Annotated in this window: 27 protein-coding genes and 2 pseudogenes; 12 read left to right on the top strand and 17 right to left on the bottom strand. The window is 46.9% G+C overall.

Annotated features, from left to right (window positions below; translation table 11 throughout):
- Nucleotides 1-78: 78 nt before the first annotated feature.
- Nucleotides 79-210, top strand: a pseudogene (locus Q4519_RS11775) (transposase domain-containing protein); the annotation flags it as partial.
- A 73-nt stretch (nucleotides 211-283) separates the two neighbouring features.
- On the opposite strand, the gene Q4519_RS11770 reads toward Q4519_RS11775, so the two are convergent.
- The 8 genes from Q4519_RS11770 to Q4519_RS11735 form a co-directional block, all read right to left on the bottom strand.
- Nucleotides 284-1,249, bottom strand: coding sequence for an acyltransferase domain-containing protein (locus tag Q4519_RS11770; RefSeq protein WP_303512436.1), 966 nt, complete (start codon nucleotides 1,247-1,249; stop codon nucleotides 284-286).
- 8 nt (nucleotides 1,250-1,257) lie between these two features.
- Nucleotides 1,258-2,535: an ACP S-malonyltransferase gene (gene fabD / locus Q4519_RS11765; RefSeq protein WP_303512434.1), complete on the bottom strand. Its 1,278-nt coding sequence runs from the start codon at nucleotides 2,533-2,535 to the stop codon at nucleotides 1,258-1,260.
- Between the two features lie 97 nt (nucleotides 2,536-2,632).
- A complete protein-coding gene (locus Q4519_RS11760; RefSeq protein WP_303512432.1) occupies nucleotides 2,633-6,040 on the bottom strand; it encodes a hypothetical protein in 3,408 nt (1,135 codons plus the stop codon).
- A gap of 255 nt (nucleotides 6,041-6,295) precedes the next feature.
- Nucleotides 6,296-22,381 carry a non-ribosomal peptide synthetase gene (locus Q4519_RS11755; protein WP_303512430.1) on the bottom strand — a complete coding sequence of 5,362 codons (16,086 nt, stop codon included), beginning with the start codon at nucleotides 22,379-22,381 and terminating at the stop codon, nucleotides 6,296-6,298.
- A 97-nt stretch (nucleotides 22,382-22,478) separates the two neighbouring features.
- A complete protein-coding gene (locus Q4519_RS11750; protein ID WP_303512429.1) occupies nucleotides 22,479-45,077 on the bottom strand; it encodes an SDR family NAD(P)-dependent oxidoreductase in 22,599 nt (7,532 codons plus the stop codon).
- Nucleotides 45,077-47,245, bottom strand: a complete 2,169-nt coding sequence (locus Q4519_RS11745) for a carbamoyltransferase C-terminal domain-containing protein (RefSeq protein ID WP_303512427.1) — start codon at nucleotides 47,243-47,245, stop codon at nucleotides 45,077-45,079. The genes Q4519_RS11750 and Q4519_RS11745 overlap by 1 nt, the downstream gene beginning before the upstream one ends.
- A 12-nt stretch (nucleotides 47,246-47,257) precedes the next feature.
- Entirely contained in the window at nucleotides 47,258-58,891 is an 11,634-nt protein-coding gene (locus Q4519_RS11740) for an SDR family NAD(P)-dependent oxidoreductase (protein ID WP_303512425.1), read from the bottom strand.
- A 548-nt stretch (nucleotides 58,892-59,439) separates the two neighbouring features.
- A complete protein-coding gene (locus tag Q4519_RS11735) occupies nucleotides 59,440-59,865 on the bottom strand; it encodes a hypothetical protein (protein ID WP_303512437.1) in 426 nt (141 codons plus the stop codon).
- Between the two features lie 70 nt (nucleotides 59,866-59,935).
- Here Q4519_RS11735 and Q4519_RS11730 point away from each other — a divergent pair, with 70 nt between their 5' ends.
- The 3 genes and pseudogenes from Q4519_RS11730 to Q4519_RS11720 all read left to right on the top strand — a co-directional run bounded on the left by Q4519_RS11730 (nucleotide 59,936) and on the right by Q4519_RS11720 (nucleotide 62,237).
- On the top strand, nucleotides 59,936-60,238 hold the full coding sequence (locus Q4519_RS11730) for a hypothetical protein (protein WP_303512423.1): 303 nt from the start codon (nucleotides 59,936-59,938) through the stop codon (nucleotides 60,236-60,238).
- Nucleotides 60,238-60,609 (top strand): IS66 family insertion sequence element accessory protein TnpB, encoded by a 372-nt coding sequence (gene tnpB / locus Q4519_RS11725; protein WP_303512421.1) that lies wholly within the window; start codon nucleotides 60,238-60,240, stop codon nucleotides 60,607-60,609. The genes Q4519_RS11730 and tnpB overlap by 1 nt, the downstream gene beginning before the upstream one ends.
- Before the next feature lie 60 nt (nucleotides 60,610-60,669).
- Nucleotides 60,670-62,237, top strand: a pseudogene (locus Q4519_RS11720) (IS66 family transposase).
- A 179-nt stretch (nucleotides 62,238-62,416) separates the two neighbouring features.
- Here the strand turns inward: Q4519_RS11720 and Q4519_RS22420 are convergent.
- The gene (locus Q4519_RS22420) at nucleotides 62,417-62,737 is read right to left on the bottom strand and encodes a TnsA endonuclease N-terminal domain-containing protein (RefSeq protein ID WP_369293056.1); all 321 of its coding nucleotides are present in this window, start codon (nucleotides 62,735-62,737) and stop codon (nucleotides 62,417-62,419) included.
- A gap of 305 nt (nucleotides 62,738-63,042) precedes the next feature.
- On the opposite strand from Q4519_RS22420, the gene Q4519_RS11715 reads away from it, so the two are divergent.
- The gene (locus tag Q4519_RS11715; RefSeq protein WP_232799584.1) at nucleotides 63,043-63,519 is read left to right on the top strand and encodes an acyl-CoA thioesterase; all 477 of its coding nucleotides are present in this window, start codon (nucleotides 63,043-63,045) and stop codon (nucleotides 63,517-63,519) included.
- Nucleotides 63,520-63,604: 85 nt separating this feature from the next.
- Here the strand turns inward: Q4519_RS11715 and Q4519_RS11710 are convergent, their stop codons facing one another.
- The 7 genes from Q4519_RS11710 to Q4519_RS11680 form a co-directional block, all read right to left on the bottom strand.
- Entirely contained in the window at nucleotides 63,605-66,235 is a 2,631-nt protein-coding gene (locus tag Q4519_RS11710) for an ExeM/NucH family extracellular endonuclease (protein ID WP_303512417.1), read from the bottom strand.
- A 127-nt stretch (nucleotides 66,236-66,362) separates the two neighbouring features.
- Nucleotides 66,363-66,842, bottom strand: a complete 480-nt coding sequence (locus Q4519_RS11705) for a DUF2947 domain-containing protein (protein WP_232799586.1) — start codon at nucleotides 66,840-66,842, stop codon at nucleotides 66,363-66,365.
- A gap of 50 nt (nucleotides 66,843-66,892) precedes the next feature.
- Nucleotides 66,893-67,579 (bottom strand): tRNA (adenine(22)-N(1))-methyltransferase TrmK, encoded by a 687-nt coding sequence (locus tag Q4519_RS11700; protein WP_303512415.1) that lies wholly within the window; start codon nucleotides 67,577-67,579, stop codon nucleotides 66,893-66,895.
- Between the two features lie 94 nt (nucleotides 67,580-67,673).
- Nucleotides 67,674-69,143, bottom strand: coding sequence for a glutamate synthase subunit beta (locus Q4519_RS11695; RefSeq protein ID WP_232799588.1), 1,470 nt, complete (start codon nucleotides 69,141-69,143; stop codon nucleotides 67,674-67,676).
- Complete coding sequence (gene gltB / locus Q4519_RS11690) at nucleotides 69,143-73,681, bottom strand: glutamate synthase large subunit (RefSeq protein WP_232799589.1); 4,539 nt, start codon at nucleotides 73,679-73,681, stop codon at nucleotides 69,143-69,145. The genes Q4519_RS11695 and gltB overlap by 1 nt, the downstream gene beginning before the upstream one ends.
- A 483-nt stretch (nucleotides 73,682-74,164) precedes the next feature.
- A complete protein-coding gene (hrpA, locus tag Q4519_RS11685) occupies nucleotides 74,165-78,046 on the bottom strand; it encodes an ATP-dependent RNA helicase HrpA (RefSeq protein WP_303512411.1) in 3,882 nt (1,293 codons plus the stop codon).
- 134 nt (nucleotides 78,047-78,180) lie between these two features.
- Nucleotides 78,181-78,597, bottom strand: a complete 417-nt coding sequence (locus Q4519_RS11680; protein WP_232799590.1) for a CBS domain-containing protein — start codon at nucleotides 78,595-78,597, stop codon at nucleotides 78,181-78,183.
- Nucleotides 78,598-78,752: 155 nt separating this feature from the next.
- Between Q4519_RS11680 and sbcB the strand changes: the two genes are divergently transcribed.
- The gene (gene sbcB / locus Q4519_RS11675; protein ID WP_303512408.1) at nucleotides 78,753-80,180 is read left to right on the top strand and encodes an exodeoxyribonuclease I; all 1,428 of its coding nucleotides are present in this window, start codon (nucleotides 78,753-78,755) and stop codon (nucleotides 80,178-80,180) included.
- Between the two features lie 83 nt (nucleotides 80,181-80,263).
- Here sbcB and Q4519_RS11670 read toward each other — a convergent pair whose 3' ends face one another.
- Nucleotides 80,264-80,686 (bottom strand): hypothetical protein, encoded by a 423-nt coding sequence (locus Q4519_RS11670; RefSeq protein ID WP_303512405.1) that lies wholly within the window; start codon nucleotides 80,684-80,686, stop codon nucleotides 80,264-80,266.
- A gap of 201 nt (nucleotides 80,687-80,887) precedes the next feature.
- On the opposite strand from Q4519_RS11670, the gene Q4519_RS11665 reads away from it, so the two are divergent.
- The 6 genes from Q4519_RS11665 (at nucleotide 80,888) to Q4519_RS11640 (ending at nucleotide 86,140) form a co-directional block, all read left to right on the top strand.
- Nucleotides 80,888-81,427, top strand: a complete 540-nt coding sequence (locus Q4519_RS11665) for a hypothetical protein (RefSeq protein ID WP_303512403.1) — start codon at nucleotides 80,888-80,890, stop codon at nucleotides 81,425-81,427.
- Between the two features lie 162 nt (nucleotides 81,428-81,589).
- Nucleotides 81,590-81,937, top strand: coding sequence for a CidA/LrgA family protein (locus tag Q4519_RS11660; RefSeq protein WP_232799594.1), 348 nt, complete (start codon nucleotides 81,590-81,592; stop codon nucleotides 81,935-81,937).
- A gap of 3 nt (nucleotides 81,938-81,940) precedes the next feature.
- Nucleotides 81,941-82,627, top strand: coding sequence for an LrgB family protein (locus tag Q4519_RS11655; RefSeq protein ID WP_303512399.1), 687 nt, complete (start codon nucleotides 81,941-81,943; stop codon nucleotides 82,625-82,627).
- Between the two features lie 17 nt (nucleotides 82,628-82,644).
- Nucleotides 82,645-83,520 carry a cytidine deaminase gene (gene cdd, locus Q4519_RS11650; protein ID WP_303512397.1) on the top strand — a complete coding sequence of 292 codons (876 nt, stop codon included), beginning with the start codon at nucleotides 82,645-82,647 and terminating at the stop codon, nucleotides 83,518-83,520.
- A gap of 61 nt (nucleotides 83,521-83,581) precedes the next feature.
- Nucleotides 83,582-84,760: a formate-dependent phosphoribosylglycinamide formyltransferase gene (purT, locus tag Q4519_RS11645; protein ID WP_232799597.1), complete on the top strand. Its 1,179-nt coding sequence runs from the start codon at nucleotides 83,582-83,584 to the stop codon at nucleotides 84,758-84,760.
- A gap of 354 nt (nucleotides 84,761-85,114) precedes the next feature.
- Complete coding sequence (locus Q4519_RS11640; protein WP_303512393.1) at nucleotides 85,115-86,140, top strand: hypothetical protein; 1,026 nt, start codon at nucleotides 85,115-85,117, stop codon at nucleotides 86,138-86,140.
- Nucleotides 86,141-86,261 lie beyond the last annotated feature (121 nt).

Genomic DNA, 86,261 nt, shown 5'->3' with positions numbered 1-86,261 from the left:
TCAGCCAATGGTGATCTGTCACCAGTGGAGTTTGAAAATTCTCAACTAAAGGTGTCCAGTTTTGGTTGACCAGAACAGCTTTACAGCATCGTTGAAACCGCGAAAGCCAACGGACTCATCCTCTATGACTACATGGTCAAGTGTATGCAGGAGTTAGCGAAAGCGGAGCCAGATATCGATGCGCTCCTGCCTTGGAACTTCAAACATTAGCAACATCAGCCCGTGGGATCATGGGGCGTTTACGCTGTTTTTTGTACTTCTCCGAAGCGATACAAAGAATCCGTTATTTAATCAAGGTGGGTCTCTGTTTACTTTCCAGATAGGTGAGCAATTGAATATCTTTGCCAAATTGGTTCATCGCCTCAAATCTTTTTGAGAAAGAATCTTGTCCCAACAGATAATAAATAAATGTAGAAAGTGTTCCAGATGGCCCAACGTCAATATATATATGACTCCCCCGCTTCTCGATCTGAGAGATCGTTTCGACAAAATCAACCGGCTCCCGAATTACCCGCCAAAAATGCTCCACTGAATACTCTTTTATTATCGCTGATTCGACACAAGAATATATGGGATATTTCGGGCTCCTCAAATCCAGTGATCCGCATAGGGCTTTGCACTTCTCCGACACGCTCTCAAGAACGGATGAGTGAAACCCGTGATTTACAGCAAGCTTATGAGTCAATACATTTTTAGCCTCCAAAAAGCTTTGCAAGGCTATGACATCATCCAGTAAACCACTTACTACAAAATGGTTATCGAAATTTCTTCCAGAAACTGCACAGCACCTAAATGCATCAGGATATCTATAAACTATATTTTCGTTTTCTATAATGGCAAGCATAGCCCCTGCAGGGCTGCCTTCTTCCAAAATCTTAGCTACATCAACGGCCAGAGTTAGCCCTTCCTCCAAAGTCAAAGATTCAGAAACAACCGCCGCTGTCATCTCACCCATGCTGTAACCCAGAAGATAATCAGGCTCAATCTTCTTTTCGATGAGTATTCTTGCTAAGCAATATTCGATTGATAATAAAGCCGGATTAGAATACAGAATGCGCTCAAAGGGATCCCCTTTGCCGTTTCGATAATAAATAATATCGATCAAAGATTCTCCGATTAAGTCTTCCACAATTTGGGAGCAGTGATTCATCCATAAGTGGAACCTGGAATTATTCTCGTAAAGCTCCCTCCCCATTTGAAAGTACTGAGAACCCTGCCCTGAAAACATAAAAACGATAGGCTGACCCATAGTAATTCCTAAACTGGTGTTAACTCGTCCAAATCAAAATAGCCTTTGTACCCATCCATGTACACTGCTGCTCTATGACCAAACAAAACAACGGCCTCTGTGCGGGTTTTCAACTCACCGTAATCAGCAACAGATGACTTAACTAGTGACCCAATAGGCAGGGCACTATTCCAGTTTTTGACTTTTTCCCGGGCTGTCTCGCCGTGAGGTATATAGATCGGTTTGCGTTCTGCCTGCTGCGCTACCTTAGTTTGAACATTAGAACTCGAGCCACTATCTAATTCCCGGAACGTTTCATTATGGGTATTGGTGATTGTTCCATTACTCAAGTCCTGGACTACATCATGGTGAGAGCCTGGGGTGGAGCTATCACGCAACCCCTGTGTTAACTCTGGAGTCACAGGATCTCGATTCAGAGAAACTTGACTAGCATAGTCTTTCTCCAGGTGCCTCACCATTTTGGTTAAGACCTGACCGTTGCCTACTTCCTCAAAAGACATTCGGTTGTCATCGGATGACTGGTCCATTAGATAAAAAATACTCTCGTACCAACGAACGCCGCTTGAAAGTTGACTGGATAAATTTTCTATAAGTCGGCCTGGTTCGTAAGGTCGCGCTGTAACATTTGAAATTACCTGGACGTGGGGATCGCTAAAAGAAAAATTTTCCAAATAGATTTTAAACTCTTCCTGAGCTGGTTTCATAAACCTTGAATGAAAAGCGCCGCTTGTATTGAGTGGATAATACAGGGTATCACCTTCCTGAAAAAACTCCTGAGCCTTACCTATTTCCTCAGCATCACCAGAAATTACGATTTGTGATAGCGTATTGTAATTTGCCAAATCGATCTTCGACAAACCATTTTCTTTCAAAATACGTTCAATGTCTTCCTTTGAAGTATTTAGGATGGCGGCCATAGCACCTTTTTCCGCCTTACTCATAATTTCGCCGCGTTTTTTTACCAACTTCAACCCTGTTTCAAAGTCAAAACATCCCGCAGCCAATAGTGCATTGTACTCGCCAAGGCTATGCCCTGCGAGGTAATCCGCCTTTTCACCTGAATCTTTTGACTTTTTATAATAGGAAAGAGCATTAACGACATATAGTGCTGGTTGTGTGAATTCAGTCTTGTTTAATTTTCCGCCCGGATTATTACGGCATATATCCTTTATGGAATACCCCAATATTTTGTCAGCCTTATCTATCAGCTCCGGAAACACATCGAATAATTCAGCTCCCATACCTTTGCTCTGGGCCCCTTGACCAGGAAATATAATAGTTTTCATAAAAACCCTAATAATTAAATAATTTATATATCTTTTTAAACAAGCGTTTCCCTGTTAAGAAAACGCTAGCGAACACCCTTAAAAACCGTCTTACAGGTTAAATTGAACCGCTAAGTTCATAACTTTCTGGGCTTGCGGTTCCAGGTGGAGTTGCTGATGTAAAAATTTGCCCAAAATCCTCTTCGCCAATCTGCTCTTTTATAACAGCCAGGCATTCCTTGATATGGGAGGCTTGCCGTTGATCGTTTGCCTGTGATGCTCTGACCCAGAGTTTCGAATAATATGGAAGCGCTAGTTTGTATTCTCCAGTCTCATAAAATATCTCTGACTGCACCCCCTGGATTAGCTCAGCAATATTTTTTGCACCCTCACTCCGTTTCATTAAATCCAATGTTTTTTGTGCGGATTGATAGTCTTTTCTGGCTATTCGTGATAGTACAATTTCAAATAAAACTTGCGACTTATAACCTGGAGGCGAACCATCATAGGAAACCTCGTGAATTAGCTTTTCTTCGCAGGCGATCGCATCTTCTGGTTGATTCAGCTTGATATAGCTAACGGACATTGACTTCAGGAGTTTTATAGCACTAAGCCAGACTTCTTTTTCTAAAAATACAGGGCACACACTTTCGCCTAATACGATCAACTGCTTCCAATTTTTCGTTTTTAGATAAAACGCTTCAAGAAAAAAGCAAGCTTTAGAAAATAGCGCGGCACTTTCTTGATCATCGAATGAATTTTTATTCACCCAAGCTTGAACTTGCACCACTTTGTTGCACACATTAGAGAAACCTTGCTCTAACCCGACAGCATCCAATGCCTGAGAGGTCAATCCAGTTGTCGCTAGTGTTAACCATGCCAACCTGGCTACAACAGAATTTTGCGGGTCGTCCAAATCAAACTCTGTGCGATTTGATAAGTCTAATGACCATACTGCGCTTTCACCACCAATCTTTGCTTGAGTTAAAATCTGATCAAATACGTTTTTCACGCTGATGAATCCCTTATAATCTTGTGATTCCCATAAGCGCTCAAAGTGCTCTATCCATGCTCTTCGATTACTGATGATATACTGAAACAATTGTTGGTCTTGCTGCCTTAACAAATGGGAAGAAAGGCGAGCCAAGCCTTCACAAACCAGCTGACTAAATGTCAGCTTAACTTCATCACTAACCAATACCTTAGATAAAGGATCTTCCTTTGAAATCGAATCACTTATTTTCGAAATAAAATAAGGATCTACGGCATGCCCGTTAATAGTCGCTTGGATATATCCTTGTGTATGCCACAATTTTATATGATCGGAAATACTGACTTTCAAATCCAGAGGGCTATATACAGGCTGAATTTTTTGTATGGCCTCTTTTAACCTGTCACCGAAATGCGTATTACCGTCTCCCTCCCATGCAACCATAATCATCTCTATTAGCAGATTATTGGTTTGACTTGCCAGTAACAATATGATCTTCCAGAAGTCATGGGTTTGAGACCACTGCCAACGATAGAACTGCAGCACAAGGGATGTTTGATCATTTTGCATCACATTTTTTGTGACGAGTTCGTTCAATTCGTTTGGAGAATGAGACGTTAACAGAGCGACTAGGTTCTTAATTAAAAGTGGATTGCCAGCAGTTTTGTCCAGCACTGTATAGAAATCACTTATCCAGTTTTCGTCTTCCGGATCAGCTTCAATATTACGATTTTCGAGTACTCGCAAAGCCAATATGCATCTTTCCCTGGCTGTGAGAGGTTTAATTGTAATGGGCTGTTCCATAACCTGGGGGACTAATTCTCTGATACACCCAATGACGATATGCCCTTGAGACAGAAGTTCGTCAACAAGAGGTTTCAGGTCATCGAGGGTTGATGCCACCAGGCCGTCTAAGACAAAGCAACACCGCTGATTTTCTAAAGCACCCAACACAGATCCACTATCTGTTTGTAGAACAGGGGCTATCATCTCCTTGATATCAGAGATGGAGAGTGAATCACGCTCAAAATCGAAACGAAATCCAAAGTTAATTAGCTTTTTACTCGCAAGATAGAAACTCAATGTATGTGACAATTGAGTTTTTCCGGCACCGGAGTCACCAAGCAAGGTAATTATCTTTTGCGATGCTAAGTGGCTGTGGAGTTTGATTGATGCCAGTGCACTAAGCAATCCATGGTCACTGATATTTTGGAACTGCGGCGGTAACATAGCTGCCTGAAAGCCGAATAGCTTCTCTCGAGATATCTGTATGACCTGAGATTCTTCCGGGCTTAGGCAAGCCTGGGGCTCTTTAAAAAATGTAACGTTTTGATAACCATAATGAACAAGCAGGGGCCACTTCTGGAAAGGCAACTTTCTTATGTTGGTGAATGTAGTTTCAGTTCGAGACTGTAATGACTTCCTGGCTTCTACAACAGCTCTGTTTAAAGGGTGACCACCAGCAATCTGTTGATATAGTGATTTAAAGCAATCGAAACTCTGCCATACAGGCGTCTTATGACTGAGACCTACCACGTTACCTAAACCTGCTTTCCCGGCGATTCCCGCAACAACGGCTAAACCATTGGAATGAGATACAGCCACTTCTTTATTAATGTACTCTCGGGCATCAAGGGTGAATAAAGCAGTCTTAGCTTCAACCAATAGCTTAGTAAAAGCTGAGACTGACAGCTTTTCATTGCCACCTGTTTGCGAGTGAGATACTAAAAACGCTTGCTCTCCTTCCAAAAGAACTGGCCCATCAAAATGCACTATATGAACAGGATTGCCAGTATCTTTTAATCGGTTAACTACATACTCCCAACATTCTATCGGCCAAACTTCTATATCAATCGCCCCTTCCGTATTGACATGGTCCAGCGCTAAATTAAATGCGCAGCTTTCTTCATCACCAATACCATCGGCGTTAGTTTCTTTGCCAGTATTATCTATATCACGCGACACAAGATAAAGAATATTTAAAGGCGCATGTTTTTTTTCCTGCTCTGACCTGGACGAACTTTTGTCAAGAATTTGTGATATCTGTTTCGATACCGGTGGCGTAACATTCAGGCCAAATTCGATTTCTGGTAATGATTGCTTATCTCTGGTGCAAAATGTTCGGCTAAACTCACTGACAACGGTAGATAAAATATATTTTGAATCTGGCAGGATAAGAGTTTCCCATAGCTCAGAGAAGAAATCATGATTTTGAGATTCAATCCGAACATCAAGATTTTCGTAACCAGAATCTTCGATGCATTCTTTAAGTCTGATAAGCTCATGATCTTCGCCGATGATTGCATCCCCGAAATATTGGGACTGAGTAATCAACCTACCATTGACACTTTTATCACCATTAATATCAGCGCTTCCAATCGCATAATCAGAAAAATACCAATCTAACTGTGTCAGAAAATTTCGGCTAAAAGGAGATTCAAACTCCACAACTTCGTAAGATTCACATTTTTTTCTTGATGTAAACTCAATATTAATTCCTTTGGAATCCCCTTTGTCAATTATTCTCAACAACATTTAGCCTTGCTCCGGATCTGATACCTATTAGTCTGAATAATATTATTTAGTACTTAATGTTTGTCAACCGCCTAGTATCTTAGCCGTTTGATATATTTGCTTTTTATATTAAAAATCGGGATGTATTCTCTAAAATATCAATCGAGAAAGAACTACTAACTGTAATCAATAAGACACTACGTTAGCAGCTCTTTAAACACTGGCTAATATCGCTTTAACCAGCGACCTATTTACAAGTGTTTATGTTGGTGCTCCTCAATTTAATACAACTTCACCAGGTTGCTCTGTTACTCCCAGCCCTAGCTGTGACAGTTTTTTATCTGGATGTGCGAGGATCTGTTGTAATAACACTCCAAAATCTTCAACCATTTGTTCTATGGTTTCTTTCCTGAACAGATCTTTGCTGTATTCCATATACCCCATTAAGCCATTCGGCATTTCCCGTAAGACGAGATCCAGATCAAATTTGGCCACTTTATTATCAAACTCCACCGGGGCAGCAGACAATGAAGAGTCAAAACTATCTGGTAATGGCATGTTAAGAAGATTGAAAGTCACCTGACATAACGGATTAAACGCCAGACTTCGTTGTGGGCATAGCTTATCGACCACACTTCTATAAGGAACATCCTTATGCGCTAATGCGTCAAGAGTTGTATGCTTAACCTCAGACAACAGATCTATAAACTGCGGGTCATCTCCTATATTGGCGCGCAGAACAATGATATTCACGAAATAACCAATCAGCGGCTCCAACTCTGCTTTAGGTCTGTTGGATACGGGTGATCCGATTGGAATATCCTTCTGATCGCTATAGCGACTTAGTAAAACAAAATAGGCTGACAACAATGTCATATACAAAGTCACGCCCTGTTGCTGACTAAAAGTGCTCAGCGCATCGAGTATGTCTGGTGAAATACTCACTGTCACTTGGGAGCCTTCGTAACTTTTTACTGGTGGTCTTTCATTATCGGTAGCTAAATGCAGCAGCGGAGGCAGTCCTGCAAGTTGCTTTTCCCAATAGCTCAGTTGCACATTCAGCGCCTCATCATCAATCGTCTTGCACTGCCAATGCGCAAAATCAGCATACTGGACCTCCAATGGAGGCAACTGCGCTGGCAGCCCCATGCGGAACACCTGGTATAGAGTTCTCAGCTCGGTGAAGAATACTCCCAGTGACCAACCGTCAAAAATGCCCCATGGACGGGTAAGAATAAGTACACGCTCATCATCTGACAACTTCAGTAAACGAATGCGTATCATCAGCTCGTCAAGCTGATCAAATCGCTTATCCTTTTCAGTTTGACATAGCTCTTGCAGGTTAACTTCTCCGGAAAGCGCTTCTTCAGTCAGAGCAAAATCGCCTAATGGATGAACGACTTGCTGCAAGCCTTCACCGGATTCGACAAAACGAGTACGCAGTATTTCATGTCGTTCTAAGATTACCTTAAAGCTTTTAATCAGAATGCCAGAATCAAGCTCACCGGTTAATCTGAAAACCACTTGCACATTGTCATAACTACGGCCCAGATGCGCATTCAGAAACCACAAATCCTGCTGTTGATGAGATAAAGGCAATATCTCTGCCTGTCGATCGACGGGCACCAAATCGTGAGAGCCAGTTTCAGGTAAGTCCCGCAATAGCGCCGATGCCATTTCTGCAACTGTCGGCCCATCAAAAACCGCACGCAACGACAATTCTTTTCCGAGACGTTGTTTGACCTGACCGACAAAGCCAGTGGCTAATAAAGAATGACCGCCCAAAATGAAAAAGTTATCGTGAATTCCTACCCTGTCGATAGAAAGTACTTCTTGAACTAATTGGCAAAGTACCTCTTCGATATCGTTTCGGGGTGCAACATACTCTTCTTTTTGCAAACTGCCTTCATCTGGTACAGGCAGTGCTTTTTTATCCACTTTACCATTGTTAGTTAACGGTAATGTTTCAAGTTGTATGTATACAGAAGGCACCATATTTTCGGGTAATCGATATTGCAGATGATCACGCAATATTTGCTGATAACCGGTTCCTTGCCACGGACCATACTCATCCCTGGATACGACATAAGCTACCAGAACTTTATTGTCTGATTTGCCCTTTTGCACCATGACAACACAGGCGCTTAGATCTGGGTGTTGCAGCAATTGCTCTTCAATTTCCCCAAGCTCAACCCTGACACCACGTATTTTTATCTGATCATCCGCACGCCCCATAAATTCGATATTGCCATCGGGCAACCAACGAGCCAAATCACCTGTTCTATATAAGCGGTCGCTGTTATCTTCACTGAATGGAGATTGAATAAATCTCTCTGTGGTCAAAGGACGATTGTTCAGGTAACCCCGGGCCACGCCAGCACCACCGACATACAACTCACCAGTAACTCCCACAGGAACTAATGACCGCTCATCATTGAGAATATAGCAACGGGCATTATTTATTGGTTTACCAATATGCACTCGCTCATCATGAGAGTGGAGCTGCCCGGCGGTAGCGCACACAGTCGTTTCTGTTGGGCCGTAAGCATTGATTAAGCATCTCCCCGACATCCACTCCTTCGCAGTTTGCGAAGCAATCTGCTCACCAGCGACAGTCAATACTGAAATCGAACGGAGTTTCTCCCGATCGAGCTGTTCCAGAAGAACCGGAGGCAAAGTCGCGTGGGTTACTTTATTCACCTCAATGCACTCGCACAGCTGACGCACATCCTGCTGCTGAGCCTTAGTGATCAGCAGTAAAGCAGCGCCCTGTGTCAATACGATACCGATTTCTGAGGCCGCAGCATCAAAGCTGAACGAGGCAAACTGTAGCCCAAGACTGTCGGGATCAATTTGGAAGATTTTCGCTTGCGCCAGCGATAAATTAACCCAGCCCTTATGCTCAATTTTTACCCCTTTGGGCCTGCCCGTGGAGCCAGAGGTATAAATGACATAGGACAGGTTACCTGAGGTTAATCCTATGGTCTGTTTGGCTATGTTGTCCACGCTCTGATTAGATACCAGTTGTGAATTGCCCAAAGAGTCAGTATCCGCATCCAGATAAATCGCATCTATTTCATTGTTTGAAAACAAATGCCCCAGAGACGTTTGGCTCAAAATGAGCGAAACTTTGGAGTCTTTCAACATATATTCAATGCGATCCGCCGGATAAGCAGAATCAATGGGCACATAGGCGCCGCCAGCTTTGATGATGCCGAGTAGTCCGATCACCATTTCAAGTGATCTCTCTACACACAAACCAACGAGAGAATCGGGCTTGACTCCCTGTGACACTAAATAGTGTGCAACCTGATTCGCCCTGGCGTTCAATTCTGAATAGGTGATAGCTTGCTGTTCAAATCGGACTGCGATCTGATCAGGTCGCTTAGCCACCTGAGCTTCGAACAGTTCGTGAAGACACTTATCCTCAAGGTAAGGCTCAGAAGTATCGTTCCACTCCAGCAATAACTTTTGTCGCTCGACATCAGGCAGAATAGAGAGCTCTGATACAGGCGTATCCGGCTCCCTGCCTATGGTTTCAACTATGCCCTCGAGGGCCGTTTCCAAATAGCCAATCAACCGCTCGGAAGACACACTTTTGTCCACCTGTGCGGTGAGTAAAAAGCCCTCGCCAAAGTCATCTACAGAAACACTGAATGGATAGTTGCTTCGCTCGTAAACATCCACGAGGTGCACTCCCAACTCATTCTGCTCGTCGTTGTTTTCGGTAGGCTGAGAATGGCGGAAGTTGATGACGGCACTGAATAACGCCAAATCACCACTCAAGCCACTACAATTTTGCGCAAGTGTTAACGGCGCCTGCTCATGGACAATTAAATCGAGTAACGAGCTGTCGGTCTCTGCCACCAACTGGCGAATGCTTTTCCCCTCCAGCATGATTCTCATAGGCAGGGTGTTGATAAACAGACCCAAAGTGCGCTCGGCCCCCTCAGCCCCTTGCAAGCGACCGGATAATACAGTGCCGAACACCACATCCTGGCGACCACTACAGGAAGCGACAACAAGTGCCCAGGCCGCATGGAATAATGTCGCCGGATTAAGATTCATCTGTCTGGCTGTGCTACGAATGGTGCGAGCCAGAGTTGATGAAAGCGGTTTCCGCAGCTCTTCTATATCAGCGCCATCACCTCGTACATCAAGCAGATCAAACGGTGCAGTTGGCTCCGTGACATCTGCCAGATACTTTCTGAAAAACGCTTCCGCATTGCTTTGCTGGGATTGTTGCAGGGCCAGACCAACAAAATTGCGGTACGGAACCGGTGTAGTTAACTCCTCCGATTTCCCCGCAAGATACGCACTCACTTCCTGCAATATAATTTCCCACCCAATGTGATCAAAAATAATGTGATGCAGGTTGAACACCATAATCCACGCTTTTGATTCCGGGTTTTGACCGACTCTCACCCGCAGTAACGGTGCTCTGTCGAGTGCCATCGATTGCGTTTCGGTGCACAATGTTTCCAGTTGTTCGTTGACATCAAGGTTCGAATCCAACAGCAAGGGGTCAACGGGTAACTCGACCTGGCGATTAACCACCTGAATAGCCTTAGAAGTTTCGGTGGTCACTACTGCCGTACGCAAAACATCGTGGCGCTGTATCACCCAGCGAAGGCCATCAAGAAATGCGTTTAGATGACTTTCATTGTCAACCGAGAACACTGAGGTCAATACATAGGGATCATTGTCCACATCTAATAAGTGGTGGAACCATACGCCTTCCTGCAAGGGTCCAAGCGGATAGATATCCTGTATGTTTTTATGTCCACCAAATTTTGAAGCAATGCTTTCAAGTTCAGTCTCAGTCAAATCGACCAACGTCACCATCTCCGGTGTAACCTGTTCACAGCCAGATGGTATGCCATTTTCAGGCACTGCATTTGATGTCTCTTCGCAGGAAACCGTGATTATTTTTGCCAGAGCTTCAATAGTGGGCTCTCTGAAAATATTTTTGACTGACAGATGGAAACCAAGTTCACGCAGACGCGAAATCATTGTCACGACCAATAACGAATGACCACCTAAGGAGAAAAAGTTCGCGGCAACGCTTATTTCGTCTTCACCAAATGGCAAGAGCTCCGTCCAGACCGATACAAGCATCTGTTCCATTTCAGTGGCAGGCGCAACGTATGTGCCATTTGCAAGAATTGCATAGGATGACTCGTCCGGTGCAGGTAATGCCCGGTAGTCAACTTTGCCATTACCAGTCAAAGGCAGCTCATCAAGCATGGTATAAAAAACAGGCACCATATAAGCGGGCAAAGACTGCTGAAGATGAGCGACAAGTTCACCAAAGAATTCTGCGCTTTGTTGAGAACTTCCGTCACAGTCTTTCTGGGACTCAGCAACCACATAGGCCACCAACTGCATGTCACCTAGGCTAAGCTCTCGTACTACGACCACACAGGCGTCTACGGCGGCATGCTCTGTTAACCGCGATTCAATTTCTCCCAGCTCAATACGGAAACCCCGCAGTTTTACCTGATTATCGCTACGGGCGAGATACTCCAGGCTGCCATCGGGCAACCAGCGACCTATATCACCTGTTTTATAAATGAGATCCCCAAGATTCGCGCCATAAGGGTCGCGAACAAACTTTTCCGCCGTCAGATCTGGTCTGTTGAGATAGCCCCGCGCCAGCTGTACGCCACCGATATAGATTTCACCGGCTACGCCGATGGGCTGCACCCGCATGTCATCACCCAACACATAAATATGGGTATTGGCATTGGGTTTACCAATTGGGATTTTGGTCGGCGAGGTATGTCTGTGAAGTGTTGCACAGATCGAATTTTCGGTTGGACCATAACCATTATAGAAGGTGACCTGCTCATACCATTTATTAGCCAGCTCCAGAGTGCATAGCTCCCCACCTGAGATCACACACTGTAACCCTAGCACAGCCTCTGGATTGATCGTTTGCAGTACGGAGGGGGTCATCATGATATGAGTAACAGCATTTTCGTTTATCACGCTTTCCAACGTATCAGCAAATGAGTTTCGATCTTTTACGACACACACAGCCGCACCGCGAATAAGACTCATGCCAATTACCCAGGGCCCTATATCAAACGCAATGGAGGCGTTCTGCATAAATACGCTTTCCGATTGCAGCTGAAATTCTTCGCTATTGTCCTGAACAGCATTGCAAAACCCTAAGTGTTCAATCATGACTCCTTTTGGCTTACCCGTCGAGCCAGAGGTATAGATCACATAGGCCAAATGGTTCGCATTAAGTGAAACCGCTTCCTTAGGAAGATTCTGCCCTGATTGCCGTGAAAGCACATCTACTCCCCCGTTGCTGTCGCTCTCACTATCCAGGTACACGCATATCCGCTGTTCGCCATAAAATTGTTCCTTCAAATGCGAGTGAGCTAATACAATGCTCACGTCAGAGTCCGCCAACATATACTCGATTCGCTCGCTCGGATATTCAAGATCTATAGGTAAAAAGGCGCCTCCTGCCTTTAAGATACCGAGCATCCCTATCACCATGTCCAGTGAGCGCTCCGTACACAAACCCACCAGCGTATCTGGCTTAACACCCTGCTGGTTTAAATAATGTGCTAAACGATTGGCCCTGGCGTTCAACTCTGCGTAGGTCATCTGCCGCCCCTCACAGATTAATGCCGTGTGGTTAGGCGTTTTTTCAACCTGGCTTTCAAACAGTTCGTGAAAACACACATCCTTAGCGTAGGGCTTAACGACACCAGCCCACTCCACCATCACGCGCTTGCGCTCTTGCGCTGACATCATGTCGTAAGCGCCGAGGTTTAACCCGCCATCAGAGATTACCGCCTCTGTAAGCATGGTGTAATGTTCCATTAACAGAGCAATATCGTCGCGTTCAAAACGCTCCGGGTCGTATTTTAAATAGCAAACAAAGCCATCGGAATCCTCGAATATTTCCAGTGAGAGTTTATATTCCCCTTCCTGGATGATGTCTTCCATCATATCCAGGGATCGGCTCTGCGCCCTATTTCCTTCCTGCTCGCTACGTGAAAGCTGCAGCATGTTTCTGTTTTGAAAAGTAAATGCAACCTGGAACACGGGTGAAGCATCTATACCGTTGAGTGTATCAAGGTCTTTCACCATCTGCGGGAAAGGATAGGCCCCATGATCAAGCCCGTCGGCCATAATAAGTTTGAGCTCAGCCAAATAATCTGCAAATGATGTGTCGTCCTCGATGTGGCTGCGAATGGGCAGCATGTTGACGAAATAACCAACCGCCTCATCAAAAGCCAGGCCGGGGCGACCCATCGCAGGCATACCAACGATAATATCTCGTTCCCCGCTGTAACGTTGCAGCAGCATCTTATAGACGGCAAGAAAGAAAATAGCGGGTTGTGCTTTATTATTCAGACAGAAATCATTTACTTTCGAGCCGAGTGAAGAAGGCATGGAAAAGGCATAGCTCTCTCCGGTCATGGCCGTTTCGGCAATACTTGTATGTTCGATGTCGAGTTCTAATACCGGCAGGTCTCCACCCAACTGCTCTTTCCAATAATTTTGGTACTTCTGTCCCTGCTGATTTGCCAGCATGTCTTTTTCCCAATGCACAAAGTCGGCGAAAGGATTTGAAGGCGTGATACTGTTAAGATCTCCGCCATTTACCAGGGTCTCATAGGCAGAAAATAATGTGCACAAAAATATTGGCGTCGAGGCACCGTCAAACACTATGTGATGCACAACAATCATAACAACGACTTCACCCGGCGCTGTCAGATAGAGTTTAAATCGCACCAGCGCATCGCCCGACAAATCGAAAGGTGCTTTTGCGGCTTCCTTCAGGAGTGGCAAATACTCTTCTTTAGATAAATTTGATACATCATGATACTCAAAACTCGAAGATGGATTGGCACTGTATTCCATCATTGGGGTACCGCTGTCCTCGGTAACCTGGGCTCCCAACAGTGGATGCACTTTCACCACATAATCGCATGCTTTTTGGAACCGTTCGATATCAATGTGCTCACTGATTCTAAAGCACAACGGCAGATTGTAAGCTGAAGAAGATGGATCAGCTTTGCTGAGCATCCACAGCCCTTTTTGCCCCTCAGAAAGTGGGTGGCGAGCATGTACAAACAATGGGTCTTCAGATCCAGTGGATGGCTGCTCTGTCAGGTTTTCGCTCTCACTATTTTCGGCTGCCTTGCCCTGCAAAAATTGCGCAAGTGAAGCAACTGTGGTGTGGTCAAGCATCTCTCTGTGCAGGACGATTACATCAAAATCCTTTTCCAGCTGCCGCATTAACCTGAGCCCAATGATTGAATCGACCCCATAGTTTTGAAGCTCCCGATTAACCACTATTTGCTCAGGGGCGATATCCAGTACGTCGCCAAAAAACGTTTTCAGATAATCTTCAAAATCGTTACTCTCTACTTCCACATTTGCCGAAGTGGTGATGCCTTGCTCGGATTCGCTGTCTTGGCAGAAGCGTTTTGTTAGTTGCGTATTGTCCATTTCAAGCCAGTAGCTTTTGTGCTCAAAAGGATAGGTTGGCAACGGGATGATTCTTCCCTTGTGTTGTTCGTGCAGACTGCTCCAAGGGACCTTGCCCCCTTGTACCCAGAAGGCAGCCAGTTTGGCTAAATCACCATCGCTGATTAACATGTGAATGAACGATTCACCACTTGGCCCGGACAGGAGATCAAGCAACGAAGAGTTATCATCCTCCACATTACCGCTATAACATGGCACATCTCCCTGATTCCCTTTCTCGAGTCCCTCGATCAACCCGGCTACTGAACTGGCGACCAGCGCCAGACGTGCGGGCATCGGCTCGCGACCAAGCTGTAATGTGTAGGCCAGATCCGAAAAGGAAATCTCCGGATAACGCTTTAAGTGTGCCAATAGTCTTTTGATTACTTCATTTAATCGTTCAACGTTGCTCGCCGACAATGGAATTATTTGCGGATGAGCAGGCGCTGAAGGCCATGGTTTTTCCTGCACAGGGGGCTCTTCTACCACCATGCTTACATAGGTTCCGCCTGCACCGACAGTATTAATCAGCGCTCTCCGCGGATTATCATCGGACTGCCATTCCTTAAGCTCTCGACATAATACGAAGGGAGAGTTTTCAAAGTTCAGGTTTGGATTGAGCTGGTCAGTTTTTACCAGCGGTGTTAATTGCCTTTGCTGTAATTGCATAACCACCTTGGTTAACTGAGCAATTCCCGAAGCGGCCTCCGGATGGCCAAGATTTGATTTAACAGAACCCAGTGCGACGGTCCCTTTCGCATGCTGATCGCCTTTAAATACTTTTTCTAAGGCACTGACCTCAATAGCATCGCCCAGGGCTGAGCCATTTGCCGCAACCTCGACATAACTGATACTCGCCTTACTGACTTTCGCGCGCTCTATACATTGTTCAATCACTTTTGCCTGTGCATTGACCGCAGGCGCCATAAAGTAGTTGGTTCGCCCACTGTGCAATGTGGCGCTGCCTCGGATCACGGCCCTGATATCGTCACCATCTTCGATAGCGCTTTCGAGAGGTTTTAGCAATACCGCACCGACACCTTCGGTCGGAATAAAGCCATCACCATCATTAAAGCTGCGGCTGTTAGCATCACTGCCAAGCATCTGAACCAACCCAAGAGTGAGATATTTACTGGGGTGAAGGATAAGATTGACCCCACCCGCAATAGCAAGCAGACATTCGCCACGCTGAATATCCTGGCATGCCAGATGTATCGCCAGGGCAGAAGATGAACACATGGAGTCCACCACCATGCTTGGCCCTTCCAGGTCGAAGAAATGTGAAATGCGGTTTGCCATGGCGTTATAGGAGGTGGAAGTCGCCGCCAGTCCTGGCAAGTCACTATCTTCGGTTTGGTACATTTGGTGAGTAGCGCCGACATAGACACCCACCCGATGTTGATATTTTTGCTTTATCCGCTCGCGGGTTAAGCCGTTGTCTTCCAATAAGACGCTAACACCTTCTAAAAACAGCCGTTGCTGCGGATGCATGTTTTTGGCTTCGCGAGGAGAGATATTGAAGAACAAGGGGTCGAACTGATCGACACCATCAATAAATCCACCCCACTTGCTGTAACTGGTTCCCTGACGATTTTTGTCGGGATCAAAATAAACGCTGTGATCCCAACGCTCAGCAGGGATTTCTGTCACACAGTCCTTACCGGCACGTAAGTTATCCCAAAACTCCGTTAAGTCACCCGCCTGCGGATATCGCCCGTTGATACCAATGATGGCAACAGCACCCGGCTCCATCGACTCCCGACCCAGACCAGAAACAGGAGCAGGACGACGACGCAGCGCACGCCCTGGCCTGGCTGTCGGCTCCTGAGCCACCGGCAAGCCCCTAGTATTCTCGGTCGTTTTCGCTTTAGCCTTAACGACGGCTGCGCCTGCACCAAGTACCTGGTGCAACCGCTCAGGGTACTGTTCAATAAAGTATTCACTCAGCGCTCGCACTGTCTGCACTTCAAAAAACAGTGTCTTCGCCAGGGGACCAAAGGCCTTTTCCAGATGGCTGGTTAGCTGCATCGCCATCACCGAGTCCATGCCGTACAGCTCCATGGATGCATCTTCATCCAGTCGCGACAGTGGCAGCTTTAACGCCGATGACAGTTGCGCTTTAAAGTACGCAAGGGCTTTTTCCTGCAAGTCGCCACCTTTCAACTCAGAGGCAATCAACTCACCTTGCTGCTCTTCAGCTTCTGTCTCAGGCTCCGCCAGACCTGCCTGCATTAATAACAGACGGACAATCGCTTCCTTCTCGCCCGCCGACACCAGTACCTGTTCCGCTGTGCTCTCGATACACGCTTTAAACGCGTTAATCCCTGCTTCCCGGCCCAAAGGTGCTAATCCTAACTGACGTAAATTCTCCAGCACTGACGGGGTGACTTGCATGCCTCCGTCCGACCACAATGGCCAGTCAATGGCGAGGGTTTTACCCTGCCGCTCACCGCGCCCAACCCGGCGGTTACGACAGGCCGCAAACGCGTCCAAAAACCCGTTGGCCGCCGCGTAGTCAGTCTGACCTGCATTGCCCAGAACCCCGGCAAGAGAGCCAAAACAGACAAAATATTCCAAAGCAAGATGCTGACTCGCCCGGTCCAGATTCACCGCGCCCGATACTTTAGGCGCAAACACCCGGTCCAGCTCCGCTGCCGTTTTCTTCAGTACAAAGTTATCTTCGAGAACGCCTGCACTGTGAATAATTCCCGTCAGTGTGCCGTAACCTTGCTCAATGTGTGCGATAAGGCCGCGGACCGCGCCCGCATCCCCGATGTCCACCGACTGATAATCGACGTTGACCGTTCCCAGGGCCGCCAGCCTCTGCGCCACGTCATCATCGAGAGAAGGACGACGACCGACGAGCACCACCGTTGCTCCCGTGGTATGCGCAGCAATCGCTTCGGCGAAAATCAGTCCCAGGCCGCCAGCGCCACCTGTGATGAGATACACGCCGCCATCACGCCATGGCGCCGGTGTCTGAGCCGCCGCTTCATCGGCTTCCCGCCACACCCTGATCTGGCGTTCACCGTCCACGTAGCGCACTTCCTGTGTCTGGCTGTTCGCCGCATTCTGCTGTATCCAGGCCGCCAGCGTTTCGGCGTCTACCCTGTCAGCCACCTGCAAGCATTGAGTCTGCAGCATGGGGGTTTCCTGGCTCGCCGACTTCAGCAAGCCTGACAGGCCTTCCAGGTAATGGCTGGTTTCGTCGTCCGTCTGCTGGATCACCAACTGCACCAGCACCGGCCCTGTTGGCCGCGCTTCCAGCCGCGCACGCACTGCATTGAACAGCTGCAAAGCGCTTTCCCGATAATGGGTGTCCTGAGTGTGAGAGGTCGGATTGACCACCCCCAGAACATCACAGTGCACTGACTTCGGCAATGCACGCACTAATGCCCCTTGCTCCCCTGCGCTAACCGCGCCGGCCAATAAGACATAGTGCTCGCCTGCTGCGACCTCTTTAGCGCCTTTTGCCAGCTCTGCCGCTTCCCACACCGGACTCAGACATGTCACCCTTTGTTCTGCCGATCCACGACTGAAGTTTCGGGAACTGAAACCTTTCAACGCCACGCATACATTGCCCTGATCATCACACACGGTGACATCGAGTTTTTGAACGGCATCACCAGGCTTACTGCCGGCGCTGTAAGCTACTCTGGCGTACGCCACAGCAGGAATACGCCCCTGCATCTGCAGGGTTCCCAGGCTAAAGGGCAACAACAGCTCTTCCGATGCCTTTGCATCATCAGCCATCGCCAGGCCCAGGGAGGCCTGTAAGGCACTGTCTAACAATGCCGGGTGCAGTCCATAGGCTTCATGGGTTCCTGTCAGCTCCGCCGACAATTGCAGCTCTGCCAGCACTTCCGGGACGCCGCCTTCAGTGATGGCGACTCGCAGACCTGTGATGCCGCGGTGGCCTGAGCCATATTCCAAACCGGCATCCTCAAAGGCCTCATAAATCTTTTCCGGCGCCAGGGTTTTACTGTTCATGCCGCCCCATGCCGACAGCTCCAGCGCTGGCAATGCTTCAACAGCGTTCAAACGCGCCTTGCCCTGGCTGTAAACAGTTTCTTCTCCGCTGTCGTCCAGGCTGTAAATCTCGTATTCCAGCGCCTGCTCGCTTTCAGGCAGCACGCGTATGTGCAGCGCTAATGCCTCATCGGTCATGACCGCAGGACGCAACCACACCACGTCGCTCAGCTGCACAGCCATCGCTTCCGATTCATCCAAACCGAAAGCCCTCGCAATGGCTTCGCGCGCCATTTCCAGATGGGCCGCCCCCGGCAGTGTTTTGACGCCCTGAAGACGGTGGTCCCGCAGGAAAAATTCACTGCCGGTAAAGGTCGCACTGAAATCGGTATCGAATACCGTAGAGGTATTGTCATGCACCAGAGGGTGCAGCCTGGACTTCGTCTCAGGGGTTAAGCTGGCGCGCTCAAGCCAGTAGCGTTCGCGAGCAAAAGGATAAGTCGGCAAACTGACGCGTCGAGGGTGGGCATCGCCATACAACTTCTCCCAGTCGACAGACATACCCTGAACCCAAAATGACAATAGTTTGTCGGCTTTACCACGCTCTAACCATTTGGCCATCGTTTCCTGCAGCTCTTCATCCCCTTTGAGTATGGACAAAGCCTGCTTGTTGTTTGTCGAACCTCGGCGCCAGCCTTCAACGGCATTTGGATCTTCCACATATTGCCTGAGCCTGGCCACCAGCGCAGAAAGACTGTCTACTGTGGTTCCCATTCGCTCTTCCATTGCCTCCCGGCCAACTTGCAGGGTGTAAGCAATATCGCCTAACGCCAGCGAATCACCAGACTGAGCTTCCAGGTAGCGCAGCAAATGCTTAGCCTGGTCGAACAACTGTGTCTCCTGACGAGCAGACAACACAATCACCACCGATTCGGGAGCACTGGCTTCTGCCTGCGGAGTTTCTTCCACATACTCCTCAATAATCACGTGGGCGTTGGCGCCACCCGCGCCAAAACTGGAAACACCAGCGATCCGAGGCAATACCTGTTCGCGTCCGTCGATGGTCCGAGTGGGCTGCGGCCAGGGAGCCAACGTTCGCTGCACCTGAAACGGCGTATTGTCGAAATCAATCCCCGGGTTAAGGGTGTCGGCGTGTAAACTCGGTACTAGCTGCCTGTGTTTCATTTGAAGGAGAACCTTGGTGACTGCCGCGACGCCGGCTGCACTTTCAAGGTGGCCTATATTGGATTTTACTGAGCCGATGGCACAAGGCTGTGCCAGGGTGTCGGCTGACCCTGCGCGTTCAAACGCTTTACTCAGTCCGGCGATCTCGATCGGGTCTCCCAGAGCAGTACCCGTACCATGCGCTTCGACATAGCTCAGCGCTTTAGGATCCACCTGGGCTTCCTTCAGCGCTTCAACGATCACTTCACCCTGAGCGCCGGGGTTGGGCACCGAGTAACCCTGAGTTTTTCCCCCTGCATTAATCGCACTGCCTTTAATCACACCATAAATATGATCGTTAGATTGGCGAGCGCTTTCTAAAGGTTTGAGCATAAGGGCACCCACGCCTTCACCTGAGACAAAGCCATCGGCATCGGCGCCGAAGGCTTTACATTGTGCACCCGCTGTCAGCATGGACATGGAAGAGAGGCCCATATGGTGTGTGGGTCTTGCAATCAAATTCACGCCACCAACGATGACACAATCACATTCGCCGCGTTTCAGGCTGCCAAGAGCAAGGTGGATGGCCGTCAATGAGGAAGAACAAGCCGAGTCCACTGCTAAGCTGGGTCCGCGAAAGTTCAGGCTGTATGAGACTCGATTGGCTACTGACCAATAGCTGGTTAACTCATTGTAGGTACTGTTCATCACCCCGACATAGACACCTACTTTGTAAGTATCAGCAAGTGTGGACGGGCAGTAACCCGCATCTTCAATTGCCCCGTAGGCGGTTTCCAAAAACACACGCTCTTGGGGATCCATACGCTCAGCTTCGTTGGGAGATATATGGAAAAACAAAGGATCAAATTTATCCGCATCCTCAATAAATCCTCCCCAGCGGGTGTAACTTTTGCCCCACTCTTTTTCCTCGCTGTAATACGCGCGCCAATCCCAACGCTCTTTAGGAATTTCCCCTATGCAATTGTTACCCGCTATCAGGTTTTCCCAGTAGGACTCCAATGTGGGCGCTTGAGGGTATCGTCCTGCCATACCTACTATCGCCACAGAGCTTTCTGGCAAAACCGCAGTAACATTCGCAGGGGAGATACTTTGTCGCGGTTCGGCCTTAACAGGCTTCTGAACTAGATTTTTATTTCTCCCGGAAACAGGCGTTTTTATTTTTTTACCTGAATTTTCTGCTGCCGCGTGTTCGATGTTGGAATTTTCGGTACTGGCTTGTTCGCCAAAGTAGTTTCGTAAGTGTTCAGCCTGAGTTGCTACAAAATGCCCGGTTAATGCCGCAATGCTCGGATGCTCAAAAAAAACCGGATTGGTCACATTCAGTAGCACTTCCTTCAAGCTGTTGGTCAGCTGCACCACCATGATAGAGTCAACACCATAGTCCGCCAGCGGGCGTTCATCATCAATTTCCGAAACTGGCATATTGAGAGCAGCACTGACTCTCTCCTTAATCAGAAATGTGGTTTTATCCTTTAAGGTGTCGGTTGAATGCGATTCTGCCCGCCTGGCTTGTTGCCGTTGAGGAGCCGGAGATTCCGCAACGACTGGCCTTGTCCTGGGGTTGTTTAAGGGTTTGCTTAAGACTGTGTCTGGACGCTTTTGCAAAGCACGCTGAATAATCCCATCACTGTGGGCAATAACAACCTGCTGGTCACACTCTCCCTCAATATCTACTGGTATGCGAATTCGATCAAAGCCTTCGTCCGCCAATGCCGCTTTCCATTGAGAGACTGACAGAAACGGACATCCCTGCAGGCGTGACTCAGTATCATTCGCCAGCCACCAACCATCTGTCAGGCCAAAGGTCAGATGACTGAACAGAGAACTGGCAACCATTTCGTTAATCAGTACTACTCCATTACGCTTCATGGCTGATTTAACATTGCGCAGTGTTTTGCGAATATCTTTAGTCGCGTGCAACACGTTAGTTGCAATGACGATGTCGTAGCTGCCTATCGCGAAGGATTGCGACTCAAGGTCCTCCTCAATATTGAGGAGTTTACAGTCAAGACAGGGGTTTTCCTTTTTAAAGCGTGAATTGGCGTGGAGTAGAAATGCTTTAGAAATATCACTGTAGGTGTAAATTCCAACCTGCTCCGCATATGATTTTAACGCTGCGAACACCGCCTGACTGGTGCCGCCTGTGCCAGCCCCCACTTCCAGAATGCGTAGCTTTTGGAAATTATTCGCAGCTTTTCTCGCTTCGAGTATGGTTGCGACGGCCTGTGCGACCACGTTATTAAAGTAATCTGCCTGAGGGTTGTTTTTGTACATTCCCTCTACTTTTTCCATCGATTCATTGGGGAACAGTATATCCGTCACGGGAATGCGACCCCGAAGAATGTCAGGTAAGACGGCTAACGTTGATTCCACCAATTCGATCTGAGGTAACAAATCTGACCGGCTATCTTTAAACGCTTTCCAACGGTCCCATAAAGCAGTGGATGCATCGGTGGTCTTTGGGTAACCCGCCACGCGTAAATATCTGGCCGCTTCATCCAGCCAAAGATGAAACTTCGAGTCTATGATCTCACTGATTACCCAATCTTGTTCGGTTAAGTCAAAACCCACCGACTGCAATTGCACCCAAAGTATCTCTAACTGAAGTAGCGTGAAGGCCGTTTCTTTGTCAAATTGAGGTTGCACAAGTCCGCTTATACGTTTTGCCAGCGGGCTTTGCGCACTATAACTTACATCTGTATTTCTCATTCAATAAAACCTTTTCTGTCGAACTTAAATGGCAGAACGTTAACGTCACTTTGTGATCTCTGCCATTTTAGTCCCAATATTCTATGTTACCGGATATTTAAAGTACTTCTGCGGTGCTATCAGCAAGGACAACACTGCTTTGCGCCGTGTCGGGATTATCTCCCACAATCGCTTCTAATTTATCGATTTTTAATAAGCTTAATTGCCACAGGGCCGAATTTAACAGTTGTTCTAATGCCAACATACCTTCGTCCGTTTCTATCGAGCCAATGCCGAAGGCTTCCATCCTTTCTCTGTATGATTGATCAGCAACAACTCCGACATTCCCCCAGTACCCCCAATTCATCACTTTTACCGGGCATTGGCAAAGCTGTCCCATGCGAGCGGCAAACGCATCGCTGAATGTGCAGCCCGCTGCATAATTGCTTTGCCCAGGCGCTTTGAAAAAGCTTATCAGGGAAGAAAAATAGAGAATAAAGTCGAGTGACTCGCGCCTAAAGACCTGTGCCATGCGCACACTGGTATCCACCTTAGCGCTCAGGCTTGCCTTAAAGCGCTCTTCGCTCATATTAGCCACACTGCTGTCATCCAGAACGATGGCGCTGTGCAACAGCCCATGTATGGCTCCAAAGCGGCTGCGTATTTTATCGTAAGCCTGACTCAGCGATCCCAGATCAGAAGCATCGGCTTGCAGATAAGTCGGGGCTGGGCCAAATGCTCTCAAACGGTCAATACGAGATTGAATGACATCATCCATGGGGCGGCGACCAAGCCACACGATGCGGGCTTGATGATCACGTATTAACGTCTCACTCCATGCTTCTCCAAGACCTCCCGCACCGCCAATGACAACGTACACGCCACCTTCACGATAGGGTTTAGCCTCAACTATTGTTTCCGGCGCCTGCACCGGCAACATTTTTTGCTGATGCCATTGTCCCTGGCGAAACGCCCAGGCATTACCTGCAGGGTCAAAAGGTAATGTCAGTCCTTTTGCCAGCGTTTCCTCTGCAGGGTTTAGCGGTAAATCCAACAGACGAACAGACCAATGAGACAGCTCTTTTGCGACGGAGCCGATAAACCCGTGTACGCCGGCATGTGCCGGGTAGTGTATATCGGAGCTATCCTCCATATTCAAGCCAAACAGACTGCTGACATCTTCGTCTTGCATCGAAAGCTGTGCAGACGGAGACAGGATCGCTTGTGTTTGCCAGGTGATTACACTGAGAGAAATTGGACGTGTATCAAATCCTAATGACAACAGTGCTTTAACCAGCCTGAATCCAGTCAGCACTCCGTCATCCTGAGCCTCGATCAACCCATCCAAATCAACTTCCTGAGTGATGTCTTGCGGTAAGACCCAAATAAGGTGATTCAGGTTTTCATTGGAATCAAGACACCGGGTGATTTCATCAATCCCTGCGCCGCTCTCCAGTGCAACAGATTGCGCTCCGGACATCCCCGTTAATTGGCTGAGTACGTGTTGACTGACCTTGTGACTATGAATTATCAGGGTGTCTGCGTTAGCTAGCATTTGCTCAATACCCGGTATGTGGGTCGCTGCCGACCAGGTGGGCAGCAACAATTCCGGCTTGAACTTGTCCTGTCCACTGGCGTTCGCGCGACAGCTAAGGCCTTGCAAGGCTACACACACACGGCCCTGATCATCAGACACGGTGATATCAAGCTTTTGCACTGTATCTCCGGGCTGACTGCCGGAGCTGTAACTCACTCTGGCGTACGCTACATGAGGAATACGCTCATTGACTTGTAAAGAGTCCAGGCTAAATGGCAGCAAGGCGTTATTCACCGATGCCTTTTCGTTATCGGCCATCGCCAGGCCAAATGAAGCTTGCAACGCACTATCCAGCAGCGCCGGATGCAGTCCGTAGGCTTCGTGGGCCTGCATTAACTCCGTCGGCAATTGCAGCTTTGCCAGCACCTCAGGACCACTGCGATCGACAACACTTACCCGCAGGTCAGCGATACCGCGGTGACCCGAACCGTATTCCAGCCCTGCGTTAGCAAAGGCCTGATAAACTTGCTCCGGCTCGAGTGTTTTTTCGTCAATTCCTGTCCACGCAGACAGATCCAAGTCGGGCAACTCTTCAGCCGCATTCAGGCGGGCCTTGCCCTGACTGTAAACGTATTCTTCTCCCGTTTCGTCCACGCTGTAAATCTCGTACTCCAGCGCTTCGTCACTCTCAGGTAACACCCGTATATGCACTGATAGTGTTTCATTAGTTAATACTACCGGGCATAACCACACCACATCACTCAACTGCACATCCATCGCTTCGGACTCGGTCAAACCAAATGCTCTGGCGCTGGCTTCCCGCGCCATTTCCATATGCGCCGCACCCGGCAGGGTTTTTACACCCTGCACACGGTGATCCCGCAGGAAAAACTCGCTGCCGGTAAAGGTCGCACTGAAAGTTGTGCCAAATACCGTAGAGGTGTTTTCATGCACTAAAGGGTGCAGCCGGGACTTTGTCTCTGATGTCGCAGTTACAGTTGATGTCGCGCGATCGAACCAATGGCGTTCCCGGGCAAAGGGATAAGTCGGCAAGCTTATACGTCGGCGCAGAGAGCCACTATATAACTCTTCCCAGTTAACGGACACTCCCTGAACCCAGAGAGACAGTAGCTTGTCGACCTTGCCCCGCGCCAACCATTTGGTTATCGCTTCCTGCAGCTCTTCATCTCCTTTGAATATGGCCAGGGCCTCTTTATTCCTGGTCGAACCGCGCAGCCAAGCTTCGCCCGCTTCTGGATTTTCAACATATTGCCTGAGCCTAGCAATCAACTCAGCATGGCTATCTACCGTGGTACTAATGCGTTCTTCCATCGCTTCCCGGCCAACCTGCAGGGTGTAAGCAATATCATCTAATGCCAAAAGATCACCTTGCTGAGTTTCCAGGTAATGTAACAGATGCTTCGCCTGATCGATCAGCTGTGCCTCTCTGCGTGCCGACAGCACAATCACTGCCGTTCCGGAAGCATCTGCCTCCGCTCCTGAGTTCTCGTCTACGTATTCCTCAATGATCACATGGGCGTTGGCGCCACCTGCACCAAAGCTGGAAATACCGGCAATCCGTGGCAGGGTCTGTACACATCCGTCTATGGTGCGAGTGGGCTGAGGCCACGGAGCCAAAGTTCGCTGCACCTGAAACGGTATATTGTCGAAATCTATCGCTGGGTTGAGGGAGTCGGCATGCAAACTAGGTACAAGCTGCTTATGTTTCATTTGCAGAAGCACCTTGGTGACCGCCGCGACTCCGGCTGCACTTTCACAGTGACCAATATTGGATTTTACTGAACCGATGGCACAGACGTGTGCCGACGTATCAGCGAAACCGGCACGCTCAAAGGCTTTAGTCAGACCGGCGATCTCAATCGGATCACCCAGGGCTGTACCCGTACCATGCGCTTCAATATAGCTAAGCTCTTCCGGCTTCACCTGTGCTTCTTTCAGCGCTTCAACGATCACCTCGCTCTGGGCTTTGGGATTGGGCACCGAATAGCCATGGGTTTTACCACCATGATTAATCGCGGAGCCTCTTATCAACCCATAGATATGGTCGTTATCGCGAATTGCCGCCTCTGCAGGTTTCAGTATGAGAGCGCCCACGCCCTCTCCCGGAACGTAGCCGTCACCAGCTTCGCCAAAACTTTCACATCGACCTGTGCTGGAGGCGAAATTACCCTGGCTCAGGGCCAGGTATTTGTTTGGATGAATAGTAACGTTAACACCACCGGCAATAGCAACATCGCAACGCTGGTTTCTCATTGCCTCACATGCCAAATGAATCGCCGTCAACGAAGAGGAACACATGGTGTCCACCGCCATGCTCGGGCCACGGAAATTACAAAAATACGAGATGCGGTTGGCAATAGAAGCAGGGTTTCCAGTGAGCGCAACATTTTGCCCCATAGCCTGCGCCTGAGCGCCGTAGAGTTGATACTCTTCGTACATCACCCCAACAAATACACCGACGTTACCAGTCTGGTTACCTTCAACCGACGGCAATTGAGCAAGGCTTTCGCGGGTGTAACCCGCATCTTCGATAGCCGAAAACGCACATTGCAAAAAAAGCCTTTCCTGCGGATCAATGTAACCAGCTTCGCGAGGAGAGATATTGAAGAACAAGGGGTCGAACTGATCGACACCATCAATAAATCCACCCCACTTGCTGTAACTGGTTCCCTGACGATTTTTGTCGGGATCAAAATAAACGCTGTGATCCCAACGCTCAGCAGGGATTTCTGTCACACAGTCCTTACCGGCACGTAAGTTATCCCAAAACTCCGTTAAGTCACCCGCCTGCGGATATCGCCCGTTGATACCAATGATGGCAACAGCACCCGGCTCCATCGACTCCCGACCCAGACCAGAAACAGGAGCAGGACGACGACGCAGCGCACGCCCTGGCCTGGCTGTCGGCTCCTGAGCCACCGGCAAGCCCCTAGTATTCTCGGTCGTTTTCGCTTTAGCCTTAACGACGGCTGCGCCTGCACCAAGTACCTGGTGCAACCGCTCAGGGTACTGTTCAATAAAGTATTCACTCAGCGCTCGCACTGTCTGCACTTCAAAAAACAGTGTCTTCGCCAGGGGACCAAAGGCCTTTTCCAGATGGCTGGTTAGCTGCATCGCCATCACCGAGTCCATGCCGTACAGCTCCATGGATGCATCTTCATCCAGTCGCGACAGTGGCAGCTTTAACGCCGATGACAGTTGCGCTTTAAAGTACGCAAGGGCTTTTTCCTGCAAGTCGCCACCTTTCAACTCAGAGGCAATCAACTCACCTTGCTGCTCTTCAGCTTCTGTCTCAGGCTCCGCCAGACCTGCCTGCATTAATAACAGACGGACAATCGCTTCCTTCTCGCCCGCCGACACCAGTACCTGTTCCGCTGTGCTCTCGATACACGCTTTAAACGCGTTAATCCCTGCTTCCCGGCCCAAAGGTGCTAATCCTAACTGACGTAAATTCTCCAGCACTGACGGGGTGACTTGCATGCCTCCGTCCGACCACAATGGCCAGTCAATGGCGAGGGTTTTACCCTGCCGCTCACCGCGCCCAACCCGGCGGTTACGACAGGCCGCAAACGCGTCCAAAAACCCGTTGGCCGCCGCGTAGTCAGTCTGACCTGCATTGCCCAGAACCCCGGCAAGAGAGCCAAAACAGACAAAATATTCCAAAGCAAGATGCTGACTCGCCCGGTCCAGATTCACCGCGCCCGATACTTTAGGCGCAAACACCCGGTCCAGCTCCGCTGCCGTTTTCTTCAGTACAAAGTTATCTTCGAGAACGCCTGCACTGTGAATAATTCCCGTCAGTGTGCCGTAACCTTGCTCAATGTGTGCGATAAGGCCGCGGACCGCGCCCGCATCCCCGATGTCCACCGACTGATAATCGACGTTGACCGTTCCCAGGGCCGCCAGCCTCTGCGCCACGTCATCATCGAGAGAAGGACGACGACCGACGAGCACCACCGTTGCTCCCGTGGTATGCGCAGCAATCGCTTCGGCGAAAATCAGTCCCAGGCCGCCAGCGCCACCTGTGATGAGATACACGCCGCCATCACGCCATGGCGCCGGTGTCTGAGCCGCCGCTTCATCGGCTTCCCGCCACACCCTGATCTGGCGTTCACCGTCCACGTAGCGCACTTCCTGTGTCTGGCTGTTCGCCGCATTCTGCTGTATCCAGGCCGCCAGCGTTTCGGCGTCTACCCTGTCAGCCACCTGCAAGCATTGAGTCTGCAGCATGGGGGTTTCCTGGCTCGCCGACTTCAGCAAGCCTGACAGGCCTTCCAGGTAATGGCTGGTTTCGTCGTCCGTCTGCTGGATCACCAACTGCACCAGCACCGGCCCTGTTGGCCGCGCTTCCAGCCGCGCACGCACTGCATTGAACAGCTGCAAAGCGCTTTCCCGATAATGGGTGTCCTGAGTGTGAGAGGTCGGATTGACCACCCCCAGAACATCACAGTGCACTGACTTCGGCAATGCACGCACTAATGCCCCTTGCTCCCCTGCGCTAACCGCGCCGGCCAATAAGACATAGTGCTCGCCTGCTGCGACCTCTTTAGCGCCTTTTGCCAGCTCTGCCGCTTCCCACACCGGACTCAGACATGTCACCCTTTGTTCTGCCGATCCACGACTGAAGTTTCGGGAACTGAAACCTTTCAACGCCACGCATACATTGCCCTGATCATCACACACGGTGACATCGAGTTTTTGAACGGCATCACCAGGCTTACTGCCGGCGCTGTAAGCTACTCTGGCGTACGCCACAGCAGGAATACGCCCCTGCATCTGCAGGGTTCCCAGGCTAAAGGGCAACAACAGCTCTTCCGATGCCTTTGCATCATCAGCCATCGCCAGGCCCAGGGAGGCCTGTAAGGCACTGTCTAACAATGCCGGGTGCAGTCCATAGGCTTCATGGGTTCCTGTCAGCTCCGCCGACAATTGCAGCTCTGCCAGCACTTCCGGGACGCCGCCTTCAGTGATGGCGACTCGCAGACCTGTGATGCCGCGGTGGCCTGAGCCATATTCCAAACCGGCATCCTCAAAGGCCTCATAAATCTTTTCCGGCGCCAGGGTTTTACTGTTCATGCCGCCCCATGCCGACAGCTCCAGCGCTGGCAATGCTTCAACAGCGTTCAAACGCGCCTTGCCCTGGCTGTAAACAGTTTCTTCTCCGCTGTCGTCCAGGCTGTAAATCTCGTATTCCAGCGCCTGCTCGCTTTCAGGCAGCACGCGTATGTGCAGCGCTAATGCCTCATCGGTCATGACCACGGGACGCAACCACACCACGTCGCTCAACTGCACAGTCATCGCTTCCGACTCATCCAAACCGAAAGCCCTCGCAATGGCTTCCCGGGCCATTTCCAGATGGGCCGCCCCCGGCAGTGTTTTGACGCCCTGAACACGGTGGTCCCGCAGGAAAAACTCACTGCCGGTAAAGGTCGCACTGAAATCGGTATCGAATACCGTGGAGGTGTTGTCGTGCACCAGGGGGTGCAGCCTGGACTTTGTCTCAGGTGTTAAGCTGGCGCGCTCGAGCCAGTAACGTTCGCGGGCAAAAGGATAAGTCGGCAAACTCACGCGTCGGGGGCGAGCATCGCCATACAACTTCTCCCAGTCGACAGACATACCCTGAACCCATTGCTCCGCAAGTTTGTCGAGCTGTTCTCTGGTAACTGACCACGCCTCAGGTGTAACCACAACTTCAGCATTAACATCACCACTTACGCTACCCCGGCACCATTCACCAAACTCGGAAGTTTCACCGCACAGGGCAAGGAGTTTTTCCCGCAAGCTTTCAAGTGATGTAACCACAGTCGCAAGTCGCTCACTCATAGGATCCCGACCTGTTTGCAAGGTATAGGCAATGGCTTCCAGATCACCCTCACCTCGGTGTGCAATATCAGCCGACAAACTTTTCGCCTGCTCCAGCAATTGTCCTTCGGATTTGGCTGAAAGCGGGATGATGACAGTGCGTTTACCTGAAGGCAGCTGCTGTCCCTGATCTGGAGAAGAAGCGAGCACCATATGTGCATTCGTACCACTAAATCCAAAGGAACTGACCGCAGCAAGGCGCTTGCCCTGAGCATTTAGTGGCCAGTCTTTTAGCTCGTTATTGACATAAACCGGACTGTTGGAAAAATCTATATGCTGATTTTCTTTCATGAACTTAATGCTTGGTGGGATCATTGCGTGTTGGAAAGACAACAGAACTTTAATGATGCTGAGCACACCTGCGGCTGCGCCTGTGTGTCCTATATTGGCTTTAACCGAGCCTATGGCACAAAAACTTTTCTTGTTGGTAAATTGAGAAAAGCTGTCAGTAAGTGCGTGGATCTCAACAGGATCACCCAACTTAGTCGCCGTACCATGAGCTTCGATATACTGAATATCTTCTACGGAAATGTCGTTTGCTCGATACACACTTTCCTGTAAACGACTTTGGGAAAGGAAACTGGGAACGGTCAGGCCTGATGTTTTACCGTCCTGGTTAGTGCTACTACCACAAATGACACCATAAATGTGATCGCCAGCTGCAACAGCATCTTCTGTGCGTTTGAGGATGAGCACCCCAGCACCGTCTCCCACAACAATGCCATCAGCATCGTTGTCAAAGGGCCGACAATCGCCAGTGGGAGATAACATATTGGCTGCGTCCATGGCGGCAAACGCCTGAGGGCCTGTGTAGATGCCAATCCCACCCGCAATACAGATATCCACTTCACCAGCCTGCAGTTTTTTGCTGGCAATATCTACTGCTACGAGACCCGACGAACAGGCTGTATTAACTGTTAATGCAGGCCCTTTAAGATCCAGAAAATAAGCAATCCGCCCCGCTAAGATACTGTTTTCATGCCCCAGCATGCCAAAGTGGTTCAAATTGCCCAATATGGACTCACCATCCATGACGCCAATGATTGTGCCAACACGATCATTGGCCAGGGAAGAGGGCGCATAGCCAGCATCCTCAATGGCCCGGTATGCTTGCTCCAGGATCACCCGTTGATTAACTTCCATTGACTCCGCTTCTTTGGGAGAAATGTTGAAAAACAACGGGTCAAACTCGTCGATCGACGCCATCGCGCCATAGCGGAACGGTTTATCGCTACCCCGGTGGACAGACAGAAATTCCAGCCACTCGAGGTCCTTGACAGAAGATACATTGTCTTTGCCATTTGCGAGCGTATCCCAATAGTCACGACTGTTTGCAATCCCCGCAGCCCGGCAGGATAGACCTACAATCGCAACCGCACCGTCGTTCGAGACAGGCGCAGGTGCAGCTGAAGATCGGATTTCACGGGGTAAATCATCAGCTAAACTTTGAGCCGCGAAGTCCTCTTCAGGAGAGACGACAGCGGCTTCAAACGACTTTTTTCTTGAGTGTTCTCTCGGCTGGTTTCTCTCTACATAGCCGCTGAGCGACACTAAATCATTGAACTCAAACACCACGCTGGTCGGCAGGCGCATGTCGTACTCGCCATTGATCGCTTCTACCAATGCCACTGCATTAAGAGAGTCAACGCCCATAGCACTGAAGGGAGTGGCATCACTCAGTTCGTTCAGCTCAAACTTCAAAGTCCGCGCAAATATTTCTTTCAAACACTGCAGAGTAGACTTTTTTGTGACTGTAATAACGGGTGCAGTACTCACGGGGGCATGGTTTGCTTCGCTAGGCTTATTTTTATCAATGTAGGCGCTGAGTGATGCCAGGTCATTGAACTCAAACACCACACTGGTCGGCAGGCGCATCTCATACTCGCCATTGATAGCTTCTACCAATGCCACTGCATTAAGAGAGTCAACGCCCATAGCACTGAAGGGAGTGGTGTCACTCAGTTCGTTCAGTTCAAACTTTAAGGTCCGCGCAAATATTTCTTTCAAACACTGCAGAGTAGACTTTTTTGTGACTGTAATCACGGGTGCAGTACTCACGGGTGCATGGTTTGCTTCGCCAGGCTTATTTTTATCAATGTAGGCGCTCAGTGATGCCAAATCATTGAACTCAAACACCACACTGGTCGGCAGGCGCATCTCATACTCGCGATTGATCCCTTCAATCAGGGACACTGCATTGAGAGAGTCGACTCCCATAGCACTGAATGGGATACTATCTTTAAGTTCATTCAGCTCAAACTTTAACGTTTGTGCAAAAAGTTCTTTTAATCGCTCTTTGGTCGGCGTTTTGAATACTTCGGTGTCTACAGATGCATTTCGGTGTTCCTGATCACCAGGAGCGTGCTTCACGAAGTTTTCTGTCAGCGGTTGCTTTTCACCCGCCACCACTGCGACGTTGGACTGTTCGCTTTCAAGCACGTGATAAAACGCCGCCAAACCAGAAGTCGTAGTCAGTGGCTCAATCCCGAAACTCTGCGTCATTTGTCGTTGAAGACGCTCATCAAAGCTCATCCCACCTTCTGCCCAATATGGCCAGGCGATTGACACTGTTCGCCCGCGACGCTGCTGTGACATCACCAAACCGTGACGATATTGTGCGTAAGCGTCGAGAAAACCGTTGGCAGCGGCGTAATCGGCCTGGCCTGGATTTCCGTGAGTACCAGAGATGGAGGAAAATAGAACAAATAAGTCCAGTGCCATATCAGCACTCGCTTTATCGAGGTTCTCGACACCCGCTACTTTGGGCTGTAAAACCTGACGGCTCTCATTAACCGTTTTATTGACAATAAAATTGTCGAGGATCACACCGGCACTATGAATAATAGCCTGGAATCCGCCATATACGTTCCTTACCCAATCAAACAATCCATCCACCCCAACGGCATCTGCAACATCGAGCTGACGATAGATCACAGTTGCACCCGTATTGGTATTTAACTGCTGAAGCGCATCCAGTTGCGCTTGTCGCGTCTGGTTAAGTGGCGAACGCCCCGTTAATATCAGGACAGCATTGGAACACTGGGTGATAATTTCTCTGGCGAAAATCTGCCCCAGGCCACCAAGCCCCCCGGTGATCAGATATACCCCACCTTTTCTCCATGGGCTGCTTTTCGTGTTAAGTGCGGCCTTGTGTTCCAGGAAAGCAAGTTCCTGCATTTCTTTAGTCTGTCTTTTACTTCCGGCATAACGCACCAGATCATCGCTACAACCACCACGCCTTTCGCTTTCCAGATAAGCCCGCAGCTGAGAGCCCTCAGTAAAGCGCTCAACCACCAGCATTTGCGTCAGTAAGTTGGGTTTTTCCAAACGCGCCGTTTTCAGCAACCCGGCAAGACCAGAAAATACTTCAGCCACAGGCTCTTCAGGCACGACAAGTTGAATAACGATGTCATTGTGGCGCTTTTCCTCGATCAATTGTTTAAACCAGGAAAGTAAGGATTCAACAGCGCGCTGATAACAAACATTCAGGCTTTCACCTGGATATCTGTCCAATCGGATACATTCACCCGGCAACTGATAAGCGACGGCTCTGCTGGCGTCAGAGTCCCATCCACACAGCACAGTAAAGAATTGACTATCTCCAGCAAGATGGGTTGGATTGACAATGGAACGCTCTTGCCAAACCGGATTTAACAGCAGCGTGCCCTTCGATTCCCCCTGTACCTCCAAAACCTGGTCAGCCTGTACCGTGGTAGGGTAAGGAATGTGGCCTACTTTTAACATTTCGTCTAAAGCATGCGAATAAGGCGTTTTTGCTCTAATTCGCTGCCTGTTGGTGGCTTCTAACTGTTGGCGATCAAGACCAGGATTTTTCACCAATTTCATCAGGACATAACTGATAAACCCATTTTCCAGCGCAATAGATTGGTTGGCGTAATTTTTTAGTGTATCTCGCGCAACCTGAGGAACATTGGCCGTGTTGCGATCCAGGTCAGGATCGTAAAGGAAGTTAGCAATTTCCTGAGAAACATCGATCATTTCATCGATAAGCAAATTGTGCGTTGAAAGCAGCTCCACCCAATCGTCCTCAGTCGGAATGGTAATTTCGACAGAGGGATCAACAATTTGTCCACGTAGATTGGCGATGTAATCCATCAGCAACACTCTGCCTGAAGAACTCAAAGACGTGGAGATACTGTTAAACAAATTGTTTTTATTTCTGATATGAAAACTGACTTCAATGCCCAGGATAAGATCATTGTTGACAAGAAAAGCGTCATGTCCGCTATCCCTGTGTTCAATGCGAGCTCGCTCACTCAATCCCATTTGGGCGATTCTTCGGTTGCCCACTTCGGCCTGAGCTTTAGTGATGGTATAACCGCAAGTTTCGACGTTAGGGAAAGCCTTCGCTATTTGAATCACGTCTGTACCGTTACCGCAACCAAAGTCGAAGACTCTTTGAATTCGATTAAAGTTCTCTTTACAGAACAGTACTTGCCTCAACTCGCGCATTTTATCTTGCGCCATCAACCCAAATTCAGGCACGGCTTCCGGAGTGAGAAATAACTTACTCATTGAAAAGCCTGGTATCTTTTCCGCAAAGGGGGCGAAGGTGAGATAGTCTTCCTTGAATTCGTCCGATGCCTTTACGGCATTCAGGGTATAAAACTCCTCGGCCTTATTTATGAACTGGTATTCTTCTTTGGCTTGTGATGGAGACACATGTACCTCTGCTTCGATTTTTTCGATTATTTCGATTTTTTTTGTTGTTTCAGTTGTTTCGTTCACTTGTTTCGATTCCGTAGCCTGCCCAGCCTCCGAAACCCAACAACGGCGCCGGGCAAAGGGATAGGTAGGCAAGCTTATACTTTGAGGTTTCTCAGCAAACAGCATTTGCAAAGGCAATGCATAACCCTGGCAATACAGGTCAGCAAGTGAGAGAAGATTTTCCCTGACACTTCTCTCTGATTGATTACCACTGCGAACCGCTTGCAGCAAAGTATGGGCATATTCTTCGAGGGCTGGCTGCGTCTTGAATCCTCTGTTAACTTCGCCGAAAAGCAGGTTGCTTGCCTGACCGCTATTACCATATTGATCCAGCGTTGCTATTGCCTCCTGGGCATCATCGATAACCAGTGCCAAACGGTGATCAAAATGATGTCTGCCGGTGGATAGCGTATGACTGATCCGATTGAGCATCTGTGGTGAGATCGTTTGCTCTTTTAAAAACTTACCCAGGTTTTTAATTTGGCTATCCAGAGCTGTTTGTGATTTCGCAGAAAGAACAAGCAGGTACGATCCTGGCAAGGAAGACACTTGCACAGGCACGCGATCATAACTACTCACGACAACGTGGGCATTAGTACCGCTCATACCAAAAGCACTTACAGCACCAAAACGTGGCCTGCCCTTCTGTTGAGGCCAAACTTTATTGCCTTTGTTCACGTAAAACGGGCTAGCCTCCCAATCGATATAATCACTATCCTGTTCACAATTCAGGCTGGCAGGGATAGTTTCGTGTTGTAACGCCTGCACTAGCCCTATCATGCTGACAATGCCAGATGCAGCAAAGGTATGACCGAGGTTGGTTTTACTTGAGGTAATGGCACAATAGCCAGTGCGTGAAACTGAGCCATTGGCTGCTTGCCTAAACGCATCGGTCAGGGCATTGATTTCAACCGGATCTCCCAGCCGGGTACCAGTACCATGGGTGACAACATAATCAATCTTTTCAGCGTCTATACCATAGCGTTTATAAACGTCTGTGATGAGTTTTGTCTGTGCCACACCACTTGGCGCTGTAATGCCATTCGTCTTGCCGTCGTAGTTAACACCACTACCACGAATTACCGCACGGATATTGTCGCGATCCGCTTCGGCATCAGAAAGACGCTTCAATACTAATACTGCGATGGCTTCGCCAGGTACTAAACCATTAGCCCGGCAGTCAAAAGCATAAGTTTTGCCATCATTGGATAACATGCCTGACTGAGCCATACCGACAAAGTTTTTGTGTGTCAGTAGTAAATTCACCCCTGCGGCCAGCGCGGTATCGCACTCCTGATTACGCAAACTCACGCAAGCTTGATGAAGCGCTACCAGACCAGATGAACAAGCCGTGTTGATTGTCAGCACGGGGCCATCCAGATTTAACAGGTAACTCAAGCGCGCGGCTAACATCGCTTCATGATTAGAAGTCACGTTTCCACTGTGCACACCTGATACTTGTGCGTAGTCGCCCTGTTCTGCACCAGCATAGACGCCAATGCGATTAACTCCTACTGCCGATTCGCCATAACCTGCGTCTTCTAAAGCTCGCCAAGATTCCTGTAGCAACAGGCGTTGGCGCGGATCCATATTTTCTGCATCAAGAGGTGATATATCGAAAAATAACGGATCGAATTCTTCTACGCCGGGAGCTATGCCACACCACTTCCCATTGGTCTTGCTATGGTCTGCATCCGGAGTCCCGAATTGTTCACGCCAGTCAAAGCGTTCTGTAGGAATTTCCGTTACAGCACTTTCACCATTGAACAACAGTTGCCACAGCTCGTCGACTGTACGCGAGTTGGGGAAACGGCCGCTCATGCCAACAATGGCTATGGCATCGCCTGGGATCTCTGCATGGGAACCATCCCCTCCAGCAGCTTTTCTGTCAGCTTCATTTCCGGATGTATTTTGTGTGGAGGAATAGGATGTTGAACCTGTGTTCTCAACTACCTCCGTCGCTGAATTGTCTTCTTTGTCCTGATAAAAGCGCTCAATATGACTGCCATGTTGCTGCATAAAATAATCCACTAACTGACGAAGTGTGACATGGTTGTAAAACACTGTGGGGGTTATCGATACTCCGAAGTGGTTGGTTAGATTCGCTGCGAATCTGGTCAACGTCATCGAATCAAAGCCATAGTTGACCAGTATTTCTTCAGCATCCAAACGCTCCACTGGCGTTTCCAAAAGCTGACTCACCTGCTGCTTTAATTCCCGCTCCACACATTCTGCTGCGGTCAAACCGTTACGACCATTTTTCTGGCGTAAACCTGGACCAGGCCTAGTCAAAGGCGATGTCGAGCCTAGTGCTAATGTCGATCCTGGTTTTTGTAAGGAGTTTTCCGAACCCTCTTTGGCTCGTAAAAAACGTTCAATGCGAGACCGCTGCCCGAGCAAAACAATGTGTTGAACACGAACCTCATGCAATGTATTTTCAAAGACAGACAGACCTTGCTGATTGGGCAATGCCTCCAGACCACTGCTACGTAAATACATTTCCCGCTCTTCGTCCCGCTGAAAACCCATTCCCCCATGCAGCCATAGTGGCCAGTTAATGACGATAGATTTTCCAGGCAACTCACCCCGTTCTACGCACTGTTGGCGATACTTGCCGTAGGCTGTCTGAAAACGGTTGGCGATAGCGTAATCACATACGCCAAAGTCTCCCAATACCGCAGCAGTAGACGAGAAGTAACAAATGAAATCGAGCGGCTCCGAGGACAACAAGGTGTCGAGCGCTAACGTTCCGGACACTTTGGGGCTCATCACTTTGGCAAAATCTTCGGCGCCTTTTTCCAGTGCGCTGGTGTCACTAATCAGACCCGCAGCGTGGATAACACCTCTTATTTCACCAAGCTCTGCTTTTAGTTCAGCTAAGCCTGCTTGCATCTTTTGCTTGTCATTGAGATCCGCGCGCAAATAGGCCACTTTGCTGCCACTCTTATTGAGTGTCTCGAGTTTCTGACGCTGTCTTTCCGTTAGTTCACTGCGACCAGTGAGGATCAGGTTGGCCTGATAGTCAGATACCAGATGTTCGGCGAATAGCAGTCCCAGGGCCCCACAGCCACCAGTAATCAGATAGGTAGCCCCCGTTTTAAGTGGCACCTCTTCTGACGCTTCATGTGTGGGGAGCTCTCGGATCTCAGTCGCATAGCGTTTACCGTTTTTGTACCAAGCGTTTTCACTATTGCCCGAGGTCAGCTCCCGGCAGAGGTTTGCTACCCACTGTGACGGAAGTTGTGCTCCCGGATCAGCTTCCATCACGACACTGATTTGTGTTCCCGGCAACACCGCTGTCAATGAGCGCTCGTAAGCAATCATAGAGTCTAGGGTGCATTGTTCGACCGCCGTTTTGTACTGCCCGGCAAGCACTACCTGGTGCAGCGGGAAATCCGATTCTTTGATGGCACGAAATAGTGCAACAGGGCCTTCATGGGTAGCATCAGGATTTCCAGTCAAAGAGACGTTATAGATAAGCGCATCAACTTGCCCGAAATCGGCCTGGACGTCCTGAAGCAGTCTTTGCAGCTGTCGATAGTCATTAGGAAAAACGGTATACGATGTAACGTCGTTCTTATCGTAGGCGCTACCAGGTTGAATATGCACCAGCTGCGTTTGTGCCGGCAAAAATTGAGAGGCAGCTTCAAGGAGCGTGTGACTGTCTTCCGCAGAGAAGAAGCAAACCACATTAGCGCGTTCTGCCAGCGACATTTCTGTCTTGACGTAGTCAAAACTGCGCTCAACCCAAACTTCCTCAAAACGCATCAGTTCAGCAGTTTCTTCGCACTTTTCTGATCTGACCTGATCTCCAATCCAATAACGCTCAGACGCAAAGGGGTACGTCGGCAAACTGATCTTTTGCGGTTTTCCGTTACGCCAGAGTTTTTTCCATGAAACAGGTACTCCCTCAACCCACAGACCCTGAACTTTTTCAAGGTCGCGCTCATCAAGCCAGGTCTCCATTGCCGCAGCTATTCCCTTCTCGTGCTCGCGGCCTTCTTTGACTCGCCCAGTGCAATATTTATGAGCCGCCTCACGCCGTAAATAGAGCGCAAGCACTTCCACCAATGCGCCCGTATTACTAACCTCGGCGCTCCATCGAAAAGCTAAGGGTTCCCGGCCTGCTTGCAGGGTGTAGGCGATGCTGGAAAGCGTCACATCATCGCTTTCGCCTTTTTCCTTTACGAACTGCAATAATTGTTCTGCTCTGTCGCGGAGCTGATCTTCGCTTTTAGCCGACAATACAATCAGATGCGAATCAGAAACGTCCGCAACCGGATTGTCAGATTGAGTATATTCTTCTAACACAACGTGGGAGTTAACACCGCAAAACCCAAACGAGCTGACGCCAGCGCGTCGGGGGAGTGTATTGCCTTGTTCATCAGTCAAGGCCTGCCATTCCCTGGCTTCAGACAGCAAGAAGAATGGGCTATCCTGGAGTTCGATATACGGATTGACCTCTTCAGCGTGCAGACTTTTAACCAAAGTTTTATGTTTAAACTGCAGCAGAACTTTAATCACTCCCGCCACTCCTGCGGCCATTTCGGTGTGACCAATATTGGTTTTGACCGATCCTAAGCCGCATTTGTGAGGGGCATTGATTGTTGCAGATGATTTGCTGTAAAGATGTTTAAAAGCCATTTTAAGGCCGTTCACCTCAATGGGGTCACCGAGCTCGGTTCCGGTACCGTGAGCTTCAACATAGGTGACTGTGCGAATATCTACGTTGGCTTTTTTGTAGGCCGCTTCTATGACCCTGGCCTGCGACCCTGGGTTTGGCGCAGAGAAATCCTTAGCGCGACCACCATGGTTTTCAGCACTACCACGTATCAAACCATAAATCCGGTCACCATCTGCTTCTGCCTGAGCTAACCTCTTCAGCAGAAGCATGCCAACACCTTCGCTGCGGACAAATCCGTTTGCCGAACTGGAAAACGTTTTACAACGACCGTCTTCGCACAGCATGCCCTCTTTCGCCCAACTAATATGCTTGGTAGACGTGCTTATTGTCTGCACACCGCCCGCGATGACCATGTCACACTCACCGCTCTGAATGGCAGACACACCACGATGTATTGCAACTAGTGAGCTTGAGCAGGTTGTTTCAATAGGCATGCTGGGGCCATGCAAGTCAAGAAAATAGCTGATCCGAGCGACACCAAATGAAACTGGAACAGGTGCGAGTGATTCGTTTCTCTCTTCGCAATGGCGGGCGATAAGCTCGTCATACCCCTGGTTTCCAGCGGTGCCCACATAAATACCCGTATTACTGCCCGCTAACTGACTGGCATCAATACCTGCATCTTCAACAGCAGCATAAGCGCACTTCATTAGCATACGATGCTGGGGATCCAGGGTCAACGCTGCTTTCGGTGATATGTTGAAAAAGAATGGATCGAACTCTTCTATTCCTTCAATAAAACCACCCCATTTAGCATTAGTGGTTTTTCTCTCCAAAGATGGCTGCCCGTATATGGCTTGCCAATCCCAACGAGATGCTGGAATTTCGGTAATACAATCTCTGGCTTGAAGTAAATTCTGCCAATATTCATCGAGGTTTTGTGCTTTAGGAAAACAGCCTGCCATGCCGACAATTGCGACGGGCTCTGGATTACTATTGTGATTGCTGCTGTTGATCGTGTCTGTTGGCAACTTTTGGTTGCTTAACGACCTGGCAACATGCGCTGTTTCAGCTCCTGCTGTCGCACCAACTGTTGCATCTGTAAAGTCACCATATCCCGTGTTTTCAGGCTGCTTTATATCGCTATTGGGTACTTGTACAGGTTGATATCGGGCATAAAACGATTGACCATGGTTGGCCAAAAGGTAGTCTGCAGTGCTGGCAACCGTCGGGCACTCATAAAATAAAGTTGGCATGAGGTTCAAATCGAACCTGGCATTGAACGCATTGCAAAGCTTAGTCAATGATATGGAATCGAACCCATATTGCCCAAACTCGGTGTGAGCGCTGATTCTATTCTTATCAATGTTAGACTCTTCAGCTAGCAGCTCAATCAATTCTCGTTCCAGGCTCTGGTTTAGCATGCCAGGAGCAGAGGGCTCCTCCCCTGTCGAAACCGATTTGGTTACTTTCAAAGCTGTGGGCTTTATGCTTGCGCTCTGGCCGGCCGAACCATCTGCTAATGAGTAGAAACGTTCAATTTTTTTAACGTTGCCCGCAACAACCATAACCCGTTCATACGAGCTAAACCAGGCGTCATAAAAAGCTTGTATGCCCTTTTGCGTTTCAAGAGCAATAAAGCCCATGTTGTTGTGCATCAGTTTTTCATAGGCGTCATCAATCTTCATTCCGCCCTCTTTCCACAGCGGCCAGTTGATGGCCAGGCTTCGTCCGTGTCTGAGGCCTTCGTCGGCCAGAATGTTTCGGGCAGCGATATAGTGATCCATAAATGCGTTTGCCGCGGAATAATCAGTCTGCCCCGCATTACCTAATACGGCCATAGAGGAAAACGCGACAAAAAATTCCAAAGGTAAGCGCTGGCAAGCTTCATCGAGATTAACGAGTCCGGACACCTTCGGTTGCAAAACTTCGCGTATCTCGGTGGTGGGTTTTCTCGCGATATAGTTATCTCTGATGATCCCAGCGATATGAACCACACCATTAAGGGTATCGTGTCTGGTCAGGATTTCATTCACTAACGCATCGACAGCGGCTCTGTCAGCGACATCTGCCTGGATATAGGACACAGTTGCCCCTGTTGCTCTTAGCTCTTCAATTTGCAATTTCTTTTGCTCGTCGAGAGCACTTCGACCCGTCAGGATAAGCGTGACCTGGCGGGCTTTTCTGGCAATCTCATAAGCGAAAATCAGCCCCAATCCCCCTGAACCTCCCGTTAACAGGTAAACGCCGTGGTCTCGCCACGGAAGCGATGTGATGTCACCGGGTTGATCGAAGGTTTTTTGTTGCGACCAGCGAGTGTAATTTATCGTCTGGTTCTTATCGCCCTGAAAGTAGATTTCTGTTTGAGCAGGTGTGCATGACGCGGCATCCAGTTTAGTCATCATGCTATCCCGTCCGTCTTCTATATCAATCGATATAAGCTGGCCGGTAAGCTGCGATGCTTCCTGATGCGCGGATCGCAATAATCCGGCCAGGCCACGCATACCCCATTTACTAAGTTCACTAGGTATGACCAGTTGGATTAGAATGGTGCAGTTCGAAGAGTCTTTTGAATACAGCTGTGCCTGAAGCTCCCGAATAATTTCAAATACGGCTATCGTAACCTGCTCATATCCGTCGGCTTGATTTTCTTTAGAACTTGCAACAAGGTGATAAAACACACCATCGTGGTTCGTTTTTGGCTCCGGAACGAATTTTTCAGGAACATCACAGAGGATAATATGGCGCTCAGAAAATTTAATTTCTTCATTGATTGCCGACGTTGTACTTTCATTCCTCGTAGCGCCAAACAGTACGACATCACTTGCTTCCCTGGTTGGTTCAAAAGTGCTTTGAATCGCGGATTGTTCAGCAAAATCATCACCCACTTCTCTGGCAGAAAAGCCATGCATTTGAACACAGACTTCACCATTAACGTCGAGCAAGTCGTAGTTCAGTTTTTGCCCGCCATTAGAAGCAGCGAAGCCATCCGCCGGACTGACCACTACCCACATTTCCGGCTTACAGGGTTGATGGATAACTAAATTTTCCAGCGCGAATGGCAAAAATTGTTTGCCGTCGGTCGCAGGCATGTTTTCATCAGATTTCAACCACAATCCCATACTGGCCTGCAATGCAGAATCCATCATACTCGGGTGTAAACAGTATTCGCCTGTTACCGTTTTCGGCACTTCAATTTTGGCTAAAACTTTATTCTGGCCTATTCGCAAGGCTTTAACGCCCTGGTGTCCAGGACCCAGGTTAAATCCAAGTTTATCGAGGATCGGGTATAGAGCCTCTGACTCCACACTATTGGAGGAGGTTTCAGCCAAAAGTCGCATAAGTGAAAATGTCGGCGCTTGTTGCTGAAGTGCCGGTACAGCTAACCCCTGACAATGCAGTTGAACTGTCTTATCAGATAGCTCTCTGTAGATTTCAAACTCAATTTTGGTGTTTTCAAACTCATTGCTTAGGTTTTGCCAGTCGCCAATCTTATTTAACTTGATGACGATTTGATTCTGATTTTCATTGAAAACAAACGGCTGTAACCACACAACATTTTTTAATGCTATGCGGTAATTTTTATCCACAGGCGCACCGTCTAACGCCAGCTCAGCGGCTGCTCTGGCGAGCTCCAGATAAACCACTCCCGGCAGCGTTTTCCTTCCCTTAATACGATGATCTTCAAAGAAAAATTCGTTGCCCGTAAATGTTGTCGAATAACGGTGGGAGTGCAAAGAGGAAATATTTTTGTGAACCAACGAGTGGAGGATATCACGACCTGCTAGTCGTGCATTCTGATCACTTTGCCCACCAGAGGGCATCTTAATCGCGTCTTTAGCAAAGGCATATGTTGGTAAGCTGACACGCTTAAGTTTAGATCCACTTTCCCGGTGAAGTCCTTGCCAATCAATGTTTCCGCCCTCAACCCAAAGCTTCATTAACTGGTTAACTTTGCCCTGTTTAAACCACTCACTCGTAACTCTTGCCAGTTCATCGTCATTTTCGAACAGTTCCTGGTGCTCGCCAGACCACCGCTTATGTTCAGATTTTGCTATGCTACTGTAGACATTAGACAAATCTTTTTTGCCTTCTAACAGCGCCGTCAATGTTGACCTAAGCTCTTCAAACGAGCCAGCGACTACACCCCATCTGATGGGCATCTGATCACGCCCGACCTGAAGCGTATAAGCAAACTCGTCAAGTTTTATCCGGAGCGATTCTTTTCCAACATCAGGTCTTGCAATGATCTCTGTGTCGATAAAGCGGATAAGTTTTTCCACATATTCTATTAACTGTGGCTCTTCCTTTGCCGACAATGGAATCGCTACAGGTTTAATATCCCGAGAAACTTCTGCATGCTGGGCAGGCGTTCTATGCTCCTCAATAACCAGATGAGCATTGACGCCAGTAGCACCAAAAGAGTTAATTACCGCAGTGCGAGGTCGCTTCCCTTTGTCTTCCCATTTCTCCGCTTCAGTGTTGACAAAGAAAGGGCTCTCTTTTATATCGATATAGGGATTAATTTGTTTGAAATTGCCGTTTGCCGGAATCAATTTGTGCTTCAACGACAACAGTATCTTGATCAGACTTGCAGTACCTGCGCCGAAAAAGGCATGACCAATATTCGTTTTTAAAGAGCCTAAGGCACAATAGTTTTTGCGATCTGTAAATTGCCTAAACGATTCAGTCAGTGCATGGGCTTCTATTTTGTCCCCTAATGCCGTTCCCGTACCATGCGCTTCTACCACATCGATATCTTCAGGGTTGATGTGATATTTTTTGTAGACATTGGTCTGCAATTGAGTTTGTGACTGGGAGCTCGGAGCGGTCAAACCATTGGTGCTTCCGTCTTGATTGACTCCCCAGCCCCTGATCACCCCGTATATGTGGTCGTTCTCTTTTAATGCTGACTCTAGGGGCTTAAGGACAACCGCGCCTATGGCTTCCCCAAGAACGGTGCCATTGGCACGTTCATCAAAAGTGAAACATTGGCCATCGGGAGACAGTAACAAGGACTGACTCGACGTCACTAACATACCTGGGGTGCAATAGATACCACCGCCACCGGCTATCGCAACGTTGCAGTTCCCCAAAACCAGACTGTCACAGGCATGAGCGATGGCAGTCAGTGTCGATGAACAGGCAGTATCAACACTCAAAGCCGGCCCCACCAAATTCAAAAGGTAAGAGAGACGCGCTGCTGGGAAGGAATCAGTAGGTGAAAAATAGAGTTTATCACTCTGCCGAAGCGCAGCCGAGTAATCGCCCTTAGCACAAGCAAACACACCCCAGGGTTGGCCGCTTATGCCTGACGCTGCGTAGCCCGCGTCCTCGATAGCTCGCCAGGCTTCCTGCAGAAAGATCCGCTCGCTCGGATCCATCGTCTCTGCTTCCCTGGGAGACATGGAAAAAAACAGCGGATCGAATTTATCTATATCTTGAAGAAATGCGCCTTTCTTTGTATAGGTTTTACCAGGAGTTTGTGGTTTGGGATCATAAAACTCTTCAATGTTCCAACCACGTTCACCAGGATAATCTGTGATGCTATTTTTTATCGCCATGAGATTATCCCAAAACTCATTGACATCTTCAGCATCGGGAAATCGCCCGGACATCCCAATAATGGCGATAGCAGCATCAGCATTTTCTAAGCGCCCTGTGTTGTCATCAGCAGTATCAGGGTTGATAACGGCCTTCGGCTTGCTATTGTCTGCGCCTGTTTTGTCAGGAGTGGGAGATCTGCCTTCGCGATCAATGGCCTCAAAGCGGATTTTCGCTTCAGCTTTGTCAATCCGCTTATTAATGAGATCATCTATGATTTTTTTCTTTTTTTGTTCGCTGGAATCATCTTCTGATCCTGCGGGAGCAACTTCCTTTGTTGTCGTTTTATTTGCCTTTAACTTCGAAAGTGATACTGTAAATTTTTCTCTAAAGCTATTCATTACTGCTTCCCACCACTCCAGTAGATCTGCGCCAATTCCTGAATCCTTGAATCGAACTTCTGAACGCCTTCTTTAGCCCAAACCATGTAAACGTTGCCTTCATCTGACACCATAAAAATGGCATCCAGCCCAGCCGCACGGTTAAAAATCTCTAATGCTTGCTCAGGAGTCTGCACAATTGGGCTGCCGACATTTAGGGAGGTATTAATCGAGACTTCTACACCGTTATATTTTCCCAGATGCTTGAGATAAGCGTGGACTAAGGCATTGTTTTCGGGCCGAACAATTTGAACCCGGCTCGTTCCATCATGGTGGACAACTGCTGGAATAACAGATCGAGCTTCTTCACGAGCCGAAGCTGTCAACACCATATAATCATATGCATTGAAATTGGCGCTCCTGGCTCCGCTGGAAAGCTCAAACCATTTGTCCGCCTCTTCGAGCGTTACCATAGGTGCAAGAGGCCTGATCTTCTCCCGCAACTTAACCCGGCTATTAAGAGCTTCTAACATCTCCGTATTACATGGATTGGACAAAATACTTCGATGACCTAATGCTCGAGGTCCTGTCTCTGCTGCTCCCTGGAAAATACCAATGACACCATTTTGAGAAACAACAAATGCCATCCAATCGGCAATTTCACTCATCCTGCCTTCATCATTTAAATTACCGAGTTCGTCGAAACAAACATGATCGGCTGAGGCCAGAGCACTTTCTATCTGTTTAGAAACCGGCGGCAATCCACATAGAAATGGTGTCGGCAACTTCCCATCAGGCACCACACCATTTCTCATCGCAAAACTATAAGGGGCACCGACGACAACGCCCTGGTCAGATGGTACAGGTGGCACCCAAATATTCAGGCGCGTTCTTTCTCCTGTGAGACGACGGTAGTAATCTTCATCGAAACTATCCAGTAACCGCATATTGGCCACGCAGTTCAGCGCGGTTCCACCACATAAAACCAACTGGTCGCTTTTGGTTGTTTGGATCTGATGGGAAATGATATGGAACAAGGCATCTTCAAACGCCATTTGCACAGCCGCGGCAGTATCGACTCGCTGCTGGGTAACCTTTGAATGCGTTACGTTATCGACATTCAGTACAGCATCGGGATTCCATAGCTCTTCAATATCCAGGAAAGGGCCCGCAACATCCTGGAGCATGGCATAGGCATTATCTGTCATGGCACTGTTGACGAACACGTCGCCATCATTACCAAAGTAGAAATACTGCCTTAAACGTTTATAGTAGGGGTTAGTCAGGCGATTGTTGTCTCCCCACGCCGCCGCTCCCATGTAACGCCCTTCCGAGCTCAACGCTGTCCAACCGCCCCAGAAAGTGGAACACAGCATATAAAATACGCCGAGGGAATTTTCACGAGGGATCCGCTTGACCACATCAATGTCGAAACCATTAGCAAGATAAAGTGAGCTGGAACTCGTATCCCCTGCACCGTCGATACAGCTTATCATGGTGTGCCTGCCATCCTCTCGACAGAAAGGAGAAACACCATAAGCAAAATACGCATGATTGTCATGGTGAGATAATTGGATACAAGGTATGTCGGTATCGAGCTCTAAATCCGACACTAACTGCTTAACCGCAGAAACAACGCCAGGCGAATGAGTATAGAAGTTTTTCCGCTTCGTTCCTGATGCTGCATTTTTGTCATCAAATACCGGAGTGGCTCCTTCAGATATATGAGAAAAGAACGGGTTTCGCACCAGTTTCCCGTTCAATAACAACATCTTTTGCCCGTACTTTTCTTCCTCTGCCGAATTCCACGCATAACAAATGCTGAAAATATCTTTGGCACTTTTGCCAAGTTTTAACAGTAGCGCTTTCGTTGCTTCCACGCTGTACTGCGGATATCCGGAAAAATGCTTGATCGCGGTGTAACGCTCTTCTTCATTGTTGGCTAAAATTTTAATTCCATCTTTAGCCGACGCCTGGATAAGGGATATACCGGCATTATGGCCGATATTCAGTCCCAGTAGATAAATTTCCTCACCAGCGTCTATTTTTTCTCTAAAGCGCTTACTAACAACTTCAGCCTCTAACGAGCCAAAAAGGAAGATACCATTCTGGCGTAAAAATTCCGTATTATCTGGCAGTTTATCGTCATATTGGTTTTCTTTGTAATATGACCCAAATATATTTTCCATCGTTAGATCAACTCACTTTATCAATTCAACTTGATTTATTAATTCTAAAGCTTCATCGGTAGTCATATCACCGTTTTCAATTACCGATAAGATACTTTCCAGTTTCATTTTTTCGTCTTTCTTTTGCTTCTCGCTACCAGTAGTCGCATCACGATGTTCTTCGTTAATACGGCTGTTTACGTTTTCCTCATTGTCAGCATCTTCTTGTAACTCTGACTCAATAAACGTTGCCAACTTAGGAATTTGCGGGAAGTCAAATGCTACCGTTTGTGGAAAAGTAACATTGAAGCGTTCATTAAGTTGAATTGAAAATTCAACAATCGTTCGCGAACAGAATCCCATTTCGAAGAAGTTCATCTGATCGTTCAGCTCCTCATTATCTTCATCGTCGTAGCACAATACTTCCTGAATAATATCTCTGATATTTTCTTTAATTTCTTTGTGGCTCATGCTTGATTTCAAATTCGTTTTAGCGGGAAAGTCCAATGATTCCTCCACAGGGATCTCTTTGGTTACCATGAGCTTTTCTAACTGAGGTTCATTTACAGTCTGGCTAACAATCGCATTGTTCTCTTTATCTGAGACTTGATTGATCACTGGCGGTTGTTCGACTTCGGCATCAGACCAAAACGTTTTTTTCTGAAAAGGGTAAGTTGGTAAACCTATAATTGTCTTCAGAGTCAGATCGGGATATAAATTATTCCATTGAACTTTATGTCCCAATACCCAGCTTTCAGCAAGCTGTGTTAATTGATCAAACTGCTCACCTCTGTTCACATTAGCTGAAGAGGCAGAGCTCATATCTTCCGAGCCAACAGAGCTCATAAAGCTGTTCAGCGATAGCAATTTTACAATAGCACCATCAATTGTTTGCATCAGTTCATCGATGCTTTCAACAACACAGGCAAACCGCTGTTGCATCGCCTCTCGACCCACTTGCAGTGAATAGCTCAACTGTTGTAAATCGATTTCTGGACGAGTCGCTAAAAATGCTTTCCAAACTAAAAGGTAGCGTTCCAACGCTGCCGGAGATTTCGCTGAAAGCACAAAGACAACAGGTTTTTTCACCTTTTCCTGGGCATCTGCAGAAACAGTCGACTTATATTCTTCAACAATAAGGTGCGCATTAACGCCACCCGCACCAATGCTCGTAATACCCGCGCGTCTTGGTTGTTCAATGCCTCCGACTACGGAAACCGGCCATTGTGTATGTTCGGTTTGAACTGCAAAAGGGAAGACCTTTTCGTCAATTTGAATGTCTGAGCGACTCGATGGCAGGGCGGGACATAGTTGAGCATTGCGAAGCTGTAAAACAACCTTCATTATCTGCGCCATTCCCGACACGCCCTGACCATGACCAAGAGAAGATTTCAATGTGCCGACTCGCAACGTTTTCTTCGTAAATCCCTGGCTGGACTTGAAAACTTTTTTCAGGGCACTCATTTCGATCGCGTCTGCCGTTTCCGAGCCGTTCGCAGCCAGTTCAAGATAACTGATATCGTCTGGCTCAAGGCCGGCATTGGCAATGGCCTGGGTGACTACCCTAGCCTGTTGGGAGGGATCCGGCACCATGTAACCATTGGATTTTCCGTTGTGGTTCACTGCGCTACCCACAATGGTCGCAAGTACGGTATTACCATCACGCTCCGCATCGGACAGACGTTTTAGCACGACGACACCAACGCCTTCAGAGGGGACAAAACCGATTCCATCTTTATCAAACACCTTTGGTAACGGCCCATCGGCAATCAACTGTGCACGACTGAGCTCACGGTACGATTCGGAAGTAAGATAAAGGTTCACCGCACCGGCGACAGCCATGTCAATATCACCACGGTGAAGATCATCACAGGCACGGTGTAAAGCGGCCAGGGATGACGAACACATAGTGTCTACCACAACACTGGGACCGCGGAAATCCATGACGTAGGAAACCCGATTCACGAGTGAAGCAAACGACGCATTGACACCGTTTTGAGTTATGCCTCCATACACTCCGACGCGGTTTTTCTGCTGTTCGCTCAACTGAGAAGGAACACTGCCTGCGTCTTCACAGGCTTTCCAACATTCTTGTAGGAAAACTCGCTCATGTGGATCCATATCCTTGGCTTCGCGCGGCGAAATGTTGAAAAACATTGGGTCGAACTCGGCAAAATCCTCCAGGAAAGCGCCCCACTTGCTGTAACTTTTACCCTCGGCTATGGCTACCTGCCTGTCTGCTTCGTAGAAGCCATCTTGCAACCAGCGCTTTTCGGGTATTTCTCCGATACAGTCTCTGGCCGCTTTCAAATTCTCCCAAAAATCTTGCAGATTATCCGCCTTTGGAAAACGGCCACTCATTCCAACAATCGCCACGGGCTCCACCGACGGTTTCACCTCAGGCGTCTGTATATCCGGGGTAGGCGGATTCTCAACCACCGCAACAGGTCCCTCGTTCAGCGGGTTCTGTGGCTCAGCGCTTTGGGTGTACGATTTGATACCAGCAAGAATGGTTGACGATACGGTATGTTCATCAACTAAATATTCGGTAAGCTCACCTAATGTACGGTATTCAAATAAAACCGTTTTAGGTAAATCCTGGTAAAACTTACCAAGCTCATGATTGAATCGATTAATCGCTATCGAGTCGATACCGTAGTTAGCTAGTGGCTCTTGTTTATCGATTTTGGCAATGGGAAGATCGATAGTTTCACTCAACAACTCACTGACTTTTTTAAGTGTTTCAGCGTACAGCTGCTCACGATCTACAGGCCCCTCTGGGATTTCATCGCGCACAACTGGGAGCGATAGGATCTCGTTGGCCGACATCAGCGTATTTAGCTTTTCTTCATCTCCCTTCAGCACAACCACTTGGGAAGCTGTATTCGATAGTGCTCGATAGAAGGCGCTTAGCCCTGAAACTGTATCTAATGCCACCATGCCCATATCTTCGCGCATGATGTTTGCTGTCACTTCATCGACGTGCATGCCACCACTTTCCCAGAGCGGCCAGTTGATTGATAGGCTTTTTCCTGGGCATCCTTCAGCGGTTTGACGGCATGTGCAGAATACGTCCATGTATGCGTTGGCAGTGGCGTAATCTACCTGGCCAACGTTACCCAAAACGGCTGATATTGATGAGAACACCACAAAGAAATCTAGAGACATTGCCTGAACAGCATGATCAAGATTAGTTATGCCATCGACTTTTGGTAACAAAACCTGTTCAAACTCCGTGGTTGTCTTGTTAACTACGAAATTATCTTTGTTGATCCCGGCACTGTGAATAACCCCGTCAAGGCGGCCATATTTTGCCTCGATATCGCGTACCAAGCCATCGACCGCGCTGTGATCAGAGACGTCAATCGCTCGATATTCGGCGCTAACATCCTTCTCTTCAAGTTTGTGCAGCATTGCTTGCTTGTCGTAGCTCAGCTCGGAACGACCAGTCAAGATCAATGTAGCGTTCACTGCCTTATTGGCGATTTCCTCGGCAAAAATTAGCCCTAGGCCACCAAGCCCCCCGGTAATGAGATAAACGCCGTTTTCCCGCCAAACGTCAGTGTTTATCCTATGTGTTTGTGCGATCTCACGGAAGTCTTCAACCAGACGTCGGTTCCCTTCATAGCGGACATTTCCGTCCTGAGGGCAGCTGCTGTTCGCTTGCAAAAGGCTAATGATCTCAGCCGAAATCTGAGATGTACTCAGGGCGATTAACTGCACGACCACTTTTGGATTTTCTCGGTACGTAGTTTTTAAAAGACCCACAAGCCCTGCGAGTAACCTTGCAGGCCCTTCGGCTGGGACAGCAACCTGAACCAACACACTTCCCTTTGGCTTTTGTGCGAGTATGGCTTGTACCCCTTCAAGCAAAGCCAGACTTATATCTTTGAACTGCTCTTCAGATGACGCTCGTTCTGAAGCCAGCCAATGCAGTGACATAGCTCCGGCATCGCTCTTAAACAATGGCGCTGTATCGCCTAAACCACAAATAAACACGTGGTGCTCGCTGTAAGCAAGAGGCGCAGATGTCTGTGGAATTGCTTGTTCCGTCCACACTGGTTCAAACATCAGGGTTGTGTTCGGATCAACGGGTTTTACCAGACTACCTTTAACCCAATATTGCTCTTTAGCAAACGGATAAGTCGGCAGGCTCATGCGCCGTGGCCGCTGTTCGCCATAGAGCCGCTGCCAGTCCAGCTTCAGGCCTTTCACCCACAGGCGCACTAACGGATCGTACTTCTCTTTGGCTATCCAGGAATCAATAGCAATGGCAATATCATTATCGGAATCAAAGAGCGACAACATCTCACGATTGCCCTTCGCTTGCCCAACATAGAGTCCTTCTTCTTCGCGCTCCTCAATATACGCCTGCAGCTTAACGATAAGATCAGCGGCGGAATCCACAATGAGCCCCAAACGCGAGTCCATCGCCTCACGCCCCACCTGCATTGTGTAGGCGATATTGGCTAGCCTAGTTTGTGCGAAATGCTCATCGCGTTTAACAAAGTCTAGTAGTTTTTGCGCATAAACTTTTAAACGTTCCGGATCACGGGCTGACAACGGGAGCAATACCCGCTTGGACTTATCGGTAAGCAAATCTTGGTTGGTCTCTGCTTCGAGGTATTCCTCGATAATGACATGGGCATTTGATCCCCCGGCGCCAAAGGAGGAAATGCCGGCAACACGAGGCGTCTCCTTGCCATTGATGTTCGGTCGTTGCCACGGTTTCAGTGTTTGATTAACTTCAAACGGAGTGTCTTCAAACTCGATGTTGGGATTTAGCTTTTTAGAATGAAGTGAAGGCACTATCTGCTTGTGTCGCATCTGCAACAGCACTTTGGTTAAACCCGCAATACCCGCAACACTCTCACCGTGACCGATATTCGACTTGGCTGAGCCAAGTAAACAATACTGTTTCCGCTCACTACCAAAAGCCTGGCTTAACGCGGCAACTTCGATGGGATCGCCAAGCTTAGTGCCCGTGCCATGAGCCTCTATATAACTAACGGCTTCAGGGCTAATCTGAGCCTCTGTGAGCGCACTGATAATGGCCGCTTTTTGCGCTTTTGGATTAGGTACTGTGTAACCATTGGTCTTTCCGCCGTGGTTGATAGCGCATCCCTTGATAACACCGTATATATGATCACCGTCGCGCTCCGCGTCTTCGTACCGCTTAAGAACGGCAACGCCAACCCCCTCGGCGGGTACATATCCGTCACCTCCTGCGCCAAAACTATCACAGTGCCCTCTGCTCGAAATAAACTGGCCGGCACTTAGCATCAAATATTTACCAGGATGAATCGTTACGTTCACACCTCCGACGATGGCTAGCCCAGTCAACCGGTGTTTTAGATCCTGACAGGCCAGATGGAGCGCAGTCAGGGAGCTCGAACACATAGTGTCCAACGCGATGGAAGGTCCTTTTAAGTCCAAAGCATAAGAGACGCGGTTGGCTACACTGGCGTAGAGGCTGTTCGGCACCACCCCTTGCTCCCGCGCCACTTCTGTTGTCGCGAAGCGCTGATAGTCTCCATACATGACCCCCGCATAAACGCCAACCTGACGAGAGGGATCTGATGCATCGGCACCGAGATCTTCCCTTCGATAGCCGGCGTCTTCCACCGCCAGCCACGCGTGTTCAAGGAACAAACGCTCCTGGGGATCCATAGCCGTTGCTTCTCGCGGGGAGATATTGAAAAACAGAGGGTCAAAGAAGTCGACTTCGGTAATAAAACCACCCCATTTACTGTAGTGGAACCCAGGCTGGTTGCGGTCTTCGCCATAATAATCACGCCAGTCCCAACGCTCTGCTGGGATCTCCTCAACACAATCACGACCTTCTCTGAGATTTTGCCAATATTCTTCCAGATCTCGCGCTTGGGGGTAACGACCAGATAGCCCCACTACGGCAATATTTAACGGTTGAGTAGCTGGTGAACGAAGCTGTTGCGTCGCGGGAAGAAATCGATGCCCTGTTGCTCTATTTTGTTGTGGTGGCTGTTGTGAGGTAGTCGCTGGCAATGGCTTGGACTCCGAGGGAGTAGCACCATTGCGTAGAAATAACGCCTCAAGCCGCGCCCGGTGTGATGCCAAAAGGTACTCACTCAGCTCCTCGACGGTCAGGTATTCATAAAACAAGGTTTTGGGTAAAGTTCCAAAGGTCTCTTCCAGGCCCGCCGTGATCTTGGTGACCATAATCGAGTCGAGACCGTAGATGTCTAAAAGTTCTTCGGCGTCGATTTGGCTGGCTGGTACTTGTAAAGTCAAAGAGAGCTGCTTTTTAAGATATGCGACTGTTTTCTCTTTCAGCGTGCCAAGATCCAGAGATGGTAACTCGACATCATACGCTTCAATGCTGACTTCTACATCGGCTTTTACGTCTGTTCTTATGATCTCGGATGATGCCACCAACCTCGAGGATGTTTGCACGTCAAACTCACGAGTCGAGTAACCCACCAGTTTGGCAAGCAACTGACCAGATTCATTGTACAAGTCCATATCCAACTTACGGACTCTTCCAGCCGCTTTCTCTGAATAGCGTATCCAAGCATAGAGAGATCCTGAACATTTGCCAAATATGCTCAGAGATTCCAATGCAAAAGGCAGCCGCGTTTTGGGGTTAGACTTAGGAGCTGTGGAAGCAAAATCAAGTTCGAGTGCGATGCCGGCTTGTAATGCGGCATCTAATAAGCTTGGATGCAGATGGTAATCATCTTGCTTAGGAAGGATCGCACCTGGTAATTTTATGTCCGCAAGAACTTCATCGTCACCACAATACACTTCATGCAGGCTTCTATGCGCTGCACCATAATCAAGCCCAATTTCAGCAAAACGCTGATAGCACTGCTCGTGATCTAAACGTTGACCACTCATCCGCGCTTTCAGCTCCACAAGGTCTATGGATTCAGGAGCTGTGTTGGCAAAAGTTACCCCTCCCTGGGAATGAATAAATGTCTGAGATTCATCCGTATTTCGCGTATATATTTCATAGGAAATGCTACCTTCGCGTTCAGAGAACAGCGCGATATGCAATGCTTTTGCTGATGTATCGACGGTAAACTGATTGGACCAGACAATATTTTCAAGCACGATGGAGGTATTCTCACCCAACCCGTCAATGGCCTGTTCTACCGCCACTCGGGCCATTTCCAGATAGGCTGCGGCAGGCAGTACTCGCTTGCCTTTAACTCTATGATCATTGAGGAAAAACTCTTCACCTGTAAACGTGGAGCTAAATCGCTGTTCAAAAAGTGTGGACGTGTTTTCCTGCACCAATGGATGGATAGATGTGCCACCCGAAGCAAAACTCGATTGGCTCGAATCCGTGCCCACCCAAAACCGTTCTCTTTCAAAGGGGTAAGTCGGCAACGAAATTTTCTTATGATCACCGTGTAAAAACAGCTGGTCATAATCCAGCTGGTACCCTCGGACAAACAATTCTGCAATTGCAGATAGATTCTCTCTATACTCCGCAGTGGTAGACGCTGAATGACATGACTCCAAAGCCTGGTTTCCTGACCGTTTAAGGAAAGCGTTTTCCCGACGCAGACTTTCTTTTATTCTGTGAGTGAATATCTCTGGAGTGGCTGAACTGTCCAACCAGGCTTTCAGCCGTTGGATCATTTCATCGCGACTGTCCACCACAGTGGCCAGGCGATACTCTAAATGCTCCCGACCACATAATAGTGAATAGCTGACGTCAGGCATACAGACATCTCGCTCGCTAAACGCCACCAGCTGCTGAACTCGCTTGCGCAATTGTGTTTCACTGCGAGCTGAGAGCACGACTAAATAGGCTGAATATCCCGTCGCATTGGTTTCCTCGGGCTCCTGACATCTGTACTCTTCCAGCACTACATGAGCATTACTGCCACCAGAACCAAAACTGCTCACGCCAGCACGCCTGGGCACACTCGCAGACTCGTCCCAAAGCTGGTGCTCCTGGACCACATAAAACGGGCTATCTTCGATTTCAATCTTCGAATTAAGTTTTTCAAAGTTGATCGACGGAGGAAGCTCGCCATTTTTCAAGCTCAATACCACTTTGAGCAAGCCCGCTATACCCGCTGCGGCTTCCAAATGGCCGAGGTTACTTTTCAGCGAACCAAGGCCACAGCGCGCGTTTTTATCACTTTCACCAAACGCACTTCTAAGACCGCTTACTTCAATGGGGTCTCCAAGTTTCGTACCCGTACCATGGGCCTCAATATAGCTGATGCTGTCGGGCTCCACCCCGGCATCTTTCCACGCTTCCTTAAGCAAACTCGCCTGCTGGTTTGGATTAGGCACGGTCAATCCGTTAGCGAGTCCGCCATGGTTACTTGCCACCCCTTTGATGACCCCATGAATGCAGTCCCGATCAGCGACGGCCTTCTCTAAGGACTTAAGTAAAAGCATGACCGCGCCTTCAGCACGCACATAACCATTGGCTCTTTCGTCAAAGACCTGACAACGACCGTCTCTCGACAACATGCCCGCGTTGTAATAGGCCAGCGTATTGCTCGGGTGGCACATGACATTGATGCCTCCCACTAAAGCCTGATCACACTCCCCCTTTCTCAGGGAGTTCACCGCACTTTGTACGGCCACCAACGAGCTGGAACAGGCTGTGTCGATCTGTAAACTAGGCCCAAGGAAATTGAAAAAATAAGAAAGGCGATTGGCGAGAACAGCCATTGAATTTCCTGTAGCAACATGAGCCGGGGTTTCGAGATGATTTTGTTCCAACAGTAACCGATAGTCTGAACCACTAGCGCCAACAAATACTCCGGTACGACTGCCCGACAGGTGGCCCGGGGAATATGCAGCGGACTCTAAACAATCCCAGCTCATTTCCAGTAGCAGCCGCTGTTGTGGGTCCATCAATATCGCTTCAGCAGGTGATATGCGGAAAAATTTGCTATCAAATCCCGAGATGTCTTCCAAAAATGCCCCAGAATCTATACCTAGGTGTTTGTCTTCAGGGTCGATATTCACGGGCCATTGCCAACGATCTTCAGGCAAAGACGAAACTATATCCTTGCCTTCTATCAAGGCTTGCCAGAGCGCTTCGGGGTGATTGATTTCACCGGGTAAACGACAAGACACACCTATGATGGCAATATCTTTTTCTGAACAATCTTGTTTTGGGAGTGTTGTGTTACGGCCTGAAATGCTTCTGTCAGACCTAGTTGGTTGTTTGATGGTTTTCGCCGTGTTAACGCTTGGGAAAGAGGCATTTTCTTCTCGGGTCTTGCAGTATTTTTCTTTTAAATACTGAATAGTTTTTTCACAGGTATTGTATTGAAAGAAAAACGTTGCAGAAAAAGCTTCAGAGAACTGCTGTGAAAGTGATTCCGTTAATTCCATAATATCAGCGGAGTCAAATCCCAAATCCATTAACGGCGTATGCAGAGAAAACTGATCCTTTACATTCGAGCGCAGTAGCGTTTGCACTGTCGACAAGACGACATGTTCGATGCGATCTTCACTCCACTCATTTAATTGCTCTGCAAGCCCCTTATTGTTTCTTTTCCAATTGGAAAAATCATCTCTCCGTCGATTGCGAATGTCATAAGTAAGTAATACTCCATAGCCCAAATTACTTTTATCTTGTGGCCTATAACCTTCCACTAACGATTGAATTTGAGCACCGTGCAATTCGTGGAACCTGAGTATCGGATCAACCAGTCGTCCGTGTGAATTTCGTAACTGAATATACTGTTCAAGACTAATGTGGTTATTACGATCATAATCTTTACAACGCGTCACGCCAACGACGGATTCAATACCATTCATCACGGTACAACGTTGTAACATAAACTCAAGTAGTTGATCGCCAAGATTCAGGTGCTGCTTATCAGGATCAATATTAAGCGCGATTAGCTGAATATGAGCTCCATTAGAGTCGTGTAAAGTATGGGCTGTTGCAGCTGGGGTCTCTATCACTTTTTCTGGATGAGATACGCGCTGAGAATAAATAACGCCGACAATAGCGCCAGCAATCTCTAGTACCATTTGCCCCATTGGGAAGTGGTTAATCCGTTCAAGTATCATCGATTCGGAGGCTCTGATACCTTCCTGCCAACAATGCTCCTCTAAATTCATGAGCGCAGGCAAATCGCTGTTTTGCGCAAAGCGCACGCGATAGTCTCGCATTTCGAAAAAGTTTACCGTGATACGAGTAATGGGCAGTGTCTTGGGGTAGTTGACGCCACTGTCCTGACGAGGAAAAAGACCCGCCCTGGCAGCCGACATTAAAAACACGTCGGCAGTAACAAGCAGTTGACTCGAAAACGCCTGGGTAGCATCAAAATGAAAACTTTCACTATCGAGGAATCGACCCACTGAGATAGGATCAAGATTATGTACTTCTAAAATTATTATGCCGTATTTGCTTTCGACCGTGCCCCACCGTTCAAAATGTTCAACCAAACTTTGAAAAACAAAAGCCCGATCTAATTCACTACCATCACTATTTACATATACGCCATCGCCGACATTGGTCAGCATCAGTTGTTCAGTTGCATTTTGTTTGGGCTCGATATAAGGCCGATCGTGGTCTAAAAATGTCCGAACGTGCAGTATGTTTTCGGGATCATCAATGCCATGCTGATGCCTTAAATCCTCGATTAACCTTGCGGGGTCTCCGATATCCCCCATGAGACCAAAATAGTCCATTCCTTGCAGATTTTTGGCCGTTTGATCCAATGATTTCTGATTAATATCGATACCAATAAAAGTTAAGGGGAATTCCGACAGCACCTTTCCCCGCGGAGTTTTGGTTAAAATTAATTTGTAAATACTTTTAAGAAAGCTGCCATCACCACACCCCATGTCAGCGACGTATCTCGGCTGTGAAGCAAAATCTTCACCATCAAAAATTGACAAGATAACACTTTCCATATCGGCAAAGTATTTTTGATGTTGAAAACCACTACCAATAACATTGAGCGTTCGTTCAATATGCGTCTCGTTACCATTTTCGTCTGCCATAAATATACTCCGGCAGTCACCGAAAATAAGTTGTTCCATCTGTTGCAATAAAGGACGGTATGAAGCGACCACTCCCAAATTATAGGCTTTTTCCCAAAGGTACTGTCCTGTTGCGTTAAGTACTAAAACACCGCTTTCTTCTTTTGCCCATGCTTTTTCGCAAAATAGACGCGATATGTTTTTTGCTACCTGCGAATTTAACGATCTAACATCTAGTGTTTTTGTATTGCTGTCGTAACTTGCGTTCAAGGAGCTTTTTTTAAGTTCGAGCAACAATGGCACGACTATTTGCCCATCTAAAAAAACTGACATCTGCTTGTCGTCACTGTACCAATCGGAAAATGACAGCTGTAGCCAATTTGTCAAGTCTTCTTGTGTATCTCCTGCGATAAAGTCACCAAAGGGAAACGACATTAGTTTATAAATATCTTCTGGAGCAAACTTGTTGCTATCAGACTTTTTACATAAACGGTATTCATCTCGGTCGTTCACCTCTAACCACTGAAGTGACTCAAGCATCCTCATTGCAACGCGAAAATGACCGCTATTGGCATTAAGCTCTAATGCTAAATCGTCGAACCCTAACCATGCCTCCTTTGATAACAAATCGAACAGGCCAGCTTTTCTACAAGCTGATACAACAGGTATAAAAACATAACCATGAGCAAAATTATTGAGCAAAGACAACATAATTAACCTTTTTTGTGACTAGCTGAAAAAGTGAAACGAGACTTCTAGTTATAAGTTTAAGAACCAATAAAGCACTAAGCCAAAGGGAGAAAGTGTGAACAAAATGTTAACTGTTCAACTACTTTCAAGCATGCCATTTATCATTCGAGTTTATGAGGTTTCTTAAACTCAGGCTGAGGCCACACGGCAATTGCACTGAATAAATCATGCTCACAAACGGTTTGGCTGAACTGCTTTTCTGGATGAAAAAGCTTTTACGATCTCCCCTGCACTTTAATGCAAATCATAAACAAAAATAAAAAGTCAATTATACATAAAAACAATAACTTTAAAATAAATTCCTCTTAAAAAACCACACTAAAAATGTAATCAATCGTCTCCAGTAACTTAACGATTGGATGAGCAGGTTGGAAACGATATTCCGCACATTGATCTCTGCTACTTCTATTAGACACTCCACTAACGTAAGTACAATCACCATTGAGGTACTTATGAAAGTAAATATACTCGGTAAAAAAACATATCTCTGAAATTAAACACGAAGAGGTTCATTTAGCTGCATGCTCAAACTCTACTTTTGCCTGGGTAGGCTCAAGTGCAAACGACATTACCACGGGATCATGATCCGATGAACGATAAGCGTCGGGGGCATAAAAACGCTGTAATTGTGCGTCAGATTTATATTCAACGTTGTAATCTAGCACTCTTGGCTCGTCGGCATTGGTTAGGTCAGCCGCTTGCACAACCTGCTCACCACAATCACGCATGCCTTGAATGTCATTTAACTGGGTATTGCTGTAAACCTCGGCCACATCGCCTAATAAGCGCACGTGTTGACCGGGACTCACATTGTATTCAGCATTGGCAATAAATAGACCGCGATCGCCAGTTAAGCTTTGCACATAAAAGCCGCCCATCTGATCGCTGCCTTGCAGAGCAGCGGTCACCACCCCTTCCACTTCGTAAGCACTCAATTCTCCGCTTTATTCCAAAATTAATCTGAGCCTTGATAATGACTCTGTCATTACTTATCGAGGTTGCAACATGTCACATTCTCAACATTGGCAGCATCATATTGATGCTTGGCAACAAGCTGGCAGCTCCCAAGCGCAATATTGTCGTGAGCACGAGCTCGACCAGAGTCAATTCAGCTATTGGAAACGCAAGTTAATCAAAACTTGCGAACCCCAATCGGTTAAATCTTCACGGTTTGCCGTAGCGCAGGTGGCGGTGATGTCTGAGCCAGCATCATCGCTTTCTATCTCCTTTCCCTGCGGCATCGTACTGAGTGGCATTGATGCCAACAACGCACCTGTCGCTGCAACATTGTTGGAGTATTTACGCTAATGCAATCCACGCTGCGACCCAATATCCAATTGCCTCGGGTGTATTTATATTGTGACCCGATTGATTTTCGTAAATCTCATCGTGGCCTGAGCACCTTGATTGAAGCCGAACTAGGTCATAACCCCTTCAGTGGTGAGCTGTACGCATTTACCAACAAGCAGCGCAATAAAATCAAATGCGTGTTCTGGGAAGATAATGGCTTTGTGCTCTATTACAAAGCTTTGGCCGAAGACAAATTTAAATGGCCCAATCGTCCTGATGAGCTGGTCACCTTAATCGGTCAACAGTTGAATTGGTTGCTCGATGGCTATGATATTAACCTGATGAAACCCCATAAAAATTGCAATACGAGTCAGTTTTTTAGCGACTAAAACCACCTGGTTTGATACAATAACCCCTGTTGAAATAAGGTGTTAAGGGCTATTGATATCATGACTTCCTCTGCAAAAAATGTAACTGAAATCGAGCAGCTTCGTGCTCAGTTAGCAGAGAAAGAGCGACTTATTCAGAGCCAGTCCAAGCGTATCGAATTTCAAGCGAGTCGCATTGAAATCTTAGAAGAGGTGGTACGCCACCTCAAAATCAAACGCTTTACCCCCAGCAGTGAAAAACGGGTCAGGGACAGTTCTTGCTGTTTGATGAAGCCGAGCTGGTCACTGACCCGGATGTGATTGCTCATGAGCAAGACGAAAAGCCGGCTACTAACACCAAGCCATCTGCGCCGCGTGGCCGCAAACCGTTTGCCGCCGATTTACCCCGTGAGCAAATCTTCTTATACCTCACTGATGAAGAAAAAACGGGCGCTAAAAGCACCTTCTTCGCCAAGGTAAAAGAAGAACTAGACATCATTCCTGCTAAAGTGCGCGTGTTAGAGTACATGCAAGAAAAAGCCGTCTTCGAGCAAGATGAAGACAGCCAAAAAATGGTCGCGGCTGAGCTGCCAAAGCACCCGATTAAAGGCGCCATGGGCAGTGTTGGTCTGATTGCACATGTGATGACAGCCAAATTCGTTGATGGCTTACCGCTATATCGGATTGAAAAACAACTAAGCCGGTATGGCGGCAACATCTCCCGAGCTACCTTGGCCAATTACGTTATCAAGTCGAGCCAAGTGTTCCAGCCTATCGTCAATTTGATGCGGGATAAGCAACGTGATTGCGATGGATGAAACGCCATTGCAAGTGCTCAAGGAGCCAGATAAAGCCGCGACCTCCGATAAATACATGTGGGTCTCCTTGGGCGGCTTGCCAGGGCAACAAAGTGTGTTGTATCACTATGCCCCCTCACGCAGCGGGCAGGTGCCGTTGACCCTATTGGATGGCTTTAGTGGCTATCTGCAAACCGATGGTTATTCGGGGTACAACCCTGCGTGTGAAAAATACAAGCTGATTAGCGTGGGTTGCATGGACCATGCACGACGTAAATTTAAAGAAGCGCTCGATGCGCCGCCAAAGAAAAAAACCAACCAAACCAATAAAGTAGGCAAGGCCGCCGTGGCCCTTGGGTTGATTAATAAGCTCTACAACATTGAGCGCCAGATTAAAGACCTAAGCGAGAAGCAAACCGACTTCACGGCTGAGCACACCAAAGCGTACCGGCAACAAAACAACATCCCGATATTGGAAGAAATAAAAGCCTTCCTCGATACCAACATGAGCAAAGTGCCCAAAGATAGCTTAACGGGCATCGCCATTCACTACATGCTAAATCAGTGGAAAAACTGACGGTTTACCGCACCTATGGTGAGCTGCGTATCAGCAATATCTTAGCTGAGAATGCTATTCGCTCGTTCGTGGTGGGACGCAAAGCCTGGTTGTTTGCGGATACCCCGCAAGATGCCCATGCCAGCGCGGTGTGTTACAGCCTCGTAGAAAGTGCAAAACATAATAGCCTTGATCCATACCAATATATTCACGACCTACTGAGTCAGTTACCCTACGCCGAAACGGTAGAGGAAATCGAAGCGTTGATACCTTGGAATATCCGCAAGAACAAATGATCGCCTAACAATCAAGCCTGCGGAGTATTGAGCGCTTACTTTTATTCGCACCAAATTGGGCTTTGCCAGTTGATAGGCTGATGCATATCAAGTTTTAGGAGTTGTTTTGCCGCCAAATCATACATAGCTGGAAATGATTCAGACGAATGAGCTGGTGAAAACTGAACAACTTGCTCTATTCAAAGTTCCCCATATTTTTTAAATAAAGTCAATATGTTACGCTGTAAAGGATTGAGTGTATCATCACAGGCATACCGATGAATTATCTTCATGTTGTCGAGTAACGGGTATATTTGAATTTCGTCCTCAGTTAAAACATGAAGATCCTTTCCTATTCTCAGAGTATGTTCTTTTTGAAACATAAATTTCTTTCTGAAATCTTCAGTTTCAGCAATGTGTTTAGGCTTTATTTCATAAAATGTTTCATAAGAGTCACTGTAAAAAACAGCAAAGTCAGGCGTATATCCACGTTTCTTACCTTCGAAGGAAGTGATACTCAAACCCTATTGGCTGGGCTTCAAAAGTTAAAATCTGCTTTGAAAATTCAAAGTGAAAGCATGCATCAAACTCTAAATCAGATTCTACTGTCTGTATTGAACGTGTTTTTAAGCTAACAAATCGTGATATGTTTTTCGCTGATGAATTCTTAAGGGCTCTTTTTTCCATTACGAACTACCTTAGCTGTAGTAAACTTACTTAAGTATTGTTCATTTATTGACCGCTTTCTAGGTATGGTTATTTTCATTTCAGGCTATGGTTTCGTATTATCAAGGTATGGTTGTTTACAATGTTTAAGGAATATTCAATGGAAAGCCCACAACGAGACATCACCCTACGTTTTTTAGCCGAGCCCCAAGATGTAAATTTTGGCGGTAAGGTTCACGGCGGCGCCGTAATGAAGTGGATAGATTTAGCGGCATATGCCTGCGCAGCAGGCTGGAGTGGTAAATATTGTGTCACCGCTTACGCAGGTGGCATTAAATTTGTGGCCCCGATCCAAGTGGGTAGCTTAGTTGAGGTAAATGCTAAGGTTATTTACACTGGTAAATCGTCAATGCATATAGCCCTTGAAGTGATTGCCTGCGATCCAAAATCACTTAACCGTCGCCTCACCACACACTGTATCGTGATCATGGTTGCCGTTGATGAGTTTGGTCAATCTGCTCGTGTACCGACTTGGGTACCGGAGACAGAAGAAGATATCCGTCAACACGATACCGCTATTAAACTAATGGATATGCGTAAGAAAATTGGCGAAGAGATGCAAATTTACGTGGCATGATATGCTGGTGAATTAAAATTAAAGGGAGCGGCGTTTCCACTGCTCCCTTCACTTATTAATGACTAATTATTGGCTGTCAGTACTATCAGTCATTGTCTCTAATATGTACCGTTAACTGTTGTTGCTTACCTAATGCTACACCTTCACTGTAAACCAAGTTCAGCGTAAAGTTTTCTATGCCTTCAACAAGTTGATCATCGTTAATGGTCAATTCAATAAACTGTTGCTCTTGTTTAGCGCCATTTTCTGACTGTGGCAGCCATACTAATCGCCCCCAATATGGGCTAGTGTAATCACTCCATCCCTCGGCTGTGCCCCAGTGCGTTTCAAAATGCACGGTTGCCTTAGCACCTAATAGCTTACCCATTTGCTTGACTGGAATTTTTATCATTCCCACTGACTCATCTAGCCAAAGATCACTTTGCGCAAATTCTACTTTCGCCTTGGCAGGCTCTAGTGCAAATGACATTACCACAGGATCATGGTCGGATGAACGATAAGCATCGGGTGCATAGAAGCGCTGTAATTGTGCGTCAGATTTATACTCAACATTGTAATCTAGCACTCTTGGCTCGTCGGCATTGATGTGCCAATCCGTTGCTGCCACCAATTTTCCAGCCAGCGCCTCGTTAACTAAACCATGATCTAAGCTGCCAGCCTGACCATCGTAATAGTAAGAGTACGAATCCTCGGCCAGGGTAACAGTATTAAAGCCATAGTCGGCAAAAGTCAGCATCGGGTCTTCTTGGCTATAAGCGTTAAAGTCACCCATTAATACTGCATTACCGCCAATATTATCATTGATGTATTGTGCCAGCGTTATTGCGGCATCGGTGCGTAAACCATTACAGTTACCTTGGCCATCGCCCAAATCAGGGTCGCCTAAACTGTCACAGCTGCTACCTTTCGATTTGAAGTGATTCACGGCAACGGTGAACTGTTCACCTGTAGCCAAATGCTCAAAGGTTTGGATCATTGGGATACGGTGTTTTTGTGTCTGCTCATCAAATGGATAAGCCGTTAACAAGACAACATCGCCCACTGGCTTCACTTGGCTAGGTTTGTAAATAATGCCCACGGTAATTGCATCGGCCCCGACACGGTCTTGTGCAGGACGGATATAATCATATTGATTTGCGCCCAATTGATTATTCAAGCCACTGACTAAGTCGTGTATTGCACTGTCACTGCCAAAGCCATTATTTTCAAGCTCCATTAAACCAAACACATCAGCGTCAATGGCTTGCAGGGCTGAGAAGATTTTGTCGCGTTGACGCTCAAGCTCAATAGCAGAGTTAGCACCGCGATATGGCGAGCCTTTTTCGGTGGCTAAATTAACAAAGTAATTAAGCACATTAAAACTTGCTAGCGTTAGGTTACCGCGCTCAGTTAAGGTAGGTTGCGCGGCTCTTGGATTGGCATCAATAAATTCAATATCTGCAGTTGGGATCAACTGATATTGACCATAAGCGTAATGAATGACGCCAGTAACTTGATTAACCTGGCTACCACTACGCAGTGGCTGCTCAGCAGATAATTGCGGGAAATAACGGATTAATTCTGGATTTTGTTTGCTAGAGCCATCATCGACTAACAGCATATTTGTTTTATTAAATTTAGCTAAGTCAATCGCTTCGCTAGAATTGGCTGGGTAGCGATCGGTTGGCTGGAACACTTTACCTGACGATAACCAAATTTGACCATAACGACTGAAGTTATAATCTAAGGTAACGTGAAGAGGCTGGTTCAGTGTGACCATTTGCCCTTCAAGTAACTCTAATGATTGGTCTAATGGCAGAGTTAGGTCAGCCGCTTGCACAACCTGCTCACCACAATCACGCATGCCTTGAATGTCATTTAACTGGGTATTACCGTAAACCTCGGCTACATCGCCCAATAAGCGCACGTGTTGACCGGGACTTACATTGTATTCAGCATTGGCAATAAATAGACCGCGATCGCCGGTTAAACTTTGCACGTAAAAGCCCCCCATCTGTTCACTGCCTTGCAACGCAGCCGTCACGACGCCTTCAATTTCGACCGTTTTACCTTTAAATGGGCTAGTATCTTGTGCAATTTGAATTTGATTAAGGGGCGTGGCCACATCACCACACTCTCCTAAAGTCACCACTGGGGTGCCAGTGTCAGAGCAAGAGGTTAAACCACTGCAACCGAGTCCTGCAAACTCATCTTTACTGAACTCTTGCCATTGCAGCGATAAATCAAAATCAGCTAACTCATCAGTGTCACCTTGTTGTACTTGTTCAAGACGACGTAGCGTGCGATCTTTGCTACTAATGTTTGAATTGCCCCAAGCACTGCCCGGATCGGTTCCTTTTTGGCCAAACCGGTCGATGGTCAAGTCATTTTGCCTAAGCACTAAAACATCATCGCCATTAAAGTTGGTCACTGCCGATAAAAGCTGCGCTTTCTCTTTTAGTTCAGATTGGGCTTGAGCGTTAGCAATCACATAACTTGCACCAGGGGCAAGCATGCCAGATAAACGTTGGCTTACCGTAGCAGTGGTTTTACCATTAGAAAAAAGAGTAACTTGAAACTCAGATAAGTCGACGGCGGTGGTGGAAAGGTTGGTTAATTCGATGGCTTTGTTGTTACTACTGCCCTCAACATATTCAGTAAAAAGGACATTCGCCTGTGCATTCATTGTAAATACAGCGGTTAATAAAGCGAATTTGGATAAACTTGGGCGTTTCATTTTGTGCTCCTTGCTTTAATAGAGCAAGGAACACTAATAACAACCGTTGACAAAAAAATGCAAAATGAGTGAAGAATTAGCGACAGGTATTAATAATTTTGTAAATAATAGTTGTGATATTAGTACGTTACGAGCCAGGCTTAACACCAATCCGAAACGTGCCATTAGACATAAATTGCACCACTTGTTCACGTTTTTTGCCGATGAGCAAGGTACCGTCGTCGAGAAATAAAAAGTTTTTCCAACAACGTTGAAACACTTCCCAAGTGGTTTCAATAATACTGTAGCGGTCACTACAGAAAAAAACCGTGGTGTTGCCTTGCCAATTAAGATGATCGGTTATCATTTCAGGCAGTGCGGTTTCATCGCTGTCCCACACCGTCTCCCACTCACCTTGGTCATGCCAGGTTTGCATTGCAAATGGCCAATCACCTTTTTTAAAAAAATCAGGGTGATCAACTTGTTTACTGATGGTCATGTTCCAAAAGTTCGCCGCGCGGCTTGCTTGCATCGGTTTAATTTGGGCTTTATCTTGGTCACTAATCGGCAGATCTTGACGATTGAAGATCCACGCTTTTTTATGTTCAGCTAAAGCAATATAACTCATAACAATTCCAATCTTAGAAATACACTTGCTGTTAATGCGCTAGTTCAATTCTATTTTAATGGCGAATCAAGGTTAGCTAACAAGTTCTGATAAGCGGTTATGATACCTGTACTCGACTGCCCACCCAAGCCTAAACGCTGATAATGCTTAATTTTTGCTTGAAGATACGCTAAATGTCTTGATTCTGTGTGTTGCCACATCAAACTCCCCACTTCATATAATCTGTGTTGGCCTTGCTTATTAACTACCAGAATTTCATAAAAGCGACCATTTTCATCAATTAACTGCTCGGCCACTAATTTTAAATCTAACGCGATCAAACCTTGGCGCAGTGCATATTGATGGTGCACAGGGCAAAGCACAAATTCAATATCGTGATCTGGAAACTGCTCCAGTAATGCCGTAACTAGCTGTAAAGTAAGCTCTCCCCCCACCCCTGCAAGGACCACACAATGGCGTTGGTTGATTAATGGCTGCAATGGCAAATCTGCCACATCAATACAATGTACTTGCCAATATCGACTATCAATGCCTTGTTGCTGTAATTGCGAGAGCAATGGCGCGGTAATGTTGGCAACACAATCGACAAAATGTACCTTGGCTGGTTTTTCTTGCTCTAGCACCTTATCGAGAATAACGCGTCCCAAATAGCCATGGTCGCAACAACAGTCCCAAATATGTGGGTAAGCTAAATTCACATGGTCAGCAATCGCAGTTAATCGCTTACTCAGCTTCATTCAACACAACTCCTATTAAAAAGATAGCGCCAGAAACAAAAAAGCCAGTCCCTTCGGACTGGCAAAATTGGAACTGGTGTTACTTAAAATTATTTTATGCTGAGCGCATCAGTGAGTTATTGATACATTCTAGGTTGGTGTTACCCATTAAGAATTCATCAATTGCACGTGCAGACTCACGACCTTCATTGATACAACGTACCACTAAAGATTGACCTGTACGCATGTCACCCGCTGCAAATACACCTGCTTGACTGGTTTGGAAACCATCAGTTTTAACGTTTCCGCGCTCATCAAGTTCAACTTCTAACTGAGCAATCACGCCAGTTGGCTCTGGGTGTAAGAAACCCATTGCCAAGAACGCTTTAGTACAAGGAATTGAACGTACTGAACCTTCAATTTCTTTAAAGCCTGGACGCTGACCTGGTTTAGCTTCTTCCCATTCGATATCCGCAACCACTAACTCTTTAACATTACCGTTTTCATCACCGATAAACTCTTTAGTTAGGATAGACCATTTACGATCCACACCTTCTTCATGAGAAGTCGATGTTTTAAGGATCATAGGGTAAGAAGGCCAAGGCATATTCTCGGTACGCTTCTCTGGTGGCATCGGCATGATTTCAACTTGGGTAATACTTGCTGCGCCATGACGGTTAGAGGTACCCACACAGTCAGAGCCAGTATCACCACCACCGATAACCACTACATGGTCGTCTTTGGCGTGAATTTCTTCACCCTTAAGATCCATGTTGTTAGCGCGGCGGTTGTTTTGACCAAGGAATTCCATGGCAAAGTGTACGCCTTTTAGCTCACGACCTGGAATTGGCAGATCGCGTGGCACAGTTGAGCCACCTGTTAGCAATACCACATCAAAGTCTGCACGCAGTTGTTTAGCATCGACGTTAACACCGATATGCGCATTCACTTCAAATTTCACACCTGCTTGTGCCATTAAATCAATCTTACGATCGATAACCGCCATGCTAAGTTTGAAATCAGGAATACCAAAGCGCAGTAGACCACCCACTTTCTCATCACGTTCAAACACAGTGACCGTGTGACCAGCGCTGTTAAGCTGCTCGGCAGCCGCTAAACCAGCAGGGCCAGAGCCAACGATAGCAACGGTTTTACCGGTGCGTGATGTTGGTGTCTTTGGCTTGGCGTAGCCTTTAGCGTACGCCGTTTCAACAATGTTTTTCTCAATGTTACAGATAGTGATTGGGTCTTGGTTAATCCCCAATACACAAGAGCTTTCACAAGGAGCAGGACATACACGACCCGTAAATTCAGGGAAGTTATTGGTTGAGCTTAGGATATCCCAAGCTTCTTCCCAACTGTCACGGTAAACCGCATCATTAAACTCAGGAATGATGTTACCGATTGGACAGCCGCTGTGACAGAAAGGCACACCACAGTCCATACAACGAGAAGCCTGTGTTTGGATTTTTGCGCCGAATTCAGCATCCTTGACAAACTCATCGTTATTTTTAATACGCTCTTGAACTGATACCTTTCCTGGTAGTTCACGACCATGTTCTAGAAATCCAGTTGGCTTACCCATTATACGGCCTCCGCTTCTTTCTGCTCTACTTCCGCTTTTCTTCTTAGTAAAACGGCTTTGTAATCTCGTGGCATCACTTTAACCACCTTCTTAAGACTTGTTTCAAAGTCGTTTAAGAAGCGCTCTGCTACTTCAGAGCCAGTTAGCTTATGTTGCTTAGTGATCATGTCTTTCAGTAAAGCAACGTCTTCAGCTTCTAGTGGGTCTAGGTCTACCAGTTCGTCGTTTAACTTAGACTTAAAGTCACCGTTAACATCGTAAACGTATGCCACACCGCCACTCATACCCGCAGCAAAGTTACGGCCAGTGCTGCCTAGAATGATTGCCACACCGCCAGTCATGTATTCACAACCGTGGTCACCAATGCCTTCAACAACCACTTTGGCGCCTGAGTTACGAACACAGAAACGCTCACCCGCCATACCGCGAATGAAAGATTCACCCGAGGTTGCACCGTAGAAACACACGTTACCAACAACAATGTTATCTTCGGCAACGATGGTCGATTTCGCATCTGGGTACAGTACTAACGTACCGCCAGATAAGCCTTTACCCCAGTAGTCGTTTGCGTCACCTTCAACTTCAAACGTCACACCTTTGGCTAGGAATGCACCTAAGCTTTGGCCCGCGCTACCTTTAAACTTCACATGCATTGGCTGTGGTAAGCCTTTGTCTTTGTAAACTTTAGAGATTTCGTTAGACAACATAGTACCGGCTGAACGGTCAGTATTGATGATGTCAAACTCAGCGTTAACCGCTTTACCTTCAAGTAGGGCCGGTTGCGCCGCTTCAATCAGCTTGCGGTCAAGTACCGTGTCTAAGCCATGGTCTTGGTCACGTTGCTTGTACATACCGTCTTCGTCGCGTGGTAATGCTTTATGCAATACAACACTCAAATCTAGGTTTTTGTATTTCCAGTGTTTGATGTCTTCACGCACTTTAAGAATGTGTGATTGACCCACCATCTCATTGATTGAGCGGAAACCTAGCTCAGCCATGATTTCACGTAAACCTTGCACCATGTATTGGAAGAAAGTAACAACGTCTTCAACACGGCCATCAAAACGGTCACGTAATGTTTTGTTTTGTGTCGCGATACCAACAGGACAGGTGTTCAAGTGACACTTACGCATCATGATACAACCTTCAACCACAAGTGCTGCAGTCGCTACGCCCCATTCTTCCGCACCTAATAGTGTGGCAATGGCTAAATCGCGCGGTGTTTTCATCTGACCATCAGCTTGAACCACGATGCGGTTACGCAGACCGTTTTTCAATAGCGTTTGGTGTGTTTCAGCTAGACCAAGTTCCCACGGTAGACCCGTGTGGCGAATAGATGAAATAGGTGATGCACCAGTACCACCGTCATAACCTGCAATCAGTACCACGTCTGCTTTCGCTTTCGCTACACCTGATGCAATGGTACCCACGCCCGCTTCTGATACTAACTTAACGTTAACGCGGCCTTTACGGTTGGCGTTTTTCAAATCAAAAATCAGCTGCGCTAAATCTTCGATTGAGTAAATATCGTGATGCGGCGGTGGTGAAATAAGACCTACACCCGGTGTTGAGTGACGTGTAGCACCAATCCAGTCATCAACCTTGTGACCTGGAAGCTGACCACCTTCACCTGGTTTCGCACCTTGTGCCATCTTGATCTGGATTTCATCACAGTTAGTCAAGTAGTAAGAGGTAACACCGAAACGACCTGAAGCAACCTGTTTGATTGCAGAACGTTCCCAATCGCCGTTCGCTTTAGGTTCAAAACGTACTGGGTCTTCACCACCCTCACCCGAGTTTGACTTAGCGCCAATACGGTTCATCGCAATCGCTAAGGTTGAGTGCGCTTCGTGAGAGATAGAGCCAAACGACATCGCACCAGTAGCAAAACGCGTTAGGATGTTTTCAGCAGATTCAACTTCATCAATTGAAATTGGTTTTAGCTGAGCTTGGTCAAATACAAATTGGCTACGCAGTGTCACCGCGTTGTCGCCTTGTGCATTTACTGCGTCAGCGTATTGCTGGAACATACCGTAATCACGGTTACGCGTAGACTGTTGTAGCAATGAGATAGTCTCAGGGCTAAACAAGTGCTTCTCACCACGTTGTTTCCATTGATAGACGCCGCCTACATCCAGTGTTTTAACCGGAATTTCACGTAGTGGGTAAGCAAAGCGATGACGTACTAAGGTTTCGCTTGCGATGTCATCAATAGACAGACCTTGGATACGTGTTACGGTGCCAGTGAAGTATTTATCGACAACGGCTTTGCTCACACCTAGGGCTTCAAAAATTTGTGCACCGTGGTATGACTGAACCGTTGAAATACCCATTTTAGAGAAGATCTTCAATAGACCTTTATCTACCGCTTTGCGTAGGTTTTCAAACAGTTTGTCAGCAGCAACACTTGGATCCAATTTCTTACGTTTTTGCAGCTCAACAATGGTCTCAAGGATCAAGTAAGGGTTGACTGCGTTTGCACCGTAACCGATTAAGGTAGCGAAATGGTGTGTTTCACGCGCATCACCCGTCTCAACAACGATATCTGCTTTAGCACGTAGGCCATTACGAATAAGGTGGTGATGTACCGCGCCAGTAATCAGCATGGCAGGAATAGCGGCGTGATCTGAGTTAGCGTTGCGGTCAGAAAGGATAATGATTGAGTAACCTTCCTCAACTGCATCTTGCGCATAACGACAAACTTTATTGATCGCTTTTTCTAGCATGCCAGGTTCACCGTTGGCGGTGAATAGGATATCTAGTGTCTTAGCTTGTAAATGTTTGTGATCAACACTGCGAATTTTTTCCAATTGCGCGTTAGATAGAACCGGTGACTCAAGTTCAATCTTATGACAGTGCTCAGGGGTTTCAGCCAATAAGTTTTGGTCTTTACCTAAGTAAGTCTTAAGTGACATAACCATGCGCTCACGAATCGGATCGATTGGCGGGTTAGTTACTTGTGCAAACAATTGCTTAAAGTAGTGTGATAAATGCTGTGACTGGTGAGATAGCACGGCTAGAGGCCAGTCAGCACCCATTGCACCTAGTGGCTCACCTGCGGTGCCTGCCATGGTCACAATGATTTCGTTCAATTCTTCAGACGTAACACCAAACGCTTGTTGCTTGTGCAACAATACGTTAGCAGCAGGTTGCTCGTAGCTATTTGCTGTTGCTGGTAGTGAGTCTAAGGTAATGAGGTTATCTTTAATCCATTGCTCATAAGGCTTAGATTTTGCAATACCGTCTTTTACTTCATCATCAGAAATAATGCGGCCTTGCTCTAAATCAGCAACAAAAATACGCCCCGGTTGTAAACGACCACGGTATTCAACATTTTCTGGTGCAATTTCAACCACGCCTGACTCAGAAGCCATCACCAGGAAATCATCTTTAGTCACAGTGTAACGTGATGGACGCAGACCGTTACGGTCTAATGTTGCACCTACTTGTACACCGTCAGTGAAACAAACTGATGCAGGGCCGTCCCATGGTTCCATGATGTTCGCGTGGTACTGATAGAACGCACGACGGGCAGGATCCATGTTTTTGTTTTCTTGCCATGCTTCTGGGATCATCATCATTAATGCGTGTGGCAATGAACGGCCAGACAATACGATTAATTCTAATGCCATGTCGAAGTTAGCTGAATCTGACATACCGTCTTTACAGATAGGTAGTAGCATGTCGATTTCAGCTTGGCTGAACAAATCTGACTCAAGGATCGCTTCACGCGCCTTCATCCAGTTAATGTTACCGCGAACAGTGTTAATTTCACCGTTGTGCGCAATGTAACGGAATGGTTGAGCCAAACGCCATCTTGGGAATGTGTTCGTTGAGAAACGAGAGTGTACTAACGCCAGTGCCGTTACCATGCCTGGGTTTTGTAAATCAAGGAAGTACTGTGGTACTTGTTCAGTGGTTAACTGACCTTTGTAAACAATCGTTTTGTAAGAGAACGAGTTGATATAGAAGTTGTCTTCAATACCAGAAACAGACTCTAAACAGATACGTACTGTGTAGTTACGTAGCACGTATAATTTACGCTCTAGTACCGCTGGGTCACAATCCGCGCCGCCGGTAATAAATACGTGTTCAAAATGCGGTTCGGTGCTTAATGGATCCGCGCCTAACATAGAGTTGTCGGTTGGCAGTTCACGGTAACCAATTACTTTCAAGCCTAAACGTTCTACGTTACGCTCTAAAATTTCGCGACACTGCTGACGCTGGTTTGCATCTTGTGGAAACAACACAACACCCACGCCGTATTGATCAAATGCAGGAAGGGTAATCCCTTCTTTAAGCGCTTGCTCAACTAAGAATTCATGTGGTTTTTGCAGTAAGATACCTGCACCGTCACCACTACAAGGATCGCAACCCTGTCCACCCCTGTGCTCCATACGAGCTAACATGTCTAGGGCTTGCGTTACAATCTCATGAGACTTACGGTTTTTTAGATGAGCAACAAATCCGATACCACATGCATCGTGTTCCATTTCTGGCACATATAGACCCTGTGCGCTCTGTTCTCTATTTGTCATAGACACGTCCTTCCAATTAAACAGGCAAAAGCCAACCAAGGCGATTATTTGCCCAAGCTTTTATTGTTTGAAATTTTTACACCTACTTACAGCTATCGGACTTCGTCCGGATTTCGGTGTGAATTCCTAAAAAGTCTGCCCACAGTTGAAAAATCCTTTCACTGTCGCAAACCAATCTCCACAGATAATTATTCGATATAACCGCTGCGGTTTAATAAGGATGGGATTTACATCACTTTCTTATATATTTTTTATTATTTTGAAAAAAGCCCATATGCTAGCCTTTTTTCGCAGGTATCCTACCGTTTTAGCCGTCTAAAAGCCACTCTAAGTTAGCGTTTAGCCGTAAAATAGCAGAATTATTTTACATATATGCTCACTAAATGTGAATTAATATTCACGAGTTAGTAAATAAAATTTATATATCAGCAGCTTACACGCACTAGACTAAAGTCTAATGCGTGTAAGTTTTCTTAAGGTAGGCTAACGAAGCGACTCGTTTATTTCGTTGATCAGGTTTTTTACTCGCTTGGCTGACACTGGCACAGCGGTGCCTAGTTGCTGAGCATACAAAGATACCCGCAGCTCTTCGAGCATCCAACGTAACTCAACCACTTGCTCTGGGATCGCAGCGCCTTTAGGTAAGCTTTTGATAATGGAATGATACTGGGCTTGCAGCCCTTCTATTTCCAAGGTATGCAAGCGATCTTTACTGGGGTCAATTGGCAGTTTTTCTAAGCGGCGTAAAACCCCTTTTAAATAACGTTCAATATCCGGCAACTTGCTATAGCCAATGTCACTAACAAAGTCTTTATAAACTAAGCCCTCTAGTTGCGATTTAATATCACCATGGGCCATGATCATATCTAACCCCACCTTGCCTTTTAACTTTTTGTTAACACTACTGGCAGCGGTTAGCACTTTCTCAACCACATTAGCAATGGCTAAGGTTTGCTCGTTTAGCTCAGCGCGAACAAGCTCTCTTGCTTGCTCATATTCTTGCTCAGTTCTTGGCAGTGGGCGTTTTTCCAACAAGGTATCAACAGCAGCGGCAATACAATCATCAATCAAGTCTTTTACCTGACCAAATGGCGTAAAGTACATGGCCAATTTGGCTTTGTTTGGCAACGATTTTTGCAAGTACTTAATCGGTGAAGGTACATTTAATAACACCAAACGGCGCATGCCGATACGGCTGGCTTGTCGCGCCCTCTCCTCACTGTCAAATAACTCAATGGCCACGCTGCTGCGTTTATCCACCAGCGCAGGAAAAGCCTTCACCTCATAACCACCGTGATCTTTAACAAACTCTTTTTTGAGTTCGCCAAAATTCCACTCCACAATGTCCGTTTTTTCTATGCCTTTATCCGCTACCGTCGACAAGGCTTGTTGTACTTCGCCTTGTAATTGCAATTGCAATTCACCTAGCTGCTTGCCTTGTGCGAGTACCTTGCCTTTTTTATTGAGCACCTTAAACTTCATTTGTAAGTGTTCAGGAATGGCATTGAGATCCCACGCATCGGGCTCCACTCGCACGCCAGTCATACGCAACAGTTGTTTTGCTAAACTGTCTGTTAAACGACCATCGTCCGGTGACATGTTCGCTAACGCGGCACTGGCATAATTTGGCGCCGGGACAAAATTTCGGCGCAGTGATTTAGGTAATGATTTAATTAAACTTACCACCAGCTCTTCACGCAGCGCGGGGATCAACCAATCAAAACCTTTGTCTTCTAACTGGTTAATAATTGCCAATGGTACATTAAGGGTAATACCGTCATCGGCTGCGCCAGGCTCAAAGTGATAATCCAAGTTCAATTTAAAGCCGCTTTGGTGCCAAAAATCTGGGTAAGCGTTGCCGGTGATGTGCTCGGCGTCATGCGCCATCATTTGCTCACGCTCAAAGTTTAAATATTCCGGCAAGCGTTTGCTTTGTTTACGCCACCAAGCATTAAAGTGCGTGCCTGACACCACGTCTTGGGGAATTTTTTTATCGTAAAATTCATATAATACTTGGTCATCAACCAAGATATCGCGGCGGCGCGACTTATGCTCTAACTCTTCAATATCTAAACGCAACGCTTGATTTTGCTTGAAGAATTCAAACTTAGTGTCAAATTCGCCTTCCACTAGCGCACTGCGAATAAATAACTCACGACATAATTGAGGGTCAATGTCGGAATATAATACTTTGCGGTTAACCACCACAGGAATGCCGTAGAGCATTTGTTTTTCAAGGGCATAGACCGCATTCTGTTTTTTCGACCAATGGGGTTCACTGTAACTGCGCTTAATTAAATGTTGCGCCAGTGGCTCAATCCATTCCGGCTGAATGCGTGCGCCAATGCGGCCATAAAGTTTCGACGTTTCAACCAGCTCAGCCACCAATAGCCATTTTGGTTGCTTTTTATATAAGCCAGAGCCGGGAAATAAAAAGAATTTACTGTTACGCGCGCCCAAATACTCTTGGTCTTTATCTTTAAAGCCAAGGTGAGACAACATGCCTGGGATCAACGCACAATGAATGGCATCGTAGTCTGCAGGCTCTGTGTTAATGGGAATATTGAGCTCTTTGATCACTTGCCTGATCTGAGTGTAAATATCTTGCCATTCACGCACCCGCATGTAGGCTAAAAACTCCTTCTTACACATTTTGCCAAACTGACCACCAGACAAGGACTTTTGCTGCTCTTTGAGGTATTGCCAAAGATTTAAAAAAGTTAAAAAGTCTGAGTCTTTGTCGTGAAAGCGGCGATGTTTTTCATCAGAAGCTTGCTGCTTATCCAGCGGCCGTTCACGCGGATCTTGAATACTCAATGCCGCCGAAATCACCATCACTTCATTTACACAGTTAAAATCTTGCGCCGCTAATATCATTCGTGCTAAACGTGGATCAACAGGCAGTTTAGCCAGACGCTGACCGATCATGGTTAGGCGTTTTCTTGGGTCACGCTCTTGACTGTTAACCGCGCCAAGCTCTTCCAGTAATTTGATACCGTCATTAATGTTGCGCGCATCGGGGGCTTGTAAAAATGGGAACTTTTGAATTTCACCAAAGCCCAATGCCAGCATTTGTAAAATAACCGAGGCTAAGTTAGTACGCAGTATTTCCGGATCAGTAAATTCACTGCGGTTGTTATAGTCATCCTCACTGTATAAACGAATACAAATACCTTCACTGACACGACCACAACGACCGCTACGTTGGTTCGCACTGGCTTGGGATATCGCCTCAATAGGCAAGCGTTGTACTTTGGTGCGATAACTGTAACGGCTGATACGCGCCGTCCCTGGGTCAATCACATACTTGATCCCCGGCACCGTTAAAGACGTTTCCGCCACGTTGGTCGACAAGATAATACGACGACCAGTATGAGGCGCAAATATCCGGTTTTGCTCAGCGGCACTTAGCCTCGCAAATAAGGGCAGCACTTCAGTATGACGTAAGTTACGTTTTTGCAGCGCGTCAGCGGTATCTCGAATTTCTCGCTCACCGTTAAGAAAGATAAGGATATCGCCATTACTTTCACGGCCCAATTCATCTACCGCTTCCATGATGCCATCAAGTTGATCGCCATCCGTATCTTCAAGAGGACGGTAACGCACTTCAACAGGAAAGGTACGGCCCGATACTTCAATGATCGGGGCGTCATTAAAGTGATTTGAAAAGCGCTCCGGATCGATGGTCGCCGATGTAATGATCACTTTTAAATCTGGGCGTTTAGGCAATAAACGCTTTAAATAACCCAAAATAAAGTCGATATTTAAACTGCGCTCATGGGCCTCATCGATAATAATGGTATCGTATTGATTCAAAAAACGATCGGACTGAATTTCGGCCAGCAAAATACCATCGGTCATGAGCTTGATATAAGTTTCGTCACTCACCTGATCAGTAAAGCGCACACGATAGCCTACGGTTTTGCCCGGCTCACTGTTGAGCTCTTCAGCAATACGATTTGACACACTGCGTGCAGCTAAGCGTCTTGGTTGAGTATGACCGATTAAGCCATTCACGCCGCGGCCAAGCTCTAAACATATTTTTGGAATTTGCGTGGTTTTACCTGAGCCAGTTTCACCGGCAATAATCACCACTTGGTGATCGCGAATAGCATTCGCTATATCTTCACGTTTTTGCGTTACGGGTAATGCTTCGGGGTAAGTAACCTTAGGTAGGTTGTCGCTGCGCCATTGGCGAATAGCACTCGATCGCTTGGCATCTTGCGCTATTTTTTCGAGGATTTTATCGCTGTTTTGGCCAGCGGATTTTTTCAGCGCACCATCCATGCGGCGTAACAAACGAAACTGATCTTTTTTAAGACAAAGGGAAATTTGCTGTTTAAGTGCGTTAACTGCGTCTGACAAAACTCGGCCCTCATGAAATTTAGGTCGCCGATGCTAGCAGAAATCAAGAAATTGATAAATACAAAGGGCCGTTAAGCCCTTTAAATTAAAGCGATGCCCCAATACAGCCAACTAATAAGCTGCACTAAGCCTCATTAAGCTGTTTTAACGTAACAAGCCGATAAATGCACATCAATCGCTTTAAGAATGTCGCGACGAGTAATAATGCCCACTAATCGTCCTTCGTCCACTACGGGATACGCCTTAGGTTTTTGCTGTAACATTTGTTGACCGACATCTAAAATACTGGCGTTAACGGGTAGCGACAACACATCTGTACGCATCATATCTTCAACCAATGCAGCACTTTCACAGTGGTAACTGGACTCAATCATTTTTTTCAAGCAATCTTGCTCCGAAATCCAGCCTATCACTTTCTTTTCTGCGTCTAATACAGGCCCACCAATTTGATTTGAACGCAGTAATTTTTCGACCGCATGAGCGACGGGATCGTCCACTGTAAATGTCACTGGCCGCTTATTCATATAACTAGCAATGGTAATTTGTTCCATAACGCTTCTCCCTGCACACTTTCTATCTTTAAGATTAGCCGTAATTATCGCTGATGACAGATTTTGTTAACGAATTGAGTAGAAATTATCATCTCACGCCCTGACTTCAGGTATGATGCCAAATAAATTTTAACTGTTTGAATCAAGTGACTTGCATGATAGACCCTGCACCATCTCTGCTTTGGCACGACTATGAATCTTTTGGCCTTAACCCAGCCACCGACCGACCGTCGCAATTTGCCGCAATCCGCACGGATTACGACTTAAACGAAATAGCCGATCCCGTCGAGATTTATTGTCAGCCGCCAAGTGATTACCTACCACAACCCATGGCTTGTTTAATTACCGGGATCACCCCACAACGCGCCATGGCAAAAGGGGTAAACGAAGCAACTTTTATCAAGCAAATTCACAATGAAATGAGCCAAGCTAATACCTGTGTGGTTGGTTACAACAATATTCGATTTGATGATGAAGTGACCCGTAATTGTTTATATCGAAATTTTTACGACCCCTACGAGCGTGAATGGAAGAACGGTAATTCTCGCTGGGACATTCTTGATATGGTGCGCGCTTGTTATGCGCTGCGCCCTGAAGGCATTAATTGGGTCGTTGACCAAGACTCAGGCGTCCCTTCATTTCGCCTTGAATTGTTAACCAAAGAAAATGGCATCAGTCACGAAAGTGCCCACGACGCGGTATCTGATGTGCGAGCCACCATTGCCATGGCTAAGTTAATCAAGCAAGCGCAACCAAAGTTATACGATTATCTGTTCAATTTGCGCAACAAGACAAAAGTCGGTGAAATCATTAACCAGTCTTTAATTAAACAAGCGCCTTTGGTGCATGTATCTGGCATGTTTCCAGCACTACAAGGCTGCGCTTCTTACGTAAAAGCCATTGATTGGCATCCAACCAATCGCAATGCCGTTATTCTGGTGGACCTCAACAAAGACCTAAGCCCCCTATTGCATATGAGCGTGGCAGAAATTCAGCGTTATTTATACAGTAAAACGGAAGACTTACCAGAAGGCATCGCAAGACCCGCATTAAAACTATTGCACACTAATAAATGTCCGGTTATTGCCACCGCCAAAACACTCACCGAGCAACGGGCTGACGAGTTAGGTATTGACCGCCAACAATGCCGTCAATCACTCAATTTATTAACGCAACACCCTGAGCTGAAACAAAAACTAGTTGAAGTATATCAACAACCACCCACGCCAAATGAAACACAAGATCCTGACTGTATGATTTACTCGGGAGGCTTTTTGAGTCAAGGTGATAAAAGCTTACTAACCGTGGTGCGCGATGCTGACCCCACTAACTTAGCGGCAATGGAGTTTAACTTTACAGATCCGCGCTTACCTGAAATGCTATTTCGTTATCGGGCCCGTAATTTCCCACATACCTTAAATGAAGAGGAACTAGTGCGCTGGCAACATCATTGTAAAGCCTACTTCGACCAGCAAGGCCCTAAATTCATAAGTGAGTTGGAAGATTTATATCTTGAGCATCAGCAACATGAAGGCAAGTGCAAAATAATCAAGGCGCTTCATCAATACGCCAGTGAGTTATAGCTTTTAACAACTAGCTAATTAACGATTAGCGATCACGTTTTTGAGTGCATTTACGTTGCACTCAAAACTATTTTAACGACCAATTATTCCCAATAAACCCGCTTAACCGCCGTGATTTCATCACTCGCCAGCAGCTGTCTAAAATGTTCTCGGTATTGTGGAACCAGCGTGGAGCCGATCACCAGTACTTGCTCCCCTTGACCATCTTCTTGAACGTGACAACCTATGCGCCCAGGGCTGCTGGTCATAAATTGTAAATTAGGATAGCGAGCCGCTATCTGCGCCATCACGGCCTTACTATTTGCCACGCAAAATTCAAAATCGACCGCCACGCCATTAAGTAAGCCTTGCTCATCTAATGCCTCAATATCAAAATCAGACTTGTTTAAGTTGTTGATATTGTTAATGCAACCCACATTGCTTATCGAAAGCAATAACACAATCATTAGTTGGCACGAAAATAGTAGGCTTTTAACTGAGCGCAGTGAAAAAATATTGGCTAGCATAGATATTAATACCTAATTTCATCAATTTAAGTAATGATGATAAAAAATCAGCATTAAGAACAATGGAAAGTATGCCGCCAGATCGCAAAATTCACTCATTTGTGATCCAATTTACAGATCCTGTTCAAACAATCACTAAGCTGATATTTTTTTATCCGACTCCTTGTGTATATTGATGTCATGGTATATGGGGAGTTAACCATGAGTAATCTAAAATACACATTATCTTGTGCGGCGCTGTTAGTTTTCAGTGCGGCATCTTCACAAGCTAGTGCGAACGAAAGCGACAGCTTTAACGCAAAAATTCTAAAAACCAAAAGCTACTTACTTAACTTGCCTAAAAGCACATACCAGGACTTATCTAATACCTTCGCTAAGGTATACAATAGAACGCAACTCACCACAGATATCACGCGCAGCTCATTCAACGACACCACCCTTTATGATTTAGTGGCTTTACCTTTGATATCTACGCCAAGCAACAATTTTCAATTTGAAGTTTTCGGTCAACTGTACGATAAAAATAGTATTGCTTTTAGTCAAATGTCGCACACTCAAGCCATGTACGAGTTTTACAGTCAGAATAAGCAGATCAATCAAAAGAAAGAAGATATCGCAGTTGGCTTTGGCATGAGCTTTGACGTCGATAGCGACGTTCAAGTTAAAACCCTTTACAGTACAGGGCAAATACCCGGCTATGGTGACAGCCAATTTAGCTTAGGGGTTGAACTAAAATACTAAAAACGCTATATCTCAAAGGCTAATTATGCTCAAAACGTTAACAGCAAACAGAAATTAACCGATGAGATGACACTTTCTTAATCTCGCTTATTCATTATCGGGTCGCTTAGCAGCCACGACTCTTATACAATCACTCTCTCCTTTGTTGAAAGACGCTGTGTTATGTTTTCAATTGTTCGAGCATTTGCCATTATTTTGCTTGCTTTAGTTGGTGGAAAAGCAGTTGCTTATCTGCTTCCGTTTAATTTTCCAGCCAGTATCATCGGCATGCTTGTGCTATTTATTGGCTTTAATACTGGGGTTGTTAAAGTGCATTGGGTTCAGCCTGGCGCACACTATTTGTTAAAATACATGGCCCTGCTGTTTATCCCGATTGGTGTGGGATTAATTAATTACTTTGATTTAGTCATTGCCCAATGGCCAGCATTATTGGCCAGTATTACCTTTGGCACCTTTATTGTGATGGCGATTGTTGGCCATGTTTTTCAACGAATAAATCCAAGAGACTAATATATGTTTTGGTTGGCATTGCCCCTAACCTTGCTGTGTTTTTTCAGCTTTCGAAAACTCTATCAACATTACCCCTTGCCACTGTTTAACCCAGTGTTATTGTCGCTGCTTAGCTTAATTACCCTGCTTATTGCCTTTGATATACCTTATGCCGATTATGCAACAGGAAGCGCTCCCCTTTCTTGGTTGCTAGAGCCGGCAGTGGTGGCCCTTGCTTTACCCCTTTATCAGCAAGCACAGCAAATCCGCAAGCAGTTAAAACCAATACTCTTTACCTGTACAGTTGGTGTTGCGTCATCATTACTGATCGTGATCCCCTTGGCTTGGTTATTAGGAGCTGATCATAGCGTAGTGGCATCACTAGCACCGCAATCTGTAACCACTCCCGTAGCCATGGGCATCACGCAATCGCTAGGGGGGCTACCTGCACTAACCGCCGCAGTGGTGATTATTGTTGGCATCGTCGGCGCCGCTTTAGGTTTGCCATTTTTAAAGGGAATAGGCGTAAAAGATGAAGCATCACAAGGGCTAGCCATGGGCGCCGCTGCCCATGCTCTAGGTACAGCTCGCGCGATAGAGCATAGCGAACAACACGGCGCTTACTCCTCTCTTGCCCTAATATTATGTGCTGTACTCATGGCATTTCTTGCGCCACTCATTTTTGCGTTTTATATGCTATTTTTACCTTAACAACCCTCGAGGTAGCAATGAACAATAGTCGCTTTAACCAAGCTTTAACCACCCTTTCGCCAAACGACGCACAGGCGCTAACGAATGCACTTGGTAATCAAAGTTTTAGTGGTCAAATCCCTGCCAGCGTAATTGCCCCAATACAAACCCAGCCAGAAGCTTTGCCGCAATGGTTAAACTTTGCCGCAAAATTTGCTATCACCCCAGTGTCAAATTTTAACGTGGGCGCATTGGTGATAGGTCATAGCGGCGCAGCATACATAGGCGCAAATATGGAGTTTGCCGGCCAAGCCTTAAGTCAAAGTGTGCATGGTGAACAATCGGCTATCAACAATGCTTGGTTGCATGGTGAAACGGGCATTAGCCAGTTGTTTGTTAACGCCAGTCCATGTGGCCACTGTCGCCAATTTATTCGCGAGATAGCCCAGCCTCATCAATTACAAGTTTATGTATTGGGTAAAGACCAAATAGCCTTTACCAAACTACTGCCCGATAGCTTTGGCCCTGATGATTTGGGCAATGAATTTACTCTATTTGAGCAGCCACTGCAAACTTTTACTGGAGCGATCCAAAGCCCTTTGAACGACGAAATAGTGAAACACGCCAATGCAAGTTATGCGCCTTACACGGGTTACTATCATGCCATTGGATTGATCACATCTGACGAGCGGCTATTTGTTGGTCGATACGCAGAAAATGTTGCCTACAACCCCAGCTTACCTGCACTGCAATCAGCGCTTTCTCAGCTACGCTTTTCGGGTTATGACATTACTGATATTAAACGCAGTATTTTAGCCCATAAAACTGAGCAAAAGATTAATATGGCCGAACATTATCTAAGCTTACTGAAACAGCTCAATTCCCTCAATTTAGACTTAGTAAAACTCACTTAACGCTATAATTACCGGATTAATCCAGATAAAATATACGCACTTTTCACAAGGGATAATACAAATGATAGGGACAGCACACAGTACCCATGCCACACGCGCATTATTATTAGGATCGGGCGAGCTTGGCAAAGAAGTCGCCATTGAACTTCAACGTTTTGGCATTGAAGTCATAGCCTTAGACCGATATGAGAACGCTCCAGCAATGCAAATTGCACACCGTTCATATACTGTAGACATGCTAGATGGCAGTACTATCGAAGCCATTATCGAGCAAGAAAAGCCTGATTTCATTATTCCTGAAATTGAAGCCATCGCGACCAACAAATTAATCGAACTTGAAGAAAAGGGATTTAACGTTGTGCCTACTGCACGCGCCACGTCTTTGACCATGGATCGTGAAGGTATTCGCCGCTTAGCAGCAGAAGACTTAGCAATCCTAACCTCTCCATACCAGTTCGTAGACAATAAAGAAGACTTTGACCGCGCTGTCGAAGAGATAGGCTTGCCATGTGTGGTTAAGCCTGTGATGAGCAGCTCAGGCAAAGGCCAAAGCGTTATCCGTGAAGACTTTGATATCGATATCGCCTGGACGTACGCTCAAGAAGGCGGTCGTGCCGGAAAAGGTAAAGTCATCGTTGAAGGCTTTGTGCCCTTTGATTATGAAATCACCCTACTGACTGTTCGTGCGGTAGATGGCATTCACTTTTGTGCCCCCATCGGCCATCGTCAAGAAGATGGTGATTACCGTGAGTCATGGCAACCACAAGTTATGGCTGACAGCGTACTCGAAAAGGCCCAAGACATGGCAGCAAAAGTAGTCGAAAACTTAGGTGGCTACGGACTTTTCGGCGTAGAGCTGTTTATTAAAGGCGAAGACGTTTACTTCAGTGAAGTGTCACCACGCCCTCATGATACCGGCATGGTAACCATGATTTCACAAGATTTGTCAGAATTTGCCTTGCACGTGCGCGCTATTCTAGGTTTACCTATTGGTGAAATCACACAATATGGCCCAGCGGCGTCAAGTGTGATCCTAGGAGAAGGTTATTCCCATAACATTCGCTTTAACAATATATCGGAAGCGTTAGCGCAAGTGAAAGGCGCTCAAATACGCTTATTTGGTAAACCAGAAATAGCAGGTAGTCGTCGTTTGGGTGTGGCGTTGTGTCGCGGCTCGAACGTTGAAGTTGCCATAGCTATGGCTAAGTCGGTATCTAACAAAGTTAAAATAGATTACTAATCTATCTCCAATTTTACTTCTATCACCTGATCACAACTATTATTGATCGGTGATAGAACGGTTCGTTTCTCTAGCAAGCCCTAAATCTCTTACAAACAAATAATATAATTCATGAGTTAAATTTAATTTTGATTCGCTTTGAGCAAATTTCTCTAATCCACACTTCAGGTTAAATAACTTCTCATCCTGACATTTTTCTACTGTATTTAAGCACCTCTTCATCTAATACTTTTAACTTAAAAACTTTTTTGACTCCTTTAAGAATCAGCTTGATCTTTAATTGATATTGGTTTGACTTAGAGTTGCGAAGGCATTATAACTACGCGCCAAAACCAACATATCCTTATAAAATATATGAATAAATTACTCCCCTGTATACTCGTGCTATCTCTTGTAGGCTGCGCGTCAACAAGCAATCAACTAACTTTCAAGCCTAAGTTAGGTGAAAAAGTTGCTCATCGCGTTTTTATCGACACCGAAATTGAAGTCAATGACCAGAACATCAGCCAGTACTCCGATTTACTCATTAACTACCATGTAACAGCAGTCACTGAACGTACCGACATAGATGTAAAAATTGATTACTTAAATATGAATATGGGATCACAGCAATTTTCAAGCACGAATCCCTACCACTCATTAAACCCATTACCTAAATTAATGGAACAAGGGTTTCGTTTTGAGTTAGAAACCAGTACTGGCGAATTATTAAATTTCCATGCTTATAATCAAGACGTTTGGCAGAAACTGAGCCAAGATAATGACGTTATTGAACAATTAAAACAGTTTATTAGCCAGCCTAATTTCTACCAAGCCATTCCTCTACAGCCTAACAAAAAAGTGCTGATAAAAAATTTTCATGGCAATAAATCGGCAACCTTGACGGTTGAAAAAGTACTAGAAAGCACCCTTATCGTTCGTATAGAAAGCGAGCAATTAGATGAAAAAATTTATGCTAAAGCGGTGATCAATAAAACATCCGGTTGGGTTGAAAGAATGGTACTGATTGGAGAGCTACCATTTGAAAAAAATGATTATAAAGGCACTGTTCGTACCAGTATGATTATCGTACCTGGTGATACTCAATTACCACAAATGCTAACCGATTTCTCATTCCCATCGTTTCCTATGCCTTATGATTTTGTTAATCACTTTACCCCTGAAATGGAAGACTGGCTAACCGCGAGTAAACAAGACTACCCAAAAAAAGAGAAGATCATAGGTGTGTTTAATACGCAACGAGACACGGTATCACTTTATTTACCGACTCAATTAGAACGCGACATTCCTGACACATTTCACCTTGAGAACATCTCAGCAAGTGATCTAAAAGGTCCAATCAAGCAAGACTTTATTAAGAGATTGCTAGCGAAAGATTAGTTCCTTCTGATGGATATATCCGAGTGGCCAAGGAAGTGTAGTGGTCAACTAAAACTGGCCACCTCGTTATAAGTTTTGAAGTATTCTGCTTCAGCCTTTTGTGGCGATAGCCCCTTGTTAA

The sequence above is a fragment of the Motilimonas sp. 1_MG-2023 genome (genome assembly GCF_030547455.1).
Classification (GTDB): Bacteria; Pseudomonadota; Gammaproteobacteria; order Enterobacterales; family CBDFNC01; genus Motilimonas.
The sequence above is the reverse complement of the archived record's forward strand: the minus strand, read 5'-3'. Positions and strand labels throughout refer to the sequence as shown.

Coding starts and splice junctions, on each gene's coding strand:
- Q4519_RS11730 (WP_303512423.1), top strand. CDS start 59,936: ATGTCACATTCTCAACATTGGCAGCATCATATTGATGCTTGGCAACAA.
- Q4519_RS11710 (WP_303512417.1), bottom strand. CDS start 66,235: ATGAAACGCCCAAGTTTATCCAAATTCGCTTTATTAACCGCTGTATTT.
- Q4519_RS11750 (WP_303512429.1), bottom strand. CDS start 45,077: ATGAATAGCTTTAGAGAAAAATTTACAGTATCACTTTCGAAGTTAAAG.
- cdd (WP_303512397.1), top strand. CDS start 82,645: ATGAACAATAGTCGCTTTAACCAAGCTTTAACCACCCTTTCGCCAAAC.
- gltB (WP_232799589.1), bottom strand. CDS start 73,681: ATGACAAATAGAGAACAGAGCGCACAGGGTCTATATGTGCCAGAAATG.
- Q4519_RS11680 (WP_232799590.1), bottom strand. CDS start 78,597: ATGGAACAAATTACCATTGCTAGTTATATGAATAAGCGGCCAGTGACA.
- Q4519_RS11655 (WP_303512399.1), top strand. CDS start 81,941: ATGTTTTGGTTGGCATTGCCCCTAACCTTGCTGTGTTTTTTCAGCTTT.
- Q4519_RS11770 (WP_303512436.1), bottom strand. CDS start 1,249: ATGGGTCAGCCTATCGTTTTTATGTTTTCAGGGCAGGGTTCTCAGTAC.
- Q4519_RS11640 (WP_303512393.1), top strand. CDS start 85,115: ATGAATAAATTACTCCCCTGTATACTCGTGCTATCTCTTGTAGGCTGC.
- Q4519_RS11715 (WP_232799584.1), top strand. CDS start 63,043: ATGGAAAGCCCACAACGAGACATCACCCTACGTTTTTTAGCCGAGCCC.
- Q4519_RS11705 (WP_232799586.1), bottom strand. CDS start 66,842: ATGAGTTATATTGCTTTAGCTGAACATAAAAAAGCGTGGATCTTCAAT.
- Q4519_RS11660 (WP_232799594.1), top strand. CDS start 81,590: ATGTTTTCAATTGTTCGAGCATTTGCCATTATTTTGCTTGCTTTAGTT.
- Q4519_RS11700 (WP_303512415.1), bottom strand. CDS start 67,579: ATGAAGCTGAGTAAGCGATTAACTGCGATTGCTGACCATGTGAATTTA.
- Q4519_RS11760 (WP_303512432.1), bottom strand. CDS start 6,040: ATGTTGTTGAGAATAATTGACAAAGGGGATTCCAAAGGAATTAATATT.
- Q4519_RS11665 (WP_303512403.1), top strand. CDS start 80,888: ATGAGTAATCTAAAATACACATTATCTTGTGCGGCGCTGTTAGTTTTC.
- tnpB (WP_303512421.1), top strand. CDS start 60,238: ATGCAATCCACGCTGCGACCCAATATCCAATTGCCTCGGGTGTATTTA.
- Q4519_RS11745 (WP_303512427.1), bottom strand. CDS start 47,245: ATGGAAAATATATTTGGGTCATATTACAAAGAAAACCAATATGACGAT.
- Q4519_RS11740 (WP_303512425.1), bottom strand. CDS start 58,891: ATGTTGTCTTTGCTCAATAATTTTGCTCATGGTTATGTTTTTATACCT.
- fabD (WP_303512434.1), bottom strand. CDS start 2,535: ATGAAAACTATTATATTTCCTGGTCAAGGGGCCCAGAGCAAAGGTATG.
- Q4519_RS11695 (WP_232799588.1), bottom strand. CDS start 69,143: ATGGGTAAGCCAACTGGATTTCTAGAACATGGTCGTGAACTACCAGGA.
- Q4519_RS11755 (WP_303512430.1), bottom strand. CDS start 22,381: ATGAGAAATACAGATGTAAGTTATAGTGCGCAAAGCCCGCTGGCAAAA.
- Q4519_RS11670 (WP_303512405.1), bottom strand. CDS start 80,686: ATGCTAGCCAATATTTTTTCACTGCGCTCAGTTAAAAGCCTACTATTT.
- sbcB (WP_303512408.1), top strand. CDS start 78,753: ATGATAGACCCTGCACCATCTCTGCTTTGGCACGACTATGAATCTTTT.
- purT (WP_232799597.1), top strand. CDS start 83,582: ATGATAGGGACAGCACACAGTACCCATGCCACACGCGCATTATTATTA.